The sequence below is a fragment of the Sporofaciens sp. JLR.KK001 genome, from assembly GCF_036941055.1.
Classification (GTDB): domain Bacteria; phylum Bacillota; class Clostridia; order Lachnospirales; family Lachnospiraceae; genus Sporofaciens.
The window spans coordinates 1-115,343 of sequence record NZ_JAYMNO010000001.1 but is presented as its reverse complement, the minus strand read 5'-3'; the positions used below and the strand labels follow the sequence as shown (position 1 = coordinate 115,343).

General features: G+C 45.2%; 115 protein-coding genes and 12 pseudogenes (1 of these 127 running past the window's edge). 59 read left to right on the top strand and 68 right to left on the bottom strand.

What is annotated here, in order from left to right:
• The 13 genes from yicI to VSQ62_RS00565 all read right to left on the bottom strand — a co-directional run.
• On the bottom strand, positions 1–259 hold the 5' end (the start) of the coding sequence (gene yicI, locus VSQ62_RS00625; protein ID WP_334632622.1) for an alpha-xylosidase. Its footprint begins 1,985 nt before the window's first position; the window shows 259 of its 2,244 coding nt (coding positions 1–259); its start codon is at positions 257–259; the stop codon falls past the left edge of the window.
• A 71-nt stretch (positions 260–330) separates the two neighbouring features.
• A complete protein-coding gene (locus VSQ62_RS00620) occupies positions 331–999 on the bottom strand; it encodes a YesL family protein (protein ID WP_334632621.1) in 669 nt (222 codons plus the stop codon).
• Between the two features lie 119 nt (positions 1,000–1,118).
• Positions 1,119–3,182, bottom strand: coding sequence for a glycoside hydrolase family 31 protein (locus VSQ62_RS00615; protein ID WP_334632619.1), 2,064 nt, complete (start codon positions 3,180–3,182; stop codon positions 1,119–1,121).
• 99 nt (positions 3,183–3,281) lie between these two features.
• A complete protein-coding gene (locus tag VSQ62_RS00610) occupies positions 3,282–4,154 on the bottom strand; it encodes a carbohydrate ABC transporter permease (RefSeq protein WP_334632618.1) in 873 nt (290 codons plus the stop codon).
• A 1-nt stretch (position 4,155) separates the two neighbouring features.
• Positions 4,156–5,049: a carbohydrate ABC transporter permease gene (locus VSQ62_RS00605; RefSeq protein WP_334632617.1), complete on the bottom strand. Its 894-nt coding sequence runs from the start codon at positions 5,047–5,049 to the stop codon at positions 4,156–4,158.
• 85 nt (positions 5,050–5,134) lie between these two features.
• Positions 5,135–6,484, bottom strand: coding sequence for an ABC transporter substrate-binding protein (locus VSQ62_RS00600; RefSeq protein WP_334632616.1), 1,350 nt, complete (start codon positions 6,482–6,484; stop codon positions 5,135–5,137).
• A 234-nt stretch (positions 6,485–6,718) separates the two neighbouring features.
• Positions 6,719–7,459: a response regulator transcription factor gene (locus tag VSQ62_RS00595; RefSeq protein WP_334632615.1), complete on the bottom strand. Its 741-nt coding sequence runs from the start codon at positions 7,457–7,459 to the stop codon at positions 6,719–6,721.
• Entirely contained in the window at positions 7,456–9,324 is a 1,869-nt protein-coding gene (locus VSQ62_RS00590) for a sensor histidine kinase (protein ID WP_334632614.1), read from the bottom strand. The genes VSQ62_RS00595 and VSQ62_RS00590 overlap by 4 nt, the downstream gene beginning before the upstream one ends.
• Positions 9,325–9,469: 145 nt before the next feature.
• On the bottom strand, positions 9,470–11,737 hold the full coding sequence (locus tag VSQ62_RS00585; RefSeq protein ID WP_334632613.1) for a M56 family metallopeptidase: 2,268 nt from the start codon (positions 11,735–11,737) through the stop codon (positions 9,470–9,472).
• The gene (locus tag VSQ62_RS00580) at positions 11,709–11,855 is read right to left on the bottom strand and encodes a hypothetical protein (protein WP_334632612.1); all 147 of its coding nucleotides are present in this window, start codon (positions 11,853–11,855) and stop codon (positions 11,709–11,711) included. The genes VSQ62_RS00585 and VSQ62_RS00580 overlap by 29 nt, the downstream gene beginning before the upstream one ends.
• Positions 11,856–12,047: 192 nt before the next feature.
• Positions 12,048–12,989, bottom strand: coding sequence for an AEC family transporter (locus tag VSQ62_RS00575; protein ID WP_334632611.1), 942 nt, complete (start codon positions 12,987–12,989; stop codon positions 12,048–12,050).
• 50 nt (positions 12,990–13,039) lie between these two features.
• Complete coding sequence (locus VSQ62_RS00570) at positions 13,040–13,867, bottom strand: HAD family hydrolase (protein WP_334632610.1); 828 nt, start codon at positions 13,865–13,867, stop codon at positions 13,040–13,042.
• Between the two features lie 180 nt (positions 13,868–14,047).
• Positions 14,048–15,199, bottom strand: a complete 1,152-nt coding sequence (locus tag VSQ62_RS00565; protein WP_334632609.1) for an iron-containing alcohol dehydrogenase — start codon at positions 15,197–15,199, stop codon at positions 14,048–14,050.
• A 251-nt stretch (positions 15,200–15,450) separates the two neighbouring features.
• Here VSQ62_RS00565 and VSQ62_RS00560 point away from each other — a divergent pair, with 251 nt between their 5' ends.
• Positions 15,451–17,424, top strand: coding sequence for a methyl-accepting chemotaxis protein (locus tag VSQ62_RS00560; RefSeq protein ID WP_334632608.1), 1,974 nt, complete (start codon positions 15,451–15,453; stop codon positions 17,422–17,424).
• 152 nt (positions 17,425–17,576) lie between these two features.
• On the opposite strand, the gene VSQ62_RS00555 is transcribed toward VSQ62_RS00560, so the two are convergent.
• Together VSQ62_RS00555 and VSQ62_RS00550 are read right to left on the bottom strand one after the other, a co-directional pair.
• Positions 17,577–19,502, bottom strand: a complete 1,926-nt coding sequence (locus VSQ62_RS00555) for a heavy metal translocating P-type ATPase (protein ID WP_334637536.1) — start codon at positions 19,500–19,502, stop codon at positions 17,577–17,579.
• A gap of 204 nt (positions 19,503–19,706) precedes the next feature.
• Entirely contained in the window at positions 19,707–19,925 is a 219-nt protein-coding gene (locus tag VSQ62_RS00550; protein ID WP_334632607.1) for a cation transporter, read from the bottom strand.
• A gap of 174 nt (positions 19,926–20,099) precedes the next feature.
• Between VSQ62_RS00550 and VSQ62_RS00545 the strand changes: the two genes are divergently transcribed.
• Together VSQ62_RS00545 and VSQ62_RS00540 are read left to right on the top strand one after the other, a co-directional pair.
• Positions 20,100–20,468 (top strand): ArsR/SmtB family transcription factor, encoded by a 369-nt coding sequence (locus VSQ62_RS00545; protein ID WP_334632606.1) that lies wholly within the window; start codon positions 20,100–20,102, stop codon positions 20,466–20,468.
• A gap of 10 nt (positions 20,469–20,478) precedes the next feature.
• A complete protein-coding gene (locus tag VSQ62_RS00540) occupies positions 20,479–21,384 on the top strand; it encodes a helix-turn-helix transcriptional regulator (protein ID WP_334632605.1) in 906 nt (301 codons plus the stop codon).
• 293 nt (positions 21,385–21,677) lie between these two features.
• Here the strand turns inward: VSQ62_RS00540 and VSQ62_RS00535 are convergent, their stop codons facing one another.
• The 6 genes from VSQ62_RS00535 to VSQ62_RS00515 all read right to left on the bottom strand — a co-directional run bounded on the left by VSQ62_RS00535 (position 21,678) and on the right by VSQ62_RS00515 (position 24,288).
• On the bottom strand, positions 21,678–22,304 hold the full coding sequence (locus VSQ62_RS00535; RefSeq protein ID WP_334632604.1) for a DUF4317 family protein: 627 nt from the start codon (positions 22,302–22,304) through the stop codon (positions 21,678–21,680).
• A 68-nt stretch (positions 22,305–22,372) separates the two neighbouring features.
• Complete coding sequence (locus VSQ62_RS00530; RefSeq protein ID WP_502957797.1) at positions 22,373–22,465, bottom strand: rhodanese-like domain-containing protein; 93 nt, start codon at positions 22,463–22,465, stop codon at positions 22,373–22,375.
• 469 nt (positions 22,466–22,934) lie between these two features.
• The gene (locus VSQ62_RS00525; protein ID WP_334632603.1) at positions 22,935–23,288 is read right to left on the bottom strand and encodes an iron chaperone; all 354 of its coding nucleotides are present in this window, start codon (positions 23,286–23,288) and stop codon (positions 22,935–22,937) included.
• A gap of 21 nt (positions 23,289–23,309) precedes the next feature.
• Entirely contained in the window at positions 23,310–23,660 is a 351-nt protein-coding gene (locus VSQ62_RS00520; RefSeq protein WP_334632602.1) for a DUF2200 domain-containing protein, read from the bottom strand.
• A 171-nt stretch (positions 23,661–23,831) separates the two neighbouring features.
• Positions 23,832–23,993, bottom strand: a complete 162-nt coding sequence (locus tag VSQ62_RS32385; protein ID WP_350339922.1) for a DUF2087 domain-containing protein — start codon at positions 23,991–23,993, stop codon at positions 23,832–23,834.
• 1 nt (position 23,994) lies between these two features.
• The gene (locus tag VSQ62_RS00515; protein ID WP_334632601.1) at positions 23,995–24,288 is read right to left on the bottom strand and encodes a hypothetical protein; all 294 of its coding nucleotides are present in this window, start codon (positions 24,286–24,288) and stop codon (positions 23,995–23,997) included.
• A gap of 437 nt (positions 24,289–24,725) precedes the next feature.
• Between VSQ62_RS00515 and VSQ62_RS00510 the strand changes: the two genes are divergently transcribed.
• From VSQ62_RS00510 to VSQ62_RS00495, 4 genes and pseudogenes are all read left to right on the top strand, one after another.
• A complete protein-coding gene (locus tag VSQ62_RS00510) occupies positions 24,726–24,917 on the top strand; it encodes a hypothetical protein (RefSeq protein ID WP_502957703.1) in 192 nt (63 codons plus the stop codon).
• Entirely contained in the window at positions 24,887–25,900 is a 1,014-nt protein-coding gene (locus tag VSQ62_RS00505; RefSeq protein ID WP_334632600.1) for a YdcF family protein, read from the top strand. The genes VSQ62_RS00510 and VSQ62_RS00505 overlap by 31 nt, the downstream gene beginning before the upstream one ends.
• A gap of 104 nt (positions 25,901–26,004) precedes the next feature.
• Positions 26,005–26,501, top strand: a pseudogene (locus VSQ62_RS00500) (TetR/AcrR family transcriptional regulator).
• Positions 26,502–26,575: 74 nt separating this feature from the next.
• Positions 26,576–26,886, top strand: a pseudogene (locus VSQ62_RS00495) (thiamine pyrophosphate-binding protein); the annotation flags it as partial.
• A 227-nt stretch (positions 26,887–27,113) separates the two neighbouring features.
• Here the strand turns inward: VSQ62_RS00495 and VSQ62_RS00490 are convergent.
• Positions 27,114–27,908 (bottom strand): class I SAM-dependent methyltransferase, encoded by a 795-nt coding sequence (locus tag VSQ62_RS00490; protein ID WP_334632599.1) that lies wholly within the window; start codon positions 27,906–27,908, stop codon positions 27,114–27,116.
• 111 nt (positions 27,909–28,019) lie between these two features.
• Here VSQ62_RS00490 and VSQ62_RS00485 point away from each other — a divergent pair, with 111 nt between their 5' ends.
• Positions 28,020–28,652, top strand: coding sequence for a LysR family transcriptional regulator (locus VSQ62_RS00485; protein WP_334632598.1), 633 nt, complete (start codon positions 28,020–28,022; stop codon positions 28,650–28,652).
• An 11-nt stretch (positions 28,653–28,663) separates the two neighbouring features.
• A complete protein-coding gene (locus VSQ62_RS00480; RefSeq protein ID WP_286083208.1) occupies positions 28,664–29,053 on the top strand; it encodes a LysR substrate-binding domain-containing protein in 390 nt (129 codons plus the stop codon).
• Between the two features lie 120 nt (positions 29,054–29,173).
• Here VSQ62_RS00480 and VSQ62_RS00475 read toward each other — a convergent pair whose 3' ends face one another.
• The gene (locus tag VSQ62_RS00475) at positions 29,174–29,614 is read right to left on the bottom strand and encodes a hypothetical protein (RefSeq protein WP_286083207.1); all 441 of its coding nucleotides are present in this window, start codon (positions 29,612–29,614) and stop codon (positions 29,174–29,176) included.
• 88 nt (positions 29,615–29,702) lie between these two features.
• Positions 29,703–30,125 (bottom strand): annotated as a pseudogene (locus VSQ62_RS00470) (PD-(D/E)XK nuclease domain-containing protein); the annotation flags it as partial.
• 339 nt (positions 30,126–30,464) lie between these two features.
• Here VSQ62_RS00470 and VSQ62_RS00465 point away from each other — a divergent pair.
• From VSQ62_RS00465 to VSQ62_RS00455, 3 genes and pseudogenes are all read left to right on the top strand, one after another.
• The gene (locus VSQ62_RS00465; protein ID WP_334632596.1) at positions 30,465–30,566 is read left to right on the top strand and encodes a DUF6070 family protein; all 102 of its coding nucleotides are present in this window, start codon (positions 30,465–30,467) and stop codon (positions 30,564–30,566) included.
• 26 nt (positions 30,567–30,592) lie between these two features.
• On the top strand, positions 30,593–31,588 hold the full coding sequence (locus VSQ62_RS00460; protein WP_334632595.1) for a DUF6070 family protein: 996 nt from the start codon (positions 30,593–30,595) through the stop codon (positions 31,586–31,588).
• Between the two features lie 24 nt (positions 31,589–31,612).
• Positions 31,613–31,804 (top strand): annotated as a pseudogene (locus VSQ62_RS00455) (DUF6070 family protein); the annotation flags it as partial.
• A gap of 80 nt (positions 31,805–31,884) precedes the next feature.
• On the opposite strand, the gene VSQ62_RS00450 reads toward VSQ62_RS00455, so the two are convergent.
• Both VSQ62_RS00450 and VSQ62_RS00445 read right to left on the bottom strand, forming a co-directional pair.
• Positions 31,885–33,750 (bottom strand): BlaR1 family beta-lactam sensor/signal transducer, encoded by a 1,866-nt coding sequence (locus VSQ62_RS00450; RefSeq protein WP_334632594.1) that lies wholly within the window; start codon positions 33,748–33,750, stop codon positions 31,885–31,887.
• Positions 33,743–34,141 (bottom strand): BlaI/MecI/CopY family transcriptional regulator, encoded by a 399-nt coding sequence (locus VSQ62_RS00445; protein WP_334632593.1) that lies wholly within the window; start codon positions 34,139–34,141, stop codon positions 33,743–33,745. Before VSQ62_RS00445 ends, VSQ62_RS00450 begins: the two co-directional genes overlap by 8 nt.
• A 191-nt stretch (positions 34,142–34,332) precedes the next feature.
• Here VSQ62_RS00445 and VSQ62_RS00440 point away from each other — a divergent pair, with 191 nt between their 5' ends.
• Together VSQ62_RS00440 and VSQ62_RS32590 are read left to right on the top strand one after the other, a co-directional pair.
• Positions 34,333–34,494, top strand: coding sequence for a hypothetical protein (locus tag VSQ62_RS00440; RefSeq protein WP_334632592.1), 162 nt, complete (start codon positions 34,333–34,335; stop codon positions 34,492–34,494).
• Positions 34,495–34,572: 78 nt separating this feature from the next.
• Positions 34,573–34,647, top strand: a pseudogene (locus VSQ62_RS32590) (pyridoxamine 5'-phosphate oxidase family protein); the annotation flags it as partial.
• A 26-nt stretch (positions 34,648–34,673) separates the two neighbouring features.
• Here the strand turns inward: VSQ62_RS32590 and VSQ62_RS00435 are convergent.
• The 4 genes from VSQ62_RS00435 to VSQ62_RS00420 form a co-directional block, all read right to left on the bottom strand.
• Positions 34,674–35,021 (bottom strand): VOC family protein, encoded by a 348-nt coding sequence (locus tag VSQ62_RS00435; RefSeq protein ID WP_334632590.1) that lies wholly within the window; start codon positions 35,019–35,021, stop codon positions 34,674–34,676.
• Between the two features lie 52 nt (positions 35,022–35,073).
• On the bottom strand, positions 35,074–36,060 hold the full coding sequence (locus VSQ62_RS00430; RefSeq protein ID WP_334632588.1) for an alpha/beta fold hydrolase: 987 nt from the start codon (positions 36,058–36,060) through the stop codon (positions 35,074–35,076).
• An 82-nt stretch (positions 36,061–36,142) separates the two neighbouring features.
• Positions 36,143–37,492: an MFS transporter gene (locus VSQ62_RS00425; RefSeq protein ID WP_334632587.1), complete on the bottom strand. Its 1,350-nt coding sequence runs from the start codon at positions 37,490–37,492 to the stop codon at positions 36,143–36,145.
• Positions 37,493–37,503: 11 nt separating this feature from the next.
• Positions 37,504–38,163 carry a TetR/AcrR family transcriptional regulator gene (locus VSQ62_RS00420; protein WP_334632586.1) on the bottom strand — a complete coding sequence of 220 codons (660 nt, stop codon included), beginning with the start codon at positions 38,161–38,163 and terminating at the stop codon, positions 37,504–37,506.
• A 207-nt stretch (positions 38,164–38,370) separates the two neighbouring features.
• On the opposite strand from VSQ62_RS00420, the gene VSQ62_RS00415 reads away from it, so the two are divergent.
• The 6 genes from VSQ62_RS00415 to VSQ62_RS00390 are packed head-to-tail and all read left to right on the top strand — an operon-like array spanning position 38,371 to position 43,684.
• Entirely contained in the window at positions 38,371–39,486 is a 1,116-nt protein-coding gene (locus VSQ62_RS00415; protein WP_334632585.1) for a helix-turn-helix domain-containing protein, read from the top strand.
• 9 nt (positions 39,487–39,495) lie between these two features.
• The gene (locus VSQ62_RS00410) at positions 39,496–39,702 is read left to right on the top strand and encodes a PLDc N-terminal domain-containing protein (protein WP_502957702.1); all 207 of its coding nucleotides are present in this window, start codon (positions 39,496–39,498) and stop codon (positions 39,700–39,702) included.
• A gap of 1 nt (position 39,703) precedes the next feature.
• On the top strand, positions 39,704–40,600 hold the full coding sequence (locus VSQ62_RS00405) for an ABC transporter ATP-binding protein (RefSeq protein ID WP_334632584.1): 897 nt from the start codon (positions 39,704–39,706) through the stop codon (positions 40,598–40,600).
• Entirely contained in the window at positions 40,597–41,358 is a 762-nt protein-coding gene (locus VSQ62_RS00400; protein ID WP_334632583.1) for an ABC transporter permease, read from the top strand. Before VSQ62_RS00405 ends, VSQ62_RS00400 begins: the two co-directional genes overlap by 4 nt.
• A gap of 15 nt (positions 41,359–41,373) precedes the next feature.
• Entirely contained in the window at positions 41,374–42,099 is a 726-nt protein-coding gene (locus VSQ62_RS00395) for an ABC transporter ATP-binding protein (protein ID WP_286082534.1), read from the top strand.
• On the top strand, positions 42,080–43,684 hold the full coding sequence (locus tag VSQ62_RS00390; RefSeq protein WP_334632582.1) for a hypothetical protein: 1,605 nt from the start codon (positions 42,080–42,082) through the stop codon (positions 43,682–43,684). The genes VSQ62_RS00395 and VSQ62_RS00390 overlap by 20 nt, the downstream gene beginning before the upstream one ends.
• 437 nt (positions 43,685–44,121) lie before the next feature.
• On the opposite strand, the gene VSQ62_RS00385 is transcribed toward VSQ62_RS00390, so the two are convergent.
• The 13 genes and pseudogenes from VSQ62_RS00385 to rhuM form a co-directional block, all read right to left on the bottom strand.
• A complete protein-coding gene (locus VSQ62_RS00385; protein WP_334632581.1) occupies positions 44,122–46,689 on the bottom strand; it encodes an ABC transporter permease in 2,568 nt (855 codons plus the stop codon).
• A gap of 14 nt (positions 46,690–46,703) precedes the next feature.
• Positions 46,704–47,369 (bottom strand): ABC transporter ATP-binding protein, encoded by a 666-nt coding sequence (locus tag VSQ62_RS00380; RefSeq protein WP_334632580.1) that lies wholly within the window; start codon positions 47,367–47,369, stop codon positions 46,704–46,706.
• 168 nt (positions 47,370–47,537) lie between these two features.
• On the bottom strand, positions 47,538–48,578 hold the full coding sequence (locus VSQ62_RS00375) for a sensor histidine kinase (protein ID WP_334632579.1): 1,041 nt from the start codon (positions 48,576–48,578) through the stop codon (positions 47,538–47,540).
• Positions 48,575–49,258, bottom strand: coding sequence for a response regulator transcription factor (locus VSQ62_RS00370; RefSeq protein ID WP_334632578.1), 684 nt, complete (start codon positions 49,256–49,258; stop codon positions 48,575–48,577). The genes VSQ62_RS00375 and VSQ62_RS00370 overlap by 4 nt, the downstream gene beginning before the upstream one ends.
• 372 nt (positions 49,259–49,630) lie before the next feature.
• Entirely contained in the window at positions 49,631–51,997 is a 2,367-nt protein-coding gene (locus VSQ62_RS00365) for an ABC transporter permease (RefSeq protein WP_334632577.1), read from the bottom strand.
• Complete coding sequence (locus VSQ62_RS00360; RefSeq protein WP_334632576.1) at positions 51,994–52,677, bottom strand: ABC transporter ATP-binding protein; 684 nt, start codon at positions 52,675–52,677, stop codon at positions 51,994–51,996. Before VSQ62_RS00360 ends, VSQ62_RS00365 begins: the two co-directional genes overlap by 4 nt.
• A gap of 86 nt (positions 52,678–52,763) precedes the next feature.
• The gene (locus VSQ62_RS00355) at positions 52,764–53,993 is read right to left on the bottom strand and encodes a sensor histidine kinase (protein ID WP_334632575.1); all 1,230 of its coding nucleotides are present in this window, start codon (positions 53,991–53,993) and stop codon (positions 52,764–52,766) included.
• Between the two features lie 5 nt (positions 53,994–53,998).
• A pseudogene (locus VSQ62_RS00350) lies at positions 53,999–54,091 on the bottom strand (response regulator transcription factor); the annotation flags it as partial.
• Positions 54,092–54,122: 31 nt separating this feature from the next.
• Positions 54,123–54,425: a DUF4825 domain-containing protein gene (locus VSQ62_RS00345; RefSeq protein WP_334632574.1), complete on the bottom strand. Its 303-nt coding sequence runs from the start codon at positions 54,423–54,425 to the stop codon at positions 54,123–54,125.
• 1 nt (position 54,426) lies between these two features.
• Positions 54,427–54,591, bottom strand: a complete 165-nt coding sequence (locus tag VSQ62_RS00340) for a hypothetical protein (protein ID WP_334632573.1) — start codon at positions 54,589–54,591, stop codon at positions 54,427–54,429.
• A gap of 67 nt (positions 54,592–54,658) precedes the next feature.
• A complete protein-coding gene (locus VSQ62_RS00335; RefSeq protein WP_334632572.1) occupies positions 54,659–54,838 on the bottom strand; it encodes a M56 family metallopeptidase in 180 nt (59 codons plus the stop codon).
• Positions 54,839–54,850: 12 nt separating this feature from the next.
• Positions 54,851–55,216 carry a BlaI/MecI/CopY family transcriptional regulator gene (locus VSQ62_RS00330; protein ID WP_334632571.1) on the bottom strand — a complete coding sequence of 122 codons (366 nt, stop codon included), beginning with the start codon at positions 55,214–55,216 and terminating at the stop codon, positions 54,851–54,853.
• 281 nt (positions 55,217–55,497) lie between these two features.
• A pseudogene (gene rhuM, locus VSQ62_RS00325) lies at positions 55,498–55,584 on the bottom strand (RhuM family protein); the annotation flags it as partial.
• Between the two features lie 210 nt (positions 55,585–55,794).
• Here rhuM and VSQ62_RS00320 point away from each other — a divergent pair.
• Complete coding sequence (locus VSQ62_RS00320) at positions 55,795–56,646, top strand: RNA polymerase sigma factor (protein ID WP_334632570.1); 852 nt, start codon at positions 55,795–55,797, stop codon at positions 56,644–56,646.
• A gap of 15 nt (positions 56,647–56,661) precedes the next feature.
• Complete coding sequence (locus VSQ62_RS00315) at positions 56,662–57,345, top strand: DUF2461 domain-containing protein (protein ID WP_334632568.1); 684 nt, start codon at positions 56,662–56,664, stop codon at positions 57,343–57,345.
• Between the two features lie 429 nt (positions 57,346–57,774).
• On the opposite strand, the gene vanT is transcribed toward VSQ62_RS00315, so the two are convergent.
• From vanT to vanR, 6 genes are all read right to left on the bottom strand, one after another.
• Complete coding sequence (gene vanT, locus VSQ62_RS00310) at positions 57,775–58,902, bottom strand: serine racemase VanT catalytic subunit (RefSeq protein WP_334632566.1); 1,128 nt, start codon at positions 58,900–58,902, stop codon at positions 57,775–57,777.
• Positions 58,874–59,902: an acyltransferase family protein gene (locus VSQ62_RS00305; protein WP_334632564.1), complete on the bottom strand. Its 1,029-nt coding sequence runs from the start codon at positions 59,900–59,902 to the stop codon at positions 58,874–58,876. Before VSQ62_RS00305 ends, vanT begins: the two co-directional genes overlap by 29 nt.
• Positions 59,895–60,662, bottom strand: coding sequence for a D-alanyl-D-alanine carboxypeptidase family protein (locus tag VSQ62_RS00300; RefSeq protein ID WP_334632562.1), 768 nt, complete (start codon positions 60,660–60,662; stop codon positions 59,895–59,897). The genes VSQ62_RS00305 and VSQ62_RS00300 overlap by 8 nt, the downstream gene beginning before the upstream one ends.
• Entirely contained in the window at positions 60,659–61,720 is a 1,062-nt protein-coding gene (vanG, locus tag VSQ62_RS00295; RefSeq protein ID WP_334632560.1) for a D-alanine--D-serine ligase VanG, read from the bottom strand. The genes VSQ62_RS00300 and vanG overlap by 4 nt, the downstream gene beginning before the upstream one ends.
• A 146-nt stretch (positions 61,721–61,866) precedes the next feature.
• Positions 61,867–63,021 (bottom strand): sensor histidine kinase, encoded by a 1,155-nt coding sequence (locus VSQ62_RS00290; RefSeq protein WP_334632558.1) that lies wholly within the window; start codon positions 63,019–63,021, stop codon positions 61,867–61,869.
• A complete protein-coding gene (gene vanR, locus VSQ62_RS00285) occupies positions 62,999–63,694 on the bottom strand; it encodes a VanR-ABDEGLN family response regulator transcription factor (RefSeq protein ID WP_334632556.1) in 696 nt (231 codons plus the stop codon). Before vanR ends, VSQ62_RS00290 begins: the two co-directional genes overlap by 23 nt.
• 420 nt (positions 63,695–64,114) lie before the next feature.
• Between vanR and VSQ62_RS00280 the strand changes: the two are divergent.
• The 3 genes and pseudogenes from VSQ62_RS00280 to VSQ62_RS00270 all read left to right on the top strand — a co-directional run.
• Positions 64,115–64,498: pseudogene (locus VSQ62_RS00280) on the top strand (VirD4-like conjugal transfer protein, CD1115 family); the annotation flags it as partial.
• An 850-nt stretch (positions 64,499–65,348) separates the two neighbouring features.
• Positions 65,349–67,061 (top strand): reverse transcriptase domain-containing protein, encoded by a 1,713-nt coding sequence (locus tag VSQ62_RS00275; RefSeq protein ID WP_334632552.1) that lies wholly within the window; start codon positions 65,349–65,351, stop codon positions 67,059–67,061.
• Positions 67,062–67,176: 115 nt separating this feature from the next.
• A pseudogene (locus VSQ62_RS00270) lies at positions 67,177–67,374 on the top strand (VirD4-like conjugal transfer protein, CD1115 family); the annotation flags it as partial.
• 657 nt (positions 67,375–68,031) lie between these two features.
• On the opposite strand, the gene VSQ62_RS00265 reads toward VSQ62_RS00270, so the two are convergent.
• Positions 68,032–68,691 carry a transposase gene (locus tag VSQ62_RS00265; protein ID WP_286164879.1) on the bottom strand — a complete coding sequence of 220 codons (660 nt, stop codon included), beginning with the start codon at positions 68,689–68,691 and terminating at the stop codon, positions 68,032–68,034.
• A gap of 95 nt (positions 68,692–68,786) precedes the next feature.
• Positions 68,787–69,281, bottom strand: coding sequence for a helix-turn-helix domain-containing protein (locus VSQ62_RS00260; protein ID WP_120397171.1), 495 nt, complete (start codon positions 69,279–69,281; stop codon positions 68,787–68,789).
• A 185-nt stretch (positions 69,282–69,466) separates the two neighbouring features.
• On the opposite strand from VSQ62_RS00260, the pseudogene ltrA reads away from it, so the two are divergent.
• Positions 69,467–70,936, top strand: a pseudogene (ltrA, locus tag VSQ62_RS00255) (group II intron reverse transcriptase/maturase); the annotation flags it as partial.
• A gap of 195 nt (positions 70,937–71,131) precedes the next feature.
• Here the strand turns inward: ltrA and VSQ62_RS00250 are convergent.
• From VSQ62_RS00250 to VSQ62_RS32380, 4 genes are all read right to left on the bottom strand, one after another.
• Positions 71,132–71,446: a DUF6618 family protein gene (locus tag VSQ62_RS00250; RefSeq protein WP_016217795.1), complete on the bottom strand. Its 315-nt coding sequence runs from the start codon at positions 71,444–71,446 to the stop codon at positions 71,132–71,134.
• A 12-nt stretch (positions 71,447–71,458) separates the two neighbouring features.
• Entirely contained in the window at positions 71,459–72,265 is an 807-nt protein-coding gene (locus VSQ62_RS00245; protein ID WP_120397164.1) for an ExeA family protein, read from the bottom strand.
• Positions 72,265–73,533, bottom strand: a complete 1,269-nt coding sequence (locus VSQ62_RS00240; protein ID WP_300870027.1) for a DDE-type integrase/transposase/recombinase — start codon at positions 73,531–73,533, stop codon at positions 72,265–72,267. The genes VSQ62_RS00245 and VSQ62_RS00240 overlap by 1 nt, the downstream gene beginning before the upstream one ends.
• Before the next feature lie 89 nt (positions 73,534–73,622).
• Entirely contained in the window at positions 73,623–74,141 is a 519-nt protein-coding gene (locus VSQ62_RS32380) for a DUF6431 domain-containing protein (protein ID WP_350339905.1), read from the bottom strand.
• 366 nt (positions 74,142–74,507) lie between these two features.
• Between VSQ62_RS32380 and VSQ62_RS00230 the strand changes: the two genes are divergently transcribed.
• The 3 genes and pseudogenes from VSQ62_RS00230 (at position 74,508) to VSQ62_RS00220 (ending at position 77,202) form a co-directional block, all read left to right on the top strand.
• A complete protein-coding gene (locus VSQ62_RS00230) occupies positions 74,508–74,930 on the top strand; it encodes a hypothetical protein (protein WP_334632550.1) in 423 nt (140 codons plus the stop codon).
• 130 nt (positions 74,931–75,060) lie between these two features.
• Positions 75,061–76,254 (top strand): annotated as a pseudogene (locus VSQ62_RS00225) (VirD4-like conjugal transfer protein, CD1115 family); the annotation flags it as partial.
• A gap of 15 nt (positions 76,255–76,269) precedes the next feature.
• The gene (locus tag VSQ62_RS00220) at positions 76,270–77,202 is read left to right on the top strand and encodes an RNA-binding protein (RefSeq protein ID WP_334632548.1); all 933 of its coding nucleotides are present in this window, start codon (positions 76,270–76,272) and stop codon (positions 77,200–77,202) included.
• Positions 77,203–77,583: 381 nt separating this feature from the next.
• Here the strand turns inward: VSQ62_RS00220 and VSQ62_RS00215 are convergent, their stop codons facing one another.
• The 11 genes from VSQ62_RS00215 to VSQ62_RS00165 form a co-directional block, all read right to left on the bottom strand.
• On the bottom strand, positions 77,584–78,144 hold the full coding sequence (locus VSQ62_RS00215) for a GNAT family N-acetyltransferase (protein WP_334632546.1): 561 nt from the start codon (positions 78,142–78,144) through the stop codon (positions 77,584–77,586).
• Positions 78,145–78,216: 72 nt separating this feature from the next.
• A complete protein-coding gene (locus tag VSQ62_RS00210) occupies positions 78,217–78,669 on the bottom strand; it encodes a YaiI/YqxD family protein (protein ID WP_334632544.1) in 453 nt (150 codons plus the stop codon).
• Between the two features lie 27 nt (positions 78,670–78,696).
• On the bottom strand, positions 78,697–79,323 hold the full coding sequence (locus tag VSQ62_RS00205) for a DUF4317 family protein (RefSeq protein WP_334632541.1): 627 nt from the start codon (positions 79,321–79,323) through the stop codon (positions 78,697–78,699).
• A 16-nt stretch (positions 79,324–79,339) separates the two neighbouring features.
• Positions 79,340–80,062 (bottom strand): AlkZ-related protein, encoded by a 723-nt coding sequence (locus VSQ62_RS00200; RefSeq protein ID WP_334632540.1) that lies wholly within the window; start codon positions 80,060–80,062, stop codon positions 79,340–79,342.
• 43 nt (positions 80,063–80,105) lie between these two features.
• Positions 80,106–80,486, bottom strand: a complete 381-nt coding sequence (locus tag VSQ62_RS00195; protein WP_334632538.1) for a DUF5655 domain-containing protein — start codon at positions 80,484–80,486, stop codon at positions 80,106–80,108.
• Positions 80,483–80,890: an iron chaperone gene (locus VSQ62_RS00190; RefSeq protein WP_334632536.1), complete on the bottom strand. Its 408-nt coding sequence runs from the start codon at positions 80,888–80,890 to the stop codon at positions 80,483–80,485. Before VSQ62_RS00190 ends, VSQ62_RS00195 begins: the two co-directional genes overlap by 4 nt.
• A 169-nt stretch (positions 80,891–81,059) precedes the next feature.
• Entirely contained in the window at positions 81,060–81,302 is a 243-nt protein-coding gene (locus tag VSQ62_RS00185; protein ID WP_334632534.1) for a DUF5616 domain-containing protein, read from the bottom strand.
• 85 nt (positions 81,303–81,387) lie between these two features.
• Positions 81,388–81,822: an IS200/IS605 family transposase gene (gene tnpA / locus VSQ62_RS00180; RefSeq protein ID WP_334632532.1), complete on the bottom strand. Its 435-nt coding sequence runs from the start codon at positions 81,820–81,822 to the stop codon at positions 81,388–81,390.
• A gap of 66 nt (positions 81,823–81,888) precedes the next feature.
• A complete protein-coding gene (locus VSQ62_RS00175) occupies positions 81,889–82,404 on the bottom strand; it encodes a DUF434 domain-containing protein (RefSeq protein ID WP_334632530.1) in 516 nt (171 codons plus the stop codon).
• 87 nt (positions 82,405–82,491) lie between these two features.
• Positions 82,492–83,226, bottom strand: coding sequence for a hypothetical protein (locus VSQ62_RS00170; protein WP_334632528.1), 735 nt, complete (start codon positions 83,224–83,226; stop codon positions 82,492–82,494).
• Between the two features lie 160 nt (positions 83,227–83,386).
• Positions 83,387–83,707 (bottom strand): helix-turn-helix domain-containing protein, encoded by a 321-nt coding sequence (locus tag VSQ62_RS00165; RefSeq protein WP_334632526.1) that lies wholly within the window; start codon positions 83,705–83,707, stop codon positions 83,387–83,389.
• A gap of 587 nt (positions 83,708–84,294) precedes the next feature.
• Between VSQ62_RS00165 and VSQ62_RS00160 the strand changes: the two genes are divergently transcribed.
• The 14 genes and pseudogenes from VSQ62_RS00160 (at position 84,295) to VSQ62_RS00095 (ending at position 99,667) form a co-directional block, all read left to right on the top strand.
• Positions 84,295–84,711 (top strand): fimbrial protein, encoded by a 417-nt coding sequence (locus tag VSQ62_RS00160; RefSeq protein ID WP_502957701.1) that lies wholly within the window; start codon positions 84,295–84,297, stop codon positions 84,709–84,711.
• A gap of 21 nt (positions 84,712–84,732) precedes the next feature.
• On the top strand, positions 84,733–85,443 hold the full coding sequence (locus VSQ62_RS00155) for a hypothetical protein (protein WP_125129181.1): 711 nt from the start codon (positions 84,733–84,735) through the stop codon (positions 85,441–85,443).
• Between the two features lie 15 nt (positions 85,444–85,458).
• Entirely contained in the window at positions 85,459–86,484 is a 1,026-nt protein-coding gene (locus tag VSQ62_RS00150) for a hypothetical protein (RefSeq protein ID WP_334637529.1), read from the top strand.
• Entirely contained in the window at positions 86,485–86,784 is a 300-nt protein-coding gene (locus tag VSQ62_RS00145; RefSeq protein WP_334632524.1) for a hypothetical protein, read from the top strand.
• A gap of 40 nt (positions 86,785–86,824) precedes the next feature.
• Positions 86,825–88,333 carry a lysozyme family protein gene (locus VSQ62_RS00140; protein ID WP_334632522.1) on the top strand — a complete coding sequence of 503 codons (1,509 nt, stop codon included), beginning with the start codon at positions 86,825–86,827 and terminating at the stop codon, positions 88,331–88,333.
• A 12-nt stretch (positions 88,334–88,345) separates the two neighbouring features.
• The gene (locus VSQ62_RS00135; protein ID WP_334632520.1) at positions 88,346–89,032 is read left to right on the top strand and encodes a DUF5038 domain-containing protein; all 687 of its coding nucleotides are present in this window, start codon (positions 88,346–88,348) and stop codon (positions 89,030–89,032) included.
• Positions 89,029–92,361, top strand: a pseudogene (locus VSQ62_RS00130) (VirB4 family type IV secretion system protein). Before VSQ62_RS00135 ends, VSQ62_RS00130 begins: the two are co-directional and overlap by 4 nt.
• A 279-nt stretch (positions 92,362–92,640) precedes the next feature.
• Positions 92,641–96,288 carry a VaFE repeat-containing surface-anchored protein gene (locus VSQ62_RS00125; RefSeq protein WP_334632518.1) on the top strand — a complete coding sequence of 1,216 codons (3,648 nt, stop codon included), beginning with the start codon at positions 92,641–92,643 and terminating at the stop codon, positions 96,286–96,288.
• Between the two features lie 135 nt (positions 96,289–96,423).
• On the top strand, positions 96,424–96,786 hold the full coding sequence (locus tag VSQ62_RS00120; RefSeq protein ID WP_334632516.1) for a hypothetical protein: 363 nt from the start codon (positions 96,424–96,426) through the stop codon (positions 96,784–96,786).
• Between the two features lie 88 nt (positions 96,787–96,874).
• Positions 96,875–97,150, top strand: coding sequence for a hypothetical protein (locus tag VSQ62_RS00115; protein ID WP_334632514.1), 276 nt, complete (start codon positions 96,875–96,877; stop codon positions 97,148–97,150).
• 358 nt (positions 97,151–97,508) lie between these two features.
• A complete protein-coding gene (locus tag VSQ62_RS00110; protein WP_334632512.1) occupies positions 97,509–97,919 on the top strand; it encodes a zinc-finger-containing protein in 411 nt (136 codons plus the stop codon).
• Between the two features lie 14 nt (positions 97,920–97,933).
• Entirely contained in the window at positions 97,934–98,518 is a 585-nt protein-coding gene (locus VSQ62_RS00105; RefSeq protein ID WP_334632511.1) for a sigma-70 family RNA polymerase sigma factor, read from the top strand.
• A gap of 35 nt (positions 98,519–98,553) precedes the next feature.
• The gene (locus tag VSQ62_RS00100; protein WP_334632509.1) at positions 98,554–99,240 is read left to right on the top strand and encodes a cell division protein; all 687 of its coding nucleotides are present in this window, start codon (positions 98,554–98,556) and stop codon (positions 99,238–99,240) included.
• 10 nt (positions 99,241–99,250) lie between these two features.
• Entirely contained in the window at positions 99,251–99,667 is a 417-nt protein-coding gene (locus tag VSQ62_RS00095; protein WP_334632506.1) for a hypothetical protein, read from the top strand.
• Positions 99,668–99,734: 67 nt separating this feature from the next.
• Here the strand turns inward: VSQ62_RS00095 and VSQ62_RS00090 are convergent, their stop codons facing one another.
• Positions 99,735–100,604 carry a hypothetical protein gene (locus tag VSQ62_RS00090; protein ID WP_334632504.1) on the bottom strand — a complete coding sequence of 290 codons (870 nt, stop codon included), beginning with the start codon at positions 100,602–100,604 and terminating at the stop codon, positions 99,735–99,737.
• 398 nt (positions 100,605–101,002) lie between these two features.
• Between VSQ62_RS00090 and VSQ62_RS00085 the strand changes: the two genes are divergently transcribed.
• The 14 genes from VSQ62_RS00085 (at position 101,003) to VSQ62_RS00020 (ending at position 112,969) form a co-directional block, all read left to right on the top strand.
• Entirely contained in the window at positions 101,003–101,917 is a 915-nt protein-coding gene (locus VSQ62_RS00085; RefSeq protein ID WP_334632502.1) for a single-stranded DNA-binding protein, read from the top strand.
• A 151-nt stretch (positions 101,918–102,068) separates the two neighbouring features.
• On the top strand, positions 102,069–102,893 hold the full coding sequence (locus VSQ62_RS00080) for a hypothetical protein (protein ID WP_334632500.1): 825 nt from the start codon (positions 102,069–102,071) through the stop codon (positions 102,891–102,893).
• Between the two features lie 16 nt (positions 102,894–102,909).
• Complete coding sequence (locus VSQ62_RS00075; protein ID WP_334632498.1) at positions 102,910–106,428, top strand: cobaltochelatase CobT-related protein; 3,519 nt, start codon at positions 102,910–102,912, stop codon at positions 106,426–106,428.
• A 105-nt stretch (positions 106,429–106,533) separates the two neighbouring features.
• A complete protein-coding gene (locus VSQ62_RS00070) occupies positions 106,534–107,424 on the top strand; it encodes a hypothetical protein (RefSeq protein ID WP_334632496.1) in 891 nt (296 codons plus the stop codon).
• Positions 107,425–107,610: 186 nt separating this feature from the next.
• On the top strand, positions 107,611–108,117 hold the full coding sequence (locus VSQ62_RS00065) for an AbrB/MazE/SpoVT family DNA-binding domain-containing protein (RefSeq protein ID WP_334632494.1): 507 nt from the start codon (positions 107,611–107,613) through the stop codon (positions 108,115–108,117).
• 101 nt (positions 108,118–108,218) lie between these two features.
• On the top strand, positions 108,219–108,749 hold the full coding sequence (locus tag VSQ62_RS00060; protein WP_334632492.1) for a sigma-70 family RNA polymerase sigma factor: 531 nt from the start codon (positions 108,219–108,221) through the stop codon (positions 108,747–108,749).
• 12 nt (positions 108,750–108,761) lie between these two features.
• Positions 108,762–109,817 carry a TRM11 family methyltransferase gene (locus VSQ62_RS00055; protein ID WP_334632490.1) on the top strand — a complete coding sequence of 352 codons (1,056 nt, stop codon included), beginning with the start codon at positions 108,762–108,764 and terminating at the stop codon, positions 109,815–109,817.
• 67 nt (positions 109,818–109,884) lie between these two features.
• Entirely contained in the window at positions 109,885–110,136 is a 252-nt protein-coding gene (locus VSQ62_RS00050) for a hypothetical protein (RefSeq protein ID WP_334632488.1), read from the top strand.
• Entirely contained in the window at positions 110,127–110,822 is a 696-nt protein-coding gene (locus VSQ62_RS00045) for a hypothetical protein (RefSeq protein ID WP_502957700.1), read from the top strand. The genes VSQ62_RS00050 and VSQ62_RS00045 overlap by 10 nt, the downstream gene beginning before the upstream one ends.
• A complete protein-coding gene (locus VSQ62_RS00040) occupies positions 110,791–111,027 on the top strand; it encodes a hypothetical protein (protein WP_334632484.1) in 237 nt (78 codons plus the stop codon). Before VSQ62_RS00045 ends, VSQ62_RS00040 begins: the two co-directional genes overlap by 32 nt.
• Positions 111,027–111,635, top strand: coding sequence for a hypothetical protein (locus tag VSQ62_RS00035; protein ID WP_334632483.1), 609 nt, complete (start codon positions 111,027–111,029; stop codon positions 111,633–111,635). Before VSQ62_RS00040 ends, VSQ62_RS00035 begins: the two co-directional genes overlap by 1 nt.
• A 3-nt stretch (positions 111,636–111,638) precedes the next feature.
• Entirely contained in the window at positions 111,639–111,884 is a 246-nt protein-coding gene (locus VSQ62_RS00030; RefSeq protein WP_334632481.1) for a hypothetical protein, read from the top strand.
• 150 nt (positions 111,885–112,034) lie between these two features.
• Positions 112,035–112,727: a DUF3990 domain-containing protein gene (locus VSQ62_RS00025; RefSeq protein WP_334632479.1), complete on the top strand. Its 693-nt coding sequence runs from the start codon at positions 112,035–112,037 to the stop codon at positions 112,725–112,727.
• Entirely contained in the window at positions 112,727–112,969 is a 243-nt protein-coding gene (locus VSQ62_RS00020) for a hypothetical protein (protein WP_285825599.1), read from the top strand. The genes VSQ62_RS00025 and VSQ62_RS00020 overlap by 1 nt, the downstream gene beginning before the upstream one ends.
• Before the next feature lie 132 nt (positions 112,970–113,101).
• Here the strand turns inward: VSQ62_RS00020 and VSQ62_RS00015 are convergent, their stop codons facing one another.
• On the bottom strand, positions 113,102–113,650 hold the full coding sequence (locus tag VSQ62_RS00015) for a GNAT family N-acetyltransferase (RefSeq protein ID WP_334632477.1): 549 nt from the start codon (positions 113,648–113,650) through the stop codon (positions 113,102–113,104).
• A gap of 511 nt (positions 113,651–114,161) precedes the next feature.
• Between VSQ62_RS00015 and VSQ62_RS00010 the strand changes: the two genes are divergently transcribed.
• Positions 114,162–115,103: a DUF5688 family protein gene (locus VSQ62_RS00010; protein WP_334632474.1), complete on the top strand. Its 942-nt coding sequence runs from the start codon at positions 114,162–114,164 to the stop codon at positions 115,101–115,103.
• Positions 115,104–115,139: 36 nt separating this feature from the next.
• Positions 115,140–115,343 (top strand): DNA ligase LigA-related protein (locus tag VSQ62_RS00005; RefSeq protein WP_502957699.1); only part of this gene is annotated, 204 nt, incomplete at its 3' end.

Below are 115,343 nucleotides of genomic sequence, written 5' to 3'. Positions count from 1 at the left end.
CCTCCTGATACTTCGCAAACGGCCCTCTTATCACTGCTCCCGCATGATGCACTGCCGACACCTTAATGATTCCTTCCATCGGACTCGTCAGCGTAACCGTCAGCATCGGAATATTCATCGGATCTCCCCGGTCTGCTATATGCTTTGCCGGCAGATAGACAGTCAATTCATTCCCCTTTACCGTATGACCTGCATACTCAATTGCATATGCAGGTATGATTCCTTCCCGCATTGCCCAGAATCCATTCGTATATCTCATTTCACTCTTCCTCCTCTCATCCTCGCTCTTCTCCTTCCCCTTTGCTTCCTGTCTTTATTTTCCCGTTTCTCTCATTCCCCCGTCTCTTCTTCCCCGCCTTCCTTCAGGTCCTGTATTTCCGGTTCATGCTTCTTCAGCACCCTCTCCAGAAAATCCGACATAATAAACGCCGCCGGTCCGGGCACGAAGAACATCGCCATAGGGAATTTCCAGATGATCCCGCCCATACAGACCACCACGAGCAGAAGCGCAAGCGTAGTGCCGATATAACGCACGACCATATATATAGATATCTTGACCAACCAGCCGCAGCTCATCTCATATCTTGACAACGCCGGGAACATATAGCAGGCCATCGCCAGAATATACACCGAAACAAGCGCATACACACAGATGAAGAACAATCCTACATATCCGTCCGTCTCTTTCATCAGGATCCCGATATTCAGATGCATTGCCAGAGTTGCCGCAACAGTCAGTACCCACAGAATCACTCCCTGCCTGAGATTCATAAGAAAGGAGCGGAAGTATTCTTTCGAGATATAACCGTCATTATGTTTGATGCATTTTATCATCGCATGGTAAAGGGCAGCCGAAGACACGCCAATCGTAATAATCGGAAGACTGCCGAGAATCCACAGGAATCCCAGTGCCATGATATCGAAAACCTTGTCGCAGGAAGCGACAAAACTTCCGCCGAATCCAAATACATTTCTTTCACTTTTTTCTTTTTTCACCATACTCTCTCCTCACTTCTTTATTTATGAATGCTCCGGACAGGCAAAAAGCACCGCACCGCGCAGTCGACGCGCACGGCACAGTGCAGTTAAAATCTATTTCCAGAACACAGGATGGCTTCTTAAACCTCCAACGCGAACCCATTTCTCGTGAATAACGGGATCTGCTCGATCGGTGTTTCAACCGTAACAGTCTGACCGCCCTTCAGGATCTCCTTCGTCCATGCGTTCGTCCACTTAGCGCCGGCAGGCAGATAGACTTCTTTTGTCTGCTGCCCTTTTTCCATAACAGGTGCAACCAGGATGTCCGGCCCAAACATATACTCCGCTTCATTGTCCCAGCACACTGAATCCTCCGGGAAATCATAGAACAACGGACGCATGACCGGCGTTCCCTTCTCATGGGCCGCTTCCATCAGCGTGCGGATATATGGGCGCATCGCTTCGCGCAACTCAATATATTTCTTACAGATCTCATACACCTTGTCTCCGTATGACCAGATCTCATTCGGCGCGCCGGATACACATTCCGCACCGCCCGTCGTACCAAACTGCGGCTGATACGGCATACGGTTGCCGTGAAGCCTCATGACCGGACAGAACGCACCGTACTCGAACCAGCGGACAAATACCTCATGGAATTCTTCGTCATAAATATTCGCGCCGAAAAATCCTCCGATATCCGTCGTCCACCACGGAATACCTGCGATTCCCATGTTAAGACCCGCTGTGAACTGATTCTGCAGACTGTCAAATGTAGAATGGATGTCTCCTGACCATACCAGCGCACCATATTTCTGGGAGCCTGCCCATGCACAGCGCAGCAGATTCACGATCTCTTCCTGTCCTTCCGCTCTCATTCCGTCAAAAAAGTTCTTGGCATACATTACAGGATAGATGTTGCCCACCTGATTATTCGGCCCCAGATAGTACCGGTAATTGTCAAAATCATAAACCGTATATTCCGGCTCCGCCTCGTCTAACCAGAAGAGCTTCACGCCCTTATCATAGTAATTCTTCTTCGCCTTCGCCCACACATATTCTCTTGCTTCCGGATTGGTTGTATCATAATGAACCGTATTGCCCATATACAGGTGATCGATATGTACGCCTCTCTCAACTCTGGTAAGCAGCCCCTTAGACCGCATCTCGTCAAAGTTCTCACTCTTATAGTCCACCATCGGCCAGATAGAAACCATAAGCTCGATTCCCATATCCTCTAATTCCGCGATCATGGCATCCGGGTCCGGCCAGTATGTCGGATCGAATCTCCAGTCTCCCTGCTTCGGCCAGTGGAAGTAATCTACCACTATAACATCGATCGGGATCTCACGGCGCTTATACTCTCTAGCCACCTCCAGAAGTTCTTCCTGGGTCTGATAACGCAGCTTGCACTGCCAGAAGCCCATACCATACTCCGGCATCATCGGAACCTTTCCTGTCGCATCCGCGTATGCCTCTTCGATCTCCGCCGGTGTATCGCCTGCGGTGATCCAGTAATCTAGCTTCTTCGTTGACTGTACTTCCCATGTGGTGACATTCTTGTTAAAGCTTACGCGTCCAACCGCCGGATTGTTCCACAGGAATCCATATCCCAGCGAAGAGAGCGCAAAAGGCACGCTCGCCTGGGAATTGCGGTGCGCCAGCTCAAGCTCTGTCCCTTTTACATCCAGGAATTTCTGCTGATACTGTCCCATACCGTAGATCTTCTCATCCGGATTCGATTCGAACCTCATGGTCAGCGCATAATCTCCTCCTATAATCGGCTTAAATTCCCTTGCAGACATCTCCAGAGAGCTGCAGGTCTTGGCAAACATATCCTCCCGGTTGCGCACGAATTCTTCCAGCAACAGTTCTCCCTTCTGATTGTAGAAAATGATTTTGCCGATGTTATTAATCTCGGCTTTAATCTTCCCGTTCACAATCTCCGCGGAAAATTCTTTGATAGTTACCCTGGCATGTGCGCCCTCAGGTTTCCCATCCAGCGCCCACAGCTCCTGCGGCATTTCCGACATCTTAGATGCACGCACCCTCAAGCTGTTCTCTCCCCAGGGCTCTACGATCACGCGCTCATCGCGGTAGCGGTAATGCAAAGCGTCCTCCTTTTCTTCAAAATACCCAAGTAAAAACCGGTCATCTGAACGGAAATCCCCCGTCTCTCCTTCTTTCTTTATAAAATCCGGCATGACTCTACCTCCTTATATAATATTTATAGTAATCTGCAATGTGCAGGATTACCTCCTTTATTTTGTCATATTCATGTACAAAACACTTCTACTTCTTATTTACTCCTTAACAGCCCCCGCCGTCAAGCCTCCTACGATATATTTCTGCAGGAATACGAATGCAAGAATGACCGGAATCGTCAGAATAGCGCCATAAGCCATGATACAGTTCCACTTCGTCCCGTATTTGCTCTGGAACTTATGGATATTCGCTGTCAGAGGCCTCATATCCGCCTTCACGTTAAATGTCATAGAATAGATCAGGTCATTCCAGCCATTTAAAAATGAGATTACTACTACAGTTATAATACCCGTCTTGATCGTTGGTATCATGATCCTGAAAAATGAACGGAATACATTACATCCGTCAATACGCGCCGCCTCATCCAGCGAGACCGGAATACTCTTAAAATACGGCCGCAGCGTGACGACAATAAACGGTACGGAACCCGATGCCACCGCGATCGCCGGCGCCCAGTATGTACCCAGAAGCCCTAATTTACTGAATGTCAGATACATTGGTGTCAGCATAACAGATGCCGGAAGCATCTGCGTTACAAGGAAGGTCAGCATGAATGTCTTGGTTCCCCGTACCTTGTAGCGCCCCATTCCGTATGCGGCCGGAACCCCGAATCCAAGCGAGATCACCATGGCACAGACTGCTATCAGAACACTGTTCTTCAAAGACGTGAGGAAATCCGCATCCCTAAGGTTCTGAAGCCACGGGTCAACCGTAAATTCATGTGGATAATAGGTTACAATCTTACCAAAACTCTCCATATCCGTCTTAAATGACATCTGAATCAGCCAGTAGATCGGAAACAGGAAGAAGACTGCAATAATAACCGCAAAGATACAATTCATAATATTCCTGCGTCCTTCTTTGGACTTCAGATACATACGCCTTGCTTCTCTTATCTCATTCTTATCCATCTTAGTCATCCTCCTTCCCCAACAGCTTCAGGTAGAACAGCCCCACACAGAACAGACAGACGAACAGGATCATCGCAATCGTTGAACCCTGTGAAAATTCATATTGTGTAAATGCCCTCGAATATGCATAGGTCCCCAGCACGTCTGTGGAGTTGAACGGTCCGCCTGCCGTCATGATGAACATCAGGTCAAATGCTTTGAACGTATAGATGAATCCCAGCATCAGTACGGACAACATCGCTGATTTCATGAGCGGAAGCGTAATGTATAAGAACCTCTGGAAAGAGGTCGCTCCGTCAATCGAAGCGCTTTCATAGACGTCCTCCGATATGCCCGTCAGACCTGAGGTCAGCAGCAGCATATTAAAAGGAATACCCACCCAGCAATTTACCGCTATTACTGCACTAAGCGCAGTTCCTCCGTTTACCAGCCAGTCGACAGGGGCCGAGACCAGGTGCAGCTTCATAAGCAGGTCGTTGATTACGCCGCCGTCCAGCAGGAACAGGTTCTTTCCCAAAAGGGCGGTTACAGACATCGGCATCATATAGCCCACAAGCACCAGTCCTCTGATCGGACCGGCCAGGGTGAACTTCTTAGAGAAGAACATGGCGAATAAAAAGCCGACCGTAAACTGGATCAACAGGCAGGCAAACGTGAATTCAAGGGTATTCTTGAATACCAGCCGGAATGTCTGATCCGCCAACAGTGTCTTATAATTCTCCAATCCTACAAACACAGACTCCCCGGAAGCAAAATTCTTAACGTTCAGATTCTTAAAACTCAGATCAATATTATACAACAATGGGTATCCGCAGACGATCAGCAGATAAATGAATCCAGGAAGAATAAATATATACGCTTCTTTACTCTTTCTGGCCGCCATGCTAAGCTTCATATTCCCACTCTCCTTTCCATTTCAAAACCGTGAAATAAAACACCCCGGAATCTCAGATTCGAACGGATTCCGAGGTGTATATACGCTAATTTACATCATCCGCAACTCCGCCGCCTATGGATGCTTCCGGAAGCGGGTCTTCCGCTACGATCGGATCAATCGTAGCCGCAGCATCCTTCATCGCATCTTCCGCAGATTTTTCGCCCAGTAAGGACTGCTGTACTGCTGTGTAGAATGCCTCGGAAAGTGTCGGCCACTGTGCATGAGGTCCGCGTGCCCTTGCATAATTCATGCCTTCATTAAATACCGCGTATCTCTCATCCGTTGTAAACAGCTCATTCAGACTGACTGCATCTTTACGAACCGGAAGTTTCGCTGCCGCAGCAGTAAAATCCGCATTATTCTGAGCGTTCATAAGATATTTCAGGAAATCAACACATTCATCCCTGTATTCGGTTCCTGTGCAGACGCCAAAGTTCTCTCCGCCGATCGTAGAAGAATACTCTTCATCCTTCGGAAGCAGAGCATACTGATATTCAAAGGTTCCGTTAATCTTCTCATCAATGTCGGCCAGCTGCCATGTACCGGATTCCAGCATCGCCGCTTTTCCTGCACAGAAAGAGTTATAAGCCTCCGACTGCTGCCAGTTAATAACCTCTTTACTCATCAAGCCGTCCTGTACCAGGTCTGTCAGGAACTGAATCCCCTTGATGGATTCGGGACTGTCAAGCGTGTCGATATTGCCGCCCGCAGAACAGATCCACGGCAGAAGTTGGAAGGTTCCCTCTTCTGTTCCGATGGCGCACATCGCAAATCCATATACACCGTCAGACGCATTAGTTGTCTTCTCACATACTTTCCTGAACTCATCCCATGTTGTCGGCGGTTCATTGAATCCAGCTTTCTTCAGTATGTCCATATTACATGCCAGCGTCAGACAGTTGGAATTGTTCGGCAGCCCGTAATATTTGCCGTCCGCATCCTGACAGCTAAGAAGCGGTCCGGGGTAGAACTGATCCAGATCCTCCCAAGATCCCACATCATCCGTAATATCCTCGAATACTCCCAGAGAAACATAAGAGGCCATATCCGGGGAATCCACCATACCGATATCCGGCAGCTCACCGGATACGGCGCCGATCGTATACTGGTTCATCAATTCCTCTCTGGATACATAGGTTGCAGTAATATGTATCTTATCCTGCTCCTCATTATACTTCTCCACAATCGCTTCCAGATCCGGAGCCTCATGTTCAAAGTAATGCCACAGCGTCACCTCTCCTGCACCGCCTGATGATTCGCTGCTCTCTTCTGAAGAAGAACTGCCGTCACCGCCTGATGACCCACTGTTCCCGCCGCCGCATCCTGTCAGAAGACTGACTGTCAGGCTTCCGAACAGTAACAATGCGGTAAGTTTCTGAATTCGCTTTTTCATAATAATTAATCCTCCTCGCATTTTTGATATGAATTATTATATTTATTTTATTTTGCATATGTAACCATATTTTTTAAGATTTGGAGGGATTTTTTAGGCTACATTTTTAAGATTAGGGGATTTTTTTAAGATATTTCCATCATTTTATACAAAAAAAGATGATATTATCGGTTCTATATCACAATATTGCCGAATCCACATCATCTTTTTTATCACTGTTTGGTTCTTTTGTAATTATTTTTCATTCTCTCTCAAAAACTCTGCCACACTGATTCCTTCAATCTCGCGAAACACTTTGTTGAAATACTTGGAATCTGAAAATCCCACCTTGTACGGAATCTCTTCCCTTGGAACTGCCTGAGACAGCAGAAGCTTCTTCGCCAGATCAATCCGGTAAGTCCTGACAAACCGCGAAAAATTCATTCCCACATCTTTATTGAAAAGATAGCAGAGATACTCCTGCGAAACTCCCAGGCTCTCAGCCAATTCTTTCTGGCTGATCTTTGACGCATATCCTGACTCTATAAAGCTTAACGACTTCCGCACAAGGGGGTGGGCATTGGGATATTGTTCTTTAAGACTCCCTGTACAGGTACTGTGATCCCCGGTCTTCTCATCTTCCAGCCGCTCCATCAGCTCCTTCACCTCTTCGATCATGATCGGTTTCACAAGATACTCATAGACGCCCAGACTGATCGCCTGCCGAGCCACCTCGAATTCCTCATAGGCGCTTACGATCACGAATTTTGCTTTGATCTCGGCGGCCTTCGCCGCCTTAATCAGCTCCAAGCCGCCCATATACGGCATCTTGAGATCTGTAAATACCACATCCGGCTTTACGATCTGCATAATCTCCAGAGCCTGCTTCCCGTCCGGTACCTCCGCAACGATCTCATACTCGCCCGAGATCGACATAATCAGATTCTTAAGTCCTCTTCTGGCACGCTGTTCATCTTCCGCAATCAAAATCCTCATACATTTCTCTCCTCCATACTTGCAGATGAGGGCATCGGAAGCAAAAATACGAATCTCGTCCCTTCTCCCTCCTCTGTATCTAATGATACTTTAAACTCTTTTCCATAATACATCTGCATTCTTGTAACTACATTTGATATCCCAATCCCTACTTCTTTACTTTTGGCAATCAGCGGGTTCTCCAATATCTCCTGTATAATAGTGCTTCTTTCTCTGTCCATGCCGCATCCGTTGTCTTCAACGGCGATCTCCAGAAACTCTTTATAACCTCTGCCGGTAATCCGAATCATCCCCCCGGAGATTCTTCCCTCGAACCCATGGAGTATGGAATTCTCCACAAAAGGCTGCAGCATCAGCTTTCGGCACGGCCAGTTATCATAGTCCGAATCAAATTCTATCTGATAATCAAACATCCCTTCCATCCGTTCTTTTTGAAGGAACAGATACTGCTCTATCCAGGATATCTCCTGGAACATATATACATTCTGATGCTTCTGGTCGAAGGTATACCGCAGGATATTCGACAGCTTTTTCAATAGTACGGAGATCTTATAATTTCCGCTGTCGATCGCTTCATAATTGATGACATTCAGTGTATTGCAGATAAAATGCGCATTAATCTGCGATTCCAGCGCTTCCCGTTCCGCTAACTGCTTCATCTTCATGGACTCAATCACACGGCAATGCTCCTCCTCCACCTCAAAGCTCGCCGTTCTGATCGCCTGTACCATCTCATTGTACTCCTGCGCAAGCTGCCAAATCTCATTCGTTCCCTCGATACGGAGCTGCTCTCTTGTATCACCCGCCTTAACCCTGGAAATCGAACTGCTGATGATCTTAACCGGTCTTAAGATCTGGTTCGTAACCATGAACAGCAAGAACATGATCAGCACAATAGCCGCTATGAAAATCAGCACCATCCTGTCATACATCTCATTTACCTCTTCTTCGAGAACATCCTCATCGATCGCTGCATGCAATGTCCATCCATAAGCCCCAATATCCACCGTTAGATCCGTTATCCGGCTCTCTTTCTCTCCGTCACATGTTTTACCCAGGTAGCCACTGCCGCCGGTATGCATCAGTATCTTTCCCTGACTGTCCTCAATATAGGCCTGTATATATTCCTTCTGGTTTTGATTCAGTTGCTTTAAAAGTGTATTCATTGGCTGGTTGTTAAAGGTAAGAACCAGCATATACCGCATCTTTTCATAGCTGTAATTATTTTTCAGTGGAAATGCGATATGGATCAGTCCTTTGCTCTTATCGTTGGGGTGTACAAACGGCTGCGTAATGATCTCATAACGCGGAACCGCATGGCCTGCTGCCATCTCCTGCACCTTACAAAATGTCTCTCCGATGATATCCTCACTTTCTTCATCCCAGATCTCCCTGGCTCCGGATATATTCATCTCTATCCTGTCATACTGGAACAACACCCCGTCTTTGGATATCAGCGCAATTCCCGCGATAGAATTGGATACCTTGATCGCCCTTCTCAATGTATCCTTCACACTCTTCCGCTCAGACGCGCTGATCTCCCCTTCACTGCCGATCCCGTTTTCTATCATCTGTCCAATCTCATGGTCAATAGAAATACCGGAACCATAATTCACATAAGTCTCCATCTGATTCTCTATATTCTTATCGACGGACATAAGCAAAGCTCTCTCCGTTGAGTAGGTCGTCTCTACCAGATAAGAATAATATCGCTCCTTCATATACCACATCGTGATAAAAAACAGCAGAAACACCGAGAGCAGAATCGCCGTCGCAAAAGAACACCACATATGTGATGATTTGTAATTCCACAGTGCTCTTATATACCGATATGCCCGAATCTCTTTCTTTTCTTTGGTTTCCATATGTATTATCTTTCTTTCCATGACGCATTTGGGTTAATAGTTATATTCATTATAGCAAACTGTTCTTTTTTTATCCACATATGATCAACAAATAAAGAAAGCTCCGGCAGGCCAAACGTCTACCGAAGCTTTCTTTTATATAATCTTATTGCAGCACATACATCTTCTTAGAAGCCCCTCCCTTCAAGAGCGCTTCCGCCACATCCTCTATTGTAATGTCCTTCTCATCGGCCAGCACCTGGAACACCTGGTCATATCTCTCCCCCGGCAGACGCCCGACAACATACATACTATATTGATAAGGCTGCCCTTCCGGCGACATATATGCCCCTTCGACTCCAAGACCGATACTGTTCGCCGTAATCTCCGGATCAATGAACCCCAAATACTCTGTCAGCAGTTCCTGCACACCGTTCTCCGACTCTGCAAATCTCCCGATATCCTCCGCCTTCTCAAGTCCCATCAGCTTTGCCGCCCGCTCTCTGTCACAGCCGAACCGCCTCTGTCCTTCTCCTGCAGGATATGTCCACTCCACCCCGCCTGCATTATCGATCAGACACAGAAGCAGGATTGCATTCTTCTCCATCTTCTTATGAAAACTCGGTTCATCCTGCACCGGCTCTTCGAAATGAATCTTGAGCACGTACGGCTCTTCTTCCGTCTCAAGTTCCATCGTTCGTTTCCTATCCGGGAATACTCCGATTCTCTCCAGCAGTCTCTCATCAGCCGGTGCATCTCCAATATATGGATTCTTAGCCTCATACAGTGCTTTGGCATACGGAGACACCGCATATTCCGCCTCCAGCTCCTCTGCATCCTTCTCCGAAAATACCATATAGTACAGGACCTCTCCGGCGTTCTTCTCCAAAGCGGCTTTTTTCGTCTCAGCATCCATGAATTCCTGACAGGGCAGACCTTCCACCATGTCTTGCCAGGCCTGGAGATGCCACGCTGCCAATGTTATATTCTGTTCCGCTTCAATATCCTGCCACCGGGCCTGATTTTCCAGATAATAATTCTCTGCCATTCCCTGATAGCCATAGTATCCAAGCATTTCCCATGAATTATCATTTCTTACATATGCATCTTCACCCTCAAACCTGTGCATGAATGCGACATTCCCTTCCGGAAGATGCCGCTGCACATCTACGAACATCTTCCCCTTCTTATCCACACCTGCCTTTGCAAGGTTCCCGGCTCTGACAACCTCATAGCTCTTCATCTCTCCCTGATGATAATATTCCTTATAGATCAGACAGCTCTTAATATCCTGATCTAGCCTGAACTCATATTCAATCTCACCTGTTCCGGGCGGTTTCACACACTGTATCTGCAATCTCTGCCTGCCGTTCGCCAAAGTCATAAGCGCAACTACTATACACAGAGCAGCGCCCAGAACCACGGCTCGCTTCTTAGGGCTCTTGAAATCCAGGATGTTTCTGATCCGTTGCTTGACGGACGAATCCCCGAATGCCGGCTGTCCGGCCGCCAGTCTGCTCAATCCGGCATCTCTTGACGCAAACTTCAAGAGCGTACGGCAGTAGTCTTCCTTCTCCCTGCTGCTCATTCCCCATACGGCCCTCTCGTCACAGCTCATCTCCATATCCTCACACATCAGATGATATGACAACCAGACAAGCGGATGAAACCAATATACAGAGAGAATAAGGGCTGCCAGAAGCTTCACCTGATAATCACGCCGCCGGATATGGTTCTGCTCGTGGAGAAGGATATGGCGTCTCTCATCTTCTGTGATCTCAAGCGGCAGATAGATATTCGCCCTGAATACCCCCATAACAAACGGAACCTCAAGGTTCTCACATTCATAGATCCCTTTCTCAAAACAATACGCCATAGCAACACTCTTTTTGAGTCTGTGGTATGAATATATCTGGAATCCCCAGAAACCTGCGATCCCCAGGAGCCACAGGCTTGTCAGAACTTCTATGCCTGTTCCTCCCCAATCCGATCCTCCGTCTGTCAGACTTGCCGTCTCTCCTTCTGCTCCTGACATATTCTTTATTCCGGCCGCTTCTTCCGTCTCCAGTGTACTCTCTGCCCCTGACATACTCTCTGTTCCCCGCATACGGTCCGCCTCACGGACAGCCTGACCGTCAGCAGCCTTATCTTCCTCCCCTGATCCGCCGAAAGACAGCAATTCTGACAACTCTTCCTGTCCGGTCCACATTCCCTGATTCCCGGTCATATATCCTCTGAACAGATCCAGATTAAAGATACTGACCGCACTGGAAAATGAATACGGACAGATCAGACGGATCGCAACAAGAATCCACAGGCAGTATGAGAAGCTTCTCGGCGCTTTCACAAGAAGCCGTCTTGCCAGCAAAACCAACACAATTACGAACACAGCCGTCACCGACATATTACAAACCATCAAAAATATTCCGCTCATCCTTCACACCTCTTTCCTTATGGGAATCAATCATTGCCTTTATCTCCTTCGCCTCTTTCTCAGATATCTTCCGGTTCCCCTGGAAAGCCGCCACAAACTTCGGAATATTCACTGTCACATAGTCTCAGATCTGCCATATCCACTTCCCCCTTCATCTTCACTTCTTGTCCAACTTACCGTTCCATCTAAATGTCTCGATCTATTGACATAGACCTGTTCTTACTTACTAGTCTATATCAATAGACCCATTCTGTCAAGCCCAAAAAAGGCCGGCAGCAATAAGCTGTCAGCCTTTTTAATACATATACCGTCAGGCGATATACCCCACCCCCGCCAATACGAACACCCACAGGAACATGGTCAGAATACACCCCACGGAAGTAACCGCAACGATCTCCCCCGCAAGCTTCCCGTCTCCGCCCATCGCCTGCGCCATCGGCGTCGACGCCACTGCAGTCGGCGACGCGAACACTGCCAGGACCGCCACCAGATCATTTCCCCGGAAACCCGCAAGAATCCCCAGACATACCGTAACAAAGGGTATCACCACAAGCTTCGCCAGAGCGGCAACCGCCAGATGATATCTGTGCCCGGAGATACTTTTCGCAGACAGCAGACCCCCAAGCACCACCAGCGCAAGCGGCGTTGCTGCCTCTCCAAGCTTCTCCAGCGGTTCCGCCACAAGCTCCGGAATCCTGATCTCCAGAAGCCCGACTGCGATCCCCAGGACGCCTGCACCCACCAGCGGATTCATAAATATCCCGATCAGAAGCTTCCTGACCGGCACCTTCCCGCCGCGGGCAGTCTCGAACAGGATCACCGTTAGTATATTGAATGTCGGGACAACGATCGCCGACAGCGCCGCAATAGACGCCACCCCTCTCTCATCGCAGAGGGATGCCGCGATCGTCACGCCGAACAACACGAAATTACTTCTGAACATCCCCTGTACCATAGTTGCGGTAACCGCCCCGTCCAGCCTACATCTCCTTAAGAATACCCATACCAGTCCAAAGACCGCGATCACGCTGACCCACACATAGACGTACAGCCCTGGTTTCACCGCGCTCTTAAGGTCCGCCCTGTACACACTGAAGAATAACGCCAGCGGAATCATGATATTGAATATCATCCGGTTCACCGCCTTGAGATTCTCCTCCCCAAGTATCCCAAGATGCTTGATCAGCACGCCCACCAGCATATATACAAAAAGCGGCAGCACCACCGATACTGCCAGCATAAAATATTCCATAATCTCTAAACCCCCGTCAGACAAGGAACCGCGTCAGACACCGCAGGTCATCAACATGACCGTACGTGCTGCATAAGCCACTTCGCCACGCCGTCCTCCTCATTACTCTCGATCACTCCATCCGCGATCGCCTTAAGCTCCTCGACCGCATTGTCCACCGCATAGCATTCATCAGAGATCTCAAACATAGGGATATCATTGACCGCATCCCCGAAAGACACCACACGACTGCATCCCCGGAGCTCCTTAAGCTTCCTGATCGCTTCTGCCTTCGTCGCCTTCGCCGGCATGATCTCACACCAATACTCCGGCCTGTACAACTCCTGCTGGAAGGTACAGCGAAAACCAGCATCCCCCGCAAAGATCTCATACACCGGCTGCAGCTCTTCCTTCTCTCCGATGCAGGTAAAATAAAACATATCCCCCTGATACAGTTCTTCTCTGTCCGAAACCGGGCGGAGCCGTCTGTCTCCCTTCCTAAGATCCAGATATCTTCGCATCCCTTCATTCTCACGCGCTGTGATCCAGGAGACCTTCTCTTCCCCCTCTACAAAGGAATAGACCAGAGGGCTTAAGTCAAACCGGTTCAAGGTCTCTATGACCCGTCCCATCTCTTCTTCCCGGAAGCTCTCCATAGACAGCCGTTCACCCGTAGCCGGGTTGATAATAAAAGCCCCGTTATACACGATCACCGGAATATCCGCCGATAATCCTCTCGTTACCACCGACGCCGAAGACAATGATCTCGCCGTCGCATAGGTAAATGTCATCCCATCTGCCACCAGATCATTGATGATCCTGATACTCTCCGGACTGATCCGATCCTGCCTGTTCAATAATGTACCGTCCAGATCGGATACGTACAATGTCTTACTCATCTTCTCCTCCTTGCAGACCGTCTGCTGTTCTGATAACTCAGGCGCCGATCTATCCCCGTCCGCAGATTTCTTCTATAGCGGCGATCTCCTCCTGTGTAAATCCTGCGCTCTGGGCCGCTGCCATCCTTATTTTTTACAGTATATCATATATCTATCCATTCTGACAGCTATATTCTGTTCTTACCACAGATTCCTGTACATCTGCTCAATATCCTCCTTCGTGATCTCCCTGCGCGTATTCTGAGGACTTCCGCTCTCCAGCGCATCATTCGCCATCTTGCCGATCACGCGGAAGAACACCTCCCGCTCGATGCCGAACTCCTCAAGCGTCGGTGTCTTAAGCTCCTTTGTAAGCGCCGTCACAGCCGCCAGGAACTTCTCGCCGGCTTCCTTATCCGTATCATCCCTCCCCGCGGCTCCGATGCTCCTGCCAAGCTGCGCAAACCGCTCATAAGCTCCGCTAAGGGCGAATCCCAGACATTCCTTCATCAGCATGGCATTTGACAGGCCATGAGCCACATGGAACAAGGCCCCGATCGGACGGCTCATCCCATGGATCAATGTAACCGACGCATTGTTGAATGCAATGCCCGCCTCCAGCGCCGCTACCGCCATCTCCGTTCTCGCCTCTTCGTTCTTCCCGTCATGAAATGCCGCCGGAAGGAACTTGAAGATACGCCTTACCGCTGACAGGGCAAATGTATCTGACAAAGTCTGCGCCTGCTTAGAAGTATAGGCTTCGATCGCATGGCAGAGCGCATCCAGACCGGTTGCCGCCGTGATCTTCGGCGGCGCCGTCATCGTAAACTGCGGATCGCTGACGGCAAGAGCCGGCATCAGAGATTTCCCTTTCAACAGCATCTTGACATCCTTCTTCGTATCCGTAATAATGGTGAACTGCGTCGCTTCCGAGCCTGTTCCCGCAGTCGTTGGAATCGCTGCCATCGGAGGCATCTCTACATCAATAACCTTCCCCATATAGTCTGAGATATTCCCGCCGTTCTTCACCAGCGAACCAATCGCCTTCATGGAATCAATCGGGCTTCCTCCGCCAAGGGCAATCAGGAAATCACAGCCTTCTTCCCTGTACTGCTTCAATCCATTCTCGATCATGATATCTGTTGGTTCGCCCGCAATCTCAGAATACACGCTATAATCAATCCCCTGATTCTTAAGCGCCGTCTCTACCTTCGCACAATTCCCCAATTCTACCATAACCTTGTCCGTTACAATCATTGCTTTTCTTCCAAACCGGGCCAGCGTACTCTCTGCCATAGCAAGGGCCCCCGTCCCCGTAATGATCTGTCCTGGTACAATAAATTCCTTCGCCATAATCTTCTCCTCCTTAAATATATGCCATGCGTGCTATTGTGTGTGTTTTTGTTTTAATATATGATAGCACGCAAACAAGAATATTTCAAGAAGTATTTCAAATTTTTATAGCCGTGTGCATTTAAATAGCACGCATTTTTGCGTGCTACCACAAAATTCCATCATTTAATGAATACAGTTGACAAACTAGAGTACAAATTCATATAATAATAACAGTAGTTCACTTATGAAAAACTAGGAGGTAAAGAAACATGAAAAGCATTCGGACAAAAATCACCCTGTGCCTTATGGTGACAGTCCTGGCTACACAGCTTGTTGTGGGAGCATCCAGCATTACGCTCAATTACAACAGTACCATTTCGACTGTGGATCAAATGATGAGTGAGACTGCAGTTCTCGCGGCAGAACGTATTGAACAGGAACTAACCGCCTACAAGAACGTTGCCATGGATACCGGCTGTGTACCGCAGCTTCTCGATGAGACCGTTCCACTGGAGGAAAAACGCTCGATCATAGATGAACGGGTCAGCATGCACGATCTCCAACGCGGCAATATCGTCGGCCCGGACGGCATCAGCATCTTTGACGGCAACGATTATTCTGACCGTGAATATGTAAAACAGGCAATGCAGGGCAATGTATATGTATCAGAGCCATTAATCAGCAAGGTAACCGGCGAATTATCTATTATGGTAGCAGCCCCTATTTACAAGGACGGGAAGCAGGGCGCCGAGATCGAAGGCGTAGTATACTTCGTTCCCCACGAAACCTTCCTGAACGATATCGTTTCCTCTATCCTTATCAGCGAACACAGCCGGGCATATATGATCAACAGTTCCGGCGACACCATCGCGGACACCACTCTTGATACCATAACCGTCCAGAATATCGAGAATGAAGCCGAGAGCGACTCTTCTCTGAAGGAACTGGCAGCCATCCATTCAGCCATGCGCGAGGGTAAGAACGGTTTCGGAGATTACAAGAACGGCAAGAAGAGCATGTTCGCCGCTTACGCGCCGGTTACCGGCACAGACGGCTGGAGCGTGGCCGTCGTTGCACCGCAGTCAGATTATCTCTCTACTACATATTTTGATATTACCATTAATCTGGTGATGATGGTACTTGCCATCCTGTTATCCATTATCGTCGCTTTGAAGCTGGCCAACAGCTTAAGCCGGCCAATGAAGGCCTGCGCGGACCGTATGCGCCTGTTGGTAGAAGGCGATCTGGAATCTCCGGTTCCGGAGGTTGTCAGCAAGGATGAGACCGGTATGCTGACACAATCTACCGCCGAACTGGTAGACGGCTTATCAACCATCATCCACGATATCGGTTATCTTCTGGGTGAGATGGCGAACCAGAACCTGGATATCCAATCCACTCACCGGGATGCCTATGTGGGTGATTTCCAGAGCATCCTGCACTCTATGCGCAACCTGAAGGTAGAATTAAGCGAGATCCTCAGACAGATCAACACTTCCGCAGAACAAGTGTCAAGCGCAAGCAACCAGGTATCCTCAAGCGCGCAGAACTTAAGCCAGGGCGCTGTGGAACAGGCCAGTTCCGTAGAAGAACTCGCCGCCCGTATCAGCGAGATCTCCAACCAGGTTAAGAATACTGCGGACAGTGCGCGGGATGTACGCGAGCAGACCCACCATGCAGGCGAGGGCGTCTCCGTATGCAACCAGCAGATGCAAGAACTGATGAACGCTATGGAGAAGATCCATTCCAGTTCAGACGAGATCGGCAAGATCATCAAGACGATAGAAGACATTGCATTCCAGACCAATATTCTGGCGCTGAACGCAGCCGTAGAAGCTGCGCGTGCAGGCGTTGCAGGCAAGGGATTTGCCGTTGTAGCGGATGAAGTCCGCAACCTGGCCAGCAAGTCCGCGGAAGCCTCCAAGAATACTTCCCTGCTCATCACACATTCCACAGAGGCAGTGCAGACAGGCACCGAGATTGCAAGACATACGGCTGATGCTCTGTCAGATGTCGTAGAGAACATCCAGTCCATGGTAGGTTCCATTGACCAGATCTCTACCGTGTCAAGTGAACAGTCAGAAGCCGTCCTGCAGGTCAATGAGGGAATCTCTCAGATCTCCACGGTCGTACAGAGCAACAGCGCTACCGCCGAGGAAAGCGCGGCAGCCAGCCAAGAGCTTTCCGCTGAAGCAACTAATCTGAAACATCTTGTAGATCAATTCACACTTGCCAGAAATTAACGAAAATATATCGACTGAGCCCGCCTTCTGCGGGCTTTTTCTATATGCTTCCCTAATCACATACAGGTAAGCGTCATTTCAGCAGGCACGCTGCCAAATAATGACTGTGCCATGCCGTCCCGGTCCTGAAATGGATTCGTCCGTTTTGCACCTCACAGTTTTTTCACAAACAGACAGCGGATTGCATTCAGTACCGCAAGAATCATAACTCCTACATCCGCAAAAATAGCCAGATACATATTTGCGATTCCCACAGCTCCTAATGCAAGGCAGGCAAATTTCACTACAAGTGCCATCGAAATATTCTGGTAAACAATCCGCAGACATTTCCTTGAAATCTTGATTGCCTTTGCTATCTTGATCGGATCGTCATCCATCAGAACAATGTCAGCCGCTTCGATTGCCGCGTCTGAACCCATTGCGCCCATAGCGATACCAATATCCGCTCTGGAAAGCACTGGTGCATCATTGATACCATCGCCAACAAATGCCAGCTTTGCTTTGCCTGATTTCACCCGCAATAGTTCTTCTACCTTTTCTACCTTATCAGCCGGAAGAAGCTCACTGTAAACCTCATCAATTCCAAGTGATGCGGCAACCTGATTTGCCACTTTCTTTGCATCCCCAGTCAGCATGACGGTCTTATCTACTCCTGCTTTCTTTAACTCCGCAATTGCCGCCTTAGAATGAGGCTTTATAATATCAGAAATTACGATATGTCCCGCATATTTCCCGTTAATTGCCATGTGAATAATCGTACCTGTCTGATGACAGTCCTGATAAGGAATGTTTAAATGCTTCATCAATTTGTCATTACCGGCGGCAACCTCCATACCGTCTACTTTTGCAGTCACGCCATTTCCGCTGATTTCCTGTATATCTGCCACACGAGTTCTGTCAATCTCTTTTCCATATGCCCGCTGTAAGCTCTTGCTGATCGGGTGGGAAGAAGCGCTCTCTGCAAGAGCCGCATATTCCAGCAGTTTCTCATTGTCTATGGTGGAGTGATGAATACCATTTACTTCAAAGACACCCTTTGTCATCGTTCCGGTTTTGTCAAAAACAACATACCTGGTCTGCGAAAGAATTTCCAGATAGTTGGAACCCTTTACCAGCACGCCCTCTTTGCTTGCGCCTCCTATTCCTGCAAAGAAACTCAAAGGAATACTGATAACAAGCGCACAGGGGCAGCTGATAACAAGGAATGTCAATGCCCGGTAAATCCAAACACCGGGGTCCGCAGACAGTCCCATAAAAAGCATTCTGACAACAGGAGGAATGAATGCCAGCGCCAATGCTGCATAGCAGACAGCCGGAGTATAGATTTTTGCAAACTTCGAGATAAAATCCTCTGATTTTGATTTGCGGGAGCTTGCATTTTCTACCAAATCCAAAATCTTAGAAACCGTAGATTCTCCAAATTCCTTTGTTGTCTGTACCTTCAATACCCCTGTCATACTGATACATCCACTGATTACCTCATCACCGGCTTTTGCCTCTCTGGGCAGACTTTCCCCGGTCAATGCGCTGGTATTCAGACTGGAAGCTCCCTCAACAATTATTCCGTCAATCGGCACTTTCTCGCCCGGCTGTACAACAATCACGCTGCCAATCCCTACCTCATCCGGATCAACCTGCTCTAATTTCCCATTTCTCTCAACATTTGCATAATCGGGGCGAATATCCATCAAATTACTGATATTGCGGCGGCTCTTACCCACAGCATAGCCCTGGAACCATTCCCCGATCTGGTAAAACAGCATAACGGCAATCGCTTCCAGATAATCACCGTTCTCATAAATAGCAAGCGCCATCGCCCCAATCGTAGCCACTGCCATCAGAAAACTTTCATCAAATACCTGACGGTTTCTGATGCCTTTTGCCGCTTTTCTCAAAATGTCATATCCGATGATAAAATAATTTATCAGATAGCACGCAAAACGAATCCACCTTCCTGCGGAGGGAAATAAATAACTGTCAGCTGTATCAAACATCTCTGCAGAAACAAACTGGAGTGCCAGTAAGATTCCGGCGCTAATCAAAATACGGATCATCATAACCCTTTGTTTTTTTGTCATACCATCCTTGCGGCTGCCGACAAAAATAAGAAGTACAGCAGCCATTATAATAACAACCGTCAGCAATATGCTGATTACTAATTCCTGCATGGTAAAATCTCCTTTCAAAATATGCTTAATTGTTTAATTGTTTCTGATAAAAAGACACCCCAAAACTGCAGCCGGGCATTTTCAGGGTGTCACCTCTTCATGGGCAGCTGCCGCTTACAGGAAAATCTCGCAGTCCGGCTCCACTTTTTTGCAGGCATCCAGCACGTTCTTCATAACATCTTTCGGCTCCTGCCCTTCGTCAAATTCCACGATCATCTTCTGTGTCATGAAATTGACCGTTGCGCTCTGTACTCCTGCTGCTTTACGGGCTGCATCCTCCATTAGATTTGCACAGTTGGCACAGTCTACCTCGATTTTATAAGTCTTTTTCATTGTAAAGTCCTCCTTATTATTTTTTAAATTCAGTGATTAAGTACTTGTTTAATCATCATAACCGTAGTATAATACAGAGAAAAGCACACGTCAATATCCCCAAAGCATTCCCTCCCAAACGGGCGAAAAGTATTTCCGTTTGGGCGAAATGCAAATAAAAGAAAGGATAACAATATGGACAATATGAAATTACCGCACCAACATGGAGAAGGACCGCAGATCGCACTAATCCAGAAACAACTAGACCATGTAGACCATTTCCAAACCGTAGCTGAAGTTTTCAAACAGCTTGGCGATACCACCAGAATCCGAATTTTCTGGCTCCTATGCCACCAGGAGGAATGTGTCCTTAATATTTCAGACATGCTCCATATGTCAAGCCCGGCAGTGTCACATCATCTCAGACCATTGAAAAACAGCGGTCTGATTGTTTGCCGGCGCGAAGGAAAAGAAGTATATTATCGAGCCGCAGATACAGAACAAGGTCGTCTGCTGCATCAAATGATTGAACAGGTTATGGAAATCACCTGCCCTGAATTGTGAGGTCTGTCTTATGAATGATGAATTAATAAGAATACAAAAAGATATTGAGAAATTTCATCATAAGGCGGCAAATGCTGTCATTCCGCTTTATCCCGGTATAGAGTTATGTTATCTTACTTTTTCAACCGGTTCTTTTTCTGTGCAGCATAAGGCTCTGTCACACATCATTCAGATTAACTACTGCAAAGCCGGACAGATGATGTGGGAGATGACAAACGGAAACCGAATTTATTTGAATCCGGGAGATTTCTCCCTGCATACCATGAAAGCCTGTACGGATTCCGTACTTACCTTTCCAAACGGTACATATCAGGGACTTGGCATCTATATTGATCTGCAGGAAGCCTCTGACACTCCTCCCGAATTGTTAAAAAACTTTGGTGTTTTTGAAACCATATTACCCGAAAAATTCTGCAAAGATGACAATCCTGTCTTTCTTGCCGGAAATGAACAGACAGAAAGTATTTTTTCTGCATTTTACGGCCAGCCTGAAACACTTATGCTTCCATTCCAAAAAATCAAGATTTTGGAATTGCTTCTTTACCTTGTCAAAATGGAGTTTACGCCCCAAAACAAATTGGCTGAATATCAATCCGAGCTGACTGAAACAATTCGAAAAATTCATGACCAGATTTTGCAGCACATGGAGCAGAGAATTACCATAGAGGAACTTTCAAGACAATATCTCATCAATCCGACAACTTTGAAAAATGCTTTTAAGTCAGTCTATGGAACTTCCATTGCGGCACATATTAAGGAACACCGAATGCGGCAAGCTGCCCGTATGTTAATAGACTCTAATATGAATATAGCAGAGATCGCGCAAGCTGTCGGCTATGACAGCCAAAGTAAGTTTACAGCTGCATTTAAAGCATATTTTAAAATTCTTCCTAGAGAATATCGAAAAAAATTATAGCTAATTCCTCCTGCCGGGACCGCCCTGCTGTACGGAAGCTGTATGGTCCCCTTGCAGGTTTCGTACATGTCCACACCGTCCATCCCTCCTTTATTTCCTTTCCCTGACTTTCACCACGCCGCCCCACGGACGTGATGATATTCCCGCAGACCGGGCAGACGTAAAAACATCGTACCCTTTAATGATATCACTTGCCGTCACTTCTTTTTTGCAATGGCCGCAGTATTTTTTATACTTGATCCGGTCCTTGATGTACTAGGTCTTTCTTCTCATATAGTTTACGGATTCAGCATTTATTCTGCTCCCAGAATCTCGCTTACTAATTCCATATGCGGTCTGCCTGGATTCCCCTGATAGACATTTGCGTGGTTTAAATCCCCGCACCGGTCTGTAAATGCTGGAAACAGGAATCCACATTCCGGTTCTCCCGGTTCATATTCCCCAGAAAGCGGGCAGATTATGCAGATCAGGTATTCAAACACTTCCTCCGATTCTCCCAACCGCTCTTTATCCGATGCCTTCGCCGGAATGTCATAACGGTCATGGAACACCAGGACGGCATACTCTGAATCCGCATGGTAACGCTCCATGACCACATCATAGAACGTATCCATCAGTGCATCATTCTTCAGCCCGCATTCCTTCATGGCCATAAGTAACTGCCACATGCTTCCCGGTTTCTGCGCTTTCGGCGCGAACTCATATTTCTTCAGATTCTTATTGGTATCAGCAAACGGCACCGTCTTTGCCAGTTTCAGATTCTTCGCTCTGTCGGAACCGGACAGCTTCAGGAAATTAGTATTAAAGCTTCCGTCAAACTCCCCCTCCCTGTCTATGTAACACCCTGCAACCCTTGTTATGGATGTCCGAGCCGGCGTCATCCGCCTGGTCAGTTCCAACATATCTTCCCTATTGATCATTTTTGTCTCCCCTTTTAACTTGATTTCTTCTGCCAGATCCGGATAAGGCCAATCCAGATCCCGCCAAATTACAGAACATTTTCGTATCCCATATCTGCAAGCTTCTGTGCCGCCTGTTTGCTCCGGTTCTCACTCCGGCAGTATACCAGAATCTTTTTCAGTGTATCCCGGATAAATTTCGCCTATTCGCAATTTCTGACAATTCTGCCTTTGTATAATTAAACAAGAGGTTCTCCTCCTTCGTTTATAAGCTACATGATATCTTCTGGTACACATAAATTCCATTCTTTTGAAAATATACTCTTTTCTTCTTTCAGATCGTGATAAAGATAACGCGAACTGTTTCCTATGTTCTTTCTACAGTAATCAAAAAATCCATCTGACATTTTCAGCTGTGGGTAAAAAGATAAAAGACTTGTTTGCAAGCCCACAAAATTCAAAAGCAGAATGATGGGAAATATAACTATATTCTGTTTTCAGGGGCATATGTCAAGTGCTTTTTGAAAAAAGGTGGAGAAAAAAAAGGGAATCCCAGAAGCCAGATGAATAAAGGCTTAGAGATTCCGAGAGTCTATAAAGTCTGTCCCGGCTGCGCCAGCCGCTTCTTTGATCCATCCCATCAATTCATCATCAAAAGGGCTTATCATACGGAAGCTGTATGGCTCCTTTGCTTGTCTTATATTCCTTAAGCCTTTCGGCAAATATATTCACTGCTTCCGGGCCGGGATACAGACCTATGTGCTTTTTAAAAGCTGCAAACTGTATCAGGTTATGTTTTTTCCAATAAGTCGGCATACTCCATGATATCTTTTCCACCGCATCTGGTATTGCGGATTGTATTGTGTTATTTACCTGACGCAGAAAGGGCTGTACCTGTTCTGGCTGGCGTTCCATATATTCTTCAATTGTTTTCGGAGCTTCGCCGCAGTAATGATCCTGATTTGTATTCTTAAATGTACGGCCGCATTTCGGACACTTCCACATTTTGTTCGCCTCTCTTCCTGTTCATCTACGGAGGATTTTATCCATAGATTTTCCTTTGGCCAGCTCATCAATCAGCTTGTCCAGATATCTGATTTCCTGCATCAACGGCTCATCGATTGTCTCTACACGAATCCCGCAGACCACACCTTTGATTGCTTTCCGGTTTGGATTTGGAAACGGTGCATTTTGAAAAAAATCACCATAAGCAATAGAACTATTTCTGGCAATTTCTATTTCTTCTGTACTATATCCGGTCAGCCAACAGATAATTTCATTTACTTCATCTACTGTCCGTCCCTTCTTTTCTGCTTTAGCAGTCAATAGCGGATATACTTTTGCAAAGCTCATCGCATACACTTTTTCATTGTCCATATTTTCATTCTCCTCCATTTTCTACGCAATCAGAGACATTATTTTTCCAAGCCAACATTTCTGCCAAGAGAATACGGTAGAAATATAAAATATCTCAAAGCTGTATTTTCCAAACACATTCCATCTGCTCCAAAATCAAAGGCATAATATTCAGCCGGCTCTTACAGCGGTCTAGTACATCAACCAATATTTTGAACCATCCCTTGAGCGTCCCATAAAGCCATACATGATTAGATAACGTCTAATCGTTATGTAATCTTCAAAAATAGGCTTCAATGTTTGGTTTACTTCTTTTTCGCTATACTGTTTGCCTTTTTCAAACTGCTCGGCTATCTTAGTAAGAATGACAACTTTTTTCTTTTGGCAAAAAGGTTTTTAATACAAGAGGTTCCAAACTGCAAAAAGAGGTTTCTAAAATATGTTGTTTCTCTTGTTCTGTTATCAAGTAGCGGTCGTCTACATAAATTGCACTATTATGAATAGGTATTATGGCATTATCCGTAGTTGGCTTAGCTTCAAATACTTGCTCGTATATTGCTAAATATAACTTTGCCCGTTTAGCTTTTTCTCGAAAAGTAAAGCGTTGCCTTCTTATAGTGGCTTCTGTCACTCCTAATTTTTTTGCCATTTCTTTATCGGACACACCCATAGCAAAAAGCGATAGTAACACCTATAACCTTGTTTTAGCTCCTCTAAGGTGAGTTTTTCGTAATCCATTGACATAATCCATCATATATATTGATAAACATATCATACTTATATTTATCGAATTTATCAACAATATTTTAGAAAATTCTTTGTCATGCATTGCGCAGTAGTAAATTTGTTGATCTGTTTCGCAAGGAACAAATAAAAGCCGACAATGCTCTACAAGTTATAATAACCTATTAATTATCGGCTCTGCGTCGGTGTTTCCTTAGAAAATGCCGATAGATACTGTGTTTTATCGGATAATCAAATTTTTAGTTCGCTTTTTAATAGAAAAATAATAGAAACATAATTTTAAAACTGCCTCATTGCATAAGGAACGGAATTGTACTATGATTTATAGAGGAGGAAGGGAATATGGCGAATGAAGATAAAAAAGATTTTAATGCAATGTTACATGAAAGTAAGGATATGCCGAAGATTCAAGTGATTACGGATCAGAAAAGTATTAAAAAATATGGTGGGGACAGAATGTATTTTGCGCCGCCAATTGAGTATGATAAAGGGGCAATACAGGTATGTGGCAGATTTCATTCATTCTTTTTTTAATAACATTTTGTATATTTGCGAGAATTATGTTATGTGATCCCAGGACATTATGGAGCGGCGTCTCCTTTTTCTGGATGATGATATGTCTGGCCATTTTTTTGTTTTTTATATTATCCGAATATTCAGAATGGCTCGCAGCACATGATGCAATCATCAGAATCCTGGTTTTTCTGTTTATTTTGGCGGTAGTCAGTGTGATTGCATTTCCTGCGGTTTTGATTGTCACTTTCTTTATAGAAGGTATAAAAATCATCAGGCATGAGGGAATGAAACCGTCTAATTTATTATCTATGCTATTTTCAATCTTGCTGTCTGTATATCTTGTTGTCTGGCCGGTGATTGGGAATCTGGAAAAAGGGAAATTTAGTACAATGCTCTACGTAATTGTTAGCTTTTCTGCAATATATGTATTGTCATTGATGGCAATGTATTCACTATCTGCAATTCTTAATCTTATTCACCTGAAAAAGAAGAGGAATGCGGACTATATTATTGTACTGGGTTCCGGTATTATTGGAACTAAGGTCACGCCGCTGCTTGCGGCCCGAATTAATCGAGGGATAGAGCTTTTACGCTGCAATCAAAATGCAGTACTGATTATGTCCGGAGGGCAGGGGCCAGGCGAAGATATTCCGGAAAGTGAGGCTATGGCGGCTTATGCGGTCGATCAAGGAGTGGACGACAAAAGAATCATAACAGAGCAAAAATCGGTATCAACTGAGGAAAATCTGATGTTTTCCAAGGAGTTGATAGATAAAGAGAATGCTAAAATCGTTATTGTTACAACTGCTTATCATGTTTTTAGAGCTTTAATTCTGGCAAAGCAGCAGGGAATAAAATGTGTAGGATTCGGCGCGAAAACAAAATGGTATTTTACATTGAATGCCTTGATTCGTGAATTTGTAGGATATCTTCAGCTGACGTGGAAACGGCATGCCATTGCAATTGGCATAATTACAAGCGTTGCAGTAGTTATTAGATGAGTTGTCTGCTAAGTGGCAGGACAGTATCAGTTTTCTTGTTTTATTGAGGCGGTATGTATATAATGTTTTAAGAGATGCAGAAGCACTTGCGTGGAGGTGGAAGAGTGGACGATACAAGCCAGAAAATTATTGACGCAACCATGTCACTGATCCGTGATAAAGGGTATGTTGCTACTACCACAAAAGATATTGCGCGTTTGGCCAGAGTAAATGAATGTACTCTGTTCCGGAAATTTCAAAATAAAAAGGATATTGTATTACATGGAGTATCTCAGGAAAAATGGAGGGCAAATGTTACGCCGGAGCTTTTTCAAAACGTACAATGGAAGTTAGAGCAGGATCTGCAGATGTTTATGACCTCATATATGGATAAAATAACGCCTGATTTTGTAAATCTGTCTATTGGCATGAGAGCGCCGCAGCTTTATGAAGAAACAGCTCCTTTGATCATGAAGGCGCCGCAGGCATTTATTTCTTCTCTGACAGAATATTTTATACATTTTTAAATGCGTCATTTCATCAAAACCTTACCAAGACGGGCAGGGAAGAATTTATCAGGAACAGTGTAAAGATCTTCGTAAATGGAATTTCAGAAAGGTAAAGAAGGTACTGTGCATGCAGTGCCATTTTACAATATCGAGAATCATGCAAGTACACGCATACAATGAGGAAATTATGTTGATCACGGGTGCAGAATTATTTGTGAAAGCTCTCAAAGCGGAGCAGATTGATACTCTGTTTGCTTATCCGGGCGGACAGGTGATCGACCTGTTTCATGCCCTCTACGGTGAAAACGACATAGACGTTATTTTGCCGCGGCATGAACAGGGATTGATCCATGCTGCAGACGGATATGCACGCTCTATCTGGCAGTGATCATAAAGAAAGCCTTTACGATTGCCTGGACAGGGAAACCAGGTGTTGCCGCGGTAGATCTGCCGAAAGATATTCAAAAAGAATACGGCAGTGATGAATATCCAGTGCAAAGAAGCCCTTATTCCCCGGAAAAAATCATAAGGGAAATCTTTGATCTGATTCGCACATTTGGAAACGGCAAATACGAAGGAAAAGGTGAAGGAGTATCCTTGTTTTGGGATCGCTTCCAGAAAATGTGTGATATTCAGTTCAAATGTAACGCAATATTACGGATTTAAGCTATTTCTGAAAATCTGATAATGTAATGCCCTGTCCAAATTAGATAAATCAATTTTTCTCATCTTGTTTCCTCCTGCTTTTGAGCGTATATTCTGATCCTGCGAAAAGCTTCAAAATAAGTACCGTCTGGCTGCTGTGTTCTTTTAAGCATTTCTGTGATTACTTCCTGGCGGAAAGTTTCTTTTAATTCTTGCGGAATCTGTTTGAGAAACGGCACAAGGCAGGGCTGGTCGATCCACCGGATCATTTCAGAAGCATTGGAAAAATACCGGTCTTTGTTTCGTTCTTTGATTGTATAAGAAGAAAATCCAATTGCTGAAATTAAATCCATATATTGTTTTTTCGATGGCATAAACCACGGCCATTCGTAAGCTTTAAAGTATTGGGCATAGCTGTGCTCTGATATCTTTTTTTGGATCACATCGATAAAATTCGCACAATTACCGAACCCGCCAAAGTCCCACAATATTTTCCCACAGGCTTTCAATGCTTTGTAAGAATTTTTCAAAAGCCGTTTATGGTCTTTCACCCAATGTAAGGCCGCATTGGAAAAAACAAGGTCGAATTCATTTTCAAAATTCATCTTATTTATATCTAGATGCGTAAATTTAAGATTATTTCTGTGGATCGTTTCTGCAGTCTCGATCATATGAACGGAAGAGTCTATTCCCAGCGCTGTTCCTCGGGGGACGGATAGCGCTAATTGTTCTGTCAGGACTCCGTCTCCGCATCCAAGATCTAATACGGCTTCATTTCCTTTGAATGAAAATTCTAAGATCAGATCGTTTCCCCATTCTTTTTGATGTTTGGAAGCCGTTTTGTATTTTTCTCCGTCAAACTCGAATGTAACCATGCAAAACCTCCTTTACATTGATATGTTTTATTGAATTATACTTCTGCTTGTGATATAGTTCAAATATATGGTTTTTATAAGATATATAAATTATAGTTATATGGAGAAGATATGGATACGTTTGATAATCTCACAAAATACAAGATTTTTCTTTCCGCTGCTGAAAATAAAAGCATATCCAAAGCGGCCGCTTCGCTGTACATTTCCCAGCCGGCAGTAAGTATTACCATAAAAAAGCTGGAAAAAAATCTTAACACGACACTTTTTGTCAGAAGATCAAAGGGAGTAGAGCTGACGGAGAAAGGAAGGCTGCTGTACGACAGTGTGAAAAAAGCGTTTCAAATGCTTTCGGATACGGAAAAAAGTCTTAAGTTTCCGGTATATACAGGTTATTTGCGCATAGCCGCCAGCAATGTATTGTGTAAGCATTTTCTTATGCCTTATCTGAAAGAATATATAAGATTATATCCTGATACCGAGCTGGCCATCACGTGTACATCCTCGGCGGAAGCGCGTGTGATGATTGAAGAGTGCAGTATTGACCTGGCTTTGGTGGTAAAGCCCCAAAGCCCTGGAAAGCTAGTACAGCATTGCATTAATATTCGAGTAATATGCGCCTGCCTTTTGCGCCATCGCTTCGTTGTTGTCAGTCAACAATGCCACCGCATTGCCTCCTTCCTCCGCCTTGCGCTGACACAAAATTCAGTCACCTATTACTTCGGAATTAATGCAATGCTGTACTAGTCTATTATTCTATGGGTATTATCGAGTATATTTTTGTCTGTACACCGGCATATAGAGAGAAATGGAACTGTAAGAATGATGAAATATTTGAATATGCGAACATCATGCTCCTTGATAAAGATAATGTATCCCGGAAGCATATTAACGCTTATTACGCAAAGAATCATATCATCCCCCTGCATATTCTCGAGGTAAATGAAATGGATATGCTGATCGAATTTGCCAAAATGGGGATAGGGATATCCTGTGTTGTAAAACAGTTTGTAGAGCAGGAATTGGAAACAGGCTGCCTGATGGAAATACCTTTGTCTAATCCCGTTCCGTCCCGCGAGATTGGTTTTTTATATCAGGATATTGAGCCGCTCAATGAGAATATTCTAAAATTTATCCATGCCTTTTGAAGAATTGATTTTTTTGTGTTTTTTTCATATAAATAAAAACAGCCTTTGCCGTTAGAATACCTTTCATCCAGCAAGGGCTGTTCTTGTCAGAACGATTCGTTTGAGCAGAATTATTATCTGTTAGGGTTCTGCAAATAACATTTTCAGATCTATATTTTCGCAGTCATATCCAACGATTTTTAATCTGTTATTCCCGCTTTTTAACGACAAGGTTTTTGTTACGAATCCATCTGTTGAAGTTTCGGGCAGACATTCGATCAGTGTCGTAACGTGATCTTCGCTGTCAATATATACTATTTTTGCCTGTCCTTTTGAAAGACTAAGATCAAAATCAATTTCTATATCTTTATTTTCTTTTATTGTTTCTTTCCACAATGTCTGACGTCCATTAAACTTGGAAACTGTAAGTGAATATTCTCCATTTACGGAATTCGCTACAGAATTTTCTTTTGCATAACGGTCTGTGTCCTGAGCAATTTTTTCATCAGAATCATACTCTTGCTTCGCAAATTGATTGCTGCATGCTGTCACCAGTAAGCATAGCAGGCAAAGCAATATCATTTTCAGCTTCCTATATTTTCTGGCTTTCCTCAAATTATTCATTCCCTTTTTCCTTCTTCAATGTGAAATTGTAGTCTGTTAAATATATTTATCCAATAAATACCGTTTTCCCTTCAAATGCGAATCCATACTGCCGGGTCCGTTCCTTTGGGGTTCCTTTTGCTTCCAGCGAAGCAGAATATTTCATGCGTTCAATCTGATCTAATGCTTCCTGTGCCGTATCTGCAAGCGAAGCTTCCTCGTCCGGGTCATGGACTTTAAATTCCAGAATAATAGCGCCGTCTGTGTCAGAAAGAGGCTCAAGAACCACATCATATCTTCCGAACCCGCTTTCACGGTTGGAAGTAATTGTGTACCGTTCAGCAAGATCTACCATCGGGGCAAGAACAAAACCATGATAAAATCTTTCGGGTTCTGCTGCTTCAGACGGATGCTTTCCGGTATCAAAGTGACTTAAGGTAGTGAGGGCAACCCGGTTCATATACAGATTCATCACCTTTTTATCATCTAATTCTTGTATCTTATCATTCTCCAGGTATAAATTCAATGAATATGGAGAAGAACTTTTGTTATAATCTGATTTTGGCCTCTGAAAATGTTTGGGGATTTAAAGGTTTAAGCATTGTCCATTATAATTTACTCTTGACTTATAAATCTTACTGTTGTAATATTTTAGTGTGACAGATATATTTTTTTGAATTTAAGTCTTACGAGTGTAATATTATAAAAAATAAGTTATAAACTATGAGAACATAATATAAACGAGTTTAAAAAGAGGGAAAGAAAGAGGTCATATGAGAGAAAGATACAGCAAATTCCTTATCTTTATATTATTGTTCTGTATTACGGGATGTATGCACATGAGGTTGTGATCCGCCCTTTGGATAATGGAGGAGTGCAATATGTATCGAACCGGATTATACCGTCGGAAGACAATTATGAGGCAACTTAGCACAACCCCCGTTTGACAGAGGAATAGTGGGAAGAAATGTATGGGGTGACGGAATAGTGGAAAATGTAAAATGGATGATAAAAAGGTGGGGAGTTCTCTTTATAATGCTGCTAGCAGTCATAATAGCCAGCGCCATTATTTTAAAGCAGTCCAGGCAAAAAGAGACAGACGTTCTTATGGAAGACAGGGAGCATTCGATAGGGGCTTCAGTGAACAGTCATGAAGTAAAAAGTATAGAAGATGCAGCAGGGAAATCAGCAGATGATTATTCTCTTGATTCCTCAGATGTATTTCAAAAGTCAGAGAAATGCCTTATTACGGAAGATGAGAAAAGGCAGCTTCAGGAGCAGGTCTTAGCGGCGGCAGAGCAGGTGAAAGAAGTGTATAGAGATATAGAGGTTATAGGCAGTTCATCCTTTGCGTCAAATATTGTAGATTTCACGGGCGAACAGTGTAAAGAGGTCGTAGCCCTCTTTGGACAGGCCGGATTTGTAAGCATTACTGAAGATTGTAATATGGTAAATCCAGAAAAGATTCAGAGTTTTTACTCGGACTATCTGGAGAAGCGTGACTCAATGTTTACGATATATGAGGTTAACCCTGACGGCCTGATTGGCGCATTTACTTTCATATACCGGGACGATAAGCTTCAGACCTATTATGTGGGAATCGGCTGGCAGCAGGGCGGTACCCCCGAGATTAGGAGTACTTTGGTAAACAATATAGAAGAAATGAAACTAACTGAGAAAGGATATTTCATCTATTCATATGAGATACTGATTCCGCATTCAAGTCTGCGCCTGCCGTATCCTCCCTTTGGAGAGGTGGTCGATTATGCAGAGAACAACGATGGAACGATTACGCTGTATATTGATGGAGTATGGCCAGACTATAATTCCGATTATGCATTTACAAATATAGTTGTTGTACAGCCATTTGAGGATGGAACTTTTAGATATCTGTCTAATGCCATAGAGAAAAGAGAATTGGAAATTCCCATAATAACTGGAACGGAAGGATGAAAATACTCTTTCTGAGGAGACAAGAATGGGGACGGAACGATTACATTGACTGTAGATGCTTTGTGTGACATGGTCATATGCAATGAAGCATTCATAACCCATGAACTTACTGTGCAGTTTGCAGAGGACGGGAGTTTTCAATATATAGGTAATTTAGTTCTGGATAATGGAATCCAGGAGATACCGAAGTATCAATACCGGGTGGGGAGCAGGTGACAGATACAGTGAAAATTAATAAAGACCGGATAACAGTGATAATAATGGTACTGTATCTCCGGTCTTTTTTATTTCCATATTTATTTCCATATATTCATATCTGATAAGACGGACATGGTTATTTCAGCCGCATTCGCTCCGGAGGCATCAGCGCCGGCGCCGATATTGGCCGCAAAAAAGTATGTATTGCCGGCGGTTTCAACATATCCAACAAACCATCCGTTTACATTCGTATCATTGATGCTTCCTGTTCCGGTTTTCCCATAGATAGTTCCTGTTTCTGATAAGGAGAGACAGATGGAATCCTTTACTGCCTCGACATTTTCAGGTTGGAATCCGAAGGCGTTGTTATATAGTCTGACCAGTTGTTCTACCTGTTCTATGGGAGAAATCTTTAGGGAAGATTCCAACCAATAGAAAGGGAGACCGGCTTCTGTGTTTTCATTGCCATATCCGATTTTCTGAATGTAGTTCTTAATAGAAGCAGATCCAAGCTGTTTATCAATTCCCTGAAAATACCAGTTGACTGAAGAGCGCATGGCGGATGTCAGGGTCTGGTCAGCATTCCATTCCTTAAACGGATAGTTTTCCCCATCCCATTTCATTTTGGAATCTTCCGGTGTAATAATACCTTCTTCCAGTCCAAACAATGCGTCATACATTTTGTATGTGGAGTCAGGAGAGCGCCGTAAGGAGGCATGCTCTATATCGTAGATGCCCCATGCGTCCTGCTCAAGATTATACAAAACAAAACTTCCTTCATATTCTCCAAAATAAGACGAAAGATCCAGAGAAGTGACGTCCTTTGAAGAGGTTTTCCATCGGTAGTGGCTATTGTCGGCCGCATATGTAGATAATATCGGCGCCAAGCTGATCAGAAGAACGGATGTCAGCAAAAAAGCAGCCATGCCTTTCAGCTTCTTCTTTAATGTTGGTGTTTCATAGGCGGCAATGTTCATGATGCGCCGTTTCATCTGTGTCATCGTTCCGCTGAGATTGACGGCAAAGAGGATGGAAGCATGAGAGATCTTTTCGGCAAAACTGATCAATGTATTTCCATAATCTCCATAAGAATCCCCATCAAGCATGTTCAGTACGGAGGTGTCGCAGGCAACCTCTCTGTCGCATTGCATTTCTCTCAGTGCAAGCCACACAACGGGATTGAACCAGTAAATAATTCTGGCAAGGACTATCAGATAATTAGCCAGTGCGTCTTTATGTCTGTAGTGCTGTAATTCATGCAGCAGCATATATCTTATTGGACGAAGCCCGCTTGTCTCAAGGCGGTACGGATTACAGGATGGCTTTTGGGTATTTTTAATCTCCGTTTCATTTTCATCATAATCTGAGATTAAATGAATCGGAAAATAGATGCGGGGCCTTAGAAGCCCTACAATCACGGGCGATTTCAAAAATGCGGTGCTGTATATGGGAATATTTTTTGTTATCTTCATCTCATGCAGGCATTCATGATACAGTCTGCGGATTTTGGGATGTTGTAGAGGAAGCGCAGACTGTTTCAGGTTTTGTAACCGGAGGAAAGCCTTCACCAGGAACACCACCATTACAAGGATGCCGGCAATCCAGATTCCCAGCAGTATGTTTCCGGTAATGGAAGAGGTACTGCTGCTTACAGAAAGAGTAAAATCATTCAGCCAATCCATATTTCCGGTCGGATCGGCAGTCATTTGTTCTCTTGCTGCATTCCCTGTATATGACACGGAGAAATTTTGAAAGAATGCAAGCCGGGAGAATATCCGAGAGAATCTGACTGAACGCAGCGGTATGAAAGGAACGGCCAGAAGTCCGAGCAGCAAAAACCACAGATGATACTGCATCCGGCCGGACAGGCTGTTTCGGAATAAATGCTTAACAGCCATAAGAAGCCCGATGATACCGCTGATGAACAGATTGCTTATAAGAAAATGTATGATAAAATCAGTCATGCAGTCTGCCTCCTTTACCGGGTTTTGTTGTGGAAAGAAGAGATCGCAGGTGTTCGATCTCTGAATCAGACAGTCTGTCGTTTTCTATGTACTCAGAGAGCATGGCAGTGATATCTCCATCATAGAAACGTTTCAGGAAAGAACTGCTTTCCTGGCCAATATATTCCTTTTCCTTTACCAATGGAGTATAGACGAATACCCGGCTCTGCTTTTCATAGGCAAGAGCGCCTTTGGTTACAAGACGTTTGATCAGGGTCTGTATCGTCTTAGGACTCCAGGCAGTGGTTTTCAGTAATTTCTCAGTGATTTCGTTGGTATTGATGGGCGCGTATTTCCATACGACCTTCATTACTTCATATTCAGCTTCGGAAATCTGCGGCAGAGCGGCCATAGTAAATCCCTCCTAATCTTACATGCGTAATAAAGATATTATATAGGGTGTACGGGGGATTGTCAATTATAGATGAATATAGATGCTTAGGTTTCTTTTTCGTTGCCAGGGAAGGTAATTAACGATATAATAAGGATAAGATATCTTACCTTTTTTCAATCAGGGAAGCAGCGATTGGGAAGAATTACCCTATGGATGTGAAGGTAGAAGCTTTACCATCGGAGGGGTATTTGACCGAAGGACAGGAAGTGAATTATAATTCTGAGAATATCATTCTGGAGGAATTTACAAAGGAACGCATTGTTGAAAAGAGATTATGCAGGAGTTCGGCCTGGATGATGCGGATATTTTGAAAAGGCTGCAGGAGGTGCAGTCTATGACGTAGATAATCTTCCAGTTTATTGTGCTGCAAAACAACTATCAAAAGTCATGAAAACACTTTTATTCTGCGTGTGGAATTAACAGACAGCTTGTTGCTCTCACATGGCACAAGATATGAGTTTTAACTTATAAAATCCCCTGATTTGTTGGGTTAAGTATTACATCGAAAGCCGAATTTATCTATAAAACTGACACTGCAGGAACTGTATGTAGTGCTGTGTACCGGATAAATGATCTCGCTTCCGTCCTGCATAATCCCAAAGACCCGTATAACATCCTCTTTTGTTTTTAGCGTGATAGTCATTGAAAGGGCAGTGCTTGGTTTAAAAGGGATATCCAGATTATCCGCCATCATGATCCGTTGATTTCCGATAAGGAGTTCCGCATGATAGATATATTCTTTCTGTTTTTCTGACAGTTCTCTATGAAAATCTTCCCATTTTGCATCGCTGTACCGAAGCAGGCAGTTGATTTCTGCGTCGAATGCCTTTTGGTACATGTAAAAACCGCCCCTCATTCTGCAAAAACGGGACGGCTTGTCATGCTTTGTTCTATGATAAAATCTTTTGCCAATAGGCTTCTAATATTTTATTATCGGAATTGAAGATTTCGTGTTTACTCCCTTTTACCCGGATAAGCTTTGCGTCTATATTTTTCCTCCTGCATAATTTCTTTACAAATCGTTCCTGTTCCTTTTTGGAAACATATGTCTCGCATTCTGCCTGGAAGATCCGGGTAGGACAGGAAATCTGACGCCACGCTTTCTTTTGGAGAGCATGGTTTAATCGATGCGTCTGCCAAAGCCATCCATAGGAGGCAGCGTTCATCTGGAATAAGGGCTCTTTGCGGCGTTTATCCTGATAATATAGGAACCGGCATTCGGAAGCGGACGCACTGTCGGCATAATGCTCCTTTCCTTCATAGGGATGGTTTCCCGGCAGATAGTGTTCTTCCCTGCCTGCTATGCAGAAAGTCTTTGCAACAAGATATGCCAGCGGCCAGGGAATAGGGGCGCTGTTTGGGCGTATCATTGGGGAAGAGAGGATCAGCCGCGAATAGATCCGGGGCTCTTGTGCCGCTGCACAGGCCGCAATCCCGCCGCCCATAGAATGGCCATACAGGCATATGGGAAGCTCCGGGAATTCCTGTGCCGCAAGGCGGCTTACAAACAGCAGGTCATCTACATATCTTTGATAATCATCAATATGTACCAGCGAGAGATCCCCGGTATCACTGCACAGCCTGTAACTGCGGCCGTGTCCGCAGTGTTCCGGCATGAAGACATGGTATCCCCCGCGAAGAAAATAATAGATATTTTCCAGATGCTTGTCGGCTGTTTCCGTATAACCGTGGGACAGGATGACAATGCCCTGAGGCTGGTCTGCAAGGCAGCGCAGATAGAAGATCTTTTTTCCTTTTTCCCGCTCACAGTATCTTTCCGTTTTCCTCTCTGCAAGATAAGGCAGAACGGACGACTCCATTATTTCCGCATATCCTTCTGCCGGTATGATCAGATTGTGAATGGTTCTTCTATCCATGTAAGGGTTCTCCTTTCATTTCCATGACGGGCATGGCGATTCATAACAGGTTACAGCAGTCATGACCATGTATGGCAAGTTCCTACCGTATATCTTGGCTGATTTTGTGTTCATCATAAAACAGGAAGATAATCCCGCCTAAAAAGCAGAAACATGCCGCCGTAAACGCTGCAATGCGGTAACCCGTTCCCAAGGAATCCCCAACCGTGGAAACCGCTGTAAACAGGAGCATGGAGAGGCTCTGGCCCAGCTTAAATGCAAAAGTCCTTGCAGCATAGAACATCCCCTCACGGTTGCTTCCGGTGCGTTTCGCATCGCTCTGGGCAATATCGGCAACCACTGCCTGAGGAAGGATCCCAAAGACCGCCATAGGTAAGGAAGCCGTAACCATAAGAATCAGACCCTGTACATTTGCAGAGATTACAGAGATCCTTCCAAGAAAGCCGGTATAGAGATATGAGAACGAAAAAATCACGAAGGCCGTTAATATCAGCTTTTTCTTGCCAAGTTTCGGCGCCAGCTTATTGATCGGAATATAAAATACCAGTGACAAAGCGGTCATACCGACAAAATAAAGTGTGGTCATCGTTTCCGGAAGTTTCAGCAGGCTAGTGACGAAGAACGGAAGACCTGTCTGGAACATGGTAATGGCAATCCAGTACAGGATGTCCGACCCGACGAATTTCAGGAATTCCCGATTCCGGAATGTGGAAGCGAGGGAGGAAAACGCGGTATCCTGTGAGGGAACAGTATCCACATATTCTTTTTCACGGATTGACCAGACCGGCACCTGCATACAGAAAAATGCGATGACAGCCATAACCGTGAACGTCGCGCGGATTGCGCCTACACGACCCAATACCGGGATGAAAGCTCCCCAGATTACCGGCGCCAGATAGGCAACTGCGGTTCCGGCAATAAAAGTAAAAGAAATGATTGTGGAAATATTCAGGCGTTCCTGCTGGTTGTGCCCTAATTCCGGAATCAAGGCATTATAGGGCGTACAGTAAGCCGTGATTGACAAATAATATACCATTACCATCACGAACAGGAAAACGGCATTGATCCAGCTGTTCTGATTGACCGGAGACCAGAATATAAGCACGGTAGACAGAGAAAGGGGCAGGGCGGCCCATTTTAAAAACGGGATACGCCGGCCATGTTCAGAGGTACAGCGGTCCGACAGGGATGCAATTAAGGGATCTGTGAACGCGTCAAAAAGCCGTCCGAAGGCGGTAATGCCGCCGATGACCGTAAAGATTCCGAGAATAACCAGTCCCTGGGGAATAAACAGTGTCTGCCCCTGTGCGACAGAGGCTTCATCCGGCTGATAAAAGTATACGAGCCAGTTAGAAATCAGACCTGACAATAAGGACCATCCGAACTGCCCGGCCGCGAATAGCCATATTTTACCTGTAGATAGTGATTTCATATGCATCCTCCTTACTGTGATTCTTTACTGCCAAGCCCGTTAAGGAGAAGATTGCCTGCAATCTCTACCTGTAAGGCCAGATCGACTCGTTCGTCTGATGAAAGGATGTGTCCATTGCATGCCAGTTTCTGCATCAGGCTCAGAAGCGTGTGCGTTACGGAAAAGTATACTTCATCTATGGTGTATGAAAAGGCCAGGCTTTTGTCCTTAAGGCCTTTTTCCAGAGCATTAGTCATATAAGGTTTCAGATTCAGGATATATTCTTCATATTCTTCCAGCCGTTCCTTTGAAATATGATATCTTTGGACAAAGATATCGAATTCCTGGAGAAATTTTAGAAATAGGAATTCTTCCTGGAAAATCTTTGTAAAGATCTGGAAAATACATTTTATCTGCCGGATGCCGTTCAGTTTCTGATATGCTTCCTGGGACAGGGAATCCAGATATTTTCCGGCGATCATCTGCCAGTAGGCAATTCCTGCCGAGATCGCAAGCTCTGCTTTGGTTTCAAAATAGCGGTAGATCGTGGCGGGGCCGACACCGGCTGCTTTGGCAATCTCCTCCACGGATGTATCTTCAATCCCTTTTTCGCAGAATAGCTTCAGGGCAGTATGGATTATCTGCTGTGTACGCTGCTCCATCTGCTGTTTTCGAATCTTAGATTCGCCCATAAGGTACATCTCCTGTCTTTTTTATTTTATGATAGTAATACTATCACTTTTTGGAAATGATGTCAATATTTACGTCCTTTATGGCGCACATTTCTCTATGGTTGACTTTTTGGCAAAAAAGTGGAATGCTGCTCAATTGATAGGAAATCCTTTATTTATTATAATGAAGAAAAGATGTAATACAAGAGATGATAAGGAGACAATAACATGGACAGACTAAAATTATCGGACAATATTATCCGGCTCAGGCATGAGCGGAAGATTACGCAGGAGGAACTGGCGAATTTCCTGGGAGTGACCAAGGCGTCCGTATCTAAGTGGGAGAATGCCCAGAGTACGCCGGATCTGATGCTTCTGCTCCAGATTTCCGCATTTTTTGACATGACGATAGATGAGCTGATCGGGTATAAAGCCCAGCTCTCCAGAGAACAGATCCGCCGTTTCTATGGGGAGCTCGTGGGAGATTTTGCGAAGCGGCCTTTTCATGAGGCAATAGAAAAAACCCGTAACCTGGCCCGGCGGTACTATTCCTGCCATCCTTTCCTTCTCCAGCTTATTGTATTGTACTGGAACCATTATATGCTGGCAGAGTCAAAAGAGGAACAGGCGAAGCTTTTGGAGGAGGCAGTCTCGTGGTGCGACCATATCTTAGAGAACTGCAGCGACGTAGGCGTGTGCAGTGATGCCCTGGTTTTGAAAGCAGGCTTAAGCCTCCAACTGGGGAAAGCAAAAGAAACGATTGCTATGCTGGAGCCGATGTCAGACCCTACCCGCCTTGCAGGGCAGGATGGAGCGCTGCTGGTTCAGGCTTACCAGATGGAAGGAGAATCTGAGAAAGCCAGAGGCTATATTCAGGCAAGAGAATATCTGGATCTGCTGAATCTGGTGAGTGATGCCATGATATCCCTGGCTTTATACCAGGATGATTTCAAGAGATGCCAGGAGACCATATGCAGGATTGGAAATGTAATAGAACAATACCGGTTGGAACGGCTTCATCCGAATGTGGCGGCGCAGTTCCATTACCAGACAGCGGTAGTGTATGCTTTGAACGGGGAGGAAGAAGGGGCGCTTAAGGCCCTCCGCTCTTTTCAAAAATGTGTTGACAGACTTTTATGTGCAGAGAAGCTGACGCTCCACGGGGATGATTATTTTGATCGGTTGGACGCATGGATTGAAACCCTTCCGCTAGGCGATATGGCTCCCCGAAGCAGGAAATTCATTTTCCGGAATCTGCAGGCGGCATTCGGTCATCCGGCCTTTGAGGGAATCAAAGAGAACCCCGATTTTCAAAGGATGCTGCAGCATTTTACGAGTAAGTAGGAGGAGAAAATGATGCCTGATATAAATGAAATGTTACCTTTTTTAATTCCGCTGGCGATTGTGGAGGTTGTGCTGCTGATCTATACGCTCCACCATATTTTGACACATCAAACATACAGGCACGGCAGCCGGGCCTTATGGATTGTGATTACGTTAATTGGGATGCAGTTTATCGGACCAATCCTTTATTTTCTGCTGAGAAGGGAGGAAAACTGAGATGGAGATGTTATCCCTTTCCCATGTGGCAAAAAACTTCGGAGGAAAACAGGTGCTCCGTGATGTCAGTTTCTCCGTCCCGGAGCATACGGTATACGGTTTCGTGGGACAAAACGGCGCCGGAAAGACCACGGCTATGAAGATGATTCTGGGGCTTCTGGCCGTAAGCGGCGGAGAGATTACCGTGAATGGAATGCCGGTCCGCTACGGAAACACACCGACAAACCGGCTTATCGGTTATCTGCCTGATGTGCCGGAATTCTACCCGTATATGACCCCGTCAGAATATCTGCGTTTTTGCGGTGAGATCTCTGGCATGCCGGTAAAAGAGATCAAAAGCCGCTGTGAAGAGCTGCTGCGTCTGGTGGGGCTGGAAAAAGAGAAACACCGGATCAAAGGATTCTCCAGGGGCATGAAACAGCGCCTTGGGGTTGCGCAAGCCCTGTTTGGCAGACCTAAGCTGTTGATCTGCGACGAGCCTACTTCGGCTCTTGACCCGGCAGGCAGGAAGGAATTATTGGACATTCTGACAGCGGCAAAGGAGGAGACAACGGTACTGTTCTCCACCCATATTCTGTCGGATGTGGAGCATATCTGTGATGAGATGGCGTTTCTGCACGAGGGGAAGATCGCCCTTAAGGGCTCTCTTGATGAGGTGCGTAAGCTTAAGAAAGCTTCGGCGGTGACTGTGGAGATGGAGCAGCCGGAAGATACAAAAGCTTTGCGGCAGGCATTTCCGTTTCTTAGGGCTGCTGGGAAGAACAGCCTTCTCTTAGAGGAAGCAGAGAGGCTTCCGGAGCTTCTGCATTGGATTGCGGACAGGAGGTATCCGGTTATGCGTATCGAACGGCAGGAGGCGGATCTGGAAGACCTGTTTATGGAGGTGGTAGGCAAATGAATGCATTTCTGAAAAAAGAATGGATGGAATGGAATCGGACCGGGCGGTCGTGGATTCTGATGCTGGTTTTCGTATTATTTGGGATTATGAATCCTGCCCTGGCGAAGCTTACACCCTGGCTTATGGAAGCCTTATCGGATTCCCTGGCGGATACGGGGCTTGTGACGACAGCCGTCCAGGTGGATGCCATGACCTCCTGGACGCAGTTTTATAAAAATATCCCAATAGGGTTGATCATTTTCATCCTGATCGTCGGTGGAAATTTTACCGCAGAGTACGAGAAAGGCACGCTGATTCCTGTCGTAACCAAAGGACTGTCACGCCAAAGCGTCCTGGCGGCGAAGGCGGTATTCTTATATGGCTCCTGGACGGTGCTGTATGCGGTCTGTTTTGGGATTACTTATGGTTACAACGCATATTTCTGGGATAACGGGATTGCCGGGAACCTGTTCTTTGCTGTCGCCTGTACGTGGCTGTTTGGCATATGGGCAGCCGCGCTTCTGATTTTCTTTTCCGCGGTGTCAAAAAGCAGTTCCCAGGTACTTCTAGGAACCGGCGGGACGGCGCTGGGCGTTTATCTTCTTTCTGTGTTCCCGAAGCTTGACGCTTTTCTTCCGGCAAGGCTGCTGAGGGGAATGGAGCTTTTACAAAGGGTCAAAAGCCCGGAAGATTATTATGCCAACATAGCGGGAGTGGGGCTAATGGTTTTGCTGTGTATGGTACTGTCTGTCGGTTGTTTTAACCGGAAACAGTTGTAGAATGGGAGGAGAGTTATGCTTATCATCAATCATTTGACGAAACATTATAAGGGAAGCAGTAAGGGGATCTCGGATCTAAGCCTTCATGTGAGACCGGGGGATATCTATGCGTTTATTGGACACAACGGAGCCGGAAAGACTACTACGTTAAAGTGCATTGCCGGTATTCATGATTATGAAACCGGTGAGATTAGGATCGGAGGTAGGAACCTTCGGGAGGCTCCCCTTGCCTGCAAACAGGTAACGGCTTATATTCCGGATAATCCGGATCTGTATGAGTATCTGACAGGTATCCAGTATCTGAACTTTATTGCCGATATTTTCAAAGTTTCAGCAGAAGACAGGAAGGAACGGATTCAAAGATACGGGGATGAATTCGAGATAACGGCGTCTCTTGGGGATCTGATTTCCTCTTATTCCCATGGCATGAAGCAGAAGCTTGCAATCATATCTGCGATGCTGCATGAACCAAAGCTATTGATTCTGGACGAGCCTTTTGTCGGGCTTGACCCGAAAGCAGCCGTTGTCCTGAAGGGTATGATGAGGAAGCTTTGTGACAGCGGGGGCGCCATATTCTTCTCCACCCACGTGCTGGAGGTGGCTGAAAAGCTCTGCAACAAGGTAGCGATGGTCAAAGACGGGCGTCTGGTTGCCTCCGGCAGTATGGAGGAGGTCGTGGAGCAGGGCAGAACTCTGGAGTCCATTTTTATGGAGGTGGTAAATGATGCCGGCACAGATTAGTTTGGAACAGATTAAGATTATGGCAAGGCTGGAGCTCTGTAATCTCTTTGGCATCAATGTTTTACGGTTTTCTAAGGATAGGCGTGCGAAAAAGAGGGCGGTACTGCTGTCCGTTCTATGGGCGTTCCTGATTATGCTGATGCTTTTTTACGTGGGCGGTCTTTCCTACGGCCTGGTTCGGCTTGGGGCGGAAGCGGAGATCATTTCATGCCTGATCGCGGTTTCCAGTATCCTGATTTTTATTTTTGGAGTCTTAAAGGCGGGAAGCATCATATTCCGGGTACAGGGATTTGATATGGTATCCGCCCTGCCTGTAACGAAAGGCGCGATAGTAATCAGCCGGTTTCTGCGCATGTATACAGAAAATATGCTGCTGGCAGGTCTGATACTGATTCCGGGGATCGCAGTATATGCCTGGTCAGTGAGGCCGGAGGCAGCATTTTATTGGAACGCGTTTCTTGGAATCTGGTCCGTGCCGTTATTGCCAATGACAGGGGCTATCCTTGCGGGGGCGCTGGTTTCAGGTATTTCCGCCAGGATGAGGCATAAAAGCCTGGCTGCGTCAGCGCTGACGCTTCTGTTAGCTTTTGCGGTTATGTTTGGTTCTTCACGGCTTACGGCTATGGAAGGGATGGAAAGCATGGAGATTATAGCGGAACTGTCAGGGATGGTTTCGGCCGTGCTGGAGGACTGCTATCCGCCTGCCGTCTGGCTTGGAACGGCGATTGTAAAGGGGGAATTCGGCCGGTGCCTGATGTATACGGGAGTGTTTCTGGCTGTATTTGCTACAGCGGCGGCGATCGTATCCGCCTGTTTTCAGTCCATCTGCCGGAACCTGCATACAACGGCGGCAAAGCATAATTATCAGGTGGGAGAGCTGAAAGCGGATTCGGCGCTGGCTTCTCTGTGCAGAAAGGAATTCCGACGGTATTTTGCATCCAGTATCTATGTGTCCAATACGCTGATTGGGCCGATCCTGGGATGCGTCATATCGGGGGCGCTTCTTTTTACAGGGACGGAGAGGATTAAGGAAATACTGCCGGTTCCGGTTGATCTGGCGGGGATTGCGCCATTCCTGCTGGCAGCTACTTTTTGTATGATGACCACTGCGGCGACTTCTGTTTCTATGGAGGGGAAGAACTGGTGGCTCGTCAAAAGCCTGCCGCTGCCGACGAAAACGATCCTTGACGCGAAGATTCTGATGAATTTGATACTGGTTCTGCCTTTTTATCTCCTGTCAGAGGTTTTCTTAATCTTAGCATTAAGGCCCGGGATACAGGAAGGTTTCTGGCTGGCAGTGATTCCGGTGGTGATCCTTTTGTTTGCCTGTATATACGGGATTACCATAAACCTGCATTTCCCGGTTATGGATTGGGAGAATGAAGTAAGCGTGGTCAAGCAGAGCGCTTCATCCATACTTGGCGGCATGGGCGGGGCTGTCCTTGCGGTTCTTGGCGGCGCGGGCGCCTGTGTGGTTCCGGGAGGATATCTTGGTGGATATGAGACGGTTCTGTGTGTGTTGGTTTTGGGGATTGCATGGTTGTTGTACCGAAAAAATAACCGCATGGATTTGCGGGGAATTTGAGGAAAACAGGATTGATATATTTCGTCTTTGGAGAGTCGTCGGCACATGGCTGCCTCAGCACAACTTAACAACGGAACCATTTTCGATAGAAAAGTATTTCCAGAATGCGGAAGATATGGTATGGAAATAAATTCATAAATCTGGAGAAAAACTTACATCGGCCAATGGGAGTGATTCGGTAAGCTTTGTATATGAAGATTCTTCGCTTACATATGCCGGCCAGACAACCACTCTTGCATTGGCCGAACCCGATTTTATCCAGGAAATACAGGCGCCGGAAAAGTATTATAAGTCAAACGAAATATATGAGTTTACATATACACACAAAAATGACGAGACATATGAATATATATTTTTTCTCATGATTATACTAATAAAAGATTTATGCCCGCTTGGTTCATTGCTCGCGGGCATAAAATATCATTCATATTCGGCTGTCAATTAAGGCGCAGCCGCTCAATAATGCTCGCCCTGACCATCCTCCTGTATACAACGACCGGTATCGTCACAGTCAGAATGAAAAGGAACGGATATAAAACCAACATCGGCCACGCCACAAAGTGATATGTGAAAAACCAGATGCTGGAGGATATCCCCCTTACAATCACCAGGGAAAGGAATCCTCCGAAGACTACAGACGCAGCGATTGTCCCTGCCGCATAATAAAGCCCTTCATAAGAAAGCATACTTTTTAGCTGTTTCCCCGTCATACCGATACTCTGTAACATGGCAAATTCCTTCCTGCGCGTAAGAATACCTGTCAGTACGGAATTTATAAAATTTGCTATTCCGATAAAGCCAATCAAGACACTCAACGTACCGCCGATTGTAACGATTAAGGAAGTCAGACTGTCAAAGGACTCTTTATAGGTTCCTCTGGAATCAAAATCCATATTCGGTTCTGCATTTTCCACGTAACTGCCCAGAAACTCTTCCATCTCCGTTTCCCTGCCGTCTTTCACATTGAATGGGAAACCGACCAGATGAGGGGTATCGCAGAGCTTCCGAAAACGTTCTGTCGGCAGGTAGAATCTCGACGCACCCGTGTGACGGGTAGTAGCCGTATTCTCATTTGTGCGGACCTTCGCCATAACCGTAAGGTCAAAACTTCTGTCTCTGGAAATATGTGTGCCATCCACATTCAGATGGTTGAAATGTATCTTGTCCCCGACATTCACCTCCGGATTGTCGATCACGTTTCCATTATCATCACACTCAACATTAAACAGAACATAATCTCCTGATGCTAACGCCTGCCAGTCTATTGTTCCCTCTATGACCTCCATAGAATCAAACAGGAACTCATCCGCCCCGTACAAATCAACATACGGGTTCCCGTCAGTATCCTTATTATAGTTGGCAAACGCCTGACTGGAGGCGGAGAATGCTTCCTCCAGAATCCGCGACGTGTAAAGCCGGCCGCCGTCTTCAAAACTGTCTTGCCGCCGCACCGCTTCTATAAATGACTCCGACAGCTCATACTCGCTTCTTTCAAACCGATACTGGAAATAATCTGCAGAAGAAATCAAAAAATCCACATCCATAAATTTTGAAATATATTTGTCAATATCAAATCCTGCCGCTAATGTAAATACGGTATTGAACAGCACCAGGCTCAGCGTCATGGATACCAGAACAAGCACGGTACGTCTGCGGTTCCTGCCCAGGTTCGCCAAAGCCATTCGATGAATTTTCGCCCCTTTTGTTGACTTCTTATCCGTACTCTTCTTCCCAAAGGCTCCAGGGTCATTTTCCGTATACCGGATTGCCTCAATCGGAGACACCATTCCCGCGATTCTGGCAGGCCTGCGTACACTGATGAAAACTGTAATCAGGGCAAATAATGCCGAGCCGATAAAAATATAAGGATTGGCCGTCACCTTGATTCCCGCCTCTGATGTATAGCTGGTTCCATTCATCAGGAAAGGCACCAGCGCACGTCCGATCAAAAATCCAAACAAAAGCCCGATCGGTATACCAATCAGCGAAAGCCGCAGTACCTGGCCGGAAATCAGCCTCTTAATCTGACGTTTTGTAATCCCCAGCGTTTTAAGCTGCCCGTAAGATTGGATATCCTGTATCACAGATATTTGAAAAATATTATATATAATCAGGTACCCCGCCACAATGATGAGAAGAATCCCTGCAATTCCGGAAATAAGCATGGCAGGATTTTCAAGCAGGTTTCCTCCTGTATATGCCGGACTGACCCTTGCAATAATATAATTCGGATCTTCTGCGCTTCCTCCCATTGTGTCGCATGTATATCCTGTTTCAGAAAGGAGCTGCTGCAATTTTGCCTCTGGGTCCCCGTTTCCTTTAAACATGATATAAGCTGCGACAGAACCGGTATAATCACCGCCTACCGTATGGGTATAGCCGTCAAGTTCTGCATGACTGTCCATAAAAGCCTTTGATACAAGCAGCCTCCCTACATTGCTCAGGCTGTCTGTTTCCCAAAAACCGCACAGTGTGAAATCGGTCTGGTATTCTTTCCCTTTCATCTCATAGGACAGAGAAACTGTCTCACCAATTCTGGCCGGTATCCCCAGCGCCTCCAGCGTTTTCGTATCTGCCATGATCTCCCGGTCCGCTGCTGGCTTCTGACCTTCTGTCGGTTCATATCGCGCAAAGTCAAGCATCGTATCGTCCATATACCAGACTTCTGCCCGCCATTTTTCAAGTCCCGGGTTCTTGAGCTTATAGGAAATACATTTCGTATAGGCAATCCTGTCAATGAGAGGACTCCCTTTCACATCCTCATAGATATTGTCATTAATATAGCTTAACACAGCCTGACCGTCGCCACCCGCTTTCCGGATATTCTGATCGTGGATGGTGTCCATCATGCCAAAGCCCAGAGTAAAAATCGCAGCAAAGAGGGTCGTCGTCAGAACAATCGCAATCACGGCAATCATATTTCTGTTCTTGTTCGCCTTAAAATACCGCCCCGATAGCCGTTTTAACACAGCCTGATTATTATTTCCAAATAGAATATCATTCATCCTCTGTCCCCTCCTTACTCCGAGATCCTGCCGTCCTCGATACGGACAATACGGTCAGCCAGCTGGGCAATCTCATTATTATGCGTAATCATCACAAGGGTCTGGTCAAACTTATAGCTTGTGGTTTTCAGAAGCCCTAAGACATCGCTGCTGGTCCGGCTGTCCAGATTTCCGGTCGGTTCGTCTGCCAAGATGATTGCAGGTTTTGACACAAGCGCCCTGGCAATCGCCACCCGCTGCTGCTGTCCTCCCGAAAGATTATTCGGCATACTGTTCAGCTTGTCATCAAGTGCAAGCAGCCCTACCACATCTTCCATGAATTTCTGGTCTACAGTGTCGCCGTCCAGTTCTACCGGCAGCACAATATTCTCGTATACATTAAGAATCGGAACCAGGTTATAATTCTGAAAGACAAAACCGATATTGCGCCTGCGGAAAATCGTAAGCTGCTCGTCTTTCATTTGGGATAATTCCTTGCCTTTTACTTTGATACTGCCGGAGGTCGGATTATCCAGACCTCCCATCATATTTAACAGGGTAGACTTCCCGCTTCCGGAGGTTCCGACGATGGCCACAAATTCTCCCTGTCCGATGTTAAGGGTAATCCCGTCCAATGCTTTGGTTATATTGGGCTCTTCGCCATAATATTTTTTTAAATCTGTCGTCTGCAAAATGCTCATAGGTTCACGTCCTTTCTGATAATTAAGAAACGTCTTTCCACGTTTCTAACCATATCATAACAGTCAAACCTCTCAGAAATCTCACCGGAAACAAAGACTTTTCAACAATTTGGCTTTGAAATCTCACAATTCAGTGACATTTCGGCAGTAATGAAGAGAACAGAACGGCTAAGCATTCCTCTCTTTCAAAAGAAAAACTGAAAAGACAGAACCTTTTCCCACTTCCGATGCAACTTTCATGTAACCGCCCTGCATCGTAATAATCTCCCGCGCCAGATACAAACCGATACCAACCCCCGGGGTATCATGCACGTCATTTTCCCTGTAAAAACGTTTGAAAATCGCTCCATGCAGATTTTCCGGTATTCCCTTTCCGGTATCTGCAATATCAATTTTCAGATATAATTCCTGACTTTCAACATGGATATCTATCCTGCCTCCCTCCGGCGAATATTTCACAGCATTATCCAGAATATTAAACAATGCCTCTCCCGTCCACTTCCGGTCATGATAGGCCTTTAAATTGGCGGGACAATCCACAGAGACTTCCATCTGCTTTTTTTCCGCATGAAACAGGATGCTCCCAAGAGCCGACGCCAGCGTATCATAAACAGGCTGCACTTTCTTCTCCAGAGAGATGATGCCTGTCTCTAAGCGGGAAGTCTTTATCATTGCCTGCATCAGGAAATCCAGTTTGTCAAGCTCAGTCCCGCAGTCCATCAGGAATCTGGTTCGTCTTTCCTCTGACATAGGCTCTTCAAGCATTGTTATATTTACCATCTTAAGATTTGTGATGGGCGTCTTAACCTGATGAGAGATATCAGAAATCAACTCCTTAAGCTTAGACCTTTCCTTTGCAATGCTGTCGCGGTTTTTCAGCATTATTTCATAAAGCCTTACCACCCTGTGATTAATCTTATAGAACAGGTTTTCCTCCAGCACGCTCTCAAGCAGAGTTGTCTCTCCCTCTGCCATCCGGTCTAACTGCTGGCAAAGGGTATCTGAGAATAAAAGAAGCTTCTGGCGGATCAGTGCGATAAACAAAGCCCCGCAGACAAGCACAAGAAAAATGTAAAGAAGGCCCAATAGAAGCACTTCGGCCTGCCCTGTCAGCAGATAAAAGCCTGCAAGCACACAGGCAGAAAGTGTACAGAAAATACCCAGGAGCGCCGCACAGGCTTTATTTACAGAAACGTTTATTGCGTTCATTTCATTCGGCCCCCAATCCACATATATCCCATGCCATAAACGGTTTTAATATATTGAGATCCATCGCGCTCTATCTTGTTGCGGATACGGCTTATGGCAACCGTAAGGGCATGCTCATCTACAAAATTACGTTCGCAGTCCCACAGTTTTTCCAGAAGTATCTGACGGGTCAGGACAGTCTGCGGGTTCTGTATCAGTACCTTCAAAAGGCGGTATTCCATGGAAGTAAAATTAATCGGTTCTCCTGAGAAGGCTGCCGTCATCTCAGAGAAATGAACAGACAGATTCCCGTCGTCATAAGTATCCCCGCCGGTCTGCTTCTGTATCCGCGCAAGCAGAGCAGAAACCTTTTTGCGGAATACACTGATATGAAATGGTTTTGTCACATAATCATCTGCCCCTAACTCATATCCTTTTAACATGTCGCTTTCCATATCATTTGCAGTCAGGAAGATTACAGCAGTATCCGGATACTTTTCTTTCAGCTTCTGGCATAATGCAAACCCGTTTCCATCCGGGAGATTGATATCCAAAACGGCCAGTTCATATGTCTGTTCTTCACAGCATTGCTCTGCTTCTGCTTTTGTCTTCGCCGAATCTACCTTATAACCGCCCGCAGATAAATTATAGCAAAGCGTACTATTTAAAAGATGGTCATCTTCCACCACTAAAATCCTCATATGTTCACCTTCCCTTACTATATTTTTCTCCTGATTATATCGGATTATATAATATTATCACCCAAATGTCACAGAAATCTCACATGAGCCATGTTTATTTCGAAGCCGTCACAAATTCCTTATTTATTGTTCGACCATAAAAAGATTGTCTGTACTCTTGCGGAATAGGTTATGAGATTTTAGGTAATCTTTTGGATAATACCCTTGAAGTGATAAAAAATGAGGAAGGTGTCTGCAGCAAATCTGCCGCGCGACGGCAAAAGAAAAAAAGCCGCCGCGGCAATTACGCGAAGTTACTTTCCGAAGCCCTGCACAGTCTGTCGGACGAAAAACGGGAAACCGTACTGCTGTATTATTTGAATTACCGTCTTTTTACTCCCTGTTTATCGTATCCACCACCGTCATTTTCTTGATCTGCTTCACCGGCCCCATAATCGCCAGACATACGGAACCAAGCATAATGAACACAATCACCAAAAGCTCCCATCCCGGAACGCTCCATTCATCTCCCCATCTGGAAGTCACAAGGTTTTGGAACAGAACCTTATTAAGCGGCAGCCCGATCACACATCCTAAAAGAACACCAAAGACCGTATAGGTCATTGTCTCACCCAATACCATCCTGTTTAACTGCCGCACAGTCATTCCAATCGCCCGCATCGCGCCATACTCCCTCATCCGCGCCGACACGCTCATAGCAATATTATTGATGATATTAAAGAAACCAATCATAGCAATCACTGCCAAAAAACCATAGAGAAATACAGACATCGAATAGCTTGCCCCTTTCGTTTCCTTGTTTCCGATCCGTTTGTCAGAAAATGCAACACTGCTGCCACATTCCTGTTCCATTACCTTGCGGATTTCCTGCACCTGTGAATCCGTTGCATCCCGATTAAGCTGTACATCAAGAACCGCATACCCGTCTTCCCCTGTCAGTTTCCGGAACAATTCTTCCGAGCAGACTGCCATTCCTGTCATACTGTCTGTAGTACTGTCCGCTCCATAACTATACGGAACATCTCCAAGGGTACCGACTATGGAAGTTTCTTTCTCCCCACCGCCTGCCGATACCGTGACATTGCTGCCTGCAGCAAATGTATTCCCTTCCCGATGTACGGAAAGCATACCTTTTCCATCTATCGCATCCTGCAGATTTCCCTCAATCAGAGAATCCTTTGCCCACTCAAATTGCTGGTCATCATAAGAAATCACAATAAGAGTGCTCCCATCCCCTGGAATCGTAAACTCTGCATAACCCCTGCCAAATGCACGCTTCACGCCCGGATACTTTATGATTACTTCATCAAGCCCTGACGGAATCTGATTAGTATAATCTTCCTTATAAATATAAAGATCGGGAGCAGACGCACGAAGCGGCGTAAGCGCATGATGCATAAAATCAATAGCTGTGCCAAATGCAAGGAACAGGATAATACTGAATGCAAAAGAACTTGTTACCAAAAGGAAATTCTTCTTACTTCCAGAAGCATGATGAACCCCCAACGCCATATCCACTTTAAAAATCCGTGTATTTGCCGTCCTTTTTACTGCCTGCACGGTTCCTGCATTTCCGGAAACTGCTGTTAACGGAGACACTTTCGCAGCACGCTTAGCCGGAGACCTTGCAGCCAGAAATACAGTAACGAATCCCACGATCATTCCGGCTGCGACCGCTATATAACTGACTCCGAACACCGGCAATCCTTCAAAAAGCCCCGGACTTAGACAACGCAGCATTCCACAAAGAACCCATACCATACAGATCCCCGCAATAATGCCCGCTGGAATGGCCGTCCTGCACCAACCAAGCGCTTCTCTTCGCACAAAACGGATCACTTGCTTTCCGGTTGCCCCAAGGCATCTCATCATACCAAAGAATTCTGTCCGCCGTGCGATATTACTGTTCATACTTGCTGTAATCATAAAGATTCCTGCAATCACGACTAACGCCGCCAAAACTGCCGCCACAAAATATAGCTGCAGGATATAGGTATCCTGGCTCTGAAACATTAGCATAAGAACCTTTACATTCTGACGCACCTGTCCCTCTTCCATGCCAAACTGCGCGCTGATCTCACGGATTGCCTTCTGGATATTACAAAACTTCCGAAACTCTACATAATAAACCACTTCCTGTGCCGATTTTGTTTCTTCCGGCCGCAATGCAGAAAATCCGTCCGTATTCAGATACATGCCAAACGCGTCATGTTCTGCCTCTAACGCCGTATCTTTCGTAATCCCGGTAATATGATACTGCTTCATCTCCCCCTGTGGAGTTGCCATGCTGACAGTATCTCCCACCTGCACGCCCAGCCGAGTCCTTGCACTCTCATTCAGAACTGCCTCTTCGGTATTTTCCGGAAATGTTCCCTCCGTAAGCTTTGCTGCCGGAAACATTTCCAAAAGCTCTTTGTCAAACCCACAGACTGCCGTCTCGATTCCTTCAATCCGATAACCGTCTCGCAGATGATAATTCAGCACCCCATACCGCGCAATATGTTCCACCTCCGGCCGTGCTTTCAAAAGCGCTCCCTGTTCTTCATCCACCAAAAAACCTGCATGCCAGCTTCCATCACTCTTAACTGCCTGTATCATCTGGGAACGAATCTCCATATCCGCCATCCCAAAAATCACCGTGACCAGAAACACTGCCAGCACAATGCAGAGCCTGGTCATCCGGTTCTGTTTCTTATGCTGTTTCGCCGATATTTGTATCAAATCCAAATAATGCTTCAATCCGACACACCTCCCAGCTCAATAAGCTCACCGTCCGTAACCTGGAACACCCGGTCTGCCTGGGACGTCAGGTTCATATTATGGGTAATCATTAAAACAGTCTGCTGATAATGCCTTGACGCTTTGCACAAAAGATCCATTACATCCTGGCTGCTCTGGGAATCCAGATTCCCGGTCGGCTCATCGGCAAGAACTAGCGCCGGTCTCATAATCAAAGCACGTCCTATGGCCACCCGCTGCTGCTGTCCGCCAGAAAGCTGTCCCGGCAAATGCTTCCGTCTGTTCGTAAGCCCCAGTACCTCTAAAATCTCATCCACCTGTTCCTGATTCGGTTTCTTGTAATCTAACAGAAGCGGGAAGATAATGTTCTGCTCTACATCAAGCTCTGGAATCAGATGAAAGGACTGAAAAATAAACCCGATATTCTGTCTGCGGAAGACTGTTCGTTCATTTTCCCCCATCGCAAATATGTTTCTGCCATTTAAAAATACACTCCCGGAGTTTGCCTCATCCAGCCCGCCAATACAATTCAGAAGCGTGCTCTTCCCAGAACCGGATGCTCCGACGACCGCTCCGAATTCTCCTCTCTGCATGGATAAAGAAACATTCTTTAACGCATCTACACGGGCCTCTCCGCTTCCATAAACCTTACACAGATTCTCTACTTTTAATATTTCCATACAATCCCCTGCCTTTCTCAACGATTCTTTTTTGGATGTACAAAAAAAGAATAGCATCTTGACCTTACATTCCGGTGAATGGAAACTTACAGATTCGTAAGAAAGGTCAGCCAGAATACACTCCCCTCTCCGGGCCTGCTCTCCACAGACAGATTCCCACCCTGACCTTCCACAATTGATTTCGCCAGGGAAAGCCCAAGCCCTGTCCCCTGCCGGTCACTGGAAGACCGGCTTCGATAAAACTGTTTAAAAATATGATGGATGTCTTCCTGCGCAATGCCTGACCCGTTATCTTCTACTGTCATGCGAAAAACTGCAGGGGTTCTTTTCCACGATACACGGATAACATCTCCTGTTTCCGTGTGATCGAGCGCATTTTTTATAAGATTCCCAACCGCCTCTTTCGTCCACTCCTGATCGCAGATCAGTCTCTCCTCTGGCCTGCCGTCTATCAAAATCTCTTTTCCCTCCTGCTTCGCGCGTTCCAGCAGATCGTCCACTGCCTGCCCTGCGACTTCTGCCGCAAAACACTCCTGTTTTTCAAAAACTATATTCCCAGTATCCAGACGCGCCATTTTTAAAAGAGATTGTATTAACCGCTCCATCCGTTCCAGAGATTTCATGGATTTCTGAGAAAAAATCTTCACCGTTTCTTCATTCTCCGGCTCATCTTTTATGATCTCCATATACATATTTAGAGCTGCAAGAGGCGTTTTCAGCTGATGTGAAATATTCGATATCATATCTCTTAAAAACATCTTTGCTTTGTGTTCCATCTCACTCTTTGCCTGCAGCGACATAGCAAGCTGTTCAATACTGCCAAACAACTGGAAAATTGCCCCTGTTTCTCCTGCGGGCAGATGGTTTTCAAACCGGTTCTGGTCATACTCTGCAATCACCGTTTCAATACTCTCATACATCTGCTCTCTTCTTCGCAAAAACAATCCCGTACCGCCCAAAACCATAATCGCAAAAACCAGACCTACTGAAAGCAGCGCTGCGATCCGCCAAATATACGTTTGCTCTACAAACAGCAGTAAATAACTCTGCGTATGTTCTGTATGTCCGATGGTTTCCAACAGTTGTTTCCCTTCTTCCGTTACCTCCACATGATTCCATGCAGAGGCTACCAGTGCAGGTGAAACTTCCTGTTCCAACAGATAGGAAACTGCCGCAAGCTCGCGTTTTATAAGAATTCTTCTGATATCCTGTGCCTGAAAAATGCCGCAGATTCCCAAAACGCAGATCTGCAGCAAACAAATCACTATAAGAAACAGGTAAAACCTTCGTGTCTGCTTTTCATATAGAAATTTCAAACTTCTCACTCCTCCCGCTGGTATCCGAATCCCCGGACCGTTTTCAGATGTTCCGGCCGAGACAGGTTCTTCTCCAGTTTTTCACGCTCACGGCGTATATTATTCGCATAATAACTCTGTTAAAATATATTATACATTATTTTTATGGTGCTGTACGTTGCTTTCCGACTCTGCAAATCTTCCTATGTCCCCGGTTTCCTTAACCCCAATCCTCTTCGCCGCCTGCTCCCTGTCACAGCCAAATCTGCGCTCTTCCTGCCCTTCAGGATAAGTCCACTCAACTCTGTCCGCATTCTCTGTCAGGCACAAAAGCAGAATTGCCTTCTTCTCCATCTGCCAGTGAAAGCTTTTCTTGTCCTGCGGCCGTTCCTCATAATGGATCGTAAGCACATAAGGCTCTTCTTCTGCCTGAAACTCTATCGACCGTTTCATATCAGGAAATATGCCTATACATTCCATCAGTTTTCCAACGGGCATCTCCTATATGTGGATTTTTAGCCTCATATAACGATCTGGCATAAGAAGATACCGCATATACTGCTCTTAGTTCTTCTACGCTTTTTTCGGAAAATACGAGATAATACAGAATCTCCCCCATATTTTCCTCCAACGCGCGTTGTTTCGTCTCTGCATCCATAAATTCCTGACAGAATGGTCTTCCAAATTCACTCTGTCCTTGAGTATGGGCAGATCAGCCGAAATGCAACAATAACCCACAGATAATATGAAAATCTTCTAGGCATCTTCTTCATAATCATCCTTGCCAGCAATACCAACGCAATTACAAATACGGCAGTCAGCGACATATTGCAAACTGCTAAAAATACTCTGCATATTCCGTTCATATCTCATCCTCCTCAGGAATGTTCCCTGTGCGAATCGATCATCGCCTTAATCTCCTTCGCCTCTCTCTCCGAAATCTTCCGGTTCCCCAAAAAAGCTGCCACAAACTTCGGGAGGGATCCCTCAAATGTCCTATTCATAAAGTAATCGGTTTCCGCCGCCTGGCATTCCTCTTTCAGAACCAGCGCCGTCACAAGAGCCGTATCATTCCTTAAGAACCCCCTCTTTTCCAGCTTCTTAATCACCGTATACGTTGTAGATTTCTTCCATCCCAGCTGTTCTTGGGCGACCCTTACCAAATCGCCGCTGCGCACAGGGGATAATTCCCATACAAGACACATAAAGCGATATTCACTGTCACATAATCTTAAGTCTTCCATATCTCATCTCTCCCTACTTAATTCTCATATATCAAATCAGGTCTACTAATATAGATCACATAATTAGTCTATATTAGTAGACCTGATTTGTCAAGTTATTTTCTTTTAACAGAATTTTTGTCGCTGAATCATGGCTGATACTTCCGCTTCCGGTTAGAATCTTTCTGCTGCCCGAAGTCAAAATCGTAGCATTGATTTCAGCTAAATCGAAATAACCAGAAACAAGATTATTGAGTATCTTCAACTCATCTTCTTTCAGAGAATTCCCCTTTCATAAATCACTTCTGCAGAGAATTGCCCCAGATACGGAACTGGGTACCACGGATTGATTTGACACAGTAGCCTACTGAAATAATGACATCCAGATTCTGCAGCCACCATGTTCTGAACATGATATTATCGGAGAAGAAGGTTATAAGTGAGAAAGGTTAATTAGCCCTGTATAGACAATGCTTGAACCAACTTGTTCGAATAACTATACTTAATATAAGGATTTGCAGCTGAATCAGAATAAAAAATAATTATTTTTTGTCACACAGATAAGGAAGCGCTGTCTAATTAAGTAGGAGGTAAAATCTATGAAGAAAAAAACGAATGAAGAATTACAGGCTTTGGTCAATAAAGCTACAGCAGGGGATAAAAAAGCCCTTGAAACGCTTGTCGCAAGTGTGCAGGACATTGTGTTCAATTTATCCCTGCGGATGCTCGGTACATTCGCAGATGCAGAGGATGCCACGCAGGATATCCTGCTGAAAATGATTACTCATCTATCGTCTTTTAGAGGCGACAGCTCATTTACAACATGGGTATTTTCCATCGCTGCTAATCATCTGAAAAACTACAAAAAGCATATGTTTGCCCGCTATCCGCTGAGCTTCGAGTATTACGGGGATGACATAGAAAACGGAAAAGTACAGGATGTGCCGGATTTAACGCAGAATGTAGAAAAGGATGTTTTGGCAGAGGAACTGAAAATGTCCTGTACCAACGTGATGCTGCAATGTCTTGATATGGAAAGCAGATGTATTTTCATATTGGGTACGATGTTTAAGATTGACAGTCGTATTGCAGGGGATATTTTGGAAATGACCCCAGAGGCTTTCCGTCAGCGACTTTCCCGAATACGCAGAAAAATGGCAGATTTTCTTGGACAGTATTGTGGAGAATATGGCGGCGGCAGATGCAAATGTAAAGACAGAGTGAACTATGCGATACAGAGTCATCGGATAAACCCGCTGCAGTTAGATTATACAGCAGCTACGGAAATTTCCATTCAAACTATGCTTGATGTTAAAAATGCTATGGAAGATATTGACGATTTATCACAGGATTTCTCTTTCTGTAAGCCCTACCAATCTCCCGAACGCACGAAACATCTGATACAGGAATTTTTAGATTCCACACAGTTTTCCATTATCCAAAATTCGTAAAGGAGACGACAGATTATGAATACACAGATAATTATAGATTATTTATCGGCATTGAGTTTGAATAACAACCGTGAATGGTATCATGCGAATAAGGAAGATTACAAAAAAGCGAATGCTGAGTTTGAAGGACTATTACAGGCTTTGATGCTGGAAATCGGAAAGTTTGACAGCAGCATTTTACATAACAATCCGAAAGACCTTACCTTTAAGCTGGTAAGGGATACCCGTTTCAGCCGTGACAAATCGCCTTATAATCCTGCGTTCCGTGCTCATATTTCCTCTAAAGGCAAGCTGCCTGTCCCTGTTGGATATTACATTATGATAAAGCCGGACAATCAATCTTTTTTAGGCGGCGGTTTGTTTGCAGATATGTTCAAAGATGCGACAACGATGATACGGGATTATATTGCCCAGAATGGCGAGGAATGGGAAAAAATCATCCATAAGCCAGAGTTTGAAAAATATTTTACTGTTGAGGGAACGGCATTAAAGAATGTTCCTGCGGGATATGAGAAAGAACATCCGCAGGCAGAATATCTAAAATTTAAGAGCTGGTATCTGGAATATCCGCTAAAGGATAAAGAATTGAACGAGGCAGAAGCATTTCTTGCAAAGGCAACAGAGATTTTCCGGATCATGAAACCTTTTAACGACTATTTGAACAAGGCGCTTGCGGGCTTTCAAATGCCAACAAGGTAATAAAACGTTCAAATTGAGGTTAAACAGAACTCTAATTAATATAAAACGGATTTTTGCAAGGGTAATGGCGATGGACTTTATAAAAGCGGTCAAAGATGAATTCTTTTTCCTCGTCAGGGATTCCAGGGCCGTGGTCCACGACATAAATCAGTGTATGGGGATGGCAGTGTACTTGCTTTTTAATTAGGGTACTTCCCCTGCGGCGGACGGGTATTCTATCCTTTTCATAAGGACAGTTAGTCTTTCCGTACTACAGATACAGCCCACCAAACACCGTTTTTTTTATTTGGTGGGCTATAAATTTAACTATAAGTCTTATCCCAATGACTTCAAATTTTTCTATACTCCCGCATTTCTAGTTCATCAACATTATCCAGAACATATTGCAATTCACGAATACGCTCCTTTTCCTCGGCAGGTACAAATCTGCTATACTTTTTTTATTGATACTCTGCCTAAACGACTTCCTAATTGGCTTAAAATCTCATTTGATATGGTGTCTATACTATCTGCTAGGTCAGCAGCCAAGATTTCTCTATCTCCGCTTTTCCCAATCAATATAACCTCATCTCCACAAGACACCCCTTGAATACCTGTCACATCTATCATTAGCTGATCCATACAGATACGTCCGATAATAGCCGCTTTTTTTCCATATATCAGAACAACCCCTTTATTTGACAACTCACGGGGAATACCATCCGCATATCCTATCGTAACAGTAGCAATCTGCATTTCTTTCGTGGCTTTATAAGTAAATCCATAACCGATTGCTTCTCCTTTGTGTAACTGTTTCACACACGCAATTCTGGCTTTTAATGATAGGACAGGTTTCAATTTTATATCAGAAATTATTGTATCTCTCGGAGAGCTTAAAACACCATAGAGTGCGATTCCTAAACGTACATAATCAAATTTTAAAGATGGATAATTTAGTACGCCATAACTTCCTTGTATATGTGCTTTAAAATGACGGATGCCCTTTCTATGCAGCGAATTTATTACAGAATTAAATTCTGCAACCTGTTTCAGAGTAAGATTCCTTTCTGCAGCACCAGCTCCGTCCGATACGCACAAATGGGAATAAACCCCCGTTATTTTCAAATTTTCAAACTCCCAGATTTTATAAATATCTTTTATATTTTCGCTTCTTTCCCCCAAGCGGTGCATACCAGTATCTATCCCTATGTGGACAAATACAGCTTGTCCATAATCATTTAGTAATTTTGCATATGGATAATCAATTACCGTCTGTGTCAGATTGTAATGTACTAAATCAGAAAATTGTTTCGGTGAAGTATATCCTAAAATCAATAATTGTCCTGAAATTCCTGCTTCTCTAAGCTCAATCGCCTCATTTACAGTCGCCACACAAAAGTCTTTGATTCCTAAATCCTGCAAAACTTCAGCAATGATAACAGCACCATGTCCATAAGCATTTGCTTTAATTGCGGGCATGATTGCACATTGCGGGGAAAGAATATTTTTAAATTGGCTTATATTGTGAACCAGATTATCAATATTTAGTTCAATCCATGCTCTTCCTTTTTGGTACATTTCTATTTCCCCTTTCCAAAAATACTTGAATACAAAATGCTGCTATCAGCGATAATATACAGACAAAGATATACTGGATAAAAGTATTATCCACAAGTATTTTGGTAAGCCTTGTTACTTTAGCAATTCCACGAACAACAATAATGACCGCAGGGTGGATAATATATAGCATCATAGAGCCGCCCCGTATCCATGCAGGAACTCTCCCAGAAATGTTAAGCAATAATTGAAACAAAAAGTACATGACTGGAAGCAAAAACAAATACATACTATTATGTTTTTGGAGATTCAAACTATAAGTAACCCAACCCTCTAGCAGCATGAGGAGCGATGACAGCACAAGTCCCCATTTACATATGTTTTCCCGACAATGAAATTCGGGAACAGCAAGAAACATCCCAAGCAAAATATAAATTGGAGCAAAAAATATACCATTTCTTGTATAACTGCTGACAAAGAAGATTCCATTGTATAACGTATTGAGGAAAGGCACATTTTCTATAATCCCATAATAAGAATCACCGAATATTCCTATCACATATGCAATAATAGAAAAGTAAACCGCTGCCAGAATTGATTTTTTTGTCAAACAGGCAAGGAGAATACACCCAATAATCGCAGCGGGGAAATACCATAAATGATAAAATGTGCCATCAAAAAGTAACTGCTTCATCAACTCCATTATGCTATGCGGCATATTCCCAGAGTACACGGAAATAGGTATATAAATAGCGGTCACAATTAAATACAGCCTTATGTTTTTAACCAGATATTTATGGATGGGGGATTTCTTTTTAAAATTGCTAAGCACATATGGTGCTAAAACAAAATATCCTGTTATCATAAAGAAAAACGGAACTGCAATTCTTCCAACGCAATATGTGATTAGAAAATCAATGCCCTCATTCCGGACTGACAATGGCGATGTGTGAATTGCAATCACCATAAAAGCAGCTATTAAGCGGAAATAATCTATTCCTGCAAATGTTTTATTACGCATAATCCCTCCATCTACTTAAAATAGCTCCCCCCTCGTTTGTACCCGAAACCATATACGGCGACATCTCTGATACATCAAGTTTTATAGAATAACCGCCATCTAAAAAAACATACGAAATTTCTATTTTATCCGCTTTAGAACTGTTATAAATATAAGGATGCCTTAAATCGGTATTTTCCTTTAAAAAGCAAATATATTCTTCTAAAGCCATATCCTTTTCTGTCATAATGACAGAATGGGGATAACCCACATAACGGAAATGCCACGGTTCTGCTCCAATGCCTGTTATCTGCTCTTTCCCAGATACATACCTTTCAACAAAGCCGAATCGTGGAGCGGTCATTCTGAACTTCCCCCAAATTCCCGTATATGGAAAATGCGGGCAAATAAAGTCAATCTGTCCCTTGTTCTCTGCAAGGTCTATTGCAAGTCCTGTCTGATGCTCACTATGTCTGGGTACTGCCACATATTTTTTTGTGAAGTCAAGACCACTTTCAGCCAATGTGTCATTCCATATTTTTTCCTGTTCTTCCTGTGTGCGGAAACCGCTTACAGCTACAATTTCATTTCTGCAATGAATTTTTGCCAATGTTAGCTGCAATAAATTAGCCGCCTGCTCATTCATCCGTATTTCTGGCTGTTCCTTAATTGCCGGCAGCATATCTTCCATACATAGAATTTTCATAAGCGGATAATCTGGCGTTACAAGTATTAAGTTCCCGTGATATGTGTCGTCTTTTGTTAATTCAATCTGTGTCACTTCGATACCCCCATTTCAATTAAGCGGTTGATTACTTCATCAAAAGGCAGACCTGCTTCTTTTAACATATTGGGATAACGGCTATGCTCCGTAAATCCAGGGATTGTGTTTACTTCATTAAAATAAATTTCCCCTGCGGGAGTCAAAAACATATCCACCCTTGCAAAACAGCAACAATTTAATGCTTTGTAAATTTCAAGAGCTGTTCCTTTAATTTCTTTTGCCTTTTTGGGGGAAATACGGGCAGGCACATGAATACTGGAAGTTTTCAATGTATATTTCTCTGTGTAATCAAAAAATCCATCCGACAATTCAATTTCATCAACCTCACCCACTATCAAATCGGAATCCTTATTCCCCAAAATTGCACAGCCAACCTCAAATCCATCAACCATTTCTTCCAGAATAACGGTAGAATCATGCAGGAAGGCATTTTCGATTGCTAAAATCAAATCTTGTTCGTATAACACTTTTGAAATCCCAAACGATGAGCCAGACCGTACAGGCTTTACGAATAATGGATAGCCAAGCTCTAAGGCTCTTTGCTGAACCATTTTCTCTGAATAATTTTTCTTAATAGCAAAAGAACGTGCGGCTTTTATTCCGTTCATTTGTACGATACGGTGAGCCAGTTCTTTATCCATGCACAAAGCGGAAGATAATAAACCACATCCGATAACAGGAATCCCCATCAATTCCAGAACCCCTTGAACTGTTCCATCTTCTCCGTTTTTTCCATGCAAAACGGGCAATGCGGAATCTAAAGAAATTGTCTGTAAATGATTATTGTCCCAGTAACACAACCCGTGAACCGTTCTGTCAAAAGACGGAAATACTGGCGTACAGTTTTCTTCTGACTGCCAATTATCTTCCTTTATCCTTTCCAGTTCCCCATGATACCAGTACCATTTGCCAGAGTGAGGGGCAATGCCTATTAAAATTGGTACATATTTCTTTGTATCAATACACTTAATTACCGCATATGCAGACTGTAACGAAACCGCATATTCTGTGGAGCAGCCGCCAAAAAAAACTGCAACTTTCTTTTGTTGATTCATTATGAAGTCCTCCATTTTCTATACTTCTTTTAATACAAAGCAAATAGCTTCTATTCAGTATTCATTCTACTGAACAGAAGCTATCCGTACTTTAATATTCAATTTTTTAATTCCTAAGAAAATACTAAGAGAGCCTATATATTTTACTAATGTGTTACAGGTAAAGAAATACGAAAAGTTGTTGATTCGTTTTCACTTTCGGCAGTAATTTTACCTCCATGCAATGTTATGATTTCTTTTGCAATCGCAAGTCCCAATCCTGCACCTCCCGTATTCGTCGAACGTGCTTCATCCATACGGAAAAACTTCTCAAAAATAGAATTTAGCTTTCCTGCAGGAATTGTCTTTCCTTTATTGCAAAAATAAATCCAAACATCCGTAGCTGTGCTTTCAGCCCATATTTTTATTATAGTATCTGGGTAGCTGTATGCAATTGCATTTTTTAAAATATTATTGAAAACTCTGGCTAATTTTATAGAATCCCCATAAACCGTTATATCTTCATCTACACATACCTCTGTTTGATTACCATGGGCATTTAACAGCGGATAAAATTCATCTGTCATTTGTATCAACATATGACAGAGGTTTATAGATTCTTTTTCCAAATCAATTTGTTGCAGATTATATCGTGTTATATCAAAAAATTCGTTGATAAGTTTTTCTAAACGAAGAGCTTTGCTTAATGCAATATTTACATACTTCGTTTTTTGTTCTATCGGCATATCCTGTGCTTCATCTAATAATGCTAAATATCCAATGACAGAGGTAAGCGGTGTCTTTAAATCATGTGCAAGATAAGCAATCAAATCATTTTTTCTGCTTGCTTCTTCCTTTAACATTTGTTCATGCCGCTGCATCGCCTGTTTTATATCGGACATCTGGGCTGAAATTTCGGCATATTCTTTAGGGAAAATTTCTATATTCCCTCTTTCCTCAATCATAAAATCATGGAGCATCGCCGAAGTCGCAGTAATGGATTTTCTCACTTTTTCCTTTGCATATAAATTTGCAGTTACAAAAGTAACCACAATGCTGATAAGTACGATTAAAATCAAAACTGTCAAAATAAATACTTTTAGCTCCGACCATAAAGGCTCTGTAACAAAAATATTCTTTTTAACATCAGCAGAATACACTTCATGCGTGTTCATATATTTAGATGTAAACCAGTCTACAAAAAAACCATTCCAGACATTATCCACCAGATAATACAATCCAAAGCAAACAACGATGCCGAAGATACAAGTGCCAATTAGTGTAGTTGCCTTTGAAATCTTAATTTTCAATTTTGTATCCACACCCCCAGACCGTTTTTATATATTGCGGTTCTTCAAATGAATCTCCCATTTTCTCACGAAGATGCCTAATATGAACAGTAATTGTGTTATTGCTCTTGCTGAAATAGTCATCCCCCCATATTTGGTGAAAAAGTTCCTCCGAGCTGACTACATTTCCTCTCTGCTGGCACAAAATGCGTAATATAGAAAACTCCGTAGGTGTTAATGAAAGAGGCTTTTCATTTAAAGTACACTCATGCGTTTTCACATTTAGGACTAAACCAGAATGAATCAAAATATCTTCCTCTGGCTCATTTCCCACATTGTATTTTTTATATCTCCTTAATTGTGCTTTCACACGGGCAACCAATTCTAAAGGCAAAAACGGTTTTGTAATATAATCATCTGCTCCTAATGTTAATCCCGTTATTTTATCAACTTCCTCTCCCTTTGCCGTGAGCATTATCACGGGATAGCGATACTTCTCCCTTATCTTTTTGCATATTTGAAAACCGTTCATATCAGGCAGCATAACGTCTAAAATAGCTAAATCAAGCGTTTCATTCTCAATACAATACAGTGCATCTTTGGCATTATAAAATTTATATACTGTAAAGTTCTCATTTTCAAGATAAAGGGAAACAAGGTCTGCAATTTCCTGTTCATCATCTACAATCAATATTTTATTCTCCATATCCGTCCACTCCTTTCGCATCCTTTTATTTTACTAAATAAAGTATAAGCAATTTTGCACTTTCCAATAAGAAATTGTTAAGATTTCACTAAGATTGTTATACAGGTTTCTTTGCTGCTTTTCCAGATAGCACCTTGGAACAATTTGCCCCAAGGTGCTATACTTATAATGATTTAATTAACTTTATTAAGTTTATTATCAATAAGCCATTGAATGTCATCTTCATATATGGTTTTGTATTTTAATGCCATTTTCATGTCGGACGGTTCTGTTCCATTCGTAGTATATGCAAAAGAATTTTTATACCTCCATTCTCCTGAATATACAGCTAATTCTGTATCTATGTCAACTGCATTTTGTATCTCTTTCCCCTCTTTATAACCCTAAAGTAGGATAATATGTACTAAAAACCTCTTTCAATTGGTCGCGTTCGGACTCTTAGTCTTTCTGCTGATGCGGATGGGCGTTGACCGGAACGGAGAGGTCTTTGATAAGGAGCGTAACCTGAATTACTCCTTGAAAGAAACCTATGGAACATCCGGATTTATGATGCCGGATGAGATGTATAAAGTACTGGAGCTGACAGATCATGTAAAGAAAACCAAAGGGACGATCCTTGGAAAGCTGAACGGGAAGGCGGTCTGCCTTCCCTATGAAACACGCATGAACCACAACATTGCCGTTTATGGGGCAAGCGGTTCTATGAAGTCCAGGGCATTTGCACGTATCATGATCTTCCAGTGTGTCGCACGCGGGAACAACGGTGGAATCGGGGAAAGCTTAATTATCACTGATCCAAAAAGCGGTGCGAGACGTTCTCGCTTGAAAAGAGCGGGCACGACTCAAATGATAGTAAGAAATCAGTTTGAGTTGGAGAACTGAATACACGAATAGTCGAATGAGAGGGTAACGCCTCGAAAGGTATCCTTAATACTCCGGCTTGCATGATGTGAGTAAACACAGAAGTGTAAGAAGCCTGGTGAAGTCGGCAGAGAGATACCGTAACAGTCAGGCTGACGAAAGCTGTCCAGAGGTGGATGGTGTATTCCATATGCCGGAGGTCTATAAAATACCTATGGTTAGAATGAAGAGAGTCCAAAAGCTCTTCTGGCGAATCTTTGAATGTACGGGTCTATATCGGGACTATGTAGAAATGCATAGTGACACAAGTAGTATCGCTAGTACATCATTGCATTAATTCTCGAGTAATAAGCACTTGCTATCCATGCCATCTGCACACCTTCGAACCTAGATGTAGCCCGCTACACCGTCGGTTCGTAGACGCACAGCTGACACGAATATCAAGCACTATTACTTCAAGATTAATGCAATGATGTACTAGTGTGGATGAGTAAGACTCGCGTTTTATGAAAATCCATACATTGTTACAGGCAATGTCAAGCTAGCAGGCTTATATAAGAAACCTAAGGGTATATGTAAAGATAGTGTATTCGGAACGTCGTAAGCTGACAGCGTGGAGAATTACTTTCTATGAAGCGTATCGAACGGGAAAGCCACCGCAAGGTGGTATTAAGGGAGATTATGTCAGTGAAAGCGGAGGCATGGTACCAATGAAGCCGTGATAATAAGCGGTGGAGGGACGGCCTCTAGTCGTGTAATTAGTAAATCAAAATCGAATTGGAGGATACAGACCATGCTAAAGAAAACCAAGCTTCGCTATAACGAATACTATGATATGCAAGAAGCATTTGATTCGTTATATGCGGCAAGCAAAAACGGCAACAACTTTTATAAGTTGCTGGAGATTGTCGGTTCAGAGGGAAATATACGTTTGGCATATCGTAATCTTAAGAAAAACAACGGCAGTGCTACTGCCGGAACAGATGGTAAGACCATTGACGATATCAAGAATCTTTCGGATTATGAAGTGATAAATACGGTCAGATTTATGTTAGCTGACTATAAACCATCCTCTGTAAGAAGAGTGTTGATTCCTAAACCGGGCAGTGATAAAAAGCGTCCGCTCGGAATCCCCTGTATCTGGGACAGGCTCCTTCAACAATGCATTCTGCAAGTGTTGGAGCCGATATGTGAACCTAAGTTCCATAATCATTCCTATGGATTCCGGCTAAACCGAGGCGCAGACCATGCAGTCAGCAGAGCTGTAAGCATGGTGAATGTAGCCCGGCACTATTATTGTGTTGACATAGATATCCAAGGCTTTTTTGATAACGTAGACCATGGAAAATTACTGAAACAAATATGGACACTTGGAATCAGAGATAAGAGGCTGATTTGTATTATCAGCAAAATCCTTAAATCAGAGATTGAGGGAGAAGGAATCCCAACAAAAGGTACTCCACAGAGCGGAATTATCAGTCCGCTTTTGTCACTGATTGTATTAAATGAACTGGATTGGTGGGTAAGCAACCAGTGGGAAACCTTCAAACCCCAACGGATGAAATCAAAAGAATGGCTAAGTTATGCACGTAAATACACCAACCTGAAAGATGGATATATCGTCCGGTACGCTGATGATTTTAAAACTATGTGCAGAACCTACGATGATGCCCAGAGATGGTATCACGTTGCCGTAGACTTCTTAAAGACAAGATATGGATTTATTGCCAAAACAGATATGAGTGAGAAAGCGATTAAGAAAGCCAAAACAAATTTAAAGGCTAAGATTATTAATATCAGGAAACATCCCTCACATATGGCGGTTGAGAATTATAACTCGGCAGTCAGGGGGATACAGAATTATTATTGTATTGCAACAAACATCTACAATAATCTGACGGATGTGAATTACGCTCTCTTACCAACCATAAGAATTCGTCTTAGAGATGTCGGCAAAACTGTTCCCTTTCGGGAGACGGATATTGAATTTCAGCAAAAAGCAACTGGAATCAGGGATGAGACAAAGATTGTAAAGATAGGCTCGGAGACGCTACTGCCGATTACAGGAGTACACCATAAAAGCCCTATGAATTTCTCTCAGGATGTAACAAGCTATACAGCCGAAGGAAGAAAAAAGATACACCACAATCTCGAAACAGTAACAAAAACACACTTTGAAGCACTTGCCAAAGGCAGAGACCCAAATGAGACAATTGAATTCAATGACAATCGTATATCAGCGTTTGTTGTCCAACAGGGAAATTGTTACATCACAGGTCGAAAGTTAAATGTACAGGATATGCGGTGTTTTAGGAAAAAGCCTTTATCCAAAGGTGGGACAGATAAGCACGACAATATCGCATTTGTCGAGGGAAGAGTTTTCAAACTGATATTTTGTAACACAGTCAATGAGGCCAAAAGTATGTTAAATGAGATGAAATTAGATGACGTTAGGAAAAACAGACTGAACAGAATCAGACAGAATTATGGTTACCAAACAATTTAGATAATCTATGATTTACAAAAACACGATAGCACGCCGTATGACCTGAAAGGGTCATGTACGGTGTAGAGCGGGGGAAAAGGTGGAGATAACTTCAAAGCCTTACCTATCGCTATAACTGTATGAACGCATGGCTGGTTATCTGGAGAACGAGGGCTACACTGTAAGATTCTTTAATCTTGTAAACCCGGAGAACTCCGATGCATGGAACTGTCTGATGGAGATTGATGGTCAGGAGACTATGGCACAGGTTTTCTCCGATGTTATCATCCAGAATACGGGTTCTGCCAAAGTGGATCATTTCTGGGATAGTGCGACTTGTTCGCAGGCGGTAAAAAGTCTGCGCACAGCATGATTTATCAAAATCAGTCTGTGAACTGATAATTCGATAGGTGGAATGACGGGGTAACGCCCTGAAACGCCTACTCTTGGTGGACTTGCGTCAGCCGTAAAGGCTGGGGTTGGAAGCTCCACGACAAAGGCTGAGAGTTTGAACGTTATGTTCTTAATGCCGTAATGGTTTGTTTTACACCAACGAAAACGCCCCAGAGGTAGGGTGCGCAGCCTATAGGCCCAGAGTCTATAAGATACTCATGGTTAGAATACACACTGTAGCGGGTTGTGCTGACGAAAACCGCGGATGTACGGATCTAAAAGAAGTCCATGTAGAAATGCATGGATGCGTTAATGCGCAGTCGGTGTGGTTTAGTAGAAATTGACCCTACGAACGACCATACAATATTACAGGTATTGTCAAGCTGACAGGTTCATAGCGGAGACCTAAAAGTATGTATGAACAGATAGAATTATCGGAACAAGGAAAGGTATCGAGTCTCATGAGAGATAATCTGACGAAGAATAATAAGCAGATGAATCGGTGCTGAAAGGTTGTGGTCGAACTTAAGATGTTTCCTGCGAAAAAGAGGGAGACGGAGGAATGGCCACTAGTACATCATTGCTTAAATATCAGTGATTAAATTGCTAATGGTATCCCAGCATATGTCCACTTAAATGGGTGTGCTGTAAGATTGTACTGTTCAATAAAGCGCAAGATGCTTGCTTCCAGTTCTTCTATTGACAGATAGCTTTTCCGCTTCAGCAGCTTTCGGTTAATGATGCCAAACCATATCTCAATCTGGTTCATCCAGGAACTGTGTTTCGGAGTATACACAAAGCGGATCCGGTGGGAAGGGTCATGCAGGAAATCTGCCCGGCTTTTCATACTTTTGAGGATCCCTGTCTTTCCTTTTTTGCCCAGTTCCACACCAGGGACACAGGCCTCTGCCACAAAGCGGACAAGGGCTTCCGACTTATGGGTGTTCAGGCCATCACATATAAATGTCCATGGAGCCTGCGGGTCTGTTTCTGTCAATGCTTTTACAGCTTCCACAAAATCCTCTTCTGTGCGTGTGGAGTTTAGATATGGCATTTCCATACGGCCCGTTGCAACATCAAAGAACCCGATGAGACTGGTCGTGCCATGGCGGATATACTCAAACTCCATTTTGGCGCACTGGCCGGGTAATGGGAGCTTATTAGGATATTTATGTTCCAACGCCTGTACCCCCGTCATTTCATCCGTGGAAACAACGTGTGCACCTTCCCGGTTTTGTTCCGGGGCGCTCTGGTACAGGCCGCAGATTTCGTTTACTTTACACGCAAAAGATTCCGGGGATTCCGTCTTTTCAGAAGAATGGAGCCAATAACGGATTTTGTGGGGATGTAAATCTACCTCATTTTTAAAAAACGGCTGACAGATTTCTCAGAAATCTGTTCAGCGATCCCCTGCTTTTTAATTTCTGCCACTAACAGCGGAAGGCTCCACTGGCTTACTTCGTACCCAAAATCATTTGGGTTACTGCATGCAAGGTCGATGATCCGCATAATCTGATCCGGCGTAAAAACAGACGGGGCACCGGGACGCTTTTTATCGGACAGGACTGCCCGTATCTCATCTTCGAGCTTTTCCGGATCGTCCATTTCAATCTTCCGCAAGGCGGGGAGCGCCGCGAGGAATCGGCTGCGCCAGGTGGCAACATTATTATAATGAAGTCCGACCTGTGATGCAATATTCTGGTTGAGTTCCCCCTGTGACGCAAGCAGGACAATGCCGGCTCTTTTGACCAGTCCAGACGGAAGGGAGCGGCTTTTTGAAAAAGCAGATAAGATGCTTTTCATGGCATCAGATAAAACTGGGATAGTATCAATTGTTTTCCTTCGCATAGTAATCCATCCATTCTTTAGTGATAGAATTATTATGCACCGACTACAATAAAAAAGCAATATTTATTCATTGTTATTTCAGCAATGCTGTACTAGTCGGTTGTTAAAAACAGGCATTATTCAGTCTAACATAAGGATTCGAATAAGACCAAAAGGGTCACTTTCGCAGGAGGAGGTGATGCCTTATGCCAAAGAAAAACAAAAATCTATGTGTAGACGACCTTAGACATGCAGAATATTATGGCATGCAGGCAATATACGATGAACTATATCAAAAAAGTTTAAATGGAGATTCGTTTCCAAATCTCATGAGCATTATATTGAGCCGTGAGAATATATTACTCGCATACCGAAACATAAAAGCAAACAAAGGAAGTTACACAGCAGGAACAGACAAGAAAAACATTACCGATATCGGGGGAATGTCTCCCGAAGAAGTAGTTGAGAAAGTGAGATTTATTGTCACAGGAAGCCAACACGGGTACAGACCAAAGCCCGTGCGACGCAAAGACATTCCTAAGCCCAATGGGAAAACACGTCCGTTAGGAATCCCTTGTATCTGGGACAGGCTGATTCAGCAATGCATTAAGCAAGTCCTGGAACCTATCTGCGAAGCAAGATTCAGCAACAACAGCTATGGCTTTCGCCCCAACCGGTCGGTTGAGCACGCCATTAATTGCACTTATAACATGTTGCAACGGATTAATCTATACTATGTGATTGAATTTGATATCAAAGGCTTCTTTGATAACGTAAATCACAACAAGTTGATAAAACAGATGTGGGCATTGGGTATACAGGATAAACAGTTACTTTTTGTAATCAGGCGTATTTTAACAGCATCCATCAAAATGACGGACGGCTCTATGATTAAACCGGACAGGGGAACCCCTCAAGGCGGTATTATTTCACCACTGTTGGCAAATATTGTATTAAATGAACTGGACTGGTGGATTGATAGCCAGTGGCAGAATCATCCCATCGTTCAGAAGCAGGGAAAATATCGACGGATAGGTAAATCGGAATCCTTCGATAGAGGGAAGGCTTTTAAGACGATGCGTAAAACAGCACTGAAAGAAATGTATATCATTAGATATGCCGACGATTTTAGAATTTTCTGCCGTAACAAAGAAAGTGCAGAGAAGTCAAAAGAAGCCGTAACAAAATGGATTAGTGAAAGGTTGAAACTTGAGGTATCACCGGAAAAAACACGGATAGTGAATGTCCGCAAACGATATTCAGAATTCCTTGGCTTCAAGATTCGGGTAAGACCGAAAAAACATAAATATGTGGTTCAGTCGGGAATATGTGACAAGAAGTTATTGTTGGAAAAAACTAAGTTGGTAGAGCAAGCGAAGCATATAGCCAGACCGACGGAAAGAAAAAGCTGTTTATATGAAATACAGCTCTATAACTCCATGGTTTTGGGTATACAGAATTATTTTTGCGTAGCAACCTGTATCAGCATTGATTGCAGGGACATTCACCGACAAGTTATGACGGTTTTAAAAAACAGATTGAATTCAGAAAAAGGGTGCAGGCTTGTTCGGGAGGGTGGAACTCTCACTCAAAGCGAAAAGGAGAGATTTGGTAATTCCAAAATGATTCGGTACGTAGCCGGAATTGAACAGCCAATTTATCCAATAGCCTTCATTGTTGGACGGCGAATTGAGGGAGACATAAACGGCAAATTATTTTTCCAACCTTTTTCGCATTGACTGCGCAGTGCTGTCTACAAATGCATAATACCGCCGAAAATGCAGCACGCTGTTGGTATAGCTTTTCTTTCGAAATCGAAAGGCCATGAATCCCATTATGAGATCCATAGCCACATGATGTAGTTGGATTTTTTATTGTTTGTCAGCCAGAGTCGGCAGATAAGCCAAACCGGCAGCAACAGTTACGGCATCTACCTTCCGCATTAGATTGCTGATCCGCCCCTCATTCCAGAAAATATCAGAAAAATCGGATAGTTCACATCCCACATCATGGTTCGGGATGCACAGGTAGTTTCCGTATTTATGCACTCCGGCCAGGATGTGGAAGTATGTCCCCCGTCCATTCATCTCAGCTTCATACCATCCAGGCCGCCATCGCAGCAGGATAATCTCCCCTGTCCAGGTTTCTATGCGGGAACCATCCCTGAAAAAACATCTGTATTCCAAAAACAACACCCCCTATCCAAGATTCTGGCTGCTGACGGAGGCAAGTATGACTTCCGTGTCAATTGCTTTCTTCTCCATCTGTGCGCCAAGGGTAAGGGCATTTGTCATCAGGTTATCCACCAGACGCGGATTCCCCTGGGAATGGCTGTGGACAGCGGAAAGGGCGGCCTGCTCTATGATGGAGGCAGAGCCTCCCGCACAGGAGATCTTGTGGAGTACATACTGCGCCACTTCTGAATCTGTGAGCCCGGTAAAGTTGTAATGCACGGTGATCCTCTGGCGCAGGGCTTCGTGGACAGGCTTGCGCAGGGTATTGTTCAGGTGCGGTTCCCCGCACAGGATGAGCGTAAAGCAGTTCAGGGAGTCATAGCCGTAGTTCATGAGCATCTTAATGTCCTCCAGGATGCCTGTGGAGAGGTACTGGGCCTCGTCAACGGCCAGAAGAAGGGGCTGCTTCTTTTCCCGGTAAAGGTAGAGGATCTGCTCCTGTATGGCCCGGAACATCCCGGGTTTGCCGCCTCTAGGCTCTACTCCCAGTACAGAGCAGAGCTGGCGGTAGAACTCCATGACGCTTACGGTGGAAAGACAGATGTACTCCATATGGTAAAGGTTCGGGTTGAGCCCCTTTGCAAAACAGCGGAGTCCAAAAGACTTCCCCATGCCCGGGCGTGCCGTGAACAGACCAATGCCCCTGGTATCCTTGAGGTAATCCAGCCGGGAGAGCATCTCAGAGATGTCCCTGGAAAGGAAACGGTCTTTTTCCCGGGCCATCTGTTTGTCAAAAGGATTGAAAGACAATCCATAGTAAGAACGGAACATCAACAGCCACCCCCTAACTTTGAGTAGTCGATGCCAGGTGTATTGTTGCGCTTCGTCCTGCAGTTCTCATTCTTATCCGTAGGGCGGATGGGATAATGCACCCCTTCGTAAAGGATGAAGGCGGAGGACATGTCATCCGGGAGGAAGCGGATCTCCACTTTTGATGAGATAAACTGCATAGGGACGTCATAGGATACCTTGTCGATGGAGACGGTAGAATCCTTATTCACTTTCCTTGTAATGCGGTTCAGGAAACATTCCTCCAGCCATTCCCTGGACGCAGGTGTCCGTATGGAAGCGCGGGTCTGCTGGTAACGGGAAAGGGGTGTAGTGCCGATGCCGGAATGGAGGGAAGTATTATAGGAGCGCATGTAATCCTTAAGGAGTCCATTGAACTGTGCCAGGGAGCTTAAGGAATCCAGATCCAGGGTATAGAGCCAGGTTTCCTTGAGTGTCCGGAACTGGCGTTCTATCTTAGCCTTGGATGCGCCATCCCGGATTTTTGTATGTAAAAGGACCGTTCCGATGGAGCCGCAGATGAGGGAAAGCTGCCCGTTCGAGTAGCTGGAACCGTTATCGACATAGAGCTTAGAAGGGATTCCATGTGCAGCCACAGCATCCTTAAGCACTTTCTGGAAGTTATAAGCTGAGTCGTTATAGAAGAGCCCGCCGCCCACCAGGAACCGGGAATGGTCATCGATGATCAGGATGCAGTAGACCCGCCTGCGCAGGCCGTCTTCTGTGATATATGGAAGGTAACAGGTATCAGCCTGCCACATTTTCCCAAAGGCGTCCTCTTCAAAAGCCTTCCTGTCCCGCATGTTCGGGTTACGTGCCGATTTCAGGTCATGTTTCTTTACAAAACGCTGGACAGCACACACGCTGACAGAGGCAGGGATGAACGCCTCTTCCACAAGGTGGCGGTGGATCTGCGTGGAGTTAAGCCTTGGGAAAGCTTCCTTAAGCCGGTAGATCTCCTCGATGGCTGTATCCGTCAGGACCCGTGTGCCGCCCTTGTCGGAGCGTTCCCGGGGCATAAGTGCATCGATGCCGCCGTTCTGGTAGAGAGACACCCACTTGCTGATAGTCTTGGGGCTGTAGCGGAAGGCGGAACCATCAGGCAGGGTGAGCGGGTTCTCGGTGATGCGTTGGTAATAGGCATTTCTGGACGCATCAGGATAAAGGCCATGGATGACCGGTGCGATGAGGGCAAGCCGGAACTGTGCCATGGCGGCAGCGTCCGAAAGGTTCTTTTGTTTGTTGTCCATAAAAATATCCTCCTTAAATGGTTTTCTGCCATTATAAAGGAGTTTCCTCAGGGAGACCATGCCTGGTCGTGTGGTCGTGGAAAAGCAGTTCAGGGACCGAACACTTGTTGGCAGTAAGACGCCGGATTTTTATGGGACTGGAGGAAGGATTTTGCAAAACGGCGGACAAAGGCGGAAGCAAAATCAGAATAGGAGGGCTGGGAGAACAGTGTCTTCAGGAAGGAGAGGGAAGAGACTTCCATAGAGGAAAGTGCCCCGAGCCATTCTTCCTTCTGCACCAGGAAGAGTTCCAGAAAACGGTGCAGTTGGGAAAGGGTGATGGAGAAACGCCTGCAGAGGCCCTCTATAGTAGAGAGGTGCAGGAAATACTCTGCCAGGACACGGAGGATGAAGAACAGGCCGTAGCCGGAATAGGGGATGATGAAATCCGGGAGGATGGCATGGGTATGGCCGCAGGTGCAGATGAGGCGAAGGATGCAGAGGCTGTGTCGGACAGGGGCGCCATCTATGAAATCCACCAGGGAACGGTCATAATAGGCATGGATCTTGCAGCTGCCTGCTGCCCCACAGAAGGGACAGGTCTGCAGCTGGGGACGGAATCCAACCATGAAAGACTCAAATAGTGCTTTTGATGAAGTTTTTATATGGATCAGCTTGCAAAATAGGGAGTTTTCTCTTATCATAGTATATGTCGGTAGTGCCAAAGCCTCACGAGTGGGACATGATCCCGTATATGGCAGGCACGCTGGTGTGAGAGAAAGAACAAACTGTAGGAGGTTGGTGTTCTTTCTCTTTTTTTTGTTCCAAAAAAACTATATCGGAACAGGCAGGAATGGTCAAGAGGAAAATGCGCCGTTTCCTACAGCACGCTCTGATAGACAGTATTAAGAAGATGAGATTTTAATTCGATGTTTTTGTGCGGGAGATAGGAACTTTAGTTTGCTGGGCGACACTTCATAAAGCATAAAATACCGATGGCAAAACGAAATGCCGTAAATAGTTATACCGTTAAAGGCAGAGCATTAGTCCATACAAATCTGAACTTAAATCATAAAATCCTGGTTGATATCAGTAAACAGAAATCCGGTGGACACAGCATGGAATATATGGATTGCAGATTATCATTATTTTCCGCACAGCAAGGCAAGTGTTCCATATGTGGAGAAGAATTTACTACGTCTGAAGAAATAGAAACATGGCTTAAAAAGCCGGCAGAAAAAGGTGGAATGGAACGGTATCAGAACATGATACTTATTCATAAAAGATATGTTCCCCTTTTAGTTGCCACTTCACCGGAAGAATTAAAAACAATAAGTAAATCTCTAAAAATCAACAAAAAGATATTGGAAAAAGTTAATAACCTGCGTAAGCAGGCATGGTTACCTGCAATAGAATAAGAAATAATTTTTGGTCACTGAATAAATGCCTAAATGAACACAATCGATGGGGCGCCGGATGCGATGAAAGTCGCATGTCCGGTGTTAGCTGGGGGAAAAGCTGGAGATTATTTCAAAGGCTTACCTATCAGAACATGCGGAATTAAATCTGCTAAAGGCGCTGATTCTCTATGTCGAACAGGGATTTCCCCCGGAGTCCAAGAACATCGGGCAGGTATATAAATTGCTGACACTCAGCTCGGAGAAAGAACTGAACAGCCTCTTTGACCTGCTTCCGGTGAGCCACCCGGCAAAGGTTCTCTACTGCATCTATAAGCAAGCAAGTGATACAGTGCGGTCTGGGGTAATCATCGGGCTTGGAGCCAGGCTTCAAGTATTCCAGAATAAACTGATCCGACAGATTACTTCTTATGATGAGATTGACCTGACGTTGCCGGGGAAACAGAAATGCGCGTACTTCTGCATCACTTCCGACCAGGACAGCACCTTTGACTTCCTGTCATCGCTGTTTATGACTTTTGTTTTCATCAAGCTGGTGCGGTTTGCGGATAAACACGGGGTAGACGGGCATCTGCCGGTTCCGGTTCATATCCTTGCGGATGAGTTGGCAAATACCGGAGCCATCCTGGAGTTAAATAAGAAAATCTCTGTCTGCCGGTCCAGAGGCTTAAGCATTTCGTGCATTTTCCAGAACCTGCCTCAGATGCAGAACCGCTATCCCTTTAATCAGTGGCAGGAAATCATAGGGAATTGCGATACTCAGTTATTCTTAGGATGCACGGACGAAGTAACGGCTGAATTTATCAGTTCTCGTTCCGGAGACGTAACGGTGGGTGTCAGTTCGGAAGCAAAGCTGCTCAACACCTGGCGGGTGTCAGATTATTCTCCGGAATACCGGAAAACTCAGTCCATCGGCAAACGCAAGCTTCTGACACCGGATGAGATCCTGCGGCTCCCTCTGGATACTGCACTTATTATCTTAAGAGGGCAGAAAGTGCTGAAGGTACAGAAATATGATTACACACTGCACCCGGATGCAAAAAAACTGGTGACCAAAAAGGCGGCAGAACATATCCCGAAATGGCGGGAAGAGGGGAAAACAGAGGAATACGACTATCTTCCCAAAGCACCTCCTAAACCGCGCAGGCAGAAAAGCAATGCCACTTCAGCTCCCCGTAAGCCGCTGGCAGCACCTACCTATGAAACCACAAAACACATTTATCAGGAACCACCATTTCCGGATTCTTCAGACAAATCACCAGATAACCTGTGGCCGGATGAACCAGAGATGGTTCCATTAGATAAAAATTCAATCATGTCATAGAAAAGGAGATCATTTATGCAAAACGAACAGAACACAATCACAAACGTACCTGTATTAACTCTTGATTCTGATGCTGTGCTGGAAACGGCACAGTCGAAGGCCGACCTCATCTGGCACGAAATCCAGAATGCCTACCGCACTAAGAAAATCCTGACCGGGATGTTGGGCGGAATTGAAAAGACGGAGAATGGCAGCTTAATTGCTATCGTTTATTATAAGGACTTCCGTACCGTTATCCCGATTACGGAAATGATGATCAATCTGATACAGGATGAATCACATGATTACGGAGACATTTCCCTTCGTCAGAATAAAGTCCTTAACAACATGCTCGGCTGTGAGATCGACTTTATTGTAAAGGGATTGGATGCCCAGTCAAGAAGCGTGGTTGCCAGCCGGAAAGAGGCCATGCTGAAGAAACGCCAGATCTTTTATCTGGACCGGGATGCGTCTGGCAATTCTAAGATTTATGAAGACCGTATCGTGCAGGCAAGGGTTGTCGCTGTGGCAGAAAAGGTTGTCCGAGCGGAGATCTTCGGCGTGGAGACTTCCATCCTGGCTCGCGATCTGTCCTTTGACTGGTTAGGGGACGCACGGGACCGATTCCATGTAGGCGAGCATATCCTGGTGCGTATCCTGTCTGTTACGGCTGAAAGCCTAGATAAGATCACAGTCAAGGCAGATGTCAAAAGTGTGGAAGGCAATACCAGCAAGGAGAACATGAAGAAATGCAAGATTCAGGGGAAATATGCCGGAACCGTGGAAGATATCCACAAGGGAACTGTATTTGTCCGACTCTCCATCGGAGTCAATGCCATTGCACATTCCTGCTATGACAGCCGGACAGTGGGAAAGAAGGATGAAGTGTCCTTCGTGGTGACGCATATTGATGAAGAGCGGAATGTAGCAGTGGGGCTGATTTCCCGGATTATCCGGCAGAATCTTTGATATCTCGTAATTCTCCGAGAGTCAGGCAATATTTGATTGCCTATAACCAAGGTGCATGATATACTATTTTTGTATAATTGAGCAAGGAAGAAAGCGGATGCGATTTCGATTTGCCCTCTAGTTTAGGAAAGAGGGTGGTGCCCATGACACTAATGGAAGTTTTAACGCTGTTATTGGTTCTATTTACGGCATTGACCTACATAGATAACCGGCATAATAAGAAATAGCATCCCCTCGCCAAAGTAGATGCTATTGTCTTATTGACTTTATACTCTTACTGAGAGCATCAGATCTTGCATCTGAATGCCTTCCTTGATTTGATTATACACTGGGGGCTTGGAATTTTCAAGTCCCCTTTTGCATTCTCAAAAACGGTAATTGTCAGTGCCACTCTTTCTTCAAAATAGCATACTGATATGTATTTTCATAGCGCGGTGTACCGTCAGGATTATTGACAAAGGATACAAATTCCATAAACAAACCTTCCCGGCGCATACCAAGCTTTTCGCAAAGGCGCTGGCTCGAAATATTATAATCCTCCGTATAGGCATATATACGTCTTGCCCCTTTTTCCCTGAACAGATAGTCGAAGAAAGCGTGGGCAGCCTCATATGCATATCCTTCGCCATGGTACGTTTTATTCAGCATCCAGCATGGACTGAACGTATCAAGCGGCGAATCTCCTTCCTGGTCATGAGGTTCAGCATGTTCAGGATATGCGTCTATCTTACCGATAACTTTTCCGGTCTCTTTTAGTACAATGGCAAAATAATATTCTGTCTCTCCAATGCGGTTCTTCATTTCTGCCCTTGCCTCCTCAAGCGATTCCAGCTTCATACAGGCAAAACAATTTACCATAGGCTCTTTTAAATATTCAAATACATCTGCGGCATCGCCTTCAAGAAATGGGCGCAAAAGCAGTCTTTCTGTTTCAATGACCATGATATCCCCCTTTACAGACAATGATTTATCATTCCATAAATCCGTATTCTTTATACCTTTCAAGCATCATTTTTATCCTATAAAGTTTATTTTCTGAATCATCTGTTCCAGTGACTCTTCAAATTTTGCATCATCCTCTGCTGTCCGCTTTGCAGGCCCTCTCAGATGATGTTTTGATTTTGAGCGCCGCATTTTCTTGCTGATATGCCGTTCCATGAGCATGCGGTCGATATTCTCATCCGTATACCATTTTCCGCTCTGATGGATTCCATAAGCTCCTTTCCCCAGAATCATAGCTGCCACCCCATAATCCTGCGTTACCACCAGATCTCCCTTCTGACATAGGCCAACCAGTGCAAAATCCACTGCATCCGCACCGACTCCTATCACTTTGACTTCACTGTACTCAGACTGCAGTACATGGTTTGTATCACACAGAAGGATTACAGGTATCCCATATTTTTCTGCCATATGCTCCACAATAGGAACAACCGGGCAGGCATCTGCATCTACTAATATCTTCATATGAGTATCTTCTCCAGTCATATCCATTTATTCTGCCCCTAGAATCTCCCTTATTAATTCCATATGCGGCCTGTCAGGATTCTTCTGATAGACATTTACATGGTTCAGATCCCCGCACCGGTCTGTAAATGCCGGAAACAGGAATCCACATTCCGGTTCTCCCGGCTCATATTCCCCGGAAAGCGGGCAGATTACGCAGATCAGGTATTCAAACACTTCCTCCGATTCTCCCAGCCGCTCTTTATCTAATGCCTTCGCCGGAATGTCATAGCGGTCATGGAATACTAGGACGGCATACTCTGAATCCGCATGGTAACGCTCCATCACTACATCATAAAACGTATCCATCAGTGCGTCATTCTTCAGTCCGCATTCCTTCATGGCCATGAATAACTGCCACATGCTTCCCGGTTTCTGCGCTTTCGGCGCAAACTCATATTTCTTCAGATTCTTATTAGTATCAGCAAACGGCACCGTCTTTGCCAGTTTCAGATTTCTGGCTCTGTCGGAACCGGACAGCTTCAGGAAATTGGTATTAAAGCTTCCGTCAAACTCCCCCTCCCGGTCTATGTAACACCCGGCAACCCTTGTTATGGATGTCCGGGTCGGCGTCATCCGCCTGGTCAGTTCCAGCATGTCTTCCCGGTTAATCAAGTCCGTATCCTCCTTCTTATTTCATCAAAGTCCTTATCTGTTTTTCTGTCGCGTCCGGATAATGTTCCTGCACATGTCTGTAAATACGTGCCATGGATGCTTCCGGCGTCTCTTTATATGCAGATGTTACCAGATCATATCCCCACAATTCCTCCGGCGTCATGTAGACGGATACTGCCATACCATATTCCGCGCCCTTCTTATTGCGTTTCTGCCGGAAATCGCGGATGACGAGATAGGTCTGCATCTGAAGCTCAGTAATTATACCGCTGAAATTTTTTTCGCCGCCCTTATAAAATCCTGCCTGCTTTTTCAGCTCATGGCTCATCCATTCTTTCTGGTTTTCGAATTCATCCATGATTTTCTTGCAACGCATATTTGTCAGCCCATCTTCCCATCTTGCATCAAAATCATAGCCGTCTCTCCGGTAATTTGCAAAATAGGGAAACCACTCTTTTGAAATAAAGCCCGCCTTTTTGTGAAAGAACTTCCCATATGCCACTTCACCGCTCCTCGCTATGATTTCACGCCATTCCCAGGGATCCTGCTCTTTATTCCCTGTCCACCAGTAACGGTTGGAGGTATGCTCCTCTGCCGAGAACCCTTCAATCTCATTTTTAAAGAAGGGCAGAAAGCCAATCTCATTGATCCAGTTTATTAATTCCCTGCAGGAACGAATCCGGTATGGATCGTCCCAGTCCATGCCATACATCGTCCATACTCCATTTTCCACTGCCATAACCTGTTTCTCCTAATTTTTTCTTGTCTGCGTATTACAGAATTTACTTTTTATCAGAAAAGGCAGCCGCCTCTTTGATCCATCCCATCAGTTCATCATCAATCTCATTTATATCGGATACAAGAACATGATGTGTCCACCGGTTCGGATAAGGCTCTGATGCCGCATCAATTCTTGATGATTCCAATTTATGATTCTGTCCAAATGTGATGACAATGTAGTTGTCCGGGCAGTCTTTCTTCTTCCTGACTTTTGTGAAAGAAATGCATGCGAACAAATGTCTGTTATAAAAGGATATCTGTGTCTTCTGGACTTTTATCCGTATATCCGTAATCTCTTTTTTTACACTGCTTTCAAATGCTTCATAAAGCGGCAGCGAATCCATATGCTGATTAAAAAAATATAGAATATCCTGATCCATCATCGCCCATACTCCTTTTCACACCATTTTGCAATCTCTCCAATTAATTCAAGCGGCAGGGGCTTATTATACGGAAGCTGTATGGCTCCTTTACTTGTCTTATATTCTTTAAGCCCCTCGGCAAATGTATTCACTGCTTCCGGGCCGGGATACAAACCTATGTGCTTTTTAAAAGCAGCAAACTGTATCAGATTATGTTTTTTCCAATAAGTCGGCATACTCCATGATATCTTTTCTGCCGCATCTGGTATTGCGGAAGCTATTGTGTTGTTTACCTGCCACAGAAAGGGCTGTGCCTGCTCTGGCTGGCGTTCTATATATTCTTCAATTGTTTTTGGAGCCTCGCCGCAATAATGATCCTGATTTGTATTCTTAAATGTACGGCCGCATTTTGGACATTTCCACATTTTATTCCCCTCACTTCCTGCTCATCTGCGAAGGATTTTATCCATAGATTTTCCCTTGTCAGCTCATCAATCAGCTTATCCAAATATCTGATTTCCTGCACAATCAAAGGCATTACTTTTTCCAGACCAACATTTCTGCAAAGAAAATATGGTGGAAATATAAAGTATCTCAGAGCTGTATTTCCCAAACACATTCCATCTGCTCCAAAACCAACGGCATAATATTCAGCCAGCTCTTACAGCGGTTTAGAATAATAGCGTCTCCGCTGATCACACCCTCCATCTGTTCTAAAACCCGATCCACATCCGGGATGATCTGTGTCTGCACAGATATATGATATTCATGGGAACACTCCCTGATTAATCCCGATAGTCTGCCTGAATTAGATACAGGCGCATCTAACTGAACCACTACCGGCTAAAGCCGGTAGGTTCGATTTGCTGCTAAAGCAGCCTGAAGTTGTCCGTGCTCTTCTTTATGCTTTTGTACTTTAATTTTATCCAATCTCGAAGTTATCTGATTTGTTTTTCTCCTGCAAATCCTGGTTTTTGATATACTCTCTGATGATTTCATCCGTCACATTTCCACTACTTGCCACAAAATATCCTCTTGCCCACAAATGCTGTCCCCAGAATTGCTTATTCAAATCCTTATATTCCATTTGCAACTTTCTGGATGTATTCCCTTTGATATATTGTACCAATTTGCTTGCAGACAAGTGCGGTGGAGCAGATACCAGCATATGGATATGGTCTGCTCCTACATGCCCTGCCAAAATTTCCACATCATTACTTTGACAGATGATTCGGATCAGTTCTCTTGTCCGTATTGCTATCTTCCCTGTAATCACAGGTTTCCTGTACTTTGTAATCCACACCAAATGATACTTAATGTCATACGTACAATGTGACGATTTTCTATAATGCTGCATATTCTTCACCTCAAGTTTAGTATCTCTATTTTTTCCCTTTTCTAAACTTGAAGATATAGGGTTGACCTAAAGGTTTCGCCTTAAGGCGAGGGTTTTAACCCCATTATACAGACAATAAAAAACGGCTTCCAGAATATTCAGAAATTCCAGATGTCCAAGTAGCAGCCTGACTGCTTCCTGTGTTTTATCAATGATGCGGTATGTCCCCCGTAATCCGGCCAGATCCCGCAGCACACCGTCCCTGCAGCAGAAAATAGGAGAGCCGGACAATGCTACTTCCAATGTGATAATCGCATTAAAACTATCTATGTGCACCGTCTCCGGCAGATATTCCCTTCCTGTCTGCAGCAACTCCTTATGGATCCGTTTCCGAATATATTCCTTTGCCGACACCGACCTTGCCAGAGCCAGGCGCTGCCGCTCCGAAAACATGTAATGGTTGCCCACAAATGTCGTGACAGGCTTGACATCATATCCCCAGTCTAAAAGAAACTGAACTTCATCTGCCGCTTTTTGCAGCAATTTCAACTCTCTCCCGGTAAACTGCTTTTCATCCTCCGGTGCATATCCCCTTCTGCTCATAATCCCCTTATCCCTTTCTGACGATTCCCTGGCCTACAAATACAACCAATACTCCAAGTGTAACACTCCGTACAGTTTCAAGATAGGTCAATTATACTTGTTTTCCAGCTCCTTTGCAACGTCTGCCGTCCGTTCCCCATTCTCCAGTACCGGTGCATAGATTCCGATGACTTCCAGTTCTTCTCCGTCCAGTCCATCAATCTGGACATAATAATCCCGTATGTAATGGGAGATGTAATGTTCTTGCAGAGAGTAAAGCTCCAGCGTCTGAAAATCCATCAGGCATACGTCCCTTGCTCCGGATTCCTTCCCCACCTCCCCATAGCTTTCCATAACCTCTAGCAGCTTATCCAGACAGGTCTGGCACAAATGGCTTTGCACCTTCTTCACGTCAAAGATGCTGTTCTCGCCATATTCCACCATTACTTCTGAGATTCCCCGTTCCGGATTCCGGTCTGTCTGGAAGCTGCAGGCTCCTTCGGCACCAACGGTCCATCCGGAACCCCCTCCGCCCATTCCGTCCAGATTCCGGATCTGCATATCCATCACATACCAGTCATTGACACAGATTACTCCCAAATCATCCCTTCCCCGGAACATGCTCATCAGGCTCCGGTTATGGTTTCCGCACAGATAACATTCCTCCGGATTTTCCAGCGTACTGTCTGCCGGAGGCTGTTCCTGCCTTTCCCATGTCCTCCTCGTTTCCTGTTCTTCAGCCGAAAACTCCGGTCTCTTAACCTCTGCTAAAATTCCTCCAAAATACATCCCTGCAGTAAAACACAGGATGCCGATCCCAAATACTGCCTTGTTTCTGCTCATACTCCCTCCACAATTCTAATAGATATAGTTCCAACGCTATCAGAATCAGTATAGCAAACACAAACAGCATTTTCATCATATATTGCCATATTACCATATATTTCCAGTGTTATAGTGCGTATCTACTGTCTTCAGATAAAAATAACCTGCAAAACACAGGCTATTCGCTTTCTTCCTCTATTAGAAAATCCAGAATCCGCAGGATCTTATCCTGTTTCTCTTTTGGAAGACTCTGAAGCTTTTCCTCCAACTTTGTGCACCGCGCCTTCCGCCCAACACGCAGCACGTCCAGCATCACATCATCCGCCGATACCTTCAGGACATTAATGATTCGTACAAGTGTTTCCAGTTTTGGTGTTTTCACTTCCCGTTCAATCGCTCCAAGGTAATTCCAGCTGATCCCCACACGCTCTGCCAGCGCTTCCTGTGTCATTCCTGCCTCCTCCCGGCATTTCTGAATCCGTTTCCCTAATCCCTGCATTTATTCGACCTCCATTTCCTACCAACGCTAAAAGCGCGGATACCATTTCTATCAGTATATTTGTTCCCGGAACCAGCAAACAGTATCTATCAGAACGTGTAACAACGCTTTTGGAACTGATACAAAATTGGCACAATAATTTCTTAAACTGGCACAGTTATGCGATTTACACCGTAAAAGTCATATGTTAAAATTGATATTGTCAAAATTATGTGCAGAAACAACGCAGCAGTATCAGGGCATTGCCTCATCCCTGGATATTGGCTGCGTTTTTTGCTGCAGGAGGTGAAAAAAGACTTACAACTTCATATGAAACCGTAAGAAGCAGCCTGTATTGACCGGACTGCTTTTTTTCATCACAAATGCAGGAGAATACGCCAGTGACGCATTCACTGCACTACCGGGAAATCCGGCTAGAGGCAGGAAACTTGCTTGGAATCGGTATTCCATCCTTTTCATAAGGACAGTTAGTCTTTCCGTTCCTTATCGAACGGCAGGTTATAGGAATTCTGATCTCAGGCATTACCCATAGGCAGGGCAGACACAAAGTCTCCCTGCCTGATTCAGAATAAGGAGACAACACTGATATGAGACAACACAAAGTCAAGGAAACACCGCCGAATCCAAAATCGTTCATGAAGCGTTTTCACCGTATGCGCGGAAAGCGCCATATCGACTACATGAAATATTTATATACGGCGGCCCTGTTATTTACGCTCTTAGCCTGCAGCGTACAGCCGGTCATGGCGGCAAACGTGTGGGACAAGGCAAAGGAGATCATGAAGGACGTTTACAACCAGATTGTTCTGATCTCTACCATCGCCGCCGTTGTGACCGCATCTGTCGCATTGCTCATGATGAACTTCTCCAAATCCGGCAAGACCGTGGATGAGTCCCGCGCATGGCTCAAGCGAATCATCATCACCTGGGCAATCTTAAACGGGCTTGGATTCATCATGGCCTACATCACTCCGTTCTTTGCGGGCGGTCAGTGGAATGGCTAGGGTAAGAAGGGAGGCATCCGCATGAAGATCTTAGACGGAATCGTAGAGTGGATCGCAGAGCAGGTCATGAATATCCTGGATCTCATCACCACTTCCGTATTGGGCGCACTGGGATGTTCCATGGATACCTTCCTCCGTTACTTCCCGGCAGCCGAGAGCATGTACCAGATCTTTCTGGCTCTGGCCATCGGGCTTATCCTTTTAAACTGGGTCTGGCAGCTCTTTAAAAATTATTTTGCAGGGGCAGGGGTGGAGGCGGAGGATCCGCTGAAATTATCCATGCGGACTTTCCTCTTCCTGTTCCTGACCTTTTATGCAAAGGATATTGTGGACCTGCTTTTAAACATTGCCGGAACGCCTTACAGCTGGATTCTGACCGATGACCTGCCTTCCTTAAAGTTTGCAGATTTTAACTCAGTCATTACCGTTATCTTAGGAGTCTGTGCAAACGGGGCGGTGGCTTTGATTGCTCTGATCCTGGTCCTGATCCTGGCGTGGAATTACATCAAGCTCCTCTTTGAAGCGGCGGAACGGTATATCCTCCTTGGGGTTCTGGTTTTTACAGCGCCGGTCGCCTTTGCCACTGGAGCCTCCCAGTCCACCGGAAATATTTTCAAGAGCTGGTGCCGGATGCTGGGAGGGCAGTTCTTCCTATTACTAATGAACGCCTGGTGCTTAAGATTGTTTACCTCCATGGTCGGCACCTTTCTTGCGAACCCGCTGTCCATCTGATGAAAGGAGAAGATGATGAAACATAAGAAACAACTATTGTATATCATTCTGCTGGTCGCCTGTATGGTACTTCTTTATTCTATGCCGGTCTTCGCCTCAGAGCTAACGGAAGCCGATGTCGAGCAGGCGGTAGCAGAGCAGGGAAAAGAGGCTGTAACCGGAAATGTCTTCATCTGGTTCCTATGCGCCATTGCTTTTTTAAAGGTCAGCCAGAAGATTGATTCCTTCATGGCAAGCCTCGGCATTAACGTGGGGAATACAGGCGGAAACATGATGGCGGAACTTCTGATTGCCGGAAGAAGCTTGGCTGGAGCCATGCACTTAAAGGGATGTAGCAGCAGCGGAGGCAGTGGATACCGGAAATCCGGTTCTCCGGGTGATACAGCCGTAGGAGGAAATTTCCTGTCTGGCGGGCTCGCCGGATCCGTGGGAAGGCAGACCGAACGGAGCGCTGTCAATCATGTGACTGGATATACGGAACACTCCAGTATCGGAAGCGCCATGTACCACTCTTCCTTAAATAAGGGCGGGGACTTCGCGAACAACGTCATCAGCAACATCGCCCAGGGAGTTTACAGCCAGGTCGGCTCCATCAAAGGGGAAGAGGCAGAGAAAGCGTTCATTTCCTATATGGGCATCAATGCGGGTACAATACAGCCTGGTGCAAATCAGACAAATACCGGCCATAATGGAACAAACCAGACCGGTTTCGATTGTGGCGGTACGAACCCGGCTGATCCCATCCAGCCAATCCCATCATACACCAACATCGAGATTGGCGGCGGACGGATCACCGGGACAGAAACAACTGCAGATTCCGGGAGCCGGGATTTTGCACTCTACCACGCTGACCAGTATCTGGCTCCCACACCGGGGACTTACGATACCGTGCAGTCGGTTGACGGCGCTACCTGGTACAAGCAATACGCCCAGCCCACTGTCAATAAGACGCCTTACGAAACGGAGGATGGAAAAGTTGCCTACCACGAATCCATTGTCCAGAAGCTTCCGCAGGCTCCCCAGAGAAAGGAGCGCATTTAGTTGGCAGAACAGCAAAACAGCTTATCTGAAGCAGCCGGTGTAGGCTCGGCTGTCTCTGACCTGCTTAAATTAAAACGGGCGGCTTCATTTGCAAAAGCCGTAAAAGGCGGAGTTGGCGGTGCTGCAGGCGCTGCAATCGGCATGGCTCTCTCACATAAGGAAGAAATCAAAAAATCTGTCGTCGCCATTACCGCGGCGCTGATGCTGCCGGTATTGTTCCTGACCATGCTTTCCCGGACTTACCTTCGGGGATTTATCGGAGAACTCCGGCGTATTAAACAGCGGCACCCTGATCAATGAGAACCTGCAGAAAGCAAACCAGGCAATCGTTGAGGTCTTAATGGAATGCCACGATGAGGTGCTGGCGGAAATCCAGCAGGAAGCGTCTAAGGTTCCGGAAGGGGATACCGTATCCATTACCGATCCCTATGCTTCTTCCATTTCTGTCAATTCCAACCTGCTGATCGCGCAGTTCTGTGCCAGCAGGGAAAGCTATAAGGAAATCAATATAAAAGAGCTTCAGAAGGTCATCCGCGATAATAAGGATGATCTTTTTTCTTATGATGTCTCAACGGAGACCGTCACCATGGAAGTTGAGGTTGACGCAGGTGCGGAAGGCGAATCTGGGAATGTGAGTACCAGAGATGACGCAAATGCCGGAAACGCTTCCACCGCACCTCAGACCAAAACGGTCACATTTACGCGTCACAATTATGTTGTGAAATATGCCGGTGATACCTATTTTGCAGACCATGTGTTCCGTCTGACGGACAAACAGAAAGAGCTGGCTGAAGCTTATGCGGAGAATCTGGAACTCTTTTTCGGCTCATCCGCTTCCGGGGTTGCCACTGCCAATGTATCCGAGGAGGTACTGGCTTACCGGGCAACAGTAGAACGGATTGCCGCTAAATATGGCATGAGCCAGTATGTGGAATTGATCCTGGCAGTCATGATGCAGGAATCCGGAGGACGGGGAACCGATGTCATGCAGGCATCGGAAAGCGGCTATAACCAGAAATATCCCCATTCACCGGGTAGCATTACGGATCCGGAATACAGCATTGAGTGCGGGATCCAAGCTTTAAAGCACGTTCTCACAAAAGCCGGGTGTACCGGACCGACAGACCTGGACCGGATCAAGCTGGCGCTTCAGGGATATAATTACGGCTCCGGTTATATTGACTGGGCGATGGCCAGGGATGGCGGCTACACCAAGGAAAATGCCATTGCATACTCCGATATGATGTGTGCCCGTCCGGGCTGGAATTATTCTGTCTATGGCGATAAGGAGTATGTGGATCATGTCCTTCGCTATTATATCGTCACTTCCACAGGCGGCACTTATCCGGCAAACGGGATGCAGATTCCCCATTACCTGCAGACAGATTACGGGAATATCCCTTACGGCGGAGGATCCATTGCTTCCAGTGGGTGCGGCCCTACCAGCTTTGCCATGATTGCAAGCTATCTGACAGGGACAACCATAACTCCGGTAGATGCAGTTTCCTGGTGCGGGAATTCCTATTATAAACCGGGCGTTGGAACCTACTGGTCTTATTTCGGGGCGGCGGCATCCCATTTCGGATGCGGTTCCGTTACCCAGACTACGGATACCAATGCTGTTTTAAAAGCATTATCCGAGGGACATCCCGTCATCAGCTCGCAGCGGGCGGGATTATTTACAAACGGCGGGCATTTCATTGTCCTCCGGGGAGTCACTGCCAATGGAAAGGTTCTGGTGAACGATCCCAACGACAGTGCTTCTAAGAACTATATCAACCGGGAATTTGACATGATGTCCGAAGTCCATGCCACATCTAACGCATACTGGATTTTTGACAAAAAATAGAAAGGAGAACCTATGAGCAGAAAAAAATTAATTCTATCCATTTTTCTGATGGCTGCACTTGTATCGGTTGGCATTATTTTGCCAGCCCTGCATCGGGATCAGGATTCCAGAAAGCCAGAAGGTAAGAAACCGATTCCAACTACGGAAAAGACAAAGAAACCATCGCCGATAAAAGAAGTTTCTTCTCCTCCTGGATTGCAGTATCTGGGGTTTGAAGATCTGGAGACCTTTCTCCCCCTTATCAAGATAGAGGATTTAAAAGCACAGATGGCTTCTTATTTACAGGAAGCAGGATATATAAATATCACGTCCACAACCTTCCTTGCAGATGAGACCAGTTATCCCTCCAATGGGGAAACCCTGTTTCAGTTTTCTTTATCAGATGGCAGCAAGCTTCCTGTAACCTGCCTTACTGCGGATGGTACATTTTCATTCGGAGAGGAAAAGCGACAGATCCCATCATCAGACACCGCATATACGCGTATTTATACACGCCAGACAGATGATTCCCTTCCTTCCGTAACAACGGAAGAGATTGAAGCCATGCAGGAAGGCGGTTATGCAGATACGGAAAGTAGTGATACAGGAAATTCTGTGGGAACCTATACCACAGGTGAAACTGACGGTCACACAGCAGGCAATACGGGAAGTACCAATATCAACTATGTCACAAACCATGCAGAGGAGGTGACGCCATGAGCAGCACGGAAGAACAGCAGGTCGCTTTGCTCCCCCGCAACTTTATGGAACGCGGTACTTTCATGGGCGGGATGTTCAAGATCCGTAATGCCATTGAAGGGGCTGTGCTTGCAGCCGGGATCGGGATTCCGGTTGTCCATCTGCCCCTGTCGCTGACCACGCGAATCATTATCTTATGCATGACTTCCCTTCCGGCTGCCATGGTTGCCCTCATCGGAATTGGCGGGGAAAGCCTGACTGCATTTTTGATGAATGCTCTCCGGTTCGTGAAAAACCGTAGGATCATCTACCGTTCCGATGTCATGCCGGATTACTGGAAACGGAGACGGCATGCAAGGGATCGGGAGACAAAGAGCCAGAAACGGAAAAAGAACAGAGGAAATACAAAGCAGGGTACTGACAGACAAAAGAATCATGTCAACGATAACTCAGAAGAAAGTGCCTGCCAAAATTCACAATCGGACTTCGGGGAAGTTCAAGAAGCTAAATTTTCCAGCAGAAAGGCCCGAAAAAAAGAAGCTGCTCGCAGGAAAATAGAGAAAAAACGGGAACGCCGTATCTTCGATACTTCTACCAGTGGCGGTATTAAAAAGCAGGCAAAGGAAGACATCCGGATCCTGAAAGTAGAGCGTAAACTGGCAAAAAAGCACAGGCTCAGGCGCTAAAAGATGCCAAAAGAGAAAAAGCGGAACGCGAACGGCAGAGAAAGGAGAATAAGAAAGATGCCGTCCGCACGACCAAGTATGAGAAAAAAGAAACTCTTCGGCGGGAGAAATACGAAAAACAGGAGGCCGCACGGCTTGAAAAGGAAGCAAAGAAGGAGGCTGCCTACCGGAAGAAACATCCGGACAGCCCGCCTTCCTCCCCAGCGAAAAAGAAGAAACGAAAATACCAGACATTGGAGGACTACCTTCCCATCGAAAAGATTGCCAACGGTATCGTCTATACCACTGACCACCGTTACGTTAAGATCCTGGAGATTGAACCTATCAACTTCCTGTTAAGAAGCGCCAGAGAACAGCAGAGCATCATTTACAGCTTTATTTCTTATTTAAAGATCAGCCCTGTGAAGCTCCAGATTAAGATGATCTCCAAGAAAGCGGATATTAACCGGCACTTAGAGCAGTCTGCAAGAGAGCTGGAACGGAAATCTGACCCCTGCATGCCGGGAACTCCAACGGGACTATATTCAGTTTGTCCGGCATTTAAGCTCCAGGGAAGCGGTATCCCGCCGCTTTTTTCTTATCTTTGAGTATGAGCCGTTCAATGTAAACCGGAAGACAGAAGAAAAAGAAATCCTGGCGGCACTCGAAACGGCGGCGCAGACGGCAAAGACCTTTCTCTATCAGTGCGGCAACGATATAGTCCCGCACGAAAATGAGGATGAGTTTACCACAGATGTACTTTATACGTTATTGAACCGGACATTATGTACCGACAAACCTCTCCCGGAACGAATCACCGAAGTATTGGGACAACGCATGGCGGAAGGGAAAGATGTGGATGCCATCCACTGTAATACATTTACCGCACCGGAATCTCTGGATCTGAAACACAGCAATTATGCGCGTATCAACGGGCTTTACCATACGTATCTCATGGTTCCGTCAGACGGCTATAAGAATAAGGTCACTCCCGGCTGGCTCTCCCTCCTCATCAACGCGGGGGAAGGAATTGATATTGACTTCTACCTGCATAAGCAGCCAAAGGATAAGATCCAGCAGCGTCTGGGACAGCAGATCCGTATCAACCGTTCCAAGATCAAGGATGCTTCAGATACCAACTCGGACTTTGACGACCTGGACTCCGCGATCCGTTCCGGCTATTTTCTAAAGACCGGGCTTGCCAACAATGAAGACTTCTATTATATGAATCTGCTCATTACCATTACGGCGTCAGACCTGGAGGAACTGCAGTGGCGGATTCAGGAGATGAAGAAATTGTTGATTTCCCAGGATATGGACTTACGTTCCTGTTATTTTCTGCAGGAACAGGGATTCCTTTCTTCCCTGCCGCTTGCTTCGTTAGATAAGAAGCTCTATGAGCTGTCAAAACGGAACGTGCTGACCACCGGGGCTGCAAGCTGTTATCCATTTACCAGCTACAGTATCTGCGACGATAACGGTATCCTGTTCGGAGTCAATAAGCATAATAATTCGCTGGTCATTGCGGATATCTTCGATTCCAAACAGTATAAGAACTCCAATATCTGCATTCTGGGCTGTTCCGGAGCCGGAAAGACCTTTACCATGCAGACCATGGCGCTCCGGATGCGCAGGAAGAGTATTCAGGTATTCATCATCGCGCCTTTAAAGGGGCATGAGTTCTACCGCGCCTGTAAGAATGTGGGCGGAGAATTTATCCAAATCTCCCCGGCCAGCCGGAGCTGTATCAATATCATGGAGATCCGGAAGGTCGATAATTCCGTCAATGAACTGCTAGACGGCCCAACACTGGATGCCTCGGCGCTTACTTCCAAGATCCAGAAGCTGCATATCTTTTTCAGCCTGCTGATCCTGGATATGAACCATGAGGAGAAGCAGTTATTGGACGAAGCGCTGATTAAAACCTATGCCAAAAAAGGGATCACCCATAAGAACAAATCCCTGCTTGATCCGGAACACCCTGACCAGTATAAGGAGATGCCGATCCTGGAGGATGTCTATGATATCCTGATGGAAAGCTGGGATACAAGACGGCTGGCACACATTCTGAACCGCCTGGTGCATGGCTCTGCATCCTCTTTCAACCAGCAGACCAACGTAGACCTGACCAATAAATATACGGTGCTGGATATCTCGGATCTGACCGGTTCCAGCGACCTCTTAACGGTCGGCATGTTCGTTGCGCTGGATTATGTCTGGGACAAGGCGAAGGAGAACCGGACGGAGGAAAAAGCAATCTTCGTGGATGAGGTATGGCAGTTAATCGGAGCGTCCAGCAACCGCCTGGCTGCGGAATTCGTGCTGGAGATTGCCAAGATCATCCGCGCCTACTCAGGAGCCGGAATCTTCGCTACACAAGATCTGAATGATTTCTTTGCTCTGGATGACGGCAAATATGGAAAAGGGATCATCAATAACTGCAAGACCAAGATTATCCTGAACATGGAGGATGAGGAAGCCCAGAGGGTGAAGCACATTCTTCATCTCTCTGAAACAGAGGTCATGAACATTACACATTTTCAAAGGGGGAATGGCTTAATCTCAACCAACAACAATAACATCACCGTAGAGTTTAAAGCTTCTGCACTGGAAAAGGAACTGATCACCACCGACCGCCAAGAGCTTTTAGAGATTCTGGCACGCCAGAAACAGAAGGCAGGTTAATCCTATGGGGACAAATTCAAATACAAAGAAAAACAGATCCTATTCTTTTTCAGCACAACATTTGCAGCTCTGGAAGATCCGCGGTCCGCCAGATATAGAGAAGGAATGGCCGTATGAAGAACGGAAAGCTGGTAAGGACCATCTTTCGACCAATACAACTAAATAATCCGTAGATGAAGCAGCTGATATGGCTGCTTTTTTCTTTGCCCTCTTACAAGTGAAATCTGCAAATTGTGGATTCCATAGAGATGGCAAATTTTATTTTCAAGGAGGAAATCTATGTTACAAAAAGCAAAACACCTTACAAAGCGGCTGTCTGCATTTCTGCTGGCAGTCCTTGTCACTGCAGGCACCTGCCTCTCCGGCAGCGTCCCTGTCCATGCCGCGGACGGCACTATCCAGTACCAAGCCGGCTCTCAGATTAAATACGGAAGCTATTCTACTTCCAGAATGACCTTTAACGGCAGCAACACCGCCTACTGTGTAGAGCCGTTACAGCCTACGCCCTCATCCGGAACCTATGCCTACACCCTGCTTAGCAATGACTCTCCCATCCGGAAAGCATTATATTACCTGAATGGCGGATACGGTTATGACAAACATGTCAAAAACCAGTATCTTAGCGGATGGTCGGATGATAATTCCTATGTCATCGGCCATCTGGTGGTTGCCTACATCTATGCAGGTTATGCTTCAGACAGCGGAGCTTTTCATGGTGCGCCCCAGAATTATATTGATAAATCTGTGGAAATAGCAAATGCCATCAAAGGACTTGCTGATCCTCCGGCAACCTTCAAGGCTTTCATCGTTCCGGGCAATAACGACCAGACCTTAGTTGGAAGCTGGTATCAGGTTCCCTACAGCTACATAGAGCTTCACAAGGCTTCCGCAAATGCGGCTGTCTCTGACGGGAATGGAAATTATTCCTTAAAAGGCGCGGAATACGGCATTTATCAGGGTGAAAACATGGTTGCAAAGCTGACAACCGACCAGAACGGTTACGCCAAATCCGGTGAATTGGAATCCGGAAATTACATCGTCAAAGAGCTGAAAGCTTCCAAAGGCTACATTATTGATGTCACTGCCCATAATGTGACAGTAGAGCCAGAAAAGACGTCTTCCCTGAATGTAACGGAAGTGCCTCAGAATAATCCGATGGATCTGCTGCTTCAGAAGCTTGATAAAGAGCTAAAAACGGCACAGCCGCAGGGCAAAGCTTCTTTAGCGGAGGCCCAGTTTACGGTGAAATTTTATACCGAGCAGTCTGATAAAGACCCGGCTGCTGGCGGTGCAAAGCCTGCACGTACCTGGATCTTCAAGACGGACTCCGAAGGGAAAATAAAGTTTTCCAAAAATTATCTGGTATCCGGAGATGAGTTCTATACCCAGAAGGATGGGAAAACTCCCTGCCTCCCCCTTGGCACCGTAACGGTACAGGAGACAAAAGCTCCGACCGGATATCTTGCCAATGATACTGTGTTTGTACAGAAGATCACAGCAGGCGGCAAAGTAGAGACCATATCCTGCTATAACACCTCTTCTGTAGAAGAACAGGTCTGCCGGGGCGGCATGAAGCTTCAGAAACGGGATTTTGAGACAAAAAAGGCAGAGCCCCAGGGCGGCGCCACCTTAGAAAATGCAACATTTACCATCACGTCCTTAAATGAAAATCCTGTTGTGGTAGATGGCAAAACTTATACCAAGAACCAGGTGGTTATGAGCCTGACGACAGACAGCAAAGGATCTGTCTCCACAAAGAAAGATACGCTTCCTTTCGGACATTACCGGGCAGATGAAACCAAAGCTCCGGAAGGCTATCTGAACGAAGGTAAGCTCTCTGTAGAATTTGACATTACAAAAAATGGTGAGATTGTGAATCTGACTTCTGAAGAGGCTGCTATATCAAACCAAGTGATCCGCGGAGATCTAGAGTTCGTCAAGGTCGCTGATGGAGAGCAGAAACGGCTTTCTGATATCCCGTTTTCTATCACCTCTGTTACAACCGGAGAAAGCCACACGATTGTTACCGACAAAAACGGTTACGCCAGCACTGCTTCCAAATGGAATAAGCACACTCACAACACCAACCAGGGGAAGACTTCCGAAGACGGAATCTGGTTTGGGACATCCAAGCCAAATGATTCCAAGGGCGCGCTTCCTTATGATACCTACACCATAGAAGAACAGCGCTGTAAAGCAAATGAGAGCATGGATCTCTTGAAGTTCGAGATCACCGTTTACAAGGATTCCGTCAGTGTGGATTTAGGGACGCTGACTGACGACAAGATTGAGATCGGCACCACCGCCCTTGATAAGAATACTGGAACCCATATGAGCAAACCGGAAAAGAAAGTGACGCTGATTGATACTGTGGAGTATTCTGGATTAAAGAAAGGCCAGAAGTATCAGGTCATCGGCACGCTGATGGATGCAGAAACTGGTGAAGCAATCCTGATTGATGAGAAGCCCGTGACTGCTGAAACGGAGTTTACGGCGAAGATGTCCTCCGGAAGCGTAGAGGTTACCTTCACGTTTGACGCAACCTCTCTGGAAGGCAAAACCACGGTCATTTTTGAGGAATTGCATCAGGGCGGGCAGAAGCTGGCTGTCCATGCAGATTTAGAGGATACAGACCAGCAGATCTCATTCCCGGAAATCGGCACGAAGGCGAAGGACTCCGATACCGAAGAAAATATCGCCAATGCGGACGATAAGGTGAAGCTTACCGATACCATTTTCTTCAAAGGACTGGTTCCAAATCTGGAATATGTGGCTACTGGAAGGCTGATGGATGCGGAGACAGAAGAACCTCTTTTAGACGGCGACACTCCGATCACTGCACAGACCACATTTACCCCGGAAGCCAGCGAGGGTACGGTGGATGTTGTGTTTGAATTTAACGGAAGTTCCCTGAAAGGGAAAAATACGGTCATCTATGAATCCGTCACCCAGGAAGAAAAAGAGGTGGGGATGCATGCAGATCCGGAGTTTAAAGATCAGCAGATGTTCTTCCCGGAGATTGGCACAAAAGCTGCCTGCCCGGAAACCGGAAGCCAGATGGCGCCTGCAAAGAAAGAATTGACGATTGTAGATACCGTTACCTACCAGCGTCTGGTTCCAGGGAAAGAATACAAGCTGACCGGCACCCTCATGGATCAGGAAAATGGCGAATTTCTGCTGGTTGATGGAAAAACGGTTACCTCGGAGCTTGTCTTTACACCGGAAGCGACGGAAGGAAGCGTGGAGCTTTCCTTTACCTTTGATGCAAGCGCCCTGAAAGGCAAAACTGTCGTTGCTTTTGAATCACTTACCTATCAGGAAAAAGAAGTTGCTGTCCATGCAGATATTGAGTCCGAGCCGCAGAGCATCTATATCCCTGAAATCGGCACTACCGCCAAGGATGGTAAGGATGGCGATCAGGAAGCCCTAGCGGAGAAGGAAACACAGATCATAGATACCGTAAAATATAAGGATCTGGTTGCCGGAGGCCCTTCCTACCGCCTGGTGGGAACCTTAATGGATAAGGAAACCGGCAAGGAAATCCTGATTGACGGCAAGCCGGTTACTGCAGAAACCACTTTTAAACCAGAAGAATCCAGCGGCTCCGTGGATGTTACCTTTACCTTTGACGCGACAGAACTGAAAGGGCATGATGTAGTTGTCTTTGAGAAACTCTTTGTTACGGTAAAGGAAGATGACAAGGAGAGAGAGTTGGAAGTAACCAGCCATGAGGACATCAAGTCCAAAAGCCAGACCGTGAAGCTGACGGAAGTGCCAACCGAACCAAAGGAACCGGACATTTCCTCTCCTGTCAAAACCGGGGATGATGCGCCGATCCTGCTATACATCTGTATTGCTGCAGGCTCTCTGCTTCTTCTCATTATCAGCGGGCTTGTTTTCTACTGGAGACGTAAGCATCAGAAGTAATTTTGATAGGGTAACTCATTCACTTTATGCCGGCAGATTTAGCAGTCTTCAGGATGAATCACTGACAACTGCATCTGTCGACATCTGTTTCAACACAGGCAGCTTTTTACTGGCTGCCTGTATCTGGAGATAAATATGGAGACAACACACTGCCTCGCGGATGCCAAACATATCCGCCGATTCTTAGATGCCTGTGACGGGAACTGGCATCGCTGTATTTATATTAATTGTGTCAACTGCAGAGCAAAGAGTTCCTGCAATCAGCCTGGATTCCTGTTTTGCCCGGATCACCGGGCCGTCCCGCTGGTTCTTCCTCTTCCGGATGCAAATATGCTTTTCGCCTGCCGTCCGGAACCCACAGAATGCCTTGCAGTATCTAAAGATTCTGTCTTCCTGGATATGTATGCACAATTCCTAAAAGAACAGAAGATCCTCTCTCCGGACTGTCCCTGTATGGCACTGTTAGACATCCAGAATAAGGACTGCTATGACTGGTAATAAAGCAGATATATTTATTTTTACATCGATCCGTTGCACTTTCTCTGCCTGTCACGTATAGAGAAAAGAAAAACCGGAGGGATGACTTATGAGAAATCTTACCACCATCATACAACTCATTGACCAGACATTTACCAGCTTAATCTTCATACCCATGTGTTTTATCCTATACTGCAGGTTCTTTCCTTCCAAAGAGAGAAGTAAAAGGACGCATATCTTTTACCGGGTATGGATCATATTGGTGATTTTGTTCCTGCTCCGGTATTTCTGTGATAAATTTATCTTTACCGCAGTCAATTATCCAAGATTTACAGACAGCGGCCTGTTTCCACTGATTCAGGCGATATTTTATCCGGAGGTATAATAGCGGTCAGCAAGCTTTTTAGCAAGTTAAATTTTCAGGCAAGGAAGGATAAGAAAATCATAAGGCGATTGGGACCTGACAAAAATCCCTTTCCTACATACAATCGCATTTAAAAGCATCCAAAATAAGCATTGGAAGATTTGTGTAATCACAATTTTTTAGTGCTTATTCTTTCGCTTTATCACATTAACGTATTAACTGGAGGAAATTGGGGAAAAGTCCCAAATTGGCACCTGTTTTTGCTCTTGCCTTATAGGAATCCGTTGCTTATTTACTTATAATATACGTATATAAAACGTAAGAATTCTTATTTCTAAGCATTTTATACATATACAAAACGTAAGAGAGGTGAACATTTATGAAAAAACAGACAATACGCTGCCCCTACTGCGGCAGTCCTGCAATCTTAAAAGATGCTTCCTATGTATATGGCCATAACTCATCCGGTGGAAAGGTCTATGTATGCAGCCACTATCCGGCCTGTGACTCCTATGTAGGAGTCCATCAGGGGACATCCCTGCCGAAAGGCTCTCTGGCGAACCGCACGCTCCGTAAGAAACGCATCCAGGCCCATCAGATTTTCGACCAGCTTTGGAGAAAGGGAATTTTCAGCCGCGAGGAGGCTTACCGGTGGATTGGCGATAAATTCTGTCTGCAGACCCGTCAGGCACATATCGGGAATTTCAGTGACTATATGTGCGACCAGCTGATACAGGAAGCTTCCAAAGTTCTACAGAATAACCACATACCGCTTGGTATGGCCGGATAAAAAGGAGGGATACCATGGATGGAATCATGAGTTATGAACAGAAACAGCTTGTAACCGCTCATTTAAGCCTTGTCCCCCGGATGGTGCGGGCGCTTACCAGAAGCTTTTCCCATCTGACACAGGATGAGTTTGATGAACTGACACAGACCGGATACCTAGCTCTGTGCAATGCCGCTATGAAATGCAGTCCCACACAGCCCTTCCAGCCTTATGCAAGAGCGGCAGTCCGGAATGCCATTTATGATTACTGGCGGGACTGCGGGAAACGTAAAAACGCGTTCTGCTCTCTGGATGCAATCCTTACTGCCGAAGATGGCAGTACCTATGAGCCGGAATTTATACTCTGTAAAACAGACGCACTGTCCCCAGAACAGGCTGTATTGTCAAAGGAATCCGCTTCTTACTTGAAGAAACTGGAATGTACAGGCAGTAAACATCTGAAAAAGGGAATTACCTCACTCCGCCTCCAGCAAAGCGGGTACACCAGTGCGGAAGTGGCAAAGCTCTATAACGTCCCGTCCAACCATGTCCGGGCATGGCAGAGCAAAGCAAGGAAGCAATTGAGAGAGGATCAGGAATTATATGCGCTTTTAGCATAATTCAAAAATTACATGAAAAAGAGGAGATACTTATTATGCTGACATTATACACCGCAATCGGAAGCTTGAAAATCAAAAGGGATGAGATGGGAAATCCAGTCCCGGTAGTCATCAATAACAGGCAGGAATATGGATTATCCGAACATGAACTTGTACTCTGGAGCTGTCTTGCTTTCCAGATCCTGCAGATTTATGAACTGGAGAAGGCATATAGCAAACGGCTTGCAGATTCCGGCCGCCCAGAAGGACTTTCCTTTTCCCATTACTTAAACCGCCTGCTTCTGCGGGGGCTGATCGTAAAGGGCGATGGGTTGACTGGAGTAGATGCCCTGTACCGGCTGCTTGGAAAACTGCATATCCAGCCAGTTACTGACCATTTTTCGGTACGGCTCTTCACCTGCATCCAGCTCTATCTGGAGGGGAAAATAAGGTTTCGTGATTTCGGGCGGTATCTGAAGAAAGAGAAATGCGATCCAATGGAAGAAACCGTCCTGGAACTCGCCAAAGCGACGGAACTTACCACCGCCGAACTACTCGCCTGTGTAGAGCAGGGGGCAAAAGCAAAAAACCCGAAGGAAGTATGGGATCTGCTTTATGAGGATACGGATACAACCTACGAATCCCTGGCAGATGAAACACAGCTTCTCCACATCCAGTATCCGGTACTGCAGGCAATCGGGAACCTGTACCTTAACAAACAGATTTCATTCCAGCAGTTTTGAAAGGAGAACTATGCCAAAACCATTATTATCAAAGCTGATTGCCCAAGCGGTAATCGGCTTTTTCTTCCTGTTGGTTGGATGTGTTTACGGCATCCATTCCAAAGATGATATTTTTATTATATTGAGCCTGTTCATAGAGCTTTTCAGCCTGATCCGTACCTATAATTTCTACCTATTGATCCACAATGAAGCTTGCTGGGCATTATCTGGAACTTGTGTCAAACAGACCACTCTGCCTTTCAAAAAAGACAGCCAGATTATACTTGTAGCTGAAAACCAAAGAGAATATACGCTTACATTAGATAAGAGTATCAAGCTGCTTCCTGAACATCATTATCGGCTCTACTTCCGGAAATCTGTTGGATTAGATGTTTATATCAGTTACGCTTCTACGGATTTGCTTGGATATGAGGAATTGCCTGAATAACAAAAAAGAAAGGCAGTATATCAACCAAAATTGCCTGCATATACTGCCAATCCCAGATACATTCATTCTATAATTTTGTAATATACTTTCCCCTGTCGGCTTCTGGAATCTTCAAGGCTGCCATTGCCTGTTCTGCTGTCCATTTCGTAGTATCCATCAGGTTTTTAATGTCTTCCAATAATGTTACCTGCCTGGTTTCCCGTTCTTGCTTTTCAAAGTCTTCCTTCATAAGTTCTCTCAACGCTTCACACATGACTTTATCGCACCTCCTTATCGCCTCATAAATCTCCTTATTAGCAGAAACACTGACCTGCAAAACCGCATCTACATTATTTCTGTCTCCTGGTTCGGATATCAGCGCTGCTTCTTCGACAAATGCCCGGACATCCTCTTCCTTCACATGTTTAGAAAGAACACGCAATGTCCGGTGTGTTTCTCTGTTAAGCTGTTTGGTCACTACAACCTGAGTATCAAACAGAGCCTGCTTTCCACTAATATAATATATTCCCGGATAACGCTCCTTAATCTCTAGTCCAAGATTTTTCATTGCTTCAAACATTTCTCTCGGATAGCTTTCCCGGAAAATAGAGATCGTTAGTTCATTAGCCGGAATCTGGTCTACAGTTTCTCCTAACCCTTTATACAGACAGGCATAACCAACCGTTTTATAGTAGTCATCTATGGATAGGGCATCGTCATTACTTTTATACTCCACGACATTAAATTTTCTGAAAATATGGCCAATTTCATTTTCTGTTCTGACATTTGAAAGTTTCTTGATAATCAGCAAATCCATACGAATGGGTTCTTTGCTCAGGTTAAATTCTCTTTGGAATTCAAGGTCACCCTTGTTTGATATAAATTCAAGCTCTGCTGCACCATAAAAACCTGGATGCCATTGAATATTGACAGCTTCAAGAATATCTGCCAACCTCATCCACCTCCGTCCTGTCTTTCGAAAATGTCTTCCTACAATCTTATACTAACATTTAAGATAAAAATTAGCAAGCTATTCCTTCCCTGCAAATTGGTCGAATCAACCCTCTTCATTTCCAAAAATTCTATATATAGAATTTATTTCATTGACTATCACTATATCTTGTGTTATTATAATCATGTATTTAAGTTTTTGTGTTATCCCACATCGGGAGTCTGGACCATTCCTCCAGAGCACACGTGAGTTTAAGTTTGGAAATCAGAGTCATTAGGATAGCCGCACCCTGCGGTCGCTTAATGGCTCTTTTTTTATTTTTAGGAAATCTGAAACATGGATTTCCTATTCTTTTACCTATTTTTATTATTTCAACGCCTAAGAGGGCAGAAAGGAGAAATTTTATGTCAGCAATCATTCATCTCATGGGAAGGGTCACCAGAGATCCCGTCATGCAGCAGGGGAAGAACAACGGTACGGAGTACATCTCTTTAGACCTTGCCACCTCACAAAGAAGCCAGAACGCACAGAGTAATCCGGAAAATCCGTATGAATCCGTTTTCTATCAGTGCTATCTGAACAAACATCTGGCAGAACGGCTTTCGAAAGCGGGAGTCAAGAAAGGGACATGCCTGTATATCTATGGAGATCTTGAACTCCATCCCTTTGTTTACAGCCAGGGACAGAGAGCGGGCCAAGCCGGTTCCAGTGCCAAGATCAATGTACGGGACTGGCAGTTCTGTCTTTCCAATAAGTCAGAAGGAGATGCAGGCGGAAACCAGGCAGGCGCACCGTCGTACAATGGAGGCGCGGCTACGCCGGGAGCCGGAGGATATCCGAATCCAGGTCCGCAAAACGGCGGTTATCAGAATCCTGCCGGCACTGCACAAGGAGGCGCGTATCCTGCCAATGGAAATGCTGCCGGAAACAGGAACTATCCGGGCGGCAGCAATCCATCCGGTGGAGACAGCTATTCCAATGGCGGCAATGGCAATGCGAATGGGAACGGTAATTATTCTAATGCTGGTAACGGCAATTCAGGTGCCAACTACCCGAATAACGGAAATGGCGCTGCAGGCTATCCAAATGGAGGCAGCAACATGGGCAACAGCCCGCAGCCTGCGAACGGAGGAGCCCCGCAAGGCGGTTCTTACCAGGCAAACGCCCCTGCACAGAATGGTTCGTCTAGAAACCAGATGTACCAGCAGCAGAGAGGGAATGCCCAGTACGGCCAGACACCGCCGCAGGGCGGATTTGCCGGGGACGGGTTTACCAATATCCCGGAAGGCATGGCCTCACAGCTTCCCTTCACTGCATAACTTCAGAATTACCCGGTTATGGAGCCTGCCAGCGACAGCCGCTCCTGCAGATCACTTCACGAAAGGAATTGCGTGTTTACGTTTGAACACAGCAGTTCCTTTTTTGCAAATCATCTTTAAACGTAATTTATTTATATGAAAGGAACTCCAAATGAAAACAAGAAAAGTAGAACACAAAAGTATCAAAATGATAAAAGCAGTCGCCATTATTTTATTCCTGGCTCTGCTCTTTACTCCAGAATCAATAGACCGGTCTGTCATTGCCGGCATTGCAATCACCGGGATTGCAGGAAGCTTTCTCTTCCTCCTGATGCCCATGTTACCGCATATCTCAGCCCCGTCTTTCTTAAGAAATACTTACACGCATAAGCGTAAGAAACAAAAGGAGGCCCCCCCTTTCTTTGACATGGAGACGCTGCTGATCCGGCAGATCAGTTACCAGGTCACGGATAAGATTAAGGCAGCTTACCCGGAGGCATCCTGGGAGTATACCCGTCCTGTCAAGGCAGAGTCCCTGTTAAGCTGTGACATCATCCGCATCCGGACCTTCCATACGGGAGATTATAACTTTGCAGATGTTTCCCTGGACCGGTACGGGCATCTGAAGCTCTTCATGATGACCATTACGGATTTCACGCCCCTTCCGGGACAGAAGAATCCGGATGGTGCTAAGACTGATCATCCTGAAAATCCGGCAGAACCTCCTGTCCATGTGGATCCGGAATCCTGGTATTCCCTCATCGGGAAGCCGTTACTGACGGAACTGATCGGAGACCTGCAGGCAAGGGGACTCCGGAAGCTTTTTATCAATGAAGCCGGGGAAATATTTATTTATGCTAACAATACCCCGGAAATAAAAGATACCTTCCAGCATTTCCCGCCCAGAGATTACTGGGCAGCCCTCATGGACATCTTTACCCGTGATGAGCTGAAAGCAGTGGAAACCAATGACACCCTGGAATTATCCTGGGCATAGAAGGGAGAGATTGATTATGGCAAATGGAAATTTATTACCAAACTGGTCCTTTAAGCGAAAGCTGCCGGAACCGTTCGAGGATTATACCGACGACCCGATATTTAAGAATGTTTATCCCAAGCATTGCATACAGCCCCAGAAGCGTTCTACGCTCCATGCGGCGACACTTCGGGCAATCCTAGCATATCTGGAACTGGAGTCACCCACAGGCGGGAAACCGCCGGAGGAACTTGGTGCAATCGGAAGCCAGGGAAATAATTTCACGATTGCGGAATATCCGAGCAAAACCGGGGAACTCCATGTAGTAGCCTACAACCTGATAAACGGCAAGTTTACGGCAGGCTGTTACCAGACACCCCCGGATCCGGAAAACAATCCAGAAAAATATATGCTGAAGGAGGATGACAAAAGCGGCGCTGCCCTGATCTTTGCACTCATCCCAACTGCTATGGCGGATGACGAATTCAATGAGCATTACCAGAAGCTGAAGGATGACCGGGATAACGGCTATCCAAACATGGACGATACGGCAGAGACTGCGGCAATCCTGTGCGATAACCTTTACCGGCGCATCCGTTACGGAACCTCTCTTCCGACTGGCGGAATCCCAAACGATACACCAGGCAACGGTTCCATTTCCCAGATGAAAGCGTTTACGGTACAGAAAGGCACTTATTCCCCAACGGATGTCATTCTTGGGGCTTTCCAGGTTCTAAAGCCTGGGACTTCTACCCTGAAAGTAATGGCAAGCGTTTCCAAAAAAGATTTCGTAGGCAAATACATCCTGTCCGAATCCCGGACACTGACTCCCCAGGAAGAACTCACCGTGCCGCAGCTCCCTGACTGGTATATCATACCGGCAGAGATCAAACGGATCTGCGAACACGCAAAATTAACCACAAATACCGTATCGCCCATGCGGAACTTCTTATTAAGAGGGCCTGCAGGGACAGGGAAGACCGAAGGAGCCAAAGCGATCGCTTCCGGCCTCCATCTCCCATACCGGTGCATTACCTGTTCTGCAAATACCGAGATCTTCGATTTGCTCGGACAGATCCTGCCCGATGTAGACGGGAGGCTTTCCGCCCTCCAGAGCGAATATCCCACCTTCCAGGACATCATGATGGACCCGGCAACGGCTTACCAGAAGCTGACCGGTACTTACGATGAAACGGTGGATGAGGATTCGGTCTACCAGAAGCTGGTGGATACTATTTTCGATGAAATGCACGACCACTACGCAAAGCAGGATTCCCACCAGAAGTTTAAATATGTGGACACTCCGCTGGTAGAAGCGATCCGTTACGGCTATCTTGTGGAACTACAGGAGCCTACGGTCATTGCCAATCCCGGCGTGCTGGTGGGCTTAAACTCCCTGCTGGACCGCTGTAACAGCGTGTTCCTGCCAAATGGGGATGTCATTAACCGCCATCCGGATACCACGATTGTCGTGACTACCAACAATGATTATGCGGGCTGTAAGCAGATGAACCAGTCTGTCATCTCCAGGATGAACCTTGTGATCGACCTGGATGAGCCGGCTACCGGCCGCTACCGCCAGGGACTGCAGACGCTGATGGAGTGGGACGATTCCGATGGCGCCGGACTTGCATACACGGATAACTATAAGATCCACATCAATGCCGGAAACCACATTACCCAAAGCTTCCCGTCCCGGATGCTGCGCTCCGAAAGCCTTGTGGGAATGAACGGCCATGAAACGGCCCATCTCTTATTTACAGACTTTACAACCCTTGGGTTATATCTGCGCAGCATGGAGAACGGCTCCTTCTATCCAGAAGAACCTTCTTTCGATGACCAGTACCAGGAAAGCTGTGAGGAAATGCTGGAAGCCGTGCATGAAAAAGACAAGGCTGTATGCCTGACGCTTTCTGAGTGCGCCTCTCATATCAGCAACATTTTAGAAGACATTTACATCGAAGCCCGTATGTGTGACGCCTATCCCGGCATTTTTAAGCAGGGGATCGAGCTGAACTGCCTGCGGATGAATGAACTGATGCCGTCCCTTCAGAGCCAGATTGACAATGGCTTCTCGGATTTTTCCATTGTGGCAAACCTTCTCCTGCAATACTGCAGGGCAGGTACAGTGAATAATCTCCACGGTTACACCGGTCCCTATCTGGATTACCTGGAGGACTGCGTGCCTTTCGTGGAAGAATCCATTTATTCGGATGACGTAAAAGACCGGCTCCATGCCTCCAACCACATCCTGGGGATTCTCTGGGAGTATATCAAGCCAATGGTGGAGGACACCAGGGACAGGCTTAAATCTGCTTCGGAGGAGGATGCGAAAAACCTGTTAAGTGAGATCCTTGGCGATCAGATCCAGGGCGGCGCCCCTCTGCCCTCCGGCAAAAACGGGGCAATGCCAAAGCAGGCGGAAGCCGGAAAGAAGGCACAAAGTTCTTCTTCTCCTCTGCAGTTTTCTCCACAGGCACGCCAAAATATCATGTCCGGTGTGCAGGATGTGGTGACGGAAGAAGGCGACCGGATCCAGCTTGCAAAAACTTCCACCATTTTAGAAGGAAACAATCCAGGCATTACTTATAACCACCAATACTTGGGTTCCGGTTATGAGAAATCTGCCAGCGACCTTTTCCGTATCCTGAACAGTGTGGCAACGGAAAAAGCGGAGGAACAATACCAGCAGGAAATGACGGAAGAACTGCAGAAAGCGGCCAATGATATCCATTACGGCAACGCCCATGCAGGAATCCATGTGACGGTAAACTGGATGTGCAGTGTACCGGATGATCTGGTAAAAGCATATCAGTCCGTTGCACCGCCTCTTCTCCGGGCTTCAAAGAGGTTACAGAAGACCATCGCCCCACTCCTAAAGGAAGAAAGCGAAGGCGGGAAATTAAAAAACCTGCAGTTTGGAAAACGCCTGGATACAAGGGCGCTGCACCATGAGGACGGTACATTTTTTACAAGGACGAGGCTCCCTTCGGAAGAGCAAAAGCTGGCGGTAGGACTCCTAATTGATGAAAGCGGCTCCATGAGCAGCTTCGACCGGATCACTTATGCAAGGATGACAGCGATTGTACTCTACGATTTCTGTCAGAGCCTGCAGATACCGGTCACCATCTACGGGCATACCACGCCGGACTGTGAAGCCGGGGTGGCGCTGTATTCTTATGCAAAATTTGACTCCATAGATACTTCTGACCGTTATCGTTTAATGGACATGAGCGCCAGAAACGGCAACCGGGACGGCGCCGCCTTGCGTTATGTTGCAGAGCATCTGAGCAAACGTCCGGAAAACCAGAAGCTGCTCATCATCATTTCTGACGGGCAGCCTGCTGATTATGGATACAGCGGCACTGAGGCGGAGGCGGATCTGCGCGGGATTAAGAAGGAATATTCAAAGAAGGGAATCATTCTCTTTGCGGCTGCTATCGGCTCAGACAAGGAGAACATCAAACGGATCTATCAGGATGGATTTCTGGATATCACAAAGCTCGAAGAACTGCCGAAGAACATGGCGCTTCTTGTAAAGCAGTATTTAAAATAATGACATGTTGAAATTCGTATTGTGCCGTATATTACCTGATGAGATGGTTCCTACGGTACTATGCGAAATAGCTTAATAATATTTAGAAAGAAGGGACATTGATTCATGAATCAGAATTATCAGACGAGGATTTCCCCTCAGATCTGCAAAGTACAGACCGACCGGAAGCTGATCGCCGTCTATGACCAGTTGAAATGCGCTGCGCTGACACACTATGCACAGATCCATGCCAAAGGCGAGTATAAGGAAAATGACCATAAGGCAAATTCCCTGATCAAGCTCACCATCCAGGACTATTCCAACGGCACCGGCGATAAGAATATAATCGCCCAGTTCAACCTGGCTCCCGAACAGATCCCGTTTATTTTAACCCGGATCACTGCAGGGTTCCAGGAATTTGAATGGTCCCAGAGTAAGATCTACGGTGTGCCTGATGCGCAAGGATATTCTACGGCACAGCAGTTCTCTATCTCGCGTCACGTCTGCGACTCCAGCGGGCGGCCCATGAAGAGCCCGTGGCGGATTCAGATTGTAAACGGGAAAGGCGTGAAAGTCCAGAACCAGAAAGGCGGTTCCTATATGAAATCCGGAAGCTTTTTCGCGGAGAAAAATGCGTTTATCCAGCTGACGGATATGGACCTCTATACGCTCCTAAAGCGCACGGATTCCTATATCACCAACTGGGAAGCGTGTATGGCGCCGTCACTGATCGCAAACGGAAAGCAGGCGTATGAGAAACAACAGCAGGACTGGCAGTCACAGAATCTGGGGCAGGATCAAGGGTATGCTCAGAATGGGCAATATCAAGGGCAGGCCCAGAAATATTCCCAAAACAGTCAGTACCAAGATCAAACCCAGAATTATACACAGAACGGACAATATCAGGGACAGGCTCAAAACTACGCTCAGAACGGACAGTATCAGGGGCAGAATCAGACTTATGCTCAGCATGGGCAGTACCAGAATCCGGCTCAAAGCAGTTCCTATGCTGCCTGATTCCGTTTGCCCACGTTGCACATGAAAGAGAATCCCCAAAAATATTACAGAATACACCAAGTCAATAAATAACAGTATGTACTCTCTGAAATTATGAATATCTGATTTCAGATGTATATCACATATCAATCTGGAAAGGAAGCGGCTCTATGGCAGCTTCTTTTCCGTTAGAAAGAAGGTGAATCTATGAAATATACCGATATCTGCACATTGGATGCACAGGGGCGGATCGTGATCCCGACCAAGATGCGTAAGATTTTAAACCTTGTGAATCAGGATTCTCTGGAAGCGGAGCTTTCCGGCCAGGAGATTCATCTTAGGAAATGCGGGGAACTGCCAATAGATACACACAGGCTCGCATCCCTCCTTACCATCCTGTACAACAGCAACCGGCACACCGTTGCCCTCTGCTCCGATACGCAGGTCGTTAGCGCAGTAGGAGGTTTTCTTCCGGACAGAACCCCTGTCTCCAAGGAACTTTCTGCCTACATTCAGACTAAAAAAGAATATCTCCAGGACATGGGCAGACCAATCTATCTCACCTCCTGTCCAGGAGCGCCAGTCGCTGCACTTTTCCCTGTCCATGCCGAAAAGACTCTGGCATTAGCAGTGCTTTCTGCAAAGCCGCTTACCGAGGTGGAGATCGGCTGTGCAAGGTTAGTTGCAGCCACAATCGCACGTGAATTTGATTAGCAAAAAACAATCTGAACAGGAAACAGTCACTATCCTATACAGATTTCAATCACGAAAATTACAATCTACACCATCTATTTAAAAGAAAGGACAAAAATACTATGAAAAAAATACATCTATTAACCCCGGAACAACAACAGTTTGCAGAGCAGAACCATCAGATCGTAGACCGTTTTCTCTCCAGAAAAAGGCTGGATGCAGAAGAATTTTATGATGTTGTCATCTTCGGCTATCTGTTAGCCGTACAGGAATATCTGGAGAAACCCAGATTAGCCGATTATGCCTTCAGTACCATTGCATGGCGCAACATGAATGACTGCCTCATCAATGAATATACCTACTGGAGCCACGGGAAGCGTTCGGCTGTTACCGGTCCCTTAGAGGAGGAATATCTGTCCATTGACACGCTTCTCCCCAACCAGATGCAAAGGGCGGAGGAAACTCTGGATAACCAGAAACTGTTGGTCAAGCTGCTTGCCTATATCACCCCGAAAGAACAGGAAGTGGTCCGTCTGAAAGCGGACGGCTACACCTATCAGGAGATTGCAGAGAAATGCAGCCTCACCGTATATGGCGTGGAAAGCCGTTTCAGCCGGATGCGCCGGCGGTTACGAAGTCTTGCCCTGATGTAGAGGAGGATTCCTATGAACGATTTGCAAATACAACGGGCGGCAGAGCTTCTTCAGAATGAATTTGGCCCGGAATGGCAGACCATTGCCGGAATGCTCGGCACAGAAGGACTGCGGAAGCGTGTAGGCAAAGAGCTCACATCCTTTATGGCGTTTCCAGAGCGCGGAAATGGCGGAGATAACCACTGGAGAGGAAACTGCTCTCCGGAAGTGGTTGCTTCCATCCTGCGCTATGTTCTGGACTGCAAGCGTTACTACGGCAAAGATATAAGCCAGTTTACCCTGATGGACCCCATGAGTGGTTCCGGCACTTCCCAGACTGTAGCAGACCAGTTTCAGGTACGTTCATTGCTTTATGACCTGAATCCTGTACCTGCTTATGGCTATGAGAACTGGAACGCATTAAAGAATGATGTGGAGGACTCGGCAGACCTGATCTTCTTTCATCCGCCGTACCACGACATCATCAAATACAGCGGAAATATGTGGGGACAGCCTCACCCGGATGACCTGTCGAGATGTGAGAACTATCAGGACTTCCTGGAGAAATTGAATTACTGTATCCGGAAGTTTTTCTTTGCGTTACGCAAGGACGGCAGGCTTGCGGTACTGGTTGGGGATATCCGGAAAGACGGTCATTTTTACAGCATGCAGAACGACCTGATGCGTATGGGTGAATTTGAATCCTTTCTTGTAAAGGGGCAGTTCAACTGCGTGTCGGATAACCGCAGGTATAAAAAGCCGTTCATCCCGGTCGTTACGGAATATGTGCTGATTCTAAAGAAAGCCGATTCCCTGACAGTCCCCTTTTCCTGCAGGCAGGACGGCTGCCTGTCGGTAAGCCAGACGGATCTTCAGACCATTACCTGGCACCATCTGATCCGGATGACCATGGAAAGCATGGGAGGGACGGCGGCATTATCGGATCTATACGCTCTGCTTCGGAACCATCCCAAAGCGCGGAAGAACCCGCACTATGAGGACCGGATCCGGGCAACCATCTACGAGCATCCGGATCAGTACCTCCGGACTGCCCAGGGATGCTATCAGTTAAACTATGCAGTAGCCTAAAAACGAAAAACTAAATCTCACGTGGAACTAAACAAATCCGCAATTTTAAGAAAGGAAACCATCTACTATGAAAAGACACCGAAAAGAACCATTACAGAATGTCAAGAAAACCATCGTCACCATGACCGGCACCCCGTCCCTGCCCCTCCGTATCGGGGAAAACGCATGGATCCGTACCCGTCATCAGTTCTTTACAACTTCTATGGTCTTAAAGATTATGGAAGTGGCGGAAGACGGTATAAAATTTGAGACCTGCAACACGATTTACCATCTCAGATACGAAACCATTTCTGCCGAAAGCGGGGTGATGTGCGCTTGACAAAGATTCAAGAACTGGGAAGCAGCCTTCAAAAGCTGCTTTCCACCCTAAAGAAAAACCGTGAAATGATCCCTCTTGAAGTCCTGAAATCCCATTACCAGCAGCCTTATTACGCTCTGATCCGGGAGATTAACAAAACTGCATCTGCATTTGCAAAGGCGGTCCTTATCAATCATCTTATCCTAAATCCAGATATCTCTTTAGATAAGCAGGCGGCTGTCATCAACCAGGTGATTGCAGAGTCCGGCATAGATCGACAAATGAGTTCCTGTATTTCCAGAACCTACAATGTTGAGCAGCTTTACCAGATGGCATTGGAGCTTCGGCAAAAGATTGAATGTGCCTTATGGCCATACATCGACCTGAAAACCTGCCTGGTGTTTGACTTGGACAATCCGGATGCGGAACCTGTCACCTATAATACCTTGACGAGGCAAATCTGCAGAGATGGAATCTGGGAGAATCAGGAGTTAGATCTTCAGTGGAAATTTTTATTTTATCCAAATGCAAGGATTCATCCAGGCGATGAATCAGTCAAAGAAGAAAAGGAGGAGAATGGCTATGACTACACATATGGAACTGAAAACAGCTGCACACCTGTCAGATCAGGAAACGGAGAAAATCTACCGCATACGGCAGTGCCTTTACTGGAAAATGGATTTTATCAGCCGCTGCAGGGAACGTAAAAAGGAAGAAATCGGCTTATGCAACCTTCCTTACCAAACGCTTTCCGAGGAGAAAAAGCTTCTTGATCTGGCATATGAATTATATAACGATATGGAAGATTCCAATACTGCCTATAATGTGACCCTTGATCTTGTCATTGATGAAACCTGGAAATACATAAAAGATAATCCATGCTGGAATATGGAATCGGAGGTGGATGAGTAATGGCAAATATCTGCTGTGATGATGTCTATTTCTATTCACAATCCAATCCTGAACATCTGGCTGCATTGTGGGAAGACCTGGAGACATCCATTGCCTTCTGCAGCAATGAAGATCTTGCATGGATTGGGAACCTGTTTGAATTAAAGAAAATCTCTGCAGAGGGGATTTCTCTCCGTGGGACAATAATCTATATGGAACGGAATCCGGACAACATCCTTCTCAGTACCTCTGCAGCATGGTCTCCGCTTTACGAAGCATACCAAGCGATTGCCAAAGCCTATCAGGTGGATTTTGTCATGCAGAGCATAGAACCGGGATGCAACACCTATATCAATACCGATTATTCCGGTCAGTATTTCCCAGACCATTATGCTGTGTCCGTGGAAGATGAAGCGTTCCTGACACCGGCAGGTATTCTGGCAGGTGAGAAACTGGAGCATGGAGAACTATTTACTACGGATGCTACTCTGATGGAGCGCTTTGCCAAGATGGGATATCCCGCAGATATACTGGAAATGCTGGATGCGCTTTTGGGAGATACAGGAATTGAAGTCCACTGCTTTGAAGATCCTTATTCCCTGAGTGATTTAACAGACGAGGAGGAATGATGTATGAAGCTATATGTATTATGCAGTTATGGAGACGGTCTGAATGATCCCGATGTCTCCACAGATTATCAGGAACTCTATGAAAAGATGGAGAAAAGCTACCGAATGACTCTGGATCACGTTTCCCAGACAGAAGAAGAACAGGAAAATACCTATCTGAGCGGATACAGCGCCAGGGCTGTCATACATGGTGAATGGATGGAATGGTCCATTACAGAGCTGGAAATTCCAATTTCCCGTCTATCATAAATCCAAAAGCGCAAATGTATTCTGAGCCGCCTGATTTTCGGGCGGCTCATTTCCTCCAACAGAACCCTGAAAACCCGGAATTTTCTTTTTCCCTATTGGATAGGCACATACTTTTTGTTATAATAAATTTACAATTATGGAGGTAACCATATGAGTATTCAATCGGACGTGGAAATGTTATCTATTCAGGCTTTGGAGTATTATGCAAGGGCTCATAAGTTATCTGAAACCGATACGGTCCATTTATTCCACAAATATCAAGTTTTTGAAAAAATAATCTTACAGCATGAATATCTGCACCAGTTAGATTTTAGTGAAACACTCAATTACATCGAAGAAATTATAGATGAAGGCACATCCACCTTGATTTTATATCATGGTTCTAATATTGCCTTTGACCGTATTGATTTGTCTAAATCCCATAACCGCAGGGATTTTGGACGTGGTTTTTATTGCACCATACTGGAGAAACAGGCAAGCGAATGGGCGCACCGTCTGTATATGAGGAATCTATCTGGCAAAGAATATGTTTATCAGTATGTTTTTCACCAATCAGAATCTCTTAAAATAAAGCATTTTTATGCATTGGATGCCGAATGGCTGGAGTTTATCAAGAATAACCGCATCAAAGGCGGAATCCAGCACTCCTATGATGTTGTGATTGGTCCTGTTGCAGATGATAATACGATGGAAACTGTTCAGCTCTATATGTCTGGTATTTTGAAATCCAGTGAAGCTGTAGAAAGATTGCGGTATAACAAAGTAAATAATCAGGTTTCTTTCCATACACCGCATGCTTTGAAACATTTGAAATTTGAGATTCGCAAGGAGGTTCTCTCATGATGGAAGGAAAATATTTTTTTAATGGAAAAGATATTACTATGAATATGTGCATCCAGATTCGGGATGTGATTGACATTATTCAGGCAACAACCGGTTTGAATTTTCCAGACGCAACTTTGGCTTTTTATGAGTCCAAAACGTACAAGGCCCTTCAGAACACAGACAACACCCTATGGGCAGAATCTGCCGGTTATATCGCAGACCGATATTTTGAAGAATGTACAGAAACAAGCTGTGTTTAAAGAAATATTCCAAGCCGCTCATATTGGGCGGCTCTTTTCAGCAGCATACAAAAAGTGATTTTTACCTGCAAAACTCACACGCACGACGACCTTATTGCGGTATCTGCCTTATATGCCGCTGCATCCCTATTGCTAACAATACCTGATATAATAGTCCTCCAGAGAGATATTACATTCTTCCTTTGCGTCTACAAACTGGTATTCCTTTATCAGTTTTTGTCTCTCCCCGGCATCCTTCTGGATCTTCATGATGATTGAGGCAACCTCCAAATCCTCGTAGATGTGGCAGATTAATACATCCATCAACTCTTTCAATACCGGCCAGCGTTCATACTCCGATTTTAAATCGATCCGTAGAATCCCCATCTTCCTTCCGTCAACCGCATACTTCAGAGAAGGGCATACTTCAAGCGTTCCGATCAATAATCCGGTTTCCTTATCTAGAACACTCCACCTGACAAAATCTCTTGCCTCATACCGGCTCAGCCAGTATTCCACACACTTCCGGAACTTATCCTTATCTGTATAATAAAAATCATCTCCACAGCAGTCTCCATTGAAATAACGTGCAGCTTCCGGATCAGAATAACAGGGAAACAGCCCCTCCACATCTCCTGCCTCCAGTTTCCTTATCTTGAAATGCTCGGTTTCATATTCCGGGCATACGGTAAATACATCCATGTTCTGTCCCATCCTTACTGTTCTATTTATCTTTTTGTAGTTTGTCAATTCATTGCTGACACCATATTCTATTATACAGAACTTACGTTCTTTTATCAAGCAGATATTTCCATTTTTCTTTTCCATATTTTGTCAGTCTTTGTAAAAGTATTCCCTATATTTTGTTTTATATTCATCAAATAAACTATATTTTGTGTTTTATTGTTTGACACGGACAATATATAGTGCTAATATAATATTGTAATTATTTTTTGTGTCAGTCCGACAAGGATATCACACGCGGTTTAGGTTTGTATATTAAGTCAGGAGGATTACTATGCCCGGCATAGGAACTTCTGGCTTTTTTGTTTGTAGAAGGGCAGATGCCGCTTCTGCATTTTGCAGTTTTTCTGCAGTAATAGGAGAATGGACGCTTAAAGTGTACGTTCTCTTTTTTTGCCTGAACGCAGATGGAAGGAGGCGGAAGAACAACGATCCTTCCGGAAGACACCATAAGAAAAGGAGGTCTCAAATGACATACGAAACTTTTAGGAATGAAGTTTTGCAGGGTTTACAGTGCAGAGAAATCGGTAATGTCAGTCTCAGCCTTACAAAAAAACTGAAACCCAATGGACAAATGAAGTACGGAGTAGTTTTCAACAATCTAACTACGAATACATCTCCCGTAGTCTATCTGGAAGAATATTATGAATTTTATCAAATAACGCGGGATCTTGATACAGTCATTGACATGCTCGCAGGCTTGTACCGTACTTTACCTGTAATACAATTGGATAAAAAGAAATTTTTTGATTTTTCCACAGCCAAAAGCAGGATCATCATGAAACTGGTCAACACAGCCAAAAACCGCATATTATTAGAAACAGCTCCACACATCCCATTCCAGGATCTGTCTATTGTTTACTACTATCTCATCAGTAATTCAGACGGCATAATCCTGGATATGCCGGTTAATGACAAGCTGTTAATGAAATGGGGCGTTGATACCCTGACACTGCATCAGCAGGCTGTGACAAATTATAACCGTTTACTGCCGGTAAAATTCGGTAATCTAAATCAGTTCCTTCTGGAGAACGGTTCTCTAGAAAAGGAATATTACACCGCGATATCTGACAATAACGGAAGCGAAGAACTGTATTTTTTATCAAATGAATTTTTAACAGGCGGCGCTGTCTTAATGACCTGTAAAAATCTGATGGACGAGATTGCAGATTTCTTTAAAGAGGATTTCTATATTCTCCCAAGCAGCGTCAATGAAGTACTCCTGTTTCCAGAATCCAAAGCGCCTCCCAAAGAGAAGCTGGACAAGATGATACAGGAAATCAATCGAGACTATCTGGAACCGGAGGATTATCTTTCCGACCATGCTTATTATTACAGCAGGTCCGGACAGGATTCAAACGCTTACTATATTCAAAGCCTGTTCCAACATTCACCTAAAAGCATATCTTAGAATTACCCAAAATCAACAAAAGAAAGGACAACTATTATGAACCAGATTCAGAAAATTACTTCTCTGGTGCAGGAATTAAACGAGCACAGACACGCTTATTACAACTTAAATGCACCGACGATCACAGACAAGGATTATGACCGGCTGTTTGATGAGCTTCAGAAGCTGGAAGAGGAGACCGGATTCATCCTCTCCAATTCCCCCACCCAGACGGTTGGCTATTACCCAGTCAGCAATCTA

Excerpts from the sequence above, each read along its gene's own strand:
- VSQ62_RS00565 (WP_334632609.1), bottom strand. The coding sequence starts at position 15,199 with ATGGCGAAGGAATTTATTGTACCAGGACAGATCATTACGGGGACGGGG.
- vanR (WP_334632556.1), bottom strand. The coding sequence starts at position 63,694 with ATGGAGAATAAAATATTGATTGTAGATGATGAACAGGAAATTGCAGAC.
- VSQ62_RS00215 (WP_334632546.1), bottom strand. The coding sequence starts at position 78,144 with ATGGTCATTGAAACAGAAAGACTGCTTTTGCGCCCATTTCTTGAAGGC.
- VSQ62_RS00400 (WP_334632583.1), top strand. The coding sequence starts at position 40,597 with ATGAATGCATTTCTGAAAAAAGAATGGATGGAATGGAATCGGACCGGG.
- VSQ62_RS00405 (WP_334632584.1), top strand. The coding sequence starts at position 39,704 with ATGGAGATGTTATCCCTTTCCCATGTGGCAAAAAACTTCGGAGGAAAA.
- VSQ62_RS00490 (WP_334632599.1), bottom strand. The coding sequence starts at position 27,908 with ATGGTTACATTCGAGTTTGACGGAGAAAAATACAAAACGGCTTCCAAA.
- VSQ62_RS00110 (WP_334632512.1), top strand. The coding sequence starts at position 97,509 with ATGAAAAAACAGACAATACGCTGCCCCTACTGCGGCAGTCCTGCAATC.
- VSQ62_RS00170 (WP_334632528.1), bottom strand. The coding sequence starts at position 83,226 with ATGAGCAGAAACAAGGCAGTATTTGGGATCGGCATCCTGTGTTTTACT.
- VSQ62_RS00595 (WP_334632615.1), bottom strand. The coding sequence starts at position 7,459 with ATGAGGATTTTGATTGCGGAAGATGAACAGCGTGCCAGAAGAGGACTT.
- VSQ62_RS00195 (WP_334632538.1), bottom strand. The coding sequence starts at position 80,486 with ATGATGGATCAGGATATTCTATATTTTTTTAATCAGCATATGGATTCG.
- VSQ62_RS00615 (WP_334632619.1), bottom strand. The coding sequence starts at position 3,182 with ATGCCGGATTTTATAAAGAAAGAAGGAGAGACGGGGGATTTCCGTTCA.
- VSQ62_RS00220 (WP_334632548.1), top strand. The coding sequence starts at position 76,270 with ATGCAAAACGAACAGAACACAATCACAAACGTACCTGTATTAACTCTT.
- VSQ62_RS00210 (WP_334632544.1), bottom strand. The coding sequence starts at position 78,669 with ATGAAGATATTAGTAGATGCAGATGCCTGCCCGGTTGTTCCTATTGTG.
- VSQ62_RS00375 (WP_334632579.1), bottom strand. The coding sequence starts at position 48,578 with ATGAACGCAATAAACGTTTCTGTAAATAAAGCCTGTGCGGCGCTCCTG.
- VSQ62_RS00430 (WP_334632588.1), bottom strand. The coding sequence starts at position 36,060 with ATGGATAGAAGAACCATTCACAATCTGATCATACCGGCAGAAGGATAT.
- VSQ62_RS00395 (WP_286082534.1), top strand. The coding sequence starts at position 41,374 with ATGCTTATCATCAATCATTTGACGAAACATTATAAGGGAAGCAGTAAG.
- VSQ62_RS00390 (WP_334632582.1), top strand. The coding sequence starts at position 42,080 with ATGATGCCGGCACAGATTAGTTTGGAACAGATTAAGATTATGGCAAGG.
- VSQ62_RS00535 (WP_334632604.1), bottom strand. The coding sequence starts at position 22,304 with ATGATCAATAGGGAAGATATGTTGGAACTGACCAGGCGGATGACGCCG.
- VSQ62_RS00520 (WP_334632602.1), bottom strand. The coding sequence starts at position 23,660 with ATGGACAATGAAAAAGTGTATGCGATGAGCTTTGCAAAAGTATATCCG.
- VSQ62_RS00475 (WP_286083207.1), bottom strand. The coding sequence starts at position 29,614 with ATGATATTGCTTTGCCTGCTATGCTTACTGGTGACAGCATGCAGCAAT.
- VSQ62_RS00435 (WP_334632590.1), bottom strand. The coding sequence starts at position 35,021 with ATGTACCAAAAGGCATTCGACGCAGAAATCAACTGCCTGCTTCGGTAC.
- VSQ62_RS00335 (WP_334632572.1), bottom strand. The coding sequence starts at position 54,838 with ATGAACGGAATATGCAGAGTATTTTTAGCAGTTTGCAATATGTCGCTG.
- VSQ62_RS00090 (WP_334632504.1), bottom strand. The coding sequence starts at position 100,604 with ATGAGGTTGGCAGATATTCTTGAAGCTGTCAATATTCAATGGCATCCA.
- VSQ62_RS00445 (WP_334632593.1), bottom strand. The coding sequence starts at position 34,141 with ATGGCCGCTCTGCCGCAGATTTCCGAAGCTGAATATGAAGTAATGAAG.
- VSQ62_RS00550 (WP_334632607.1), bottom strand. The coding sequence starts at position 19,925 with ATGAAAAAGACTTATAAAATCGAGGTAGACTGTGCCAACTGTGCAAAT.
- VSQ62_RS00275 (WP_334632552.1), top strand. The coding sequence starts at position 65,349 with ATGCTAAAGAAAACCAAGCTTCGCTATAACGAATACTATGATATGCAA.
- VSQ62_RS00025 (WP_334632479.1), top strand. The coding sequence starts at position 112,035 with ATGAGTATTCAATCGGACGTGGAAATGTTATCTATTCAGGCTTTGGAG.
- VSQ62_RS00105 (WP_334632511.1), top strand. The coding sequence starts at position 97,934 with ATGGATGGAATCATGAGTTATGAACAGAAACAGCTTGTAACCGCTCAT.
- VSQ62_RS00420 (WP_334632586.1), bottom strand. The coding sequence starts at position 38,163 with ATGGGCGAATCTAAGATTCGAAAACAGCAGATGGAGCAGCGTACACAG.
- VSQ62_RS00440 (WP_334632592.1), top strand. The coding sequence starts at position 34,333 with ATGGATGTGAAGGTAGAAGCTTTACCATCGGAGGGGTATTTGACCGAA.
- VSQ62_RS00060 (WP_334632492.1), top strand. The coding sequence starts at position 108,219 with ATGAAAAAAATACATCTATTAACCCCGGAACAACAACAGTTTGCAGAG.
- VSQ62_RS00240 (WP_300870027.1), bottom strand. The coding sequence starts at position 73,533 with ATGGACAACAAACAAAAGAACCTTTCGGACGCTGCCGCCATGGCACAG.
- VSQ62_RS00380 (WP_334632580.1), bottom strand. The coding sequence starts at position 47,369 with ATGAGCATTTTGCAGACGACAGATTTAAAAAAATATTATGGCGAAGAG.
- VSQ62_RS00345 (WP_334632574.1), bottom strand. The coding sequence starts at position 54,425 with ATGAAACGGTCGATAGAGTTTCAGGCAGAAGAAGAGCCTTATGTGCTT.
- VSQ62_RS00010 (WP_334632474.1), top strand. The coding sequence starts at position 114,162 with ATGACATACGAAACTTTTAGGAATGAAGTTTTGCAGGGTTTACAGTGC.
- VSQ62_RS00505 (WP_334632600.1), top strand. The coding sequence starts at position 24,887 with ATGTGGCAGATTTCATTCATTCTTTTTTTAATAACATTTTGTATATTT.
- VSQ62_RS00465 (WP_334632596.1), top strand. The coding sequence starts at position 30,465 with ATGTATGCACATGAGGTTGTGATCCGCCCTTTGGATAATGGAGGAGTG.
- VSQ62_RS00085 (WP_334632502.1), top strand. The coding sequence starts at position 101,003 with ATGTCAGCAATCATTCATCTCATGGGAAGGGTCACCAGAGATCCCGTC.
- VSQ62_RS00030 (WP_334632481.1), top strand. The coding sequence starts at position 111,639 with ATGAAGCTATATGTATTATGCAGTTATGGAGACGGTCTGAATGATCCC.
- VSQ62_RS00485 (WP_334632598.1), top strand. The coding sequence starts at position 28,020 with ATGGATACGTTTGATAATCTCACAAAATACAAGATTTTTCTTTCCGCT.
- VSQ62_RS00515 (WP_334632601.1), bottom strand. The coding sequence starts at position 24,288 with ATGGCAAAAAAATTAGGAGTGACAGAAGCCACTATAAGAAGGCAACGC.
- VSQ62_RS00095 (WP_334632506.1), top strand. The coding sequence starts at position 99,251 with ATGCCAAAACCATTATTATCAAAGCTGATTGCCCAAGCGGTAATCGGC.
- VSQ62_RS00125 (WP_334632518.1), top strand. The coding sequence starts at position 92,641 with ATGTTACAAAAAGCAAAACACCTTACAAAGCGGCTGTCTGCATTTCTG.
- VSQ62_RS00040 (WP_334632484.1), top strand. The coding sequence starts at position 110,791 with ATGGATTTTATCAGCCGCTGCAGGGAACGTAAAAAGGAAGAAATCGGC.
- VSQ62_RS00165 (WP_334632526.1), bottom strand. The coding sequence starts at position 83,707 with ATGCAGGGATTAGGGAAACGGATTCAGAAATGCCGGGAGGAGGCAGGA.
- VSQ62_RS00015 (WP_334632477.1), bottom strand. The coding sequence starts at position 113,650 with ATGGATGTATTTACCGTATGCCCGGAATATGAAACCGAGCATTTCAAG.
- VSQ62_RS00115 (WP_334632514.1), top strand. The coding sequence starts at position 96,875 with ATGAGAAATCTTACCACCATCATACAACTCATTGACCAGACATTTACC.
- VSQ62_RS00575 (WP_334632611.1), bottom strand. The coding sequence starts at position 12,989 with ATGGAATATTTTATGCTGGCAGTATCGGTGGTGCTGCCGCTTTTTGTA.
- VSQ62_RS00525 (WP_334632603.1), bottom strand. The coding sequence starts at position 23,288 with ATGTGGAAGTGTCCGAAATGCGGCCGTACATTTAAGAATACAAATCAG.
- VSQ62_RS00330 (WP_334632571.1), bottom strand. The coding sequence starts at position 55,216 with ATGGAAGACTTAAGATTATGTGACAGTGAATATCGCTTTATGTGTCTT.
- VSQ62_RS00160 (WP_502957701.1), top strand. The coding sequence starts at position 84,295 with ATGAGACAACACAAAGTCAAGGAAACACCGCCGAATCCAAAATCGTTC.
- VSQ62_RS00155 (WP_125129181.1), top strand. The coding sequence starts at position 84,733 with ATGAAGATCTTAGACGGAATCGTAGAGTGGATCGCAGAGCAGGTCATG.
- VSQ62_RS00540 (WP_334632605.1), top strand. The coding sequence starts at position 20,479 with ATGAATGATGAATTAATAAGAATACAAAAAGATATTGAGAAATTTCAT.
- VSQ62_RS00480 (WP_286083208.1), top strand. The coding sequence starts at position 28,664 with ATGGGTATTATCGAGTATATTTTTGTCTGTACACCGGCATATAGAGAG.
- VSQ62_RS00570 (WP_334632610.1), bottom strand. The coding sequence starts at position 13,867 with ATGAGTAAGACATTGTACGTATCCGATCTGGACGGTACATTATTGAAC.
- VSQ62_RS00245 (WP_120397164.1), bottom strand. The coding sequence starts at position 72,265 with ATGTTCCGTTCTTACTATGGATTGTCTTTCAATCCTTTTGACAAACAG.
- VSQ62_RS00320 (WP_334632570.1), top strand. The coding sequence starts at position 55,795 with ATGAAGAAAAAAACGAATGAAGAATTACAGGCTTTGGTCAATAAAGCT.
- VSQ62_RS00415 (WP_334632585.1), top strand. The coding sequence starts at position 38,371 with ATGGACAGACTAAAATTATCGGACAATATTATCCGGCTCAGGCATGAG.
- VSQ62_RS00050 (WP_334632488.1), top strand. The coding sequence starts at position 109,885 with ATGAAAAGACACCGAAAAGAACCATTACAGAATGTCAAGAAAACCATC.
- tnpA (WP_334632532.1), bottom strand. The coding sequence starts at position 81,822 with ATGCAGCATTATAGAAAATCGTCACATTGTACGTATGACATTAAGTAT.
- VSQ62_RS00600 (WP_334632616.1), bottom strand. The coding sequence starts at position 6,484 with ATGAAAAAGCGAATTCAGAAACTTACCGCATTGTTACTGTTCGGAAGC.
- VSQ62_RS00555 (WP_334637536.1), bottom strand. The coding sequence starts at position 19,502 with ATGACAAAAAAACAAAGGGTTATGATGATCCGTATTTTGATTAGCGCC.
- VSQ62_RS00450 (WP_334632594.1), bottom strand. The coding sequence starts at position 33,750 with ATGACTGATTTTATCATACATTTTCTTATAAGCAATCTGTTCATCAGC.
- VSQ62_RS00175 (WP_334632530.1), bottom strand. The coding sequence starts at position 82,404 with ATGAGCAGAAGGGGATATGCACCGGAGGATGAAAAGCAGTTTACCGGG.
- VSQ62_RS00585 (WP_334632613.1), bottom strand. The coding sequence starts at position 11,737 with ATGAGCGGAATATTTTTGATGGTTTGTAATATGTCGGTGACGGCTGTG.
- VSQ62_RS00545 (WP_334632606.1), top strand. The coding sequence starts at position 20,100 with ATGGACAATATGAAATTACCGCACCAACATGGAGAAGGACCGCAGATC.
- VSQ62_RS00610 (WP_334632618.1), bottom strand. The coding sequence starts at position 4,154 with ATGGATAAGAATGAGATAAGAGAAGCAAGGCGTATGTATCTGAAGTCC.
- VSQ62_RS00020 (WP_285825599.1), top strand. The coding sequence starts at position 112,727 with ATGGAAGGAAAATATTTTTTTAATGGAAAAGATATTACTATGAATATG.
- vanG (WP_334632560.1), bottom strand. The coding sequence starts at position 61,720 with ATGAATCAACAAAAGAAAGTTGCAGTTTTTTTTGGCGGCTGCTCCACA.
- VSQ62_RS00100 (WP_334632509.1), top strand. The coding sequence starts at position 98,554 with ATGCTGACATTATACACCGCAATCGGAAGCTTGAAAATCAAAAGGGAT.
- VSQ62_RS00260 (WP_120397171.1), bottom strand. The coding sequence starts at position 69,281 with ATGCGAAGGAAAACAATTGATACTATCCCAGTTTTATCTGATGCCATG.
- VSQ62_RS00340 (WP_334632573.1), bottom strand. The coding sequence starts at position 54,591 with ATGGGGGAGATTCTGTATTATCTCGTATTTTCCGAAAAAAGCGTAGAA.
- VSQ62_RS00590 (WP_334632614.1), bottom strand. The coding sequence starts at position 9,324 with ATGGAAACCAAAGAAAAGAAAGAGATTCGGGCATATCGGTATATAAGA.
- VSQ62_RS32380 (WP_350339905.1), bottom strand. The coding sequence starts at position 74,141 with ATGGTTGGATTCCGTCCCCAGCTGCAGACCTGTCCCTTCTGTGGGGCA.
- VSQ62_RS00385 (WP_334632581.1), bottom strand. The coding sequence starts at position 46,689 with ATGAATGATATTCTATTTGGAAATAATAATCAGGCTGTGTTAAAACGG.
- VSQ62_RS00065 (WP_334632494.1), top strand. The coding sequence starts at position 107,611 with ATGAAATATACCGATATCTGCACATTGGATGCACAGGGGCGGATCGTG.
- VSQ62_RS00055 (WP_334632490.1), top strand. The coding sequence starts at position 108,762 with ATGAACGATTTGCAAATACAACGGGCGGCAGAGCTTCTTCAGAATGAA.
- VSQ62_RS00120 (WP_334632516.1), top strand. The coding sequence starts at position 96,424 with ATGGAGACAACACACTGCCTCGCGGATGCCAAACATATCCGCCGATTC.
- VSQ62_RS00070 (WP_334632496.1), top strand. The coding sequence starts at position 106,534 with ATGAATCAGAATTATCAGACGAGGATTTCCCCTCAGATCTGCAAAGTA.
- VSQ62_RS00150 (WP_334637529.1), top strand. The coding sequence starts at position 85,459 with ATGAAACATAAGAAACAACTATTGTATATCATTCTGCTGGTCGCCTGT.
- VSQ62_RS00080 (WP_334632500.1), top strand. The coding sequence starts at position 102,069 with ATGAAAACAAGAAAAGTAGAACACAAAAGTATCAAAATGATAAAAGCA.
- VSQ62_RS00560 (WP_334632608.1), top strand. The coding sequence starts at position 15,451 with ATGAAAAGCATTCGGACAAAAATCACCCTGTGCCTTATGGTGACAGTC.
- VSQ62_RS00605 (WP_334632617.1), bottom strand. The coding sequence starts at position 5,049 with ATGAAGCTTAGCATGGCGGCCAGAAAGAGTAAAGAAGCGTATATATTT.
- VSQ62_RS00360 (WP_334632576.1), bottom strand. The coding sequence starts at position 52,677 with ATGGAAATATTAAAAGTAGAGAATCTGTGTAAGGTTTATGGAAGCGGA.
- VSQ62_RS00410 (WP_502957702.1), top strand. The coding sequence starts at position 39,496 with ATGATGCCTGATATAAATGAAATGTTACCTTTTTTAATTCCGCTGGCG.
- VSQ62_RS00075 (WP_334632498.1), top strand. The coding sequence starts at position 102,910 with ATGGCAAATGGAAATTTATTACCAAACTGGTCCTTTAAGCGAAAGCTG.
- VSQ62_RS00425 (WP_334632587.1), bottom strand. The coding sequence starts at position 37,492 with ATGAAATCACTATCTACAGGTAAAATATGGCTATTCGCGGCCGGGCAG.
- VSQ62_RS00315 (WP_334632568.1), top strand. The coding sequence starts at position 56,662 with ATGAATACACAGATAATTATAGATTATTTATCGGCATTGAGTTTGAAT.
- VSQ62_RS00035 (WP_334632483.1), top strand. The coding sequence starts at position 111,027 with ATGGCAAATATCTGCTGTGATGATGTCTATTTCTATTCACAATCCAAT.
- VSQ62_RS00510 (WP_502957703.1), top strand. The coding sequence starts at position 24,726 with ATGGCGAATGAAGATAAAAAAGATTTTAATGCAATGTTACATGAAAGT.
- VSQ62_RS00305 (WP_334632564.1), bottom strand. The coding sequence starts at position 59,902 with ATGCGTAATAAAACATTTGCAGGAATAGATTATTTCCGCTTAATAGCT.
- VSQ62_RS00135 (WP_334632520.1), top strand. The coding sequence starts at position 88,346 with ATGAGCAGAAAAAAATTAATTCTATCCATTTTTCTGATGGCTGCACTT.
- VSQ62_RS00620 (WP_334632621.1), bottom strand. The coding sequence starts at position 999 with ATGGTGAAAAAAGAAAAAAGTGAAAGAAATGTATTTGGATTCGGCGGA.
- vanT (WP_334632566.1), bottom strand. The coding sequence starts at position 58,902 with ATGTACCAAAAAGGAAGAGCATGGATTGAACTAAATATTGATAATCTG.
- VSQ62_RS00140 (WP_334632522.1), top strand. The coding sequence starts at position 86,825 with ATGGAATGCCACGATGAGGTGCTGGCGGAAATCCAGCAGGAAGCGTCT.
- VSQ62_RS00200 (WP_334632540.1), bottom strand. The coding sequence starts at position 80,062 with ATGGCAGTGGAAAATGGAGTATGGACGATGTATGGCATGGACTGGGAC.
- VSQ62_RS00190 (WP_334632536.1), bottom strand. The coding sequence starts at position 80,890 with ATGTGGAAATGTCCAAAATGCGGCCGTACATTTAAGAATACAAATCAG.
- VSQ62_RS00230 (WP_334632550.1), top strand. The coding sequence starts at position 74,508 with ATGGCAAAACGAAATGCCGTAAATAGTTATACCGTTAAAGGCAGAGCA.
- VSQ62_RS00370 (WP_334632578.1), bottom strand. The coding sequence starts at position 49,258 with ATGAGGATTTTAGTGGTGGAAGATGACCATCTTTTAAATAGTACGCTT.